Origin of the sequence: Burkholderia sp. KBS0801, from assembly GCF_005937855.2 — a bacterium.
Classification (GTDB): domain Bacteria; phylum Pseudomonadota; class Gammaproteobacteria; order Burkholderiales; family Burkholderiaceae; genus Burkholderia; species Burkholderia ambifaria.
In genome coordinates, this window is record NZ_CP042177.1 from 2729242 (window position 1) to 2844249 (window position 115008).

General features: G+C 66.6%; 106 protein-coding genes and 1 pseudogene (2 of these 107 cut by a window edge). 51 read left to right on the forward strand and 56 right to left on the reverse strand.

Annotated features, from left to right (window positions below):
* On the reverse strand, positions 1-178 hold the beginning of the coding sequence (locus tag FFI87_RS12990; RefSeq protein ID WP_138847288.1) for an SDR family oxidoreductase. 596 nt of this gene lie to the left of the window's left edge; only the first 178 of its 774 coding nucleotides appear in the window; the start codon lies at positions 176-178; the stop codon falls past the left edge of the window.
* 312 nt (positions 179-490) lie between these two features.
* On the opposite strand from FFI87_RS12990, the gene FFI87_RS12995 reads away from it, so the two are divergent.
* Together FFI87_RS12995 and FFI87_RS13000 are read left to right on the forward strand one after the other, a co-directional pair.
* A complete protein-coding gene (locus FFI87_RS12995; RefSeq protein ID WP_138847287.1) occupies positions 491-1207 on the forward strand; it encodes a pseudouridine synthase in 717 nt (238 codons plus the stop codon).
* A gap of 108 nt (positions 1208-1315) precedes the next feature.
* Positions 1316-1504 (forward strand): hypothetical protein, encoded by a 189-nt coding sequence (locus tag FFI87_RS13000; protein ID WP_011657697.1) that lies wholly within the window; start codon positions 1316-1318, stop codon positions 1502-1504.
* Here the strand turns inward: FFI87_RS13000 and FFI87_RS13005 are convergent.
* Positions 1487-2524, reverse strand: a complete 1038-nt coding sequence (locus FFI87_RS13005; protein WP_138847286.1) for an NAD-dependent epimerase/dehydratase family protein — start codon at positions 2522-2524, stop codon at positions 1487-1489. The two genes, FFI87_RS13000 and FFI87_RS13005, sit on opposite strands and share 18 nt — an antisense overlap.
* A gap of 106 nt (positions 2525-2630) precedes the next feature.
* Here FFI87_RS13005 and FFI87_RS13010 point away from each other — a divergent pair, with 106 nt between their 5' ends.
* The 3 genes from FFI87_RS13010 (at position 2631) to FFI87_RS13025 (ending at position 5609) form a co-directional block, all read left to right on the forward strand.
* The gene (locus tag FFI87_RS13010) at positions 2631-3662 is read left to right on the forward strand and encodes a CDP-6-deoxy-delta-3,4-glucoseen reductase (protein ID WP_012364503.1); all 1032 of its coding nucleotides are present in this window, start codon (positions 2631-2633) and stop codon (positions 3660-3662) included.
* 293 nt (positions 3663-3955) lie between these two features.
* Positions 3956-5140: an acetylornithine transaminase gene (locus FFI87_RS13020; RefSeq protein ID WP_138847285.1), complete on the forward strand. Its 1185-nt coding sequence runs from the start codon at positions 3956-3958 to the stop codon at positions 5138-5140.
* A 13-nt stretch (positions 5141-5153) separates the two neighbouring features.
* Positions 5154-5609, forward strand: coding sequence for a GNAT family acetyltransferase (locus tag FFI87_RS13025; protein WP_059531751.1), 456 nt, complete (start codon positions 5154-5156; stop codon positions 5607-5609).
* Between the two features lie 21 nt (positions 5610-5630).
* Here FFI87_RS13025 and FFI87_RS13030 read toward each other — a convergent pair whose 3' ends face one another.
* The 8 genes from FFI87_RS13030 to FFI87_RS13065 all read right to left on the reverse strand — a co-directional run bounded on the left by FFI87_RS13030 (position 5631) and on the right by FFI87_RS13065 (position 12965).
* Complete coding sequence (locus FFI87_RS13030) at positions 5631-6302, reverse strand: DUF2278 family protein (RefSeq protein WP_138847284.1); 672 nt, start codon at positions 6300-6302, stop codon at positions 5631-5633.
* Positions 6303-6551: 249 nt separating this feature from the next.
* The gene (locus tag FFI87_RS13035; protein WP_012364507.1) at positions 6552-7268 is read right to left on the reverse strand and encodes an ABC transporter ATP-binding protein; all 717 of its coding nucleotides are present in this window, start codon (positions 7266-7268) and stop codon (positions 6552-6554) included.
* Complete coding sequence (locus FFI87_RS13040) at positions 7268-8044, reverse strand: ABC transporter ATP-binding protein (protein WP_006750047.1); 777 nt, start codon at positions 8042-8044, stop codon at positions 7268-7270. The genes FFI87_RS13035 and FFI87_RS13040 overlap by 1 nt, the downstream gene beginning before the upstream one ends.
* Before the next feature lie 24 nt (positions 8045-8068).
* Positions 8069-9238, reverse strand: coding sequence for an ABC transporter permease subunit (locus tag FFI87_RS13045; protein WP_012364508.1), 1170 nt, complete (start codon positions 9236-9238; stop codon positions 8069-8071).
* A 19-nt stretch (positions 9239-9257) separates the two neighbouring features.
* Positions 9258-10208, reverse strand: a complete 951-nt coding sequence (locus tag FFI87_RS13050) for a branched-chain amino acid ABC transporter permease (RefSeq protein ID WP_006757318.1) — start codon at positions 10206-10208, stop codon at positions 9258-9260.
* A gap of 210 nt (positions 10209-10418) precedes the next feature.
* Complete coding sequence (locus FFI87_RS13055) at positions 10419-11255, reverse strand: branched-chain amino acid ABC transporter (protein WP_138848466.1); 837 nt, start codon at positions 11253-11255, stop codon at positions 10419-10421.
* A 271-nt stretch (positions 11256-11526) separates the two neighbouring features.
* Positions 11527-12507 (reverse strand): 4-hydroxy-3-methylbut-2-enyl diphosphate reductase, encoded by a 981-nt coding sequence (ispH, locus tag FFI87_RS13060; RefSeq protein WP_006750051.1) that lies wholly within the window; start codon positions 12505-12507, stop codon positions 11527-11529.
* A gap of 2 nt (positions 12508-12509) precedes the next feature.
* Positions 12510-12965 (reverse strand): peptidylprolyl isomerase, encoded by a 456-nt coding sequence (locus FFI87_RS13065; protein ID WP_006750052.1) that lies wholly within the window; start codon positions 12963-12965, stop codon positions 12510-12512.
* 135 nt (positions 12966-13100) lie between these two features.
* Between FFI87_RS13065 and radC the strand changes: the two genes are divergently transcribed.
* From radC to nadB, 4 genes are all read left to right on the forward strand, one after another.
* Positions 13101-13877, forward strand: a complete 777-nt coding sequence (radC, locus tag FFI87_RS13075) for a RadC family protein (protein WP_012364510.1) — start codon at positions 13101-13103, stop codon at positions 13875-13877.
* A 237-nt stretch (positions 13878-14114) separates the two neighbouring features.
* The gene (rpmB, locus tag FFI87_RS13080; protein ID WP_004186391.1) at positions 14115-14348 is read left to right on the forward strand and encodes a 50S ribosomal protein L28; all 234 of its coding nucleotides are present in this window, start codon (positions 14115-14117) and stop codon (positions 14346-14348) included.
* 17 nt (positions 14349-14365) lie between these two features.
* Positions 14366-14533, forward strand: coding sequence for a 50S ribosomal protein L33 (gene rpmG / locus FFI87_RS13085; RefSeq protein WP_006478046.1), 168 nt, complete (start codon positions 14366-14368; stop codon positions 14531-14533).
* Between the two features lie 161 nt (positions 14534-14694).
* Positions 14695-16281: an L-aspartate oxidase gene (gene nadB, locus FFI87_RS13090; protein ID WP_011657708.1), complete on the forward strand. Its 1587-nt coding sequence runs from the start codon at positions 14695-14697 to the stop codon at positions 16279-16281.
* 94 nt (positions 16282-16375) lie between these two features.
* Here nadB and nadC read toward each other — a convergent pair whose 3' ends face one another.
* The 6 genes from nadC to purN all read right to left on the reverse strand — a co-directional run bounded on the left by nadC (position 16376) and on the right by purN (position 23566).
* Complete coding sequence (nadC, locus tag FFI87_RS13095; RefSeq protein ID WP_138847283.1) at positions 16376-17257, reverse strand: carboxylating nicotinate-nucleotide diphosphorylase; 882 nt, start codon at positions 17255-17257, stop codon at positions 16376-16378.
* Positions 17258-17388: 131 nt separating this feature from the next.
* Positions 17389-18525, reverse strand: a complete 1137-nt coding sequence (gene nadA, locus FFI87_RS13100) for a quinolinate synthase NadA (protein ID WP_138847282.1) — start codon at positions 18523-18525, stop codon at positions 17389-17391.
* 287 nt (positions 18526-18812) lie between these two features.
* Positions 18813-20009, reverse strand: coding sequence for an acyl-CoA desaturase (locus FFI87_RS13110; protein WP_012364513.1), 1197 nt, complete (start codon positions 20007-20009; stop codon positions 18813-18815).
* 234 nt (positions 20010-20243) lie between these two features.
* A complete protein-coding gene (locus tag FFI87_RS13115) occupies positions 20244-21626 on the reverse strand; it encodes a mechanosensitive ion channel family protein (protein ID WP_138847281.1) in 1383 nt (460 codons plus the stop codon).
* An 18-nt stretch (positions 21627-21644) separates the two neighbouring features.
* Positions 21645-22907: an RsmB/NOP family class I SAM-dependent RNA methyltransferase gene (locus FFI87_RS13120; protein WP_006750059.1), complete on the reverse strand. Its 1263-nt coding sequence runs from the start codon at positions 22905-22907 to the stop codon at positions 21645-21647.
* Entirely contained in the window at positions 22904-23566 is a 663-nt protein-coding gene (purN, locus tag FFI87_RS13125) for a phosphoribosylglycinamide formyltransferase (RefSeq protein WP_011657713.1), read from the reverse strand. The genes FFI87_RS13120 and purN overlap by 4 nt, the downstream gene beginning before the upstream one ends.
* Positions 23567-23689: 123 nt before the next feature.
* On the opposite strand from purN, the gene FFI87_RS13130 reads away from it, so the two are divergent.
* The 5 genes from FFI87_RS13130 to dut all read left to right on the forward strand — a co-directional run bounded on the left by FFI87_RS13130 (position 23690) and on the right by dut (position 29906).
* Positions 23690-24682: a bifunctional riboflavin kinase/FAD synthetase gene (locus FFI87_RS13130; protein ID WP_012364515.1), complete on the forward strand. Its 993-nt coding sequence runs from the start codon at positions 23690-23692 to the stop codon at positions 24680-24682.
* A gap of 102 nt (positions 24683-24784) precedes the next feature.
* Positions 24785-27622 (forward strand): isoleucine--tRNA ligase, encoded by a 2838-nt coding sequence (ileS, locus tag FFI87_RS13135; protein WP_138847280.1) that lies wholly within the window; start codon positions 24785-24787, stop codon positions 27620-27622.
* A 2-nt stretch (positions 27623-27624) separates the two neighbouring features.
* Positions 27625-28125 (forward strand): signal peptidase II, encoded by a 501-nt coding sequence (gene lspA, locus FFI87_RS13140; protein ID WP_006750063.1) that lies wholly within the window; start codon positions 27625-27627, stop codon positions 28123-28125.
* 67 nt (positions 28126-28192) lie between these two features.
* On the forward strand, positions 28193-29404 hold the full coding sequence (gene coaBC, locus FFI87_RS13145) for a bifunctional phosphopantothenoylcysteine decarboxylase/phosphopantothenate--cysteine ligase CoaBC (protein ID WP_012364517.1): 1212 nt from the start codon (positions 28193-28195) through the stop codon (positions 29402-29404).
* Between the two features lie 55 nt (positions 29405-29459).
* Positions 29460-29906 (forward strand): dUTP diphosphatase, encoded by a 447-nt coding sequence (gene dut, locus FFI87_RS13150; RefSeq protein WP_138847279.1) that lies wholly within the window; start codon positions 29460-29462, stop codon positions 29904-29906.
* Positions 29907-29959: 53 nt separating this feature from the next.
* Here the strand turns inward: dut and FFI87_RS13155 are convergent, their stop codons facing one another.
* From FFI87_RS13155 to clpS, 4 genes are all read right to left on the reverse strand, one after another.
* Positions 29960-30730 carry a membrane protein gene (locus FFI87_RS13155; protein ID WP_012364519.1) on the reverse strand — a complete coding sequence of 257 codons (771 nt, stop codon included), beginning with the start codon at positions 30728-30730 and terminating at the stop codon, positions 29960-29962.
* A gap of 146 nt (positions 30731-30876) precedes the next feature.
* Positions 30877-32256, reverse strand: coding sequence for an amino acid permease (locus tag FFI87_RS13160; RefSeq protein ID WP_138847278.1), 1380 nt, complete (start codon positions 32254-32256; stop codon positions 30877-30879).
* Positions 32257-32358: 102 nt separating this feature from the next.
* Complete coding sequence (clpA, locus tag FFI87_RS13165) at positions 32359-34659, reverse strand: ATP-dependent Clp protease ATP-binding subunit ClpA (protein ID WP_011657720.1); 2301 nt, start codon at positions 34657-34659, stop codon at positions 32359-32361.
* A complete protein-coding gene (gene clpS / locus FFI87_RS13170; protein ID WP_006398529.1) occupies positions 34656-34970 on the reverse strand; it encodes an ATP-dependent Clp protease adapter ClpS in 315 nt (104 codons plus the stop codon). Before clpS ends, clpA begins: the two co-directional genes overlap by 4 nt.
* Before the next feature lie 549 nt (positions 34971-35519).
* Here clpS and FFI87_RS13175 point away from each other — a divergent pair.
* Complete coding sequence (locus FFI87_RS13175) at positions 35520-35723, forward strand: cold-shock protein (protein ID WP_004196460.1); 204 nt, start codon at positions 35520-35522, stop codon at positions 35721-35723.
* 247 nt (positions 35724-35970) lie between these two features.
* Here FFI87_RS13175 and FFI87_RS34840 read toward each other — a convergent pair whose 3' ends face one another.
* From FFI87_RS34840 to FFI87_RS13185, 3 genes and pseudogenes are all read right to left on the reverse strand, one after another.
* Positions 35971-36462, reverse strand: coding sequence for a YadA family autotransporter adhesin (locus FFI87_RS34840; RefSeq protein WP_244108266.1), 492 nt, complete (start codon positions 36460-36462; stop codon positions 35971-35973).
* A 21-nt stretch (positions 36463-36483) separates the two neighbouring features.
* Positions 36484-38148: pseudogene (locus FFI87_RS35350) on the reverse strand (hypothetical protein); the annotation flags it as partial.
* Positions 38149-38518: 370 nt separating this feature from the next.
* Positions 38519-40117: a multicopper oxidase family protein gene (locus FFI87_RS13185; RefSeq protein ID WP_138847277.1), complete on the reverse strand. Its 1599-nt coding sequence runs from the start codon at positions 40115-40117 to the stop codon at positions 38519-38521.
* A 663-nt stretch (positions 40118-40780) separates the two neighbouring features.
* On the opposite strand from FFI87_RS13185, the gene FFI87_RS13190 reads away from it, so the two are divergent.
* A complete protein-coding gene (locus FFI87_RS13190) occupies positions 40781-41005 on the forward strand; it encodes a hypothetical protein (RefSeq protein WP_006754596.1) in 225 nt (74 codons plus the stop codon).
* Positions 41006-41134: 129 nt separating this feature from the next.
* Here FFI87_RS13190 and FFI87_RS13195 read toward each other — a convergent pair whose 3' ends face one another.
* Together FFI87_RS13195 and icd are read right to left on the reverse strand one after the other, a co-directional pair.
* Positions 41135-43363, reverse strand: coding sequence for an NADP-dependent isocitrate dehydrogenase (locus tag FFI87_RS13195; RefSeq protein WP_138847276.1), 2229 nt, complete (start codon positions 43361-43363; stop codon positions 41135-41137).
* 282 nt (positions 43364-43645) lie between these two features.
* Positions 43646-44902, reverse strand: coding sequence for an NADP-dependent isocitrate dehydrogenase (gene icd, locus FFI87_RS13200; protein ID WP_006754594.1), 1257 nt, complete (start codon positions 44900-44902; stop codon positions 43646-43648).
* A 274-nt stretch (positions 44903-45176) separates the two neighbouring features.
* On the opposite strand from icd, the gene FFI87_RS13205 reads away from it, so the two are divergent.
* From FFI87_RS13205 to FFI87_RS13230, 5 genes are all read left to right on the forward strand, one after another.
* Entirely contained in the window at positions 45177-45755 is a 579-nt protein-coding gene (locus FFI87_RS13205; RefSeq protein WP_011657724.1) for a pseudouridine synthase, read from the forward strand.
* A gap of 289 nt (positions 45756-46044) precedes the next feature.
* The gene (locus FFI87_RS13210) at positions 46045-46257 is read left to right on the forward strand and encodes a hypothetical protein (RefSeq protein WP_082089614.1); all 213 of its coding nucleotides are present in this window, start codon (positions 46045-46047) and stop codon (positions 46255-46257) included.
* 159 nt (positions 46258-46416) lie between these two features.
* Positions 46417-46917: a DUF192 domain-containing protein gene (locus FFI87_RS13220; protein WP_126228369.1), complete on the forward strand. Its 501-nt coding sequence runs from the start codon at positions 46417-46419 to the stop codon at positions 46915-46917.
* Between the two features lie 215 nt (positions 46918-47132).
* Positions 47133-49244 (forward strand): elongation factor G, encoded by a 2112-nt coding sequence (gene fusA / locus FFI87_RS13225; protein WP_011657726.1) that lies wholly within the window; start codon positions 47133-47135, stop codon positions 49242-49244.
* Positions 49245-49417: 173 nt separating this feature from the next.
* Positions 49418-50428, forward strand: coding sequence for a HoxN/HupN/NixA family nickel/cobalt transporter (locus FFI87_RS13230; RefSeq protein ID WP_138847275.1), 1011 nt, complete (start codon positions 49418-49420; stop codon positions 50426-50428).
* A 631-nt stretch (positions 50429-51059) separates the two neighbouring features.
* On the opposite strand, the gene FFI87_RS35355 is transcribed toward FFI87_RS13230, so the two are convergent.
* Positions 51060-52169, reverse strand: a complete 1110-nt coding sequence (locus FFI87_RS35355) for a hypothetical protein (RefSeq protein WP_186381702.1) — start codon at positions 52167-52169, stop codon at positions 51060-51062.
* 34 nt (positions 52170-52203) lie between these two features.
* Positions 52204-53049 (reverse strand): aldo/keto reductase, encoded by an 846-nt coding sequence (locus FFI87_RS13255; protein ID WP_138847273.1) that lies wholly within the window; start codon positions 53047-53049, stop codon positions 52204-52206.
* 166 nt (positions 53050-53215) lie between these two features.
* Here FFI87_RS13255 and FFI87_RS13260 point away from each other — a divergent pair, with 166 nt between their 5' ends.
* Positions 53216-53962: a GntR family transcriptional regulator gene (locus FFI87_RS13260; protein ID WP_034177022.1), complete on the forward strand. Its 747-nt coding sequence runs from the start codon at positions 53216-53218 to the stop codon at positions 53960-53962.
* Between the two features lie 21 nt (positions 53963-53983).
* On the opposite strand, the gene FFI87_RS13265 is transcribed toward FFI87_RS13260, so the two are convergent.
* Positions 53984-55375 (reverse strand): CoA transferase, encoded by a 1392-nt coding sequence (locus FFI87_RS13265; protein ID WP_138847272.1) that lies wholly within the window; start codon positions 55373-55375, stop codon positions 53984-53986.
* 139 nt (positions 55376-55514) lie between these two features.
* Here FFI87_RS13265 and FFI87_RS13270 point away from each other — a divergent pair, with 139 nt between their 5' ends.
* Complete coding sequence (locus FFI87_RS13270) at positions 55515-56747, forward strand: citrate/2-methylcitrate synthase (protein ID WP_012364531.1); 1233 nt, start codon at positions 55515-55517, stop codon at positions 56745-56747.
* Here the strand turns inward: FFI87_RS13270 and FFI87_RS13275 are convergent.
* On the reverse strand, positions 56720-57043 hold the full coding sequence (locus FFI87_RS13275) for a DUF2917 domain-containing protein (RefSeq protein WP_138847271.1): 324 nt from the start codon (positions 57041-57043) through the stop codon (positions 56720-56722). The genes FFI87_RS13270 and FFI87_RS13275 overlap by 28 nt on opposite strands.
* 267 nt (positions 57044-57310) lie before the next feature.
* On the opposite strand from FFI87_RS13275, the gene mdtD reads away from it, so the two are divergent.
* Positions 57311-58747, forward strand: a complete 1437-nt coding sequence (gene mdtD / locus FFI87_RS13280) for a multidrug transporter subunit MdtD (RefSeq protein ID WP_138847270.1) — start codon at positions 57311-57313, stop codon at positions 58745-58747.
* Between the two features lie 187 nt (positions 58748-58934).
* The gene (locus tag FFI87_RS13285; RefSeq protein WP_012364534.1) at positions 58935-60209 is read left to right on the forward strand and encodes an EAL domain-containing protein; all 1275 of its coding nucleotides are present in this window, start codon (positions 58935-58937) and stop codon (positions 60207-60209) included.
* A 15-nt stretch (positions 60210-60224) separates the two neighbouring features.
* Here FFI87_RS13285 and FFI87_RS13290 read toward each other — a convergent pair whose 3' ends face one another.
* The 3 genes from FFI87_RS13290 to FFI87_RS13300 form a co-directional block, all read right to left on the reverse strand.
* Entirely contained in the window at positions 60225-60839 is a 615-nt protein-coding gene (locus FFI87_RS13290) for a class I SAM-dependent methyltransferase (protein ID WP_012364535.1), read from the reverse strand.
* Between the two features lie 92 nt (positions 60840-60931).
* The gene (locus FFI87_RS13295) at positions 60932-61987 is read right to left on the reverse strand and encodes a 2-dehydropantoate 2-reductase (RefSeq protein WP_138847269.1); all 1056 of its coding nucleotides are present in this window, start codon (positions 61985-61987) and stop codon (positions 60932-60934) included.
* Positions 61980-62504, reverse strand: coding sequence for a DUF962 domain-containing protein (locus tag FFI87_RS13300; protein ID WP_105786238.1), 525 nt, complete (start codon positions 62502-62504; stop codon positions 61980-61982). Before FFI87_RS13300 ends, FFI87_RS13295 begins: the two co-directional genes overlap by 8 nt.
* Positions 62505-62584: 80 nt before the next feature.
* On the opposite strand from FFI87_RS13300, the gene FFI87_RS13305 reads away from it, so the two are divergent.
* Both FFI87_RS13305 and chrA read left to right on the forward strand, forming a co-directional pair.
* Positions 62585-63292: a Crp/Fnr family transcriptional regulator gene (locus tag FFI87_RS13305; RefSeq protein ID WP_138847268.1), complete on the forward strand. Its 708-nt coding sequence runs from the start codon at positions 62585-62587 to the stop codon at positions 63290-63292.
* Between the two features lie 116 nt (positions 63293-63408).
* A complete protein-coding gene (chrA, locus tag FFI87_RS13310; protein ID WP_138847267.1) occupies positions 63409-64620 on the forward strand; it encodes a chromate efflux transporter in 1212 nt (403 codons plus the stop codon).
* 416 nt (positions 64621-65036) lie between these two features.
* Here the strand turns inward: chrA and FFI87_RS13315 are convergent, their stop codons facing one another.
* From FFI87_RS13315 to xseA, 8 genes are all read right to left on the reverse strand, one after another.
* Positions 65037-65324 (reverse strand): PAAR domain-containing protein, encoded by a 288-nt coding sequence (locus FFI87_RS13315; protein ID WP_138847266.1) that lies wholly within the window; start codon positions 65322-65324, stop codon positions 65037-65039.
* A gap of 15 nt (positions 65325-65339) precedes the next feature.
* Positions 65340-66299, reverse strand: coding sequence for a T6SS immunity protein Tli4 family protein (locus tag FFI87_RS13320; RefSeq protein ID WP_138847265.1), 960 nt, complete (start codon positions 66297-66299; stop codon positions 65340-65342).
* Positions 66300-66397: 98 nt separating this feature from the next.
* Positions 66398-68251 (reverse strand): lipase family alpha/beta hydrolase, encoded by a 1854-nt coding sequence (locus FFI87_RS13325; protein ID WP_261378274.1) that lies wholly within the window; start codon positions 68249-68251, stop codon positions 66398-66400.
* A gap of 82 nt (positions 68252-68333) precedes the next feature.
* The gene (locus FFI87_RS13330) at positions 68334-71114 is read right to left on the reverse strand and encodes a type VI secretion system Vgr family protein (RefSeq protein ID WP_138847264.1); all 2781 of its coding nucleotides are present in this window, start codon (positions 71112-71114) and stop codon (positions 68334-68336) included.
* Positions 71115-71852: 738 nt separating this feature from the next.
* Positions 71853-72137: a hypothetical protein gene (locus FFI87_RS35360; RefSeq protein WP_409995094.1), complete on the reverse strand. Its 285-nt coding sequence runs from the start codon at positions 72135-72137 to the stop codon at positions 71853-71855.
* A 116-nt stretch (positions 72138-72253) separates the two neighbouring features.
* A complete protein-coding gene (locus tag FFI87_RS13340; RefSeq protein ID WP_138847263.1) occupies positions 72254-73129 on the reverse strand; it encodes a metallophosphoesterase family protein in 876 nt (291 codons plus the stop codon).
* Positions 73130-73396: 267 nt separating this feature from the next.
* The gene (gene sodB / locus FFI87_RS13345) at positions 73397-73975 is read right to left on the reverse strand and encodes a superoxide dismutase [Fe] (RefSeq protein ID WP_011657740.1); all 579 of its coding nucleotides are present in this window, start codon (positions 73973-73975) and stop codon (positions 73397-73399) included.
* Positions 73976-74215: 240 nt separating this feature from the next.
* The gene (gene xseA, locus FFI87_RS13350; RefSeq protein WP_138847262.1) at positions 74216-75598 is read right to left on the reverse strand and encodes an exodeoxyribonuclease VII large subunit; all 1383 of its coding nucleotides are present in this window, start codon (positions 75596-75598) and stop codon (positions 74216-74218) included.
* Between the two features lie 450 nt (positions 75599-76048).
* On the opposite strand from xseA, the gene lpxK reads away from it, so the two are divergent.
* The 6 genes from lpxK (at position 76049) to FFI87_RS13380 (ending at position 81436) form a co-directional block, all read left to right on the forward strand.
* Complete coding sequence (gene lpxK, locus FFI87_RS13355; protein WP_012364541.1) at positions 76049-77077, forward strand: tetraacyldisaccharide 4'-kinase; 1029 nt, start codon at positions 76049-76051, stop codon at positions 77075-77077.
* Positions 77058-77261 carry a Trm112 family protein gene (locus FFI87_RS13360; RefSeq protein WP_006750935.1) on the forward strand — a complete coding sequence of 68 codons (204 nt, stop codon included), beginning with the start codon at positions 77058-77060 and terminating at the stop codon, positions 77259-77261. The genes lpxK and FFI87_RS13360 overlap by 20 nt, the downstream gene beginning before the upstream one ends.
* Before the next feature lie 121 nt (positions 77262-77382).
* Entirely contained in the window at positions 77383-78174 is a 792-nt protein-coding gene (gene kdsB, locus FFI87_RS13365; protein ID WP_138847261.1) for a 3-deoxy-manno-octulosonate cytidylyltransferase, read from the forward strand.
* A gap of 207 nt (positions 78175-78381) precedes the next feature.
* Entirely contained in the window at positions 78382-79044 is a 663-nt protein-coding gene (gene adk, locus FFI87_RS13370) for an adenylate kinase (protein ID WP_006750937.1), read from the forward strand.
* Between the two features lie 180 nt (positions 79045-79224).
* Positions 79225-79983, forward strand: coding sequence for an SDR family NAD(P)-dependent oxidoreductase (locus tag FFI87_RS13375; RefSeq protein ID WP_138847260.1), 759 nt, complete (start codon positions 79225-79227; stop codon positions 79981-79983).
* Positions 79984-80110: 127 nt separating this feature from the next.
* Complete coding sequence (locus tag FFI87_RS13380) at positions 80111-81436, forward strand: IS4 family transposase (RefSeq protein ID WP_138847259.1); 1326 nt, start codon at positions 80111-80113, stop codon at positions 81434-81436.
* Positions 81437-81500: 64 nt separating this feature from the next.
* On the opposite strand, the gene FFI87_RS13385 is transcribed toward FFI87_RS13380, so the two are convergent.
* Both FFI87_RS13385 and murJ read right to left on the reverse strand, forming a co-directional pair.
* Positions 81501-82343: a SirB1 family protein gene (locus FFI87_RS13385; protein ID WP_041489949.1), complete on the reverse strand. Its 843-nt coding sequence runs from the start codon at positions 82341-82343 to the stop codon at positions 81501-81503.
* Between the two features lie 8 nt (positions 82344-82351).
* Positions 82352-83947 carry a murein biosynthesis integral membrane protein MurJ gene (murJ, locus tag FFI87_RS13390; protein WP_346269278.1) on the reverse strand — a complete coding sequence of 532 codons (1596 nt, stop codon included), beginning with the start codon at positions 83945-83947 and terminating at the stop codon, positions 82352-82354.
* A gap of 259 nt (positions 83948-84206) precedes the next feature.
* On the opposite strand from murJ, the gene rpsT reads away from it, so the two are divergent.
* Positions 84207-84479 (forward strand): 30S ribosomal protein S20, encoded by a 273-nt coding sequence (gene rpsT / locus FFI87_RS13395; protein ID WP_006482211.1) that lies wholly within the window; start codon positions 84207-84209, stop codon positions 84477-84479.
* Between the two features lie 143 nt (positions 84480-84622).
* Here rpsT and FFI87_RS13400 read toward each other — a convergent pair whose 3' ends face one another.
* Positions 84623-84943 (reverse strand): DUF3579 domain-containing protein, encoded by a 321-nt coding sequence (locus FFI87_RS13400; protein ID WP_006762342.1) that lies wholly within the window; start codon positions 84941-84943, stop codon positions 84623-84625.
* Positions 84944-85354: 411 nt separating this feature from the next.
* Here FFI87_RS13400 and argF point away from each other — a divergent pair, with 411 nt between their 5' ends.
* Positions 85355-86284, forward strand: a complete 930-nt coding sequence (gene argF / locus FFI87_RS13410; protein WP_006750942.1) for an ornithine carbamoyltransferase — start codon at positions 85355-85357, stop codon at positions 86282-86284.
* Positions 86285-86404: 120 nt separating this feature from the next.
* Here the strand turns inward: argF and murB are convergent, their stop codons facing one another.
* Complete coding sequence (murB, locus tag FFI87_RS13415; protein WP_138847258.1) at positions 86405-87454, reverse strand: UDP-N-acetylmuramate dehydrogenase; 1050 nt, start codon at positions 87452-87454, stop codon at positions 86405-86407.
* Between the two features lie 135 nt (positions 87455-87589).
* Here murB and FFI87_RS13420 point away from each other — a divergent pair, with 135 nt between their 5' ends.
* The gene (locus FFI87_RS13420; protein WP_012364548.1) at positions 87590-88075 is read left to right on the forward strand and encodes a YajQ family cyclic di-GMP-binding protein; all 486 of its coding nucleotides are present in this window, start codon (positions 87590-87592) and stop codon (positions 88073-88075) included.
* A gap of 76 nt (positions 88076-88151) precedes the next feature.
* On the opposite strand, the gene plsY is transcribed toward FFI87_RS13420, so the two are convergent.
* Positions 88152-88790, reverse strand: a complete 639-nt coding sequence (gene plsY, locus FFI87_RS13425) for a glycerol-3-phosphate 1-O-acyltransferase PlsY (protein WP_138847257.1) — start codon at positions 88788-88790, stop codon at positions 88152-88154.
* Between the two features lie 182 nt (positions 88791-88972).
* Positions 88973-89464, reverse strand: coding sequence for a Cys-tRNA(Pro) deacylase (ybaK, locus tag FFI87_RS13430; protein WP_138847256.1), 492 nt, complete (start codon positions 89462-89464; stop codon positions 88973-88975).
* A 290-nt stretch (positions 89465-89754) separates the two neighbouring features.
* On the opposite strand from ybaK, the gene FFI87_RS13435 reads away from it, so the two are divergent.
* Positions 89755-91317 (forward strand): class I adenylate-forming enzyme family protein, encoded by a 1563-nt coding sequence (locus FFI87_RS13435; RefSeq protein WP_138847255.1) that lies wholly within the window; start codon positions 89755-89757, stop codon positions 91315-91317.
* A 73-nt stretch (positions 91318-91390) separates the two neighbouring features.
* Here the strand turns inward: FFI87_RS13435 and xerD are convergent, their stop codons facing one another.
* The 3 genes from xerD to queG all read right to left on the reverse strand — a co-directional run bounded on the left by xerD (position 91391) and on the right by queG (position 94125).
* Positions 91391-92359 (reverse strand): site-specific tyrosine recombinase XerD, encoded by a 969-nt coding sequence (gene xerD / locus FFI87_RS13440; RefSeq protein ID WP_138847254.1) that lies wholly within the window; start codon positions 92357-92359, stop codon positions 91391-91393.
* Positions 92356-92826, reverse strand: coding sequence for a methylated-DNA--[protein]-cysteine S-methyltransferase (locus FFI87_RS13445; RefSeq protein ID WP_012364553.1), 471 nt, complete (start codon positions 92824-92826; stop codon positions 92356-92358). Before FFI87_RS13445 ends, xerD begins: the two co-directional genes overlap by 4 nt.
* 63 nt (positions 92827-92889) lie before the next feature.
* Positions 92890-94125: a tRNA epoxyqueuosine(34) reductase QueG gene (queG, locus tag FFI87_RS13450; RefSeq protein WP_012364554.1), complete on the reverse strand. Its 1236-nt coding sequence runs from the start codon at positions 94123-94125 to the stop codon at positions 92890-92892.
* A gap of 17 nt (positions 94126-94142) precedes the next feature.
* Here queG and tsaE point away from each other — a divergent pair, with 17 nt between their 5' ends.
* Positions 94143-94694: a tRNA (adenosine(37)-N6)-threonylcarbamoyltransferase complex ATPase subunit type 1 TsaE gene (gene tsaE, locus FFI87_RS13455; protein ID WP_041491256.1), complete on the forward strand. Its 552-nt coding sequence runs from the start codon at positions 94143-94145 to the stop codon at positions 94692-94694.
* Positions 94676-96205 (forward strand): N-acetylmuramoyl-L-alanine amidase, encoded by a 1530-nt coding sequence (locus tag FFI87_RS13460; protein WP_105786251.1) that lies wholly within the window; start codon positions 94676-94678, stop codon positions 96203-96205. The genes tsaE and FFI87_RS13460 overlap by 19 nt, the downstream gene beginning before the upstream one ends.
* A gap of 52 nt (positions 96206-96257) precedes the next feature.
* On the opposite strand, the gene FFI87_RS13465 is transcribed toward FFI87_RS13460, so the two are convergent.
* Positions 96258-97136 (reverse strand): EamA family transporter, encoded by an 879-nt coding sequence (locus FFI87_RS13465; protein ID WP_186381726.1) that lies wholly within the window; start codon positions 97134-97136, stop codon positions 96258-96260.
* Positions 97137-97379: 243 nt separating this feature from the next.
* On the opposite strand from FFI87_RS13465, the gene FFI87_RS13470 reads away from it, so the two are divergent.
* Both FFI87_RS13470 and trxA read left to right on the forward strand, forming a co-directional pair.
* Positions 97380-98261, forward strand: coding sequence for a pirin family protein (locus FFI87_RS13470; RefSeq protein WP_138847252.1), 882 nt, complete (start codon positions 97380-97382; stop codon positions 98259-98261).
* A gap of 52 nt (positions 98262-98313) precedes the next feature.
* Positions 98314-99162, forward strand: a complete 849-nt coding sequence (trxA, locus tag FFI87_RS13475; protein ID WP_138847251.1) for a thioredoxin — start codon at positions 98314-98316, stop codon at positions 99160-99162.
* Positions 99163-99270: 108 nt separating this feature from the next.
* Here the strand turns inward: trxA and tcdA are convergent, their stop codons facing one another.
* Positions 99271-100128, reverse strand: coding sequence for a tRNA cyclic N6-threonylcarbamoyladenosine(37) synthase TcdA (gene tcdA, locus FFI87_RS13480; protein ID WP_138847250.1), 858 nt, complete (start codon positions 100126-100128; stop codon positions 99271-99273).
* Positions 100129-100255: 127 nt separating this feature from the next.
* Between tcdA and pdxH the strand changes: the two genes are divergently transcribed.
* From pdxH to FFI87_RS13500, 4 genes are all read left to right on the forward strand, one after another.
* Positions 100256-100900, forward strand: coding sequence for a pyridoxamine 5'-phosphate oxidase (pdxH, locus tag FFI87_RS13485; RefSeq protein WP_012364560.1), 645 nt, complete (start codon positions 100256-100258; stop codon positions 100898-100900).
* A 127-nt stretch (positions 100901-101027) separates the two neighbouring features.
* Complete coding sequence (locus FFI87_RS13490) at positions 101028-102248, forward strand: SAM-dependent methyltransferase (protein WP_012364561.1); 1221 nt, start codon at positions 101028-101030, stop codon at positions 102246-102248.
* A gap of 23 nt (positions 102249-102271) precedes the next feature.
* The gene (locus tag FFI87_RS13495; RefSeq protein ID WP_138847249.1) at positions 102272-103594 is read left to right on the forward strand and encodes a DUF72 domain-containing protein; all 1323 of its coding nucleotides are present in this window, start codon (positions 102272-102274) and stop codon (positions 103592-103594) included.
* A 280-nt stretch (positions 103595-103874) separates the two neighbouring features.
* Positions 103875-104150: a hypothetical protein gene (locus FFI87_RS13500; protein WP_138847248.1), complete on the forward strand. Its 276-nt coding sequence runs from the start codon at positions 103875-103877 to the stop codon at positions 104148-104150.
* A gap of 169 nt (positions 104151-104319) precedes the next feature.
* On the opposite strand, the gene msrA is transcribed toward FFI87_RS13500, so the two are convergent.
* On the reverse strand, positions 104320-104880 hold the full coding sequence (gene msrA, locus FFI87_RS13505; protein WP_011657764.1) for a peptide-methionine (S)-S-oxide reductase MsrA: 561 nt from the start codon (positions 104878-104880) through the stop codon (positions 104320-104322).
* A 570-nt stretch (positions 104881-105450) separates the two neighbouring features.
* Between msrA and FFI87_RS13510 the strand changes: the two genes are divergently transcribed.
* The 3 genes from FFI87_RS13510 (at position 105451) to FFI87_RS13520 (ending at position 108300) form a co-directional block, all read left to right on the forward strand.
* Complete coding sequence (locus FFI87_RS13510; protein WP_012364564.1) at positions 105451-106857, forward strand: selenium-binding protein SBP56-related protein; 1407 nt, start codon at positions 105451-105453, stop codon at positions 106855-106857.
* Positions 106854-107516 (forward strand): hypothetical protein, encoded by a 663-nt coding sequence (locus FFI87_RS13515; RefSeq protein WP_138847247.1) that lies wholly within the window; start codon positions 106854-106856, stop codon positions 107514-107516. Before FFI87_RS13510 ends, FFI87_RS13515 begins: the two co-directional genes overlap by 4 nt.
* A 274-nt stretch (positions 107517-107790) precedes the next feature.
* Positions 107791-108300, forward strand: a complete 510-nt coding sequence (locus FFI87_RS13520; RefSeq protein WP_011657768.1) for a flavin reductase family protein — start codon at positions 107791-107793, stop codon at positions 108298-108300.
* On the opposite strand, the gene FFI87_RS13525 is transcribed toward FFI87_RS13520, so the two are convergent.
* Complete coding sequence (locus FFI87_RS13525; protein WP_006477992.1) at positions 108287-108787, reverse strand: Lrp/AsnC family transcriptional regulator; 501 nt, start codon at positions 108785-108787, stop codon at positions 108287-108289. The two genes, FFI87_RS13520 and FFI87_RS13525, sit on opposite strands and share 14 nt — an antisense overlap.
* A 130-nt stretch (positions 108788-108917) precedes the next feature.
* On the opposite strand from FFI87_RS13525, the gene kynB reads away from it, so the two are divergent.
* The 3 genes from kynB to kynA all read left to right on the forward strand — a co-directional run bounded on the left by kynB (position 108918) and on the right by kynA (position 111857).
* A complete protein-coding gene (gene kynB, locus FFI87_RS13530; RefSeq protein ID WP_138847246.1) occupies positions 108918-109559 on the forward strand; it encodes an arylformamidase in 642 nt (213 codons plus the stop codon).
* Positions 109560-109584: 25 nt separating this feature from the next.
* A complete protein-coding gene (gene kynU / locus FFI87_RS13535; RefSeq protein WP_249177222.1) occupies positions 109585-110838 on the forward strand; it encodes a kynureninase in 1254 nt (417 codons plus the stop codon).
* Positions 110839-110930: 92 nt separating this feature from the next.
* Positions 110931-111857 (forward strand): tryptophan 2,3-dioxygenase, encoded by a 927-nt coding sequence (kynA, locus tag FFI87_RS13540; RefSeq protein WP_034177043.1) that lies wholly within the window; start codon positions 110931-110933, stop codon positions 111855-111857.
* Between the two features lie 21 nt (positions 111858-111878).
* On the opposite strand, the gene FFI87_RS13545 is transcribed toward kynA, so the two are convergent.
* The 3 genes from FFI87_RS13545 to FFI87_RS13555 form a co-directional block, all read right to left on the reverse strand.
* On the reverse strand, positions 111879-113276 hold the full coding sequence (locus FFI87_RS13545; RefSeq protein WP_138847245.1) for an MFS transporter: 1398 nt from the start codon (positions 113274-113276) through the stop codon (positions 111879-111881).
* Between the two features lie 259 nt (positions 113277-113535).
* Complete coding sequence (locus FFI87_RS13550; RefSeq protein WP_138847244.1) at positions 113536-114480, reverse strand: ketopantoate reductase family protein; 945 nt, start codon at positions 114478-114480, stop codon at positions 113536-113538.
* 13 nt (positions 114481-114493) lie between these two features.
* Positions 114494-115008: the end of an aldehyde dehydrogenase gene (locus FFI87_RS13555; RefSeq protein ID WP_138847243.1), read on the reverse strand. Its footprint extends 937 nt past the window's final position; 515 of the gene's 1452 nt are visible here — the last part of the coding sequence; its start codon lies off the right edge, out of view; its stop codon occupies positions 114494-114496.

A 115008-nucleotide genomic window follows, 5' to 3' on the forward strand; every position in this document is an offset into this window, starting at 1 on the left:
CGGCCGCGCGCACGGCGGCAGCCGTCTCTTCGGCCTGCGCCTGCGACGCCGCGCTGTTGTAGTGAATCGCCACCGCCTTCGCGCCGTGGCCAGCCAGGTCCCGGGCGATCAGGCCACCGAGATTCTTGGCGCCGCCTGCGATCAGGACGACCTTGTCTGCGAGCGTGTGAGTCGCCACGGTTGACTCCTTTCAACGTTGAATGAAGCTACGAGTGTAGGCACGCAGGACGCGACGGTCAGCCGGGCACGGCTGGATGAATTATCCAGAAAAACGATCCAATCATTCGGCTGGAATGGTGAGCTGCCGCACTGACGGCGGCCACTCGATCTGCTCGACGCGGCACGTTGGCGGCGGCCTGCCGGCCGAACAGCAGCGAATCGAATGGCATGACTTTCCGTGAAGAACGAACGCGCGCAGCGCGCCGGGCGCTTCCCGGCGCGAGCGCGTTCGTGCCGGCGCCGGCACGCCGCTTGATAGAATGCGCGCGCTATGGATCTCGAAAGCATTCTCTACACGCAGGGCTTCGGCTCGCGCCGCCAGTGCCGCGGCCTGATCGAAACGGGTCGCGTCAGCGTCGCGGGCGCGAGCGCGACCGACCCCGACGCGTCGTTCGACACCGACGGCCTCGTATTCACGGTCGACGACACCGCATGGCCGTTCCACGCCCGCGCGTATCTCGCGCTCAACAAGCCGGCCGGCTACGAGTGTTCGCGGGACCCGCAACACCACGCGAGCGTGTTCAGCCTGCTGCCCGCGCCGCTCGTCGCCCGCGGCGTGCAGTGCGTCGGCCGCCTGGACCAGGACACGACGGGCCTGCTGCTGCTGTCCGACGACGGCCAGTTCGTGCACGCATACACGTCGCCCAAGCGCAAGGTGCCGAAGACCTACGTCGCGACCGTGCGCCACCCGCTCGACGACACCCAGCTGAACGCGCTGCGCGCCGGCGTGCAGCTCCACGGCGAGCCGAAGCCGATCGCGGCGGTCGCTGCCCACGCGCGCGACACGCACGCGCTGGCGCTGACCGTCCTCGAAGGCAAATATCATCAGGTGAAACGCATGGTCGCCGCGGCCAGCAACCGCGTCGAGGCGCTGCACCGCGAAAGCATCGGCGGCTTCACGCTGCCGGACGACCTCGCGCCCGGCGCGTGGCGCTGGCTCGGGGAAAGCGACCTGTCAGCGCTGCGCGATCCCGTCAAAACCCTCTAAGGGAAAATCCGCACGACCGTTCGGTGTCTGACCGCATCGCGACCGCACGATCCCCCGCTATACTGAAATCACAAGCTGTACGAGCAGCGATGCAGGGGGAGACACATCATGAACATCAATCATTCGTTGGAACTGTCGTACGTGATGATCGCGTTCGCGGTCATGGGCGTCATCGTGATCGGCGCACTGCTGGCCATGATGCACAGGAAGCACAAATACAGTCCGAACCTGATCGGCGCACTGATCGGCGCGCTGCTGTGCTTCCTGCTGATCGAGGCGCTACCGGCGCTGACCTGACGCGTCGCGCGGCGCGAGCGTTTGAAGGAATTCGTCTACGGTCGGGTAGCGCAACGTCACGCACAATTCGGTCTTGAGGCGTGCATTGGACAGGCGCCGCGATTCGCGCATGAACGACAGCAGCGTCGGCTCGAGCTGATGCTCGGCGTTCGCGCGGCTGATGCGCGGCGGCGGCGGCAGGCCGAACACCCGCGCGACCCGGTCGAAATACTCTCCCATCCGCAGTTCGCTGTCGTCCGACGCGTGCACGGCTCGCGCCGGCTTGCCGCGCACGGTCGCGCGGCGCAGGATCGTCGCGAGATCGTCCGCGTGGATGTGATTCGTGTAGACGTCGTCGGCCGCGACGAGCGCCGGCGTGCCGCGCTCGAGCCGCGCGAGCGGTAGCCGGTTCGCCGCATAGATGCCGGGAATGCGCACGATGCGCGCGGACAACGCGCCGCGCACCGTCGCCGCCCGCAGCTGACGCTCGGCCGACACGCGCCGGAACGCGCGCGGATTCGCGGGTCGCACGGGCTGCGTTTCGTCGATTCGCGCCCCGCCGCAATCGCCGTATACGCCCGTCGTGCTGGCATAGACGAGCGTCGGCACGCGAAGGGCGTCGGGTACAATACGCGCTGCCCGACCGGGCGCGCCGGCCTGTCGGGTCGCGGCGCGCAGCGTGCGAAGCCGGCCGACCGCGGACACCGACGGTGCGGCGGGTCGCCGCGCAGGCACGGACAGTGCGGCGATCAGCGCACGGGTGCGGCGATCGTCGCTGCCGTCGGACTGCGGCGGCGCCAGATGCAGGATCGTGCGGGCGAGCCCGGCGATCCGTCCGAGCGTCGCGCGGCGATCGAGGTCGCCGACGATCGGCGTCGCGCCTGCCGCGCGCAATTCGTCGCAGCGGCCCGGATGGCTCGTCAGCGCGACGATGCGCAGGTCGCGGCGCGCGGCGCGCCATTGCGCGACGCAGCGCAGGCCGACGTCGCCGCAGCCGACGATCAGTGCGCGCGGGCGGCGCAGGATTCGAGTCGCGATCATGTTGGTTGCGAAATCAGTAGCCACCGTTGCGCGGCGCGCAACGGGTTTGCATTGTAGCTGCCGTGCGCGACATGCACGGTCCCCACATTTTGTTCTATTTGGTTCTATGGCATTCAACGTTACTCTCAAGCAAAGCGGCCGGCAGTTCCAGGTCGAGTCGGACGAAACCGTGCTGGCGGCGGCGCTGCGCCAGAACGTCCATCTGCCGTACGGGTGCAAGAACGGCGCGTGCGGCTCCTGCAAGGGCCAGATCGTGTCGGGCCAGATCGAACAGGGCCCGCATGCCGCGTCCGCACTGTCCAACGACGAGCGCACGCGCGGCCTCGCGCTGCTGTGCTGCTCGAAGGCGCAATGCGACCTCGAGATCGACGTGCGTGAGATCGCCGGCGTCGACGGCGTGCAGGTGAAGAAGCTGCCGTGCCGGATCGCCGCGCTCGAGCGCCGCGCCGACGACGTGATGGTCGTGAAGCTGCAGCTGCCCGCCAACGAACGCCTGCAGTACCTCGCGGGCCAGTACGTCGAGTTCATCCTGAAAGACGGCTCGCGCCGCAGCTACTCGATGGCGAACGCGCCGCACGAGGAAGGCCCGGTCGAGCTGCATATCCGCCACATGCCGGGCGGGAAGTTCACGGATCACGTGTTCGGCGCGATGAAGGAGCGCGACATCCTGCGCTTCGAAGGCCCGCTCGGCACGTTCTTCCTGCGCGAGGATTCCGACAAGCCGATCGTGCTGCTCGCGTCGGGCACCGGCTTCGCGCCGATCAAGGCGATCATCGAGCACGTGAAGCACACGGGCATCACGCGCCCGATGACGCTCTACTGGGGCGCGCGCCGCAAGAAGGATCTCTACCTCGGCGAACTCGCCGAGCAATGGGCGCGCGAGATCCCGAACTTCAAGTACGTGCCGGTGCTGTCCGAGCCGGACAACGCCGACCAGTGGACCGGCCGCACCGGCTTCGTCCACCGCGCGGTGATCGAGGATCTGCCCGATCTGTCGGGCCACCAGGTGTACGCATGCGGCGCGCCGGTGATGGTCGAATCCGCGCAGCGCGACTTCACGCAGCACCACGCGCTGCCGGCCGACGAGTTCTACGCGGACTCGTTCACGAGCGCCGCCGATCTCGCGCATCCGGTCTGAGCACCGGGCGCGCCCGCGCCTGCCGCTGCGCGCCGCCGTGTCACATCCGTGGCATCGCGGCGGTTTACAGTGGGGCGCGGGATGCCTTATGCTTGCGCACATGAACCGCTTCCTGTCCGCTCTCCGACGTCGCCGCTCGCCGCTCCGCCCGGATGCCGCCGGCTCGTCACGGACTCGCGCGTAACCCTCCTCGCTTCACCGGTTACGCACAAGCTGTTCGATCCACCAGCCACGGCCTTCCGTGGCTTTTTTATTGCCCGTTTCCCTTTCAACGCCCGCTGGAGTCTGTTGCCATGCCCCTGAACGATTACCCGATCGACTCGCTGATGTACATCACGAACCGCCCCGACATCGTGTTTACGCACGGCAAGGGTTCGTGGCTCTACGATCACACGGGCAAGCGCTATCTGGACTTCATCCAGGGTTGGGCCGTCAACAGCCTCGGCCACTGCAACGATGGCGTGGTCGAAGCGCTGAAGACCCAGGCGGAAAAGCTGCTGAACCCGTCGCCAGCGTTCTACAACGAGCCGATGGCGAAGCTCGCCGGGCTGCTCACGCAGCACAGCGTATTCGACAAGGTGTTCTTCACGAACAGCGGCGCCGAGGCCAACGAAGGCGCGATCAAGCTCGCGCGCAAGTGGGGCCGCAAGTTCCGGAACGGCGCGTACGAGATCATCACGTTCGACCACAGCTTCCACGGCCGCACGCTCGCGACGATGTCGGCCAGCGGCAAGCCGGGCTGGGACACGATCTACGCGCCGCAGGTGCCGGGCTTCCCGAAGGCCGAACTGAACAACATCAACTCGGTCGAGAAGCTGATCACCGACAAGACCGTCGCGGTGATGCTCGAGCCGATCCAGGGCGAAGGCGGCGTGATTCCGGCGACGCCCGAGTTCATGCGCGAGCTGCGCGCGCTGACGAAGCAGCACAACCTGCTGCTGATCGTCGACGAAGTGCAGAGCGGCTGCGGCCGCGCGGGCACGCTGTTCGCGTACGAGCTGTCCGACATCGAGCCGGACATCATGACGCTCGGCAAGGGTATCGGCAGCGGCGTGCCGCTCGCGGCGCTGCTGTCGAAGGCCGACGTCGCGGTATTCGAGGCCGGCGACCAGGGCGGCACGTACAACGGCAACCCGCTGATGACGGCGGCCGGCTATTCGGTAATCTCGCAACTCGTCGCACCCGGCTTCCTCGAAGGCGTGCGGGCGCGCGGCGAATATCTGAAGCGCAAGCTGCTCGAGCTGTCGGAGGAGCGCGGCTTCGAGGGCGAACGCGGCGAAGGCCTGCTGCGCGCGCTGCTGCTCGGCAAGGACATCGGCCCGCAGATCGTCGAGAAGGCGCGCGACATGCAGCCCGACGGCCTGCTGCTGAACGCGGCGCGCCCGAACCTGCTGCGCTTCATGCCCGCGCTGACCGTGACGACCAACGAAATCGACCAGATGATGGCGATGCTGCGGTCGATCCTCGACACGCTCTAAGGAGACCGCCGCGATGGATGCCGCCGCCGATGCTGTTGCCATCCGCCCGTTCGAACGCGCCGATACCGATGCCGTGCTGGCGGTCTGGCGCGACGCATTCCCGCAGTACGACGAAGCCGGCGCGCCGCCGCACCGCGATCCGCTGCGATCGATCGAGCTGAAGCTCGCGACGCAGCCGGAGCTGTTCTTCGTCGCGACCTGCGGCGCGCGGGTGGTCGGCACGCTGATGGCGGGTTTCGACGGACATCGCGGCTGGCTCTATTCGTTCGGTGTGTCGAACGACGCACGGCGACTCGGCATCGGCCGCGCGCTGATCGCGCATGCGGAACGCGCGCTCGCCGCGCGCGGCTGCCTGAAGATCAATCTGCAGGTGCTGCCCGGCAACGACGATGCATGCCGCTTCTATGCGGCGCTCGGCTATCGCGTCGAGGAACGCATCTCGTTCGGCAAGACGCTGCCGGCCGCCTGACGACGCCGGCAATCGCCGTCGTCAGCGCGTGATCGGCCCCGCGTCCGGCAGCGGATTGCCGAGCGCGTCGGTCGGCACGGCCTGCTTCTCGAACGCCGCGAAATACGCGGCCCATTGCGTCTCGCTCACGCGCACGATCAACGCGCCGTCCTGCCACACGTCGTTGTGATCGTTGTGGTCGTTGCCCGCGCGGTGCAGGTAGTTCGAGCCCGTCGAACCCTGGTTCATGTGCGTGTCGTGGATGCCGTTGCCTTGCGCATACGTGCGGCCGAACACGACGACGTCGAGCTCCTGCGACTGCGCGGCGTTGACGAGCCGCAGCAGCGACGGAATCGGCTCAGCGCTCTCGGTGCCGTCCATCACGGCGCTCGCACGCCATGCGCCCGTCTCGTTCAGGATGTCGCTGCGCAGATAGTCGAGCGCCGGCAGCGCCGTTTGCCCGGTCAGATCCGTATAGCCTTCGGCCGCGGCCGCGAGCATCGCCGTGACCGGATGATGGAAATCGTAGACGAGCTTGTAGTTCAGCAGGTCGTCCGCGTCGTTGGTGCCGACGTTGATCGCGACGTCCCAGTCGCCCGTCGGCAACGCGAGCGTCAGGTGAATGTGATACTGGATCTCGCTGCCGTGCGGCGAGCCCTTGAGCTTCGCCACCGACGTCACCTTCGCCTTCACGAAACCGTAGTCCAGACTCATGCGTGCTCTCCGTGTCCCGATGGATCGACCATGCTACGCAGCCCGCGTGTCGGTTTGCGGACGGCCGGTTGCGGACGGCCGGTTGCGGACGGCCGGTGTCACTATCGAATCAATGGAGTCGCATCCGCGCGCACAGTTCGCCGTCGGGCGCGCCGCACGAAAAAAAGGCTGTCACGGAATCCCGTGACAGCCTTTCGAAAGCCCTGGCGCGACACGCCGGCATCCGCCGCCGCGCCGCCCCGGGCCCGCTCATTCACCCAGATACGCAGCCCGCACCTTCGGATCGTCCAGCATCTGCTTCGCATCGCCTTCCATCGTGACCGTGCCGGAGTCCATCACGTAGCCGCGGTCGGCCGCCTGCAGCGCGAGGCGCGCGTTCTGCTCGACCAGCAGCACCGTGATGCCTTCCTTCGAGATCTCGCGCACCACTTCGAAGATCTTCTCGACCATGATCGGCGACAGGCCCATCGACGGCTCGTCGAGCAGCAGCAGCTTCGGCTTGGACAGAATCGCGCGCGACATCGCCAGCATCTGCTGCTCGCCGCCCGACAGCGTGCCGGCCAGCTGCGTCGCCCGCTCCTTCAGACGCGGGAAGAAGCCGAACATCCGGTCGACGTCCTTCTTGATCTGCTCGTTGTCGTTGCGCAGGTACGCGCCCATCTGCATGTTCTCGATGATCGACATCCGCGCGAAGATCCCGCGGCCTTCCGGCACCATCGCGAGGCCGCGCTTGAGCAACTCGTGCGACGGCACGCCCTTGATCGACTTGCCGTCGTACTCGATGTCCCCCGCCGAATACGGCTTCAGACCCGTGATCGCCTTCATCGTCGTGGTCTTGCCTGCGCCGTTCGCGCCGATCAGCGTCACGAGCTCGCCCTGACGGACTTCCAGGTCAACGCCCTTGACGGCCTGGATGCCGCCGTAGTTGACCTGCAAGCCCTTGATTTTCAACATTGCCGCTGCCATCAGTGCACCCCTGCGCCGAGATATGCCTCAATCACCTTCGGATTCTTCTGCACGTCCTGCGGCAGACCCTCGGCGATCACCTTGCCGTAATCGAGCACCGTCATCCGGTTGCACAGACCCATCACGAGCTTCACGTCGTGCTCGATCAACAGGATCGTGCGGCCGTCCGAACGGATCTTGTCGAGCAGGCGCGTGAGTTCGACCTTCTCGGTCGCGTTCATCCCGGCCGCCGGCTCGTCGAGCGCGAGCAGCTTCGGGTCGGTGGCAAGGGCCCGCGCGATTTCCAGACGGCGCTGGTGGCCGTACGACAGGTTGCGCGACGTGTAGTCCGCGTACTGCAGCACGCCGACGTATTCGAGCAGCTCGATCGCACGCTCCTTGATCTCGCGCTCTTCCTTGCGCTCGGCCGGTGTCTGGAACACCGCGCCCAGCAGCCCATGCTTGGTGCGCACGTGGCGGCCCACCATCACGTTCTCGAGTGCGGTCATCCCGCCGAACAGGCGGATGTTCTGGAACGTGCGCGCGATGCCCGTCTTCGCGACCTGGTGCACCGCGGTCGGCTTGTATTCCGTGCCATCGAGCTTGAACTCGCCGGAGTCCGGCGTGTAGAGGCCCGTGATCACGTTGAAGAACGTCGTCTTGCCGGCGCCGTTCGGGCCGATCAGCCCGTAGATCTCGCCTTCCTTGATCTCGAGGCCGACGTCGGACAGTGCCTGCAGCCCGCCGAAGCGTTTGTTCACGCCCTGCACGGACAGTCGGATTTGCTTGTCGCTCATGTGTGTATCCCCTGTGTCCGTCGATTAAGCGCGCACCGGCTTCTTGCTGGCGCGCTTCGCCAGTTTCGCGATCTTGTCCTCATGCTTCGGCGCGGGCCACAGGCCTTCCGAGCGGTACAGCATGATGATCACCATCGCGAGGCCGTACAGCGCCTGACGGATCACTTCCGTATCGACGATGTCATGACCGAACAGCGCATGCTGCAGCGGGCTCATCGTCGAGCGCAGGAATTCCGGGAAGATCGCGAGCAGCACCGCGCCCAGGATCACGCCCGGGATGTGGCCCATGCCGCCGAGCACCACGCAGGCGAGCACGACGATCGATTCCCAGAACGTGAACGATTCCGGCGACACGAAGCCCTGGAACGAACCGAACATCGCGCCCGACAGGCCGCCGAACGATGCGCCCATCGCGAACGCGAGCAGTTTCACGTTACGGGTGTTGATGCCCATCGCCTTCGCCGCGATCTCGTCTTCGCGGATTGCCGCCCACGCGCGGCCGATACGCGAGTGCTGCAGGCGCGTACAGATCCAGATCACCAGCAGCGAGCAGAGCACGAACAGGTAGTAGTACATGTACACCGACGGCAGCTGGAAGCCGAACAGCGTGTGCGTCTGCGACAGGTTGAAGCCGCCGACATGCACCGGATCGATGCCCGTGATCCCCTTCGGGCCGTTGGTGATGTTCACCGGACGGTCGAGGTTGTTCATGAAGATCCGGACGATTTCACCGAAGCCGAGCGTCACGATCGCCAGGTAGTCGCCGCGCAGGCGCAGCGTCGGCGCGCCGAGCAGGATCCCGAAGGTGGCCGCCAGCGCCATCGCGATCGGCACGATCAGCAGGAACGGGATGTGCAGCCCGTTCGGCGCGAGCGCCGCGATCCACTCGAATTGCGAGGTGAGGTGCGGCGAGCTCAGGAGCGCCGCCGTGTACGCGCCCACCGCATAGAACGCGATGTAGCCGAGGTCGAGCAGGCCGGCGAAGCCGACCACCACGTTAAGACCCAGCGCGAGCATCACGTACAGCATCGCGAAGTCGAGCACGCGGACCCAGTAGTTGCCGCCGGCCGAGCCGATGATGATCGGCGCCGCGATCACGAAGACCGCGGTCAGGATGCCGATGATGACCGTCTTGGTGATGTTGCGTTCTTCGACGAGCGACGTCGAGGATTCGATCGGTTGAATGGATGTCATGTTGTTTGCTCCCCTTCCGTTACGCGCGATCCGCGACACGTTCGCCCAGCAGGCCCGACGGACGGAACACCAGCACGATGATCAGCACGATGAAGGCGAACACGTCCTGGTAGTTACTCCCGAATACGCCGCCCGTGAGGTTGCCGATGTAGCCGGCACCGAGCTGCTCGATCAGGCCGAGCAGCACGCCGCCCACCATCGCGCCGCCGAGGTTGCCGATACCGCCGAGCACCGCCGCCGTGAACGCCTTCATGCCGGGGATGAAGCCCATGTAGAAGTGCACGTTGCCGTATTCGGACGCGATCATCACGCCGGCCAGCGCGGCGAGCGCGGAGCCGATCATGAACGTCGCGGAAATCACGAAGTTCGGGTTCACGCCCATCAGGCTGGCCGTGTTCGGGCTTTCGGCGATCGCGCGCATCGCGCGGCCGAGCTTGGTCTTGTGCACGAGCAGCAGCAGGCCGCCCATCACGATGAACGCCACCGCGATGATCACGATTTCAGTGACCGAGATCACGGCGCCGGGCGTCGTGTCGGTCGCCTTGATCACGTTGATCGGATCGGTCGGCAGCAATTGCGGGAACGGCAGCGGGTTGCGCGACCAGATGATCATCGCGGCCGTCTGCAGCAGGATCGACACGCCGATCGCGGTGATCAGCGGCGCGAGGCGCGGCGCGCGGCGCAGCGGCCTGTACGCGACGCGCTCGATCGCGAAACCGACGAACGCACAGACAACCGCCGCAATGCCCAGGCCGATCGTCAGCGTCGCGACGTTGCCGAGTCCGGGAAAATGGTTCTGCAGCACGGTGATGGCCGACAGCGCAACCATCGCGCCGATCATCAGCACGTCGCCGTGCGCGAAGTTGATGATGCCGAGAATGCCGTACACCATCGTGTAGCCCAACGCGATGATGGCGTACACACTGCCGAGCACCAGCCCGTTGAGAACCTGCTGGACGAAAATATCCATTTAAAGCTCCTTGGCCCATGCTGCCGGAGGACGTTGCGCCCCGCGGGTAAGCGAGGAATCGCGCCTTCTCGGCGACACTGCGGGTACTAGTCGATACCGGTAAGGGTGGATCGTCCCGGCGCGCGCCGCCCGGCCTGTACGGCCGGACCTGCCGCCGGAGCGGATACAAAAACGGCACCGCACTGTTCCGGTGCCATCGAGGTCCTGTCGCTAAATCGTCACGACATCGAGGACGGTGTACTTGGCCTCCTTGAAGTCGTAGGGCAGCGTGCCGAAACGGCCGGCCTCCGGTTTCCCGAAGTCCACGCCTTTTTCCGTCCGGGCCGGGGCGAACCCCGCGTCCGGGCAGATCAGGTTCCGCGCCGCGTCGCCCGCGTGCTCGACCACCTTGACGGCGCACATGCCATTGCCGCCAGGGATTTGCGCTCCGATGCAGGACGCCGGCGCCTCTTTGGCAAGCCGGCCGTCCGCTGCCGCCCGCGCGGCGCCCGAACGGGCATCGCGAAGGTGGCGTCCCACTTTCGTCAGGACTGCATCGGAATTCGTGAAACGAAGCACGCCGCCCGCCGCGCCGCGGGTCGCGGCGACATGCCGTTTCGTCGAATCGAAATGAAAGGGGATCACTGACATCTGCACGCTGCCTGTGTTGCCCCGAAACCCGGGCGTCCGTCGTATGACGCGCCCTGCTGCCGCCGCATCACGGTCGGCGGCTCGTTGTCGGGCGACCCACGTGCCCGTCGCCCGGTTGGCCGCAGCGCTGCCGGCGAATGCTGCCCGCCGTGCCGAATGCATGCCGATCTTCGGGCCCTGCGCGTTGAAATCCTCGATCGCCAAACGTGCCCCGTTATCCTTGTCACCGTCCGATTGCGCCATGCGGCACGCCGCCGGCGTCGCACGACCGGTTTCGGCAGCGTGCACGTCGCTGCCCGCCGGTACTGCGTCTGCCGCAGCCTCCCCACCCGCCCTGTCGTCGCTCTTTTTGCTGCGACCGGCAAGCATTGCAACCGGTGCGGCGACGAACCTGGCGTAAGCCAACTTCACATGCATCGAATAGGTCTCCCGCGCCTTCCCAAAACCCGATTTCAAAGCCATTCCGGCTTGAAAACGGGCGCATTGTAACTCCATTTACAGGACGCCAATATTCCTGATTCGATGGGGTTTTCCTGCATTGCAACCAATTTTGAGAGACGGTTAAGCGCGGGCATAGCAACCGGGTTGCACTATTAATGTGAATAATGGTTGCGATGTCGTTTTTCACGACGCAAAAAAAGCGCGCCCGGAGGCGCGCTTTTGGAGTACCGCGGGTGCGATGCGGCAATCAGACGGCGGGCGGCAGATTCAGGCCGCGCGGCAGCGGGAACGACACGTTTTCCTCGATGCCGTCGAGCGCGCGCACGTTGCGCACGCCGAGCTCGCGCAGCCGTGCGATCACGGCCTGGGCGAGCACTTCGGGCGCCGATGCGCCGGCCGTCACGCCGATGCGGCGCTTGCCGGCGACCCACGCGGGATCGATCTGGTCGGGCGCGTCGACCATGTACGCGGCCACGCCGCGCTTCTCGGCCACTTCGCGCAGGCGGCTCGAATTCGAGCTGTTCGGGCTGCCGACGACGATCACGACGTCGCACTGCGGCGCCATGAACTTCACCGCATCCTGGCGATTCTGCGTCGCGTAGCAGATGTCCTGCTTCTTCGGCTCGCGGATCTTCGGGTACTTCGACTTCAGCGCGCCGATGATCTCGGCCGCGTCGTCGACGGACAGCGTCGTCTGCGTGACGAGCGCGATGCGCTCGGGATCGGCGAGCTCGAGCTTCTGGACATCTTCGACGCTTTCGACGAGATGCATGCCGCGCTCGACCTGCCCCATCGTGCCCTCGACTTCCGGATGGCCCTTGTGGCCGATCATCACGATGTCGACGCCGTCCTGGCGCATCTTGGCCACTTCGACGTGCACCTTCGTGACGAGCGGGCAGGTTGCGTCGTAAATGCGCAGCCCGCGCACGTCCGCTTCGTCGCGCACGGCCTTCGACACGCCGTGCGCGCTGAAGATCACGGTGTTGCCGGCCGGCACTTCCTCGAGTTCCTCGACGAAGATCGCGCCTTTCTTCTTCAGATCCTCGACCACGTACTTGTTGTGGACGATCTCGTGACGGACGTAGATCGGCGCACCGTGCATCGCGATCGCGCGCTCGACGATCTCGATGGCGCGGTCGACCCCTGCGCAGAAGCCGCGCGGCTGGGCCAGCAGGATTTCGGCATCGGCGGCGACGGTCTGCCCGGACAGCGTATCGGTGGTACTCATGATTACAGGATTCCGATGATTTTCACTTCGAACGTGAGCGCCTGGCCCGCGAGCGGATGATTGAAGTCGAACAGCGCCGAGGTTTCGCTGACTTCCTTCAGCACCCCTGCATAGCGGCCGCCGTCCGGCGCGTTGAACTCGATCAGTTCGCCCGGCGTGAAATCGTCGCCGACCATCCCGTTCTCGCGCAGCGTCGACAGCGTCACGCGCTGGAGCATGTCGGGATTGCGGGGACCGAACCCCTGCTCGGGCGTTAGCTGATAAGTCGAATGGTCGCCGACCCGGAGCCCGATCAGAATCTGTTCCAGCGAGGGCGCCAGTTGCCCCGCGCCGAGCAGCAGCGTGGCGGGCTTGTCGGAGAAGGTGTTGACGATGTCGGCGCCGTCGGCCAGTGCAAGCCGGTAATGCAGCGTGACATGGGAACCGGGCTTCACTTCGGATAGATCGATGAGGCTCATGAATGACTCGTGTTCGTCGGCGCCCGAACTGGCCGAAAGGCCCGGCGCAAAGCCAATATTGTAAGTCACCTGAGCGCGCAAGGCTGAAAGTGCGACGACGTCGCATCCACGCCCGCCGCCAATGGAGTTTCGCTCATGCTGTCACCTTGTCTCGCCGTCCCGGCGACCGAATGTCGCGACCCCGCCGATGCGCCGGCCGCTCCAGCCCGCCACACGGGCCCGGCCCGGCCGCGCAAGCGCCGCCCGCGAAACTGGAAGCCGCATCTGCCGCGCGAACGGTTGCTGGAACGCGGGCCGGCCGCGCTGACCGACGCGGAGCTGATCGCGCTGCTGCTCGGCACCGGCGGCGGCGGCCGCGACGTATTCGCCAGCGCCCGCGCGCTGCTCGCCCGGTTCGGCGACTCGCTGCGTGACATGCTCGATGCGGAGCCGGATGTGTTCGCCACGCACCCGGGCATCGGCACGGCGCGCTCGGCGGTGCTGATCGCCGTGACCGAGATCGCGCGGCGCGCGCTGGTGGAAAAAGCGCGCGAGCGGCTGCAGATCGATTCGCCGGGCGCGGTCGAGGATTATCTGCGGCTCAGGATCGGCACGCGTCCGCACGAAGTGTTCGTCACGCTGTACCTCGATGCCCGTCACGGCCTCATCGACGTGGAAGAAAGCGCCCGCGGCTCGCTCACGCGGATGGCCGTCTATCCGCGCGAGATCGTGCGGCGCGCGCTCGTGCTGAATGCCGCGGCGCTGATCATCGCGCACAACCACCCGTCCGGCGCGGTGCAGCCGAGCGCCGAAGACCGGCGCCTGACTCGCGTGCTTCACGAGGCGCTCGCGCTCATCGATGCGAAGCTGCTCGATCACGTGGTCGTCGGCACCGCCGATACATTTTCGTTCGCGCGTGCCGGTTGGCTGTAGACTGTGGCCCGGCGACCCGCCCTGGGGCGCCGCGACGATGAAGCGAAATTGGGTTTGATTTTTCTGAACTTTTTCTGCTAGAATCATCGTCTGTCTTTTTTCCAACCAGTTCTAGCCATCGAAGGGCCTTGTCTGTAAGGGCTTCGGCGTTCTGAGTGCAGCCATGGATCACGTGGCGGTACGATGGAACCTTCATCGGCGATCGAACCCCGAATTTAGCGTATTAGGAGTGCTCTCATGGCACGCGTATGCCAAGTAACTGGGAAAGCGCCGATGAGCGGCAACAACGTTTCCCACGCCAACAACAAGACCAAGCGTCGCTTCCTGCCGAACCTGCAAAACCGCCGGTTCTGGGTAGAGAGCGAAAACCGCTGGGTGCGCCTGCGCGTCTCGAACGCCGGCCTGCGCCTGATCGACAAGAACGGCATCGATTCCGTGCTCGCTGACCTGCGCGCACGCGGCGAAGCCTAAGCCCAAGGAGCACAATCATGGCAAAAGGCGCACGCGACAAGATCAAGCTCGAGTCGACCGCTGGCACGGGTCACTTCTACACGACCACGAAGAACAAGCGCAACATGCCGGAAAAGATGGCGATCAAGAAGTTCGATCCCGTCGTCCGCAAGCATGTGGAATACAAAGAAACCAAGATCAAGTAATCTCCGGTTTCTGTAGCCTGACGGCGACCAAAAAGCCCCGCACATGCGGGGCTTTTTGTTTTGCGCATACGCGCGCGGGCCCGACGCGGTATGCTCTCCCCTTTCCGCGGCCATGGCCGACGGAACGCACAAGATCTAAAGCGTAACGATGGAGATGCAGCATGAAATTCGACGTGGCGATCGTCGGCAGCGGCCTGGCAGGGCTGTCGGTCGCACTCAACCTGGCCAGCACGCGACGTGTCGCGCTGATCGCGAAACGTTCGATGATGGAGGGGGCGAGCGATAACGCGCAAGGCGGCATCGCGGCTGTCCTCGACTCGGCGGACAGCATCCAGAACCACGTCGACGACACGCTGGTCGCCGGCGGCGGGCTGTGCGACGAAGGCGCGACGCGCTACATCGTAGAGCACGGCCGCGAAGCCATCGAATGGCTGATCTCGCAAGGCGTGCCGTTCACGAAGGACGATGCGGCCGAACTCGGCTTCCATCTGACGCGCGAAGGCGGCCACAGCCACCGCCGGATCATCCATGCGGCCGACGCGACCGGCCATGCGGTGCTCGCGACGCTGTCCGACCGCGCGCGCCAGCATCCGAACATCACGTTCTTCGAAAACCACCATGCAATCGACCTGATCACGTCGGACCGGCTCGGCCTGCCCGGCCGTCGCTGTCACGGGCTGTATGCGCTCGACGTCGACAACGACCGCACGATCACGATCGAGGCGCCGCACACGGTGCTCGCGACCGGTGGTGCCGGCAAGGTCTACCTGTACACGACGAACCCCGACACCGCGACCGGCGACGGCATCGCGATGGCATGGCGCGCGGGCTGCCGCGTGTCGAACATGGAATTCATCCAGTTCCACCCGACCTGCCTGTTCCATCCGTATGCGAAATCGTTCCTGATCTCGGAGGCCGTGCGCGGCGAAGGCGGGTTGCTGAAGCTGCCGGACGGCACGCGCTTCATGCCCGCGCACGATCCGCGCGCGGAACTCGCGCCGCGCGACATCGTCGCGCGCGCGATCGACTTCGAGATCAAGAAGCGCGGGATCGACTGCGTGTATCTCGACATCAGCCATCAGCCGGAAGCGTTCCTGCGCGAACACTTCCCGACGATCCACGCTCGCTGCCTCGAATTCGGCATCGACATCGCCCGGCAGCCGATTCCGGTCGTGCCGGCCGCGCACTACACGTGCGGCGGCGTCGTCACCGACCTCGCGGGGCGCACCGATCTCGCGGGCCTGTATGCGGTCGGCGAAACGTCGTACACGGGGCTGCACGGCGCGAACCGGCTCGCGAGCAACTCGCTGCTCGAATGTCTCGTGATCGGGCGCGCGGCGGCCGAGGCGATCGAGGCAGCCGGCTTCGACGCCCAAACGCCGGCCACGCTGCCCGCATGGGACGAAAGCCGCGTGTCGGATGCGGACGAGGAAGTCGTCGTGGCGCACAACTGGGACGAGCTGCGCAGGCTGATGTGGAACTACGTCGGCATCGTGCGTACCGACAAGCGTCTCGAACGCGCGAAGCACCGCTTGTCGCTGCTGCGCGACGAGATCCATGAGTACTACGCGAATTTCCGCGTGACGCGCGACCTGCTCGAACTGCGCAATCTGGTCGACGTCGCGACGCTGATCGTGAAGAGCGCCTACTCGCGCCGCGAAAGCCGCGGGCTGCACTACAGCCGCGACTGGCCGCACACGCTGCCCAAGGCGCTGCCGAGCGTGCTCACGCCGCGCTCGCGCCGCTGACCGGCACGCCCTTCCCGGGGCGGCCACCATACAGAAAAAGGCCGTTGGCGCTTGCACGCCAACGGCCTTTTTCGTCAGACGACATGCCGCGAGGTCAGTCGACGATCCGCATCGAATAGTCGGTCGCGCGCACGTCCTTCGTCAGCGCGCCGATCGAGATGCGGTCGACGCCCGTTTCCGCGAACGTGCGCACCGTATCGAAATTGACACCGCCCGACACTTCGAGCACGGCCTTGCCGGCCGCAACGCGCACCGCTTCGCGCATCATGTCGAGCGTAAAGTTGTCGAGCAGCACCGATTGCGCGCCATGCGCGAGCGCCGTGTCGAGCTGCGCGAGCGTCTCGACTTCGATCTGCACCGGCACGCCCGACTCCAGCGCGAACGCCGCATCGAGGGCTTCGCCGACGCCGCCGGCTGCTGCGATATGGTTTTCCTTGATCAGGATGCCGTCGTACAGCGCGAGACGCTGGTTCTCGCCGCCGCCGACCCGCACCGCGTACTTCTGCGCGAGCCGCAGGCCCGGCAGCGTCTTGCGCGTATCGAGGATCTTCGCGCGCGTGCCTTCGACGCGATCGACGTAACGGCGCGTCGCGCTCGCGACGCCCGACAGCAGTTGCAGGAAATTCAGCCCGTTGCGCTCGGCCGTCAACAGTGCCCGCGCCGGTCCTTCGAGCTCGCAGACGGTCGAATCCGGCGTCATCCGCTCGCCTTCGCGATAGCGCCACTGCACGACGATCGACGGATCGATCCGCGCGATGACGGCCTCGAACCACGGCACGCCGCACAGCACCGCTTCCTCGCGCACGATGATGCGCGCGCGGCGCCGCTCGCCGGCCGGCACGAGCCGCCCGGTCTGGTCGCCGGTGCCGACGTCTTCGGCGATCGCATCGGCCACGTTGCGCGCGATCGCTTCGTCGAATGCCGCGCCGTACTGTGCGCGGACGGCGTCGAACAGCGGGGAGACTGCGGTCGTCACGGCGCCTTCCGGCGCGCCACTCTCAAGCAATGCGGCCTTCCCTTCGGAAGGCGCCGTGCCTGGGACCAGCGTGAGCGCCGCAGCGCCGGCTTCGGAGGACAGCGAACGGATGTGGGCGCGGGAGTCGTTCATTACGCTGCCCCCACGTTCGCGAACAGTTGCTGGTCGCGCTGCAGATCGCCGCTCGCCTGCACGCGCTTCTTGTGCGCCGCTGCGAAATCGAGCATCCGGTCGATCGGCAGACGCGCACGCACGCCGATCGCGGGATCGACAAAGATCTCGTTGTGACCGCGCTCGAGCACGTCGGCGAGGTTCGCGAGGCCGTTCATCGCCATCCACGGGCAATGCGCGCAGCTCTTGCAGGTCGCACTGTTGCCGGCTGTCGGCGCGGCGATGAAGGTCTTGCCGGGCGCCGCGAGCTGCATCTTGTGAAGGATGCCGAGATCGGTCGCGACGATGAAGTGCGTCGCGTCGAGCTTCACGGCTGCGTCGATCAGTTGCGTGGTCGAGCCGACGACGTCCGCCTGCGCGACGACGTTTTCCGGCGACTCGGGATGCACGAGCACCTTGGCGCCCGGATATTCCGCGCGCAGCAGGTCGAGCTCGATGCCCTTGAATTCGTCGTGGACGAGGCACGAACCCTGCCACAGCAGCATGTCCGCGCCGGTTTTCTTCTGGATGTAGCTGCCGAGATGGCGATCGGGTGCCCAGATGATCTTCTCGCCCCGTGCGTGCAGGTCGGCGACGATCTCGAGGCCGATCGACGACGTGACCATCCAGTCCGCGCGCGCCTTCACGGCGGCGCTGGTGTTCGCGTAGACGACGACCGTGCGATCGGGATGGGCATCGCAGAACGCGGAGAATTCGTCGGCCGGGCAGCCGAGATCGAGCGAGCAGGTCGCATCGAGGTCGGGCATCAGCACGCGTTTGCCGGGGCTCAGGATCTTCGCGGTTTCGCCCATGAAGCGCACGCCGGCGACGACGAGCGTCTGCGCGTCGTGGTCACGGCCGAAACGGGCCATTTCGAGCGAATCGGCGACGCAGCCGCCTGTTTCGTCGGCCAGTTCCTGCAGCTCGGCATCCACGTAGTAGTGGGCGACGAGCACGGCCTTTTCCCGTGCGAGCAGCGCCTTGATGCGCGCCTTCAGTGCAGCGCGTTCCTCGGCGGACGGCGCGTCGGGCACCTTGGCCCATGCTTGTCCCACGCCGCACACGGTCCCTGCTGCGACGGGCCGGTCGTACTCGACGGGTTTGATCGTCGATTGCATCTCCATATCTCCTGTCGACCAGAGTTGGCGCTTTAGCGCTTACTCTGGTCCCATGCTTCGCGGTCGGCCAGAGTTGGCGCTTTAGCGCTTACTCTGGCCCCATGCTTCGCGGTCGACCAGAGTTAGTGCTTTAGCGCTTACCCATGGTCCCATGGGGCATCGAATCCACTGCCCCAAGCCTCATACCAATCCACCCTGCCGATCGGCCATCAAAAACCGGCGGCCCAAATGAAAAAACCCCGCCAACGCGGGGTTTGTGACGTCCTTAGATTCTAATCGATTTCGAATCAGGCGTAGCGACGCAGACGTGTCGCGAATTCCTGCAGCGCCTTGATGCCGCTTTGTTCGGCGCGATGGCACCAATCCTGCAATTGCGCGAGCAGCTGTTCGCGCGATGCAGTCGAGCGATCCCAGATCGCGGCCAGATCCTGGCGCAGCTGGAAGTACGTCTGCAGCTTCTGGCTGTTCGCGAAGATTTCCGGCAGCAGCTTCTTCTGCGGCTCGTCGAGACCGTCGGCGTCCTTGTGGAACCACTTGCGCGCGCTGCGCATCAGCTGGTACTTCTCGCTCGCACCAAGCTCCTTCAGGTGCGCGAGCTCCTGGCGGTATGCACGCTTGACGGCCTTGCCGTAGCGCGCCATCACTTCGTAGCGGTTCGACAACACGGCCTGCAGCGTTTCCTGGTCGAGCACCGTCTTCGGCTTGTTCAGGCGCGGCGTCGGTGCGACCTTCTTCACCTTCGCGAGACCGAATGCCGACATGATGCGGATGTACATCCAACCGATGTCGAACTCGTACCACTTGTTCGACAGCTTCGCCGACGTCGCGAACGTGTGGTGGTTGTTGTGCAGTTCTTCACCGCCGATCACGATGCCCCACGGGAACAGGTTCGTGCTCGCATCGGCCGAGTTGAAGTTGCGGTAGCCCCAGAAGTGGCCGAAGCCGTTCACGACACCGGCGGCCCAGAACGGAATCCAGACCATCTGCACGGCCCACACGGTCAGACCGAGCACGCCGAACAGCGCGACGTCGAGCACCATCATCAGGCTCACGCCGAGGATCGGGTACTTCGAGTAGAGATTGCGCTCGATCCAGTCGTTCGGCGTGCCGTGGCTGAACTTGCGCATCGTTTCTTCGTTCTTCGCTTCCGCGCGATACAGCTCGGCGCCTTCGAGGAACACCTTCCAGATCCCGCGCGTCTGCGGGCTGTGCGGATCTTCCTCGGTCTCGCACTTTGCGTGGTGCTTGCGATGGATCGCGGCCCACTGGCCCGTCAGCATGCCGGTCGTCATCCACAGCCACATGCGGAAGAAATGGCTCGCGATCGGATGCAGCTCCAGCGCGCGGTGCGCCTGGCAGCGATGCAGGTAGACCGTCACGCCGATGATCGTGACGTGCGTGACGGCAAGCGCGAACAGCGCGACCTGCCACCACGAAAAACGCAGGAGCCCGTGGGAAAGAAAATCGAGCAGGGAATTCAACAAGGCAGTTACCTGTGGTGAGAGCGACGCCGGCGCCGGCCGACGTCATAAAAATGAAAGCATACCGCGTGTAGACCGGAATTTTACTTCAACCGTTCCAAGTCTTTGTAAAAAATGAATATTTTCTTGTGTTGACGCAAGGCGGACAGTCCATCTCCGGACCCGGAAAGCCCCGCGATCCCGTTCTGGCCGGTCAGATTTACCCGACTCGGAGCGACGCACCGCGCCTCGGGCCTTCTAGGCCGCCGACGCCTGCCCGTCCACCGTCCCGACGCCGGCCACGGGCAAGCCCTTCGCCACCACGCCAGTTGCCGCAAGACCATCGGGCAGGCCGACCACGCGCACTTCGCGCTGCGGGAACGGGATCGAGATCCCGTGCTCGCCGAACAGCCGCCAGATGTTGCGGTTCACGGCCGAACGCACGCCCGACGTGCCCGTCGCCGCATCCTCGATCCAGAAACCGAGCTCCAGATCGATCCCGTCCGCGCCGAAGCCGACCAGGTACGGGGCCGGCGCCGGCTCCGCGAGCACGCGCGGCACGATCTTCGCGGCCTCTGCCAGGACCGCCAGTGCCTGCTCGACGTCGTTCGTATAGGCGACCTGCACGGCGACCTTCGCGTAGCCGCGCGTCAGGTACGACGACTGGTTCTGCACGACGTCGGTGATCAGCTTCTCGTTCGGGATCAGCGTCTCGTTGCCGTCGAGGCCGCGCACGACCGTATAACGCGTGCGAATCTGCGTGACGACGCCCTGCAAGCCGCCGACGCTGATCGCGTCGCCGAGCCGCAGCGAGCGATCGAGCAGGATGATGAAGCCCGACACGTAATTGCTGGCGACCTTCTGCAGGCCGAAGCCGAGGCCGACGCCCAACGCACCGCCGAACACGCCGAGCACCGTCACGTCGATGCCGACGAGCGACAGCCCGATCAGGATCGCCGCGAACACCAGCAGCGCGCGGCCGACCCGCGACAGCACGACCTTCAGGTTCGCGTCGAGCGTGCTCGCGCGCGCGAGGCGATCCTCGAGCACCGAGCCGAGCCACATCGCGACCATCAGCGTCACGCACACCCACAGCGCGCCGGAGATCACCGACAGCAGCGTGAGATGCGCATTGGCCACGCGAAACTGCACGCTGTCGAGCCAGCCGAGCACGTCGCGCTGGATGCCGAGCACGGTCAGCACCATCGCGGCCCACACGATGGTCGACACGATCTTCTCGACGATCGACAGCCACGCATGCGTGTGGCCGTCGCGCGCGAACACGCGCCGCGCGAAGAAGAACAGCACGTAGATCAGCCCGATGCCGAACAGCGGCACGAGCGCGAGCGACAGCAGCGACGTCGACATGAACGGCTCGAACGCGAGCTGCGCGACGCCGACGAAAATGCCGCCGAACAACGGAAACAGCGCGCGCTTCAGGCTATCCGAGCCCGCCCCGGGCGCGCGTCCGGACGCCGTGCGGCGCGCATCGATCCGGCCGTGCACGAAGCGCGCGGCCAGCCAGGCGAAACAGAGTGCGCCGACGAGGATCGCCGCCTGCCAGATCATCACCGGCTGGTGGAAATCGCGAATCACCGAGGCCAGCCGGCGCGACAGCAGGCGGCTTTGCAGACTCTCCATCGTCCGTCCGTGCCGCCGTTACTGCGCGCGCCGCTCGAGCACCGCGGCGAAGAAGCCGTCGGTCGCGTGGCGGTGCGGCCACAGCGACAGGTAGTCGCCGGTCTCGATCGCGATGCGCTGGTCGGCCAGCACCTGCTGCGCGGGCACCAGCACGAACTCCGGATGGTCGGCCAGGAACTGCTCGACGATTGCTTCGTTCTCCGCGTGGAGCACGCTGCAGGTCGCGTACACGAGCCGGCCGCCCTTCTTCACGAGACGCGCGGCGCTCGCGAGGATCGACGCCTGCTTCGGCGTGAGCTCCTCGATCGACGTGCGCGTCTGGCGCCACTTCAGGTCGGGATTGCGGCGCAGCGTGCCGAGGCCGCTGCACGGCGCGTCGACCAGCACGCGGTCGATCTTGCCGGCGAGCCGCTTGATCTTCGCATCGTGCTCGCTGTCGATCAGCACCGGGTTCACGTTCGACAGCCCGCTGCGCGCGAGGCGCGGCTTGAGCTTGGTCAGGCGCTTTTCCGACACGTCGAACGCGTAAAGGCGCCCGGTCGAGCGCATCATCGCGCCGAGCGCGAGCGTCTTGCCGCCGGCGCCCGCGCAGAAATCGACGATCATCTCGCCGCGGCGCGGCGCGACCAGCGAGCACAGCAGCTGGCTGCCCTCGTCCTGCACTTCGATCTGCCCTTCCTGGAACACCTGCAGGCGCGTGAGCGCCGGCTTGCCGACGACGCGCACGCCCTGCGGCGCGAACGGCGTCTCGCCCGCGTCGATGCCCTCCGCGCGCAGCGCGTCGATCACCTGGTCGCGCGTCGCCTTCTGCGCGTTGGCGCGCAGGTCGAGCGGCGCCGGGTAATTCAGCGCGGCGGCGAGCTGCGCGAGCTCCTCGGCGTCGAAACGGGCCGACAGCGCCTGGTAGATCCAGTCCGGCAGGTTCGTGCGCACGCGCACCGGCAGGCTCGCCGGATCGATCTTCGACACGTGCTCGAGCCATGCGGCCTCCGTGTCGGACACGAACGGCTTCAGCGCATTGCGGCCGAGCGTCTGCATCAGGCCCAGCAGCGTGAGGCGCCGTGCGGGGCTGCCCGTGCCGCTCTCGGCGAGGTGCGAAAACTCCATCTTCCGGCGCAGCACCGCGAACACCGCCTCGGCGATCACGCCGCGCTCGGCGTGGCCGAGCTTCGGGTGCGCGCGGAAGAACCGGCTCGTCGTCGCGTCGGCGGGGCCGGTGAACTTCAGCACCTCCGCCAGCAAGGTCTCGGTCTGGCCAATCAGGAATCCGTGCAGCTTCATACGCCCTCGCTCGTTTCGGTATGCGGTTGATCCGCGAAAATCCAGCGCGCCTCTTCCGGCGCCACCACTGCCCGGCCGTTCTCGAGGCGCAGGCGCCCCTCGACGAACCAGCGCACCGCACGCGGATACAGCACGTGCTCGACCGTCAGCACGCGCCGCGCGAGCGCGGCCGCGTCGTCGCCCGCGCGCACGGGCACCGCGCCCTGCGCGACGATGGCGCCGCTGTCGAGTTCGGGAATCACGAAATGCACGCTCGCGCCATGCAGCGCGACGCCGGCATCCAGCGCCTGCTGGTGCGTGTGGATACCCTTGAAGCTCGGCAGCAGCGACGGATGGATGTTCAGCAGCCGGCCTTCATATCGTCTGACGAAATCGGGCGTGAGGATGCGCATGAAGCCGGCGAGCACGACGAGATCGGGCGCGAAGCGGTCGATCTCGGCGGCGAGCGCCGCGTCGAAGCTGTCGCGGCCATCGAACGACCGGTGGTCGACCACCGCGGTCGCCACCCCGTGCGACGCGGCAAAAACCAGGCCGGCTGCGTCAGGCCGGTTGGCGATCACGGCGGCGACCTGGGCCGGCCAGCGTTCCTGCGCGCACGCGCGAACGATGGCCTCCATGTTGCTGCCGCGACCGGAAATCAGGATCACGAGTTTTTTCATCCGCGAATTTTACCATTCGCCCCCGCGTTTCCCTCCTTCTCGGCCGCCGGGCCGCCCGAACGTTTATAATCTTCTGCTTTGCGGCATTCCACCGCCCATTCCCCCGACGCTGCTTCCGCTATCGTGAAAGTCTTCCGCGGCCTGCCCAACGCCGAGAGCCGCGCGCCGTGCGCGCTGACGATCGGCAACTTCGACGGTGTCCATCGCGGGCACCAGGCCCTGCTCGCGCGCGTGCGCGCGGCAGCGGACGCGCGCGGCCTGCCCGTGTGCGTGATGACGTTCGAGCCGCACCCGCGCGAATTCTTCAATCCGGCCGGCGCGCCGCCGCGCATCGCGATGCTGCGCGACAAGCTGGAAGCGCTGCGCGAGCACGGGGTCGACCGCGTCGTCGTCGAGCACTTCAACCACACGTTCGCGAGCCAGTCGCCGCAGGCGTTCGTCGAACGCACGCTGGTCGGCGGGCTGCACACGCGCTGGATGATGGTCGGCGACGATTTCTGCTACGGCGCGAAGCGCGCGGGCACCTTCGACACGCTGAAGGCGGCCGGCGAACAGTACGGTTTCGAAGTCGAGCAGATGGGCACGGTCTCCGGCAGCGACGGCACGCGCATCTCCAGCTCCGGCGTGCGCGCCGCGCTCGCCGCGGGCGATCTCGACGCGGCCGCACAGGCGCTCGGCCACGGCTACGCGATCAGCGGCCACGTCGCACACGGGCTGAAGCTCGGCCGCGACCTCGGCTTCCCGACCCTGAACCTGCCGATCGCGCACAAGCGGCCGGCGCTTGCGGGCATCTTCGTCGTGCAGGTGCACGGCCTGGGCCCCGCCCCGCTGCCGGGCGTCGCGAGCCTCGGGCTGCGCCCGACCGTCGACGATTCCGGCCGCGTGCTGCTCGAAGTCCACCTGCTCGACTGGCACGGCGATGCGTACGGCAAGCTGATCCGCGTCGAATTCCTGAAGAAGCTGCGTGACGAGGCGAAGTTCGACGATCTCGAGGCGCTGTCGCGCGCGATCGCTTTGGACGTCGCGAATGCGCGCGCGTATTTCGTCGAGCGCGCCCGCGCGCCGGGCAGTCGCGCGACCGGCTTCTCGACGTCGGCGACCGACCGAATTAGCTGATCCGGCCAGCGGCGCCACGCGCCGCGCCCTCGCGCCGCCAACACGCGCGCATCCCCGATTCACGACGCACGAGCGTCCACCGATTTAGATAGCGATCCCATCATGAGCAACAAGAAAGCCGATTCGAAACCGCAGGCCAAGTATCCGGTCAACCTGCTCGACACGCCGTTCCCGATGCGCGGCGACCTGCCCAAGCGCGAGCCGCAGTGGGTCAAGGAATGGGAAGAGCGCGGCATCTACGAAAAGATCCGCGCGGCCAGCAAGGGCCGCCCGAAGTTCATCCTGCATGACGGCCCCCCGTATGCGAACGGTGACATCCACCTCGGTCACGCGGTCAACAAGATCCTGAAGGACATCGTCGTCAAGTCGCGCAACATGGCCGGCTTCGACGCACCGTACGTGCCGGGCTGGGATTGCCACGGGATGCCGATCGAGATCCAGATCGAGAAACAGTTCGGCAAGTCGCTGCCGGCGGCCGAAGTGATGAGCAAGGCGCGCGCGTATGCCACCGAGCAGATCGAGAAGCAGAAGGTCGGCTTCAAGCGCCTCGGCGTGCTCGGCGACTGGGCGAACCCGTACAAGACGATGAACTTCGTCAACGAGGCGGAAGAGATCCGCGCGCTCGGCAAGATCATCGAGAAGGGCTACGTGTACCGCGGGCTGAAGCCGGTGAACTGGTGCTTCGACTGCGGCTCGGCGCTCGCCGAGGCGGAAGTCGAATACAAGGACCGCACCGACCCGACGATCGACGTGATGTTCGCATTCGCCGAGCCGGAAAAGACCGCGCAGGCGTTCGGCCTGCCGGCGCTGCCGCGCGCCGAGGGCGGCATCGTGATCTGGACCACCACGCCGTGGACGATCCCGGCAAACCAGGCGCTGAACCTCCATCCGGAAATCGTCTACGCGCTGGTCGACACCGAGCGCGGGCTGCTGATCATCGCGGAAGAACGCGTCGCCGCCTGCATGGCCGACTTCAAGCTGACCGGCCGCGTCGTCGCGACCGCGCCCGGCGTGAAGCTCGCGAACCTGCGCTTCCACCACCCGCTCGCGTCGGCCCACCCCGGCTACAAGCGCACCGCGCCCGTCTACCTCGGCGACTACGTGACGACCGACACGGGTACCGGCGTCGTGCACTCGTCGCCTGCCTACGGCATCGAAGACTTCATGTCGTGCAAGGCGCACGGGATGACCGATTCCGACTTCATCAACCCGGTGATGGGCGACGGCCGCTACATCGAATCGCTGCCGCTGTTCGGCGGCCTGTCGATCTGGGACGCGAACCCGAAGATCGTCGACGCGCTGAACGCGGCCGGCTCGCTGCTGCGCAGCGAGAAGTACACGCACAGCTACATGCACTGCTGGCGCCACAAGACGCCGATCATCTACCGCGCGACGTCGCAATGGTTCGCCGGCATGGACGTGACGCCGCGCGACGACGGCAAGACGCTGCGCGAAGCGGCGCTCGAAGGCGTCGAGGCGACCGCGTTCTACCCGTCGTGGGGCAAGCAGCGCCTGTTCAGCATGATCGCGAACCGTCCCGACTGGACGCTGTCGCGCCAGCGCCAATGGGGCGTGCCGATGGCGTTCTTCGTGCACAAGGAAACCGGCGAGCTGCACCCGCGCACGCTCGAGCTGCTTGAGGAAGTCGCGAAGCGCGTCGAGCAGTCGGGCATCGAGGCGTGGCAGTCGCTCGACCCGCGCGAGCTGATCGGCGACGACGCGAACATGTATGAAAAGAACCGCGACACGCTCGACGTGTGGTTCGACTCGGGCACGACGCACTGGCATGTGCTGCGCGGCTCGCACAAGGATCAGCTGCAGTTCCCGGCGGACCTGTACCTCGAAGGCTCGGACCAGCACCGCGGCTGGTTCCACTCGTCGCTGCTGACCGCGTCGATGATCGACGGCCGCGCGCCGTACAAGGGTCTCCTCACGCACGGCTTCACGGTCGACGGCGAAGGCCGCAAGATGAGCAAGTCGCTCGGCAACGGTGTCGACCCGCATGAAGTCGCGAACCGCCTCGGCGCGGAAATCATCCGCCTTTGGATCGCGTCGACCGACTATTCGGGCGAGCTCGCGATCTCCGAGGAAATCCTGAAGCGTGTGACGGAAGGCTATCGCCGTATCCGCAACACGCTGCGCTTCCTGCTCGCGAACCTGTCGGACTTCGACTTCGCGCAGCACGCGGTGCCGGTCGACGAATGGCTCGAGATCGACCGTTATGCGGTCGCGTTCTCCGCGCAACTGCAGACGGAATTGCTCGGCCACTACGAGAAGTACGAGTTCCACCCGGTCGTCGCGAAGCTGCAGACATACTGCTCGGAAGATCTCGGCGGCTTCTACCTCGACGTGCTGAAGGACCGTCTGTACACCAGCGCGGCCGATTCGCGCGCGCGCCGCTCCGCGCAGACCGCGCTGTACCACCTGACGCACGGGCTGCTGCGCGTGCTCGCACCGTTCCTGTCGTTCACCGCGGAAGAAGCGTGGAAGGTGTTCCAGCCGGCCAGCGACACCGTGTTCACGGAAACGTACTACGCGTATCCGGAAGTGGCCGGCTCGGCCGCGCTGATCGACAAGTGGGCGCTGCTGCGCGACGTGCGCGGCAACGTGACGAAGGCGCTCGAGGAAGCACGCACCGCGAACCGCATCGGTTCGTCGCTGCAGGCCGAAGTAGCCGTGCACGCGAGCGGCGCGCGCTACGATGCGCTCACGAGCCTCGGCGACGATCTCAAGTTCGTGCTGATCACGTCGGCGGCGACGGTCGTGAAGGTCGACGACGAGGCGCAGGAAAGCGTCGACGTCGCGGCGTCGAAGTACCAGAAGTGCGAACGCTGCTGGCACTACCGCGAGGACGTCGGCGCGCACGCCGATCATCCGACGCTGTGCGGACGCTGCTTCTCGAACCTGTTTGAAAACGGCGAAATCCGGAGCGCGGCATAACCATGGCAAAAACCCTGTCGAAGCCGGCCAGCGGCGCGCTCGCGCCCTGGCTCGGCATTTCGCTGATCGTGATCCTGTTCGATCAGCTGTCGAAGATCGCGATCCTGAAAACGTTCGCGTACGGCGCGCAGCATGCGCTGACGTCGTTCTTCAGCCTCGTGCTGGTGTACAACCGCGGCGCCGCGTTCGGCTTCCTGTCGACCGCGAGCGGCTGGCAGCGCTGGGCGTTCACCGCGCTCGGCATCGGCGCGACGCTCGTGATCTGCTTCCTGCTGCGCCGCCACGGCCAGCAGCGGCTGTTCAGCCTGTCGCTCGCGCTGATCCTCGGCGGCGCGCTCGGCAACGTGATCGATCGGCTGGTCTACGGCCACGTGATCGACTTTCTCGATTTCCACGTCGGCGGCTGGCACTTCCCGGCGTTCAACCTCGCCGATTCCGCGATCACCGTCGGCGCGGTGCTGCTGGTCTACGACGAACTGCGTCGCGTGCGCGGCTCGCGCTGAGCGCGCATACTCGGTGTCGACGGCCGGCTTCGCGCCGGCCGTTCCGTTTGACCCTTGGAGGCCTGAGTTGGCACACGCAGAACTCGCTGGAAAACACCTCGTTCTCGGCCTGACGGGCGGCATCGCCTGCTACAAGATCGCCGAGCTCACCCGGCTGCTGACGAAGGCAGGCGCGACCGTGCAGGTCGTGATGACCGAAGCCGCCGCGCAGTTCATCACGCCCGTCACGATGCAGGCGCTGTCCGGCCGGCCCGTCTATACGAGCCAGTGGGACGCGCGCATCGACAACAACATGGCGCACATCGACCTGTCGCGCGAAGCCGACGCGATCGTGATCGCGCCCGCGTCGACGGATTTCCTCGCGAAGCTCGCGCACGGTTTCGCGGACGACCTGCTGTCGACGCTGTGCGTCGCGCGCGACTGTCCGCTGCTCGTCGTGCCCGCGATGAACCGCCAGATGTGGCAGAACCCGGCCACGCAACGCAATGCCGCGCAACTGCGCGCCGACGGCGTGTCGGTGCTCGGCCCCGATTCGGGCGCGCAGGCCTGCGGCGAAGTCGGCGACGGCCGCATGCTCGAACCCGAGGCGATCCATGAAGCGATCGTCGCGCACTTCGCACCGAAGGTGCTCGCGCACCGTCGCGTGCTGATCACGGCCGGCCCGACGTTCGAGCCGCTCGACCCGGTGCGCGGCCTCACGAACCGCTCGAGCGGCAAGATGGGCTTCGCGCTCGCGCGCGCCGCGCAGCAGGCCGGCGCCGACGTGCATCTCGTCGCGGGGCCGGTCGCGCTCGACACGCCGTGGGGCGTGACGCGCCAGGACGTGCAGACCGCGCAGCAGATGTACGACGCGGTCATGCATGCGGTAACCGACGCGGACATCTTCATCGCGGTGGCCGCGGTCGCCGACTGGCGCGTCGACCAGCCGGCCGAGCACAAGATGAAGAAGACGGCCGATCGCAAGATGCCGGCGCTCGCGTTCGTCGAGAACCCCGACATCCTCGCATCGGTCGCGGCGCTGCCCGATCCGCCGTTCTGCGTCGGTTTCGCCGCCGAAAGCGGCGACCTCGACGTGCATGGCGACGAAAAGCGCAAGCGCAAGAACGTGCCGCTGCTGGTCGGCAACCTCGGCCCGCTGACGTTCGGCCGCGACGACAACGAAGTCGTATTGTTCGAGGCAGCCGGGCTCACGCGCCTGCCGCGCGCGCCGAAGGACGAGCTCGCGCACGCGCTCGTCGCCGAAATCGCGAAGCGCCTGCCCGACAATCACCTGATCTGATCCGTTGCCCGGCGGCACGCGCCGCCGGGCCCTTCCCGACCGATTCGACGACCGCATGAAACTCGACCTGAAGATTCTCGACGCGCGCATGCGCGACTACATGCCCGCCTACGCCACCACCGGCAGCGCGGGCCTCGACCTGCGCGCGTGCCTCGACGCGCCCGTCACGCTGCAGCCGGGCGAAACGGCGCTGGTGCCGACGGGCCTCGCGATTCATCTCGCGGATCCCGGCTATGCGGCACTGATCCTGCCGCGCTCGGGGCTCGGCCACAAGCACGGGATCGTGCTCGGCAACCTCGTCGGCCTGATCGATTCCGACTACCAGGGCCAGCTGATGGTGTCGACGTGGAACCGCGGCCAGACCGAATTCGTGCTGAACCCGTTCGAGCGGCTCGCACAGCTCGTGATCGTGCCGGTCGTGCAGGCGCAGTTCAACATCGTCGACGATTTCGCGCAAAGCGAGCGCGGCGAAGGCGGCTTCGGCAGCACCGGCCGTCACTGAACGGCGCCATGCGGAAAGGGGCCTCGCGGCCCCTTTTCTTTTTCCGTTTCCGTTCACCGATCGGCCGTCTGTGCGATCCGCGCGGGCGCGGGTTCGCGTCGCCGTGCCTGCGCGACGCTCGCATAAATCACCATCACGGCCAGCACACCGAGCAGCACCACCGACGAGCCGACCGTGCCGAGTGCGAGCCCGCCCTTGGCGACGGGTTTCGTCAGCAGGTCGCCGACCGTCGCGCCGAACGGACGCGTGAGCACGAACGCGGCCCAGAACAGCAGCACGCCGGAGATCCGCGTGAAGTAATGCGCGAGTACGATCGCCGCGAGCAGCGCGCCGATCAGCAGTGCGCCGCCGCCGAAGCCGAGCCCCGAGCTGTCCGCGAGGAAATCGCCGAGCGCGGTGCCGAGCGTGTTCGAGAACAGGATCGCGATCCAGTACAGCAGCTCGACCTTGCGCGTGCGGATCAGGTCGACCGACAGCGACTCGCCGCTCAGGCGCCACACCGCGAAGATCGCCAGCAGGATCGCGACGAGAATCGACGAGCCGGCCGCGTAGCCGAGGCCGAGCGTGCGGTCCATGAAATCGGACATCGTCGTGCCCGCGGTGCTCGTCGCAACGATCACCGCCCAGTAAACGGCCGGGCGATAGCCGGTCGTCCTGAGCTGCGCGCCGAGCGTGACGAGAAAGAAACCGAACAGCAGGATCGAGCTCACCGCGTAGCCGACGTTCAGCGTCATCGACAGCAGGTCGCCGCCGGTTTCGCCGAGCGTCGTCGCGCAGATCTTCATGATCCAGAACGCGAGCGTGATTTCGGGAAGTTTGTTCATTCGAACCCCTTCTGACAGGAAAGCGGCGAGCCGGCGTGCGCCGGCCCGCCAGCAGACAGGTTCGAATGTAATCGCCGCCGGCTTAACGCAACCTTAGCGGCCTCGCCTCGCCGCGCAGGCCCCTGCCCGAGGCGTGCGCTCACCGGTCAACGCGCGTGCTGATGCCGGTAGTGCAACGCGTACGCGACCGTCAGCAGCACGACGAACACGACGCCGACCACCATCGTCATCCGGAATTCGCGCGTGAACGCGGTCGTGAGCAGGACTGCGCCCACGAGCCCCGCACCGAGCACGCTGCCGAACGGGTGGCCCCACATCCGGAATGCGAGCGCCGGGCCGCGATACCGCGCGCGAAAGCGCAGGTGCGTGACGAAGATCATCAGCCACGTGAACAGCGCGCCGAACATCGCGATCGCCATCATCACGGTAAACGCGGTGTCGGGCGACAGCGCGACCAGCACGGCCGCGACCGCGACGCCGCTGGTCGAGATCCACAGCGCCGCACGCGGCACGCCGTTGTTGCCGAGCCGGCCGAACACCGCCGGCGCGAGCCGCGCACGCGACAGGCTGAACATCATCCGCGTCGTCACGTAGAGCTGGCTGTTCATCGCCGACAGCGCGGCGATCAGCAGCACGAAGTTGATCACGCCGGCCGCATACGGCACGTGGGTGGCAGCCATCACCTTCACGAACGGGCTTTCGTCGGTGCCGGCTTGCGTCCAGGGCACGATCGCGAGCATCAGCGACAGCGTCAGCAGGTAGAACAGCACGAGCCGGAACACCGTCGAGCGGAACGCACGCGTGACCGCATGCTGCGGATCGCGCGCCTCGCCGGCCGCGATCGCGACCGCCTCGATGCTCATGTAGCTGAAGATCGCGACGATCACCGCGACCCAGGTGCCCCACGGCCCTTTCGGCATGAAGCCGTCGTGCGCGGTGTAGTTCGCGAAGCCGATGCCGGCAGCCGCCGGCGCCGACCACACGAGATACGCGCCGAGCACGATGAACACGACGATCGCCGCGATCTTCAGCAACGAAAACGCGTATTCGACCGACCCGTACAGCGTGACGCTCGCGAGGTTCACCGCGATCAGCAGCGCGGAGAAGCCGATCACCCAGTACCAGCCGGGCACGGCCGGGAACCAGTACTTCATGAAGACGGCGATCGCGCTGATCTCGGTGCCGATCGCGAACACCACCGCGAACCAGTACGCATAGCGCACGAGAAAGCCCGCGAGCGGGCCGATGTAGTGCTCGGCGTACGCGCCGAACGAACCGGCCGTCGGATGCGCGACCGTCATTTCCGCGAGCGCGCCCATCAGCAGCAGCGCAATCAGCGCGCCGATCGCATACGAGAGCAGCACGCTCGGGCCGGCGAGCCCAATCGCGAACCCGCTGCCGAGGAACAGCCCCGTGCCGATCGCGCCGCCGATCGCGATCATTGCCATCTGCCCCGACGTCAGCGCGTGGCGCAACCCTTGTTCGCGCGCGACGATGTTGTCGAACGACCGTTGTTGTTGTGTCACTGCGTTGCTACTCCCTGCCCCACCATTGCGCCACCGGCGCCAGATAAAACGAAACGGCGCGGAGAACTTCCCGCGCCGTTCGCATGAACAACGAATTATCGCTTACTCGACTTCGACCGTCTCTTCGTTCGGCTTGTGCGGCGGATTCGCCAGCTTGTCGAACGACAACTGAACCTTGTCGTTTTCGTCGACGTCGACCGTCACGTGCCCGCCGTTGACGAGCTTGCCGAACAGCAGCTCGTCGGCCAGTGCACGACGGATCGTGTCCTGGATCAGCCGCTGCATCGGCCGCGCGCCCATCAGCGGGTCGAAGCCGTGCTTCGCGAGATGCTTGCGCAACGCGTCGGTGAACAGCGCGTCGACCTTCTTCTCGTGCAGCTGCTCCTCGAGCTGGATCAGGAACTTGTCGACCACGCGCATGATGATTTCCTCATCGAGCGAGCGGAAGCTGATGATCGAATCCAGGCGGTTGCGGAACTCCGGCGTGAACAGACGCTTGATGTCGGTCATCTCGTCGCCCGTCTCGCGGCGCGTCGTGAAGCCGATCGTCGCCTTCTGCATCGACTCGGCGCCCGCATTCGTCGTCATGATGATGATGACGTTGCGGAAATCCGCCTTGCGGCCGTTGTTGTCCGTCAGCGTGCCGTGGTCCATCACCTGCAGCAGCACGTTGAAGATGTCCGGATGCGCCTTCTCGATTTCGTCGAGCAACAGCACGCAATGCGGCTTCTTCGTGACGGCTTCGGTCAGCAGGCCGCCCTGGTCGAACCCGACGTAGCCCGGCGGCGCGCCGATCAGGCGGCTCACCGCGTGACGCTCCATGTATTCCGACATGTCGAAGCGGATCAGCTCGATGCCGAGCGTGAACGCGAGCTGGCGCGCCACTTCGGTCTTGCCGACGCCCGTCGGGCCGGAGAACAGGAACGAGCCGATCGGCTTGTCCATCTTGCCGAGGCCCGCACGCGCCATCTTGATCGATGCGGCGAGCGCATCGATCGCCGGATCCTGGCCGAACACGACGCTCTTCAGGTCGCGATCGAGCGTCTGCAGCTTGCTGCGATCGTCCTGCGACACGCTTTGCGCCGGCACGCGCGCGATCTTCGAGATGATTTCCTCGATCTCGCTCTTGCCGATCGTCTTCTTCTGCTTCGACTTCGGCAGGATGCGCTGCGCGGCGCCCGCTTCGTCGATCACGTCGATCGCCTTGTCCGGCAGGTGGCGGTCGGTGATGAAGCGTGCCGACAATTCGGCCGCGGCCGACAGTGCGCCCGACGAATACTTGACGCCGTGATGCTCCTCGAATCGTGACTTCAGCCCGCGCAGGATCGCGACCGTCTGCTCGACGGTCGGCTCCGTCACGTCGACCTTCTGGAAGCGCCGCGACAGCGCCGCATCCTTCTCGAAGATGCCGCGATACTCGGTGAACGTGGTCGCGCCGATGCACTTGAGCGTGCCCGACGACAGCGCCGGCTTCAGCAGGTTCGACGCGTCGAGCGTGCCGCCCGATGCGGCGCCCGCGCCGATCAGCGTGTGGATCTCGTCGATGAACAGGATCGCGTGCGGACGCTCCTTCAGCTCCTTCAGCACCGTCTTCAGACGCTGCTCGAAGTCGCCGCGATACTTGGTGCCCGCGAGGAGCGCGCCCATGTCGAGCGAATACACCTGCGCGTTCGCGAGGATGTCCGGCACTTCGCCGCGCGTGATGCGATAGGCGAGCCCTTCCGCGATCGCGGTCTTGCCGACGCCCGCTTCACCCACGAGCAGCGGATTGTTCTTGCGGCGACGGCACAGCACCTGCACGACGCGCTCGACCTCCGGCTCGCGGCCGATCAGCGGATCGATGCGGCCGTCCTTCGCCATCTGGTTCAGGTTCTGCGTGAACTGCGCGAGCGGCGTTTCCTTCTGCGCGTTCGCGTCTTCGCTTTCCGCGTTCGCGTCGGTCGACTTCGCGGCTTCGCCGCCGTTCGTCTTCGCGATGCCGTGCGAAATGAAGTTCACGACGTCCAGGCGCGTGACGCCCTGCTGCTGCAGGTAGTAGACGGCGTGCGAATCCTTCTCGCCGAAGATCGCGACCAGCACGTTCGCGCCGGTGACTTCCTTCTTGCCGTTCGACGTCGACTGGACGTGCATGATCGCGCGCTGGATCACGCGCTGGAAACCGAGCGTCGGCTGGGTATCGACATCGTCGGTACCGGGGACGGTCGGTGTGTTGTCGTGGATGAAATTGCGCAGGTTCTGACGCAAGTCCTCGATGTTGGCCGCACACGCGCGCAACACCTCGGCTGCCGTCGGATTATCCAGCAGGGCCAGCAGCAGATGCTCGACCGTAATGAACTCATGGCGCGCCTGGCGTGCTTCCATGAACGCCATGTGCAGGCTGACTTCCAATTCCTGGGCAATCATGCTTCCTCCATCACGCACTGCAGCGGATGCCCGGCCTGCCGCGCATGGGTAACGACTTGCTCAACCTTGGTCGACGCGATGTCCCGCGTATAGACCCCACATACCCCTCGCCCTTCACGATGGACCTTCAGCATGATCTGCGTGGCCGTCTCGCGATCCTTCTTGAAATACTCCTGTACGACCATCACGACGAACTCCATCGGCGTGAAGTCGTCGTTCAGCAGCACCACCTTGTACATCGAAGGCGGCTTGAGCTTCTGCTGCTTGCGTTCCAGGACGGTGCTGTCCTGCTTGTCCGGGATAATCGCCATACACCCATTCTAAACAACTCGGACAGGCCCGCAATCCTGCCATTACCCGACCGACCGGCCGGCGCCCTCCCTGGTTCCCGACGACATGCGATCGTCTTCGCACCATACGAAAGCCGGCTGCGGTGCCGGCTTTCACGCGTGGCGCGGAACACGAACCGTCAGGGGGAGACTACACCGGACCGTCGCATCCGCATCCAGTATCCCACAAGCCGGGACGACTCGATCGCGTGTCACTCGAGCCTGGTATATGAGCCGATTATGCGACTTTTCAAGTCCGCGCGCTTGGGGGCATGCTGCGAAGCAAAGCCGGAAAAACCCTGAAAATGGGTTCTTTACAACGGCCCTCTAACCGTCTAAAAATTCCGCTTGACACTCAAATAAAGAGCGCCAACAATCAAGCTGGCACTTTTTTAATTTTGCCAGTCGGCGAATTGAAAGAGGGCCGAAGGTGAGCTTGTGAGGGGGGAACGGCTGTATTTTCCGGTCGTTTAGCTTTTCGAGCGTGCTCGTGGTATGTAGCAGCGACTGTGTGACAGGGGAAGTAGGAAAATGGCAACTGGTATCGTTAAGTGGTTCAACGACGCGAAGGGCTTCGGTTTCATCACTCCCGACGAGGGCGGTGAGGATCTGTTTGCGCACTTCTCGGCCATCAACATGCAGGGCTTCAAGACCCTGAAGGAAGGCCAGAAGGTGAGCTTCGAGGTCGTCCAAGGCCCGAAGGGCAAGCAAGCGTCGAACATCCAGGCCGCATAAAGGCACCGGATATCTGACGAAGAAACCCGGCATTGCGCCGGGTTTCTTTTTTTGCGTATCTGGTTTTGTTATTTCAATCGTCACCTTCTTTTCGATTGACTCCCCGATTCGCACAATTGCGGTGAAACTAACGCGATTGTCGGATGAGGCATACAGATGGTCAGGCGTTCGCACACGACGGAGTGCCATGCGGCGAACTTGCGGGCTTGCCGCTGCGGACGAACGCCCTACGCCTGCCGCGCGTGGCTTACCAGCTGTACGACGCGCCCGCACCCCACGTCGTCGAAGCCGAACTGATCCCGGCTCCAGCGCGCACCTTCAGGTTTTCGCCGATCCGCACCGACGCGCCGAGCGCGACGGCCTGGTAGCCGAGATAGCTGCCCATGCCGACGCCCACTGCGATCGTCTTGCCCAGATCGACATCCGGAATCATCGACAATGCGGTCGCCGCGGCCACACCGCTGTACGCGCGCCGGGCTACTGCGTTCAACTGCTTCAGGTTGACCGCGTCGTGAGGCAGAACTGCGTCGGCGACGTTCGCGAGCTTGCGCTCTTGCCCCGGCGCCCCGATCGACACGGTGTCGTCACGATCGGCAATCGAGCCGTGGCCGAGCGCAACCGAATTCCGGCCGGTCGCGACCGCGTTCGTGCCGAGCGCCGTGCTGTTCGTGCCTGACGAGGACGCCCCGGCGCCGAAGCTCGAGCTGCCGTCGCCGAGGGCCTTTGCGTTCGTGCCCATTGCCGTCGAATCGCTGCCGCTCGCCCGCGCGCGCGCGCCGGTTGCCGTGCTGTCCTTTCCGGACGCCTGCGAATCTGCACCTGCTGCCGTGCTCGAGTCGCCGGTTGCCTTCGAGCGCGCGCCGTTGGCCGTGCTGTCCTTGCCCGACGCCTCCGAATCTGCACCTGCCACCGTGCTCGATTCGCCGGTTGCCTTCGAGCGTGCGCCGTTGGCCGTGCTGTCCTTGCCCGACGCCTCCGAATCTGCACCTGCTGCCGTGCTCGATTCGCCGGTTGCCTTCGAGCGTGCGCCGTTGGCCGTGCTGTCCTTGCCGGACGCCTCCGAATCTGCACCTGCCGCCGTGCTCGAGTCGCCGGTTGCCTTCGAGCGTGCGCCGTTGGCCGTGCTGTCCTTGCCTGACGCCTGCGAATCTGCACCTGCTGCCGTGCTCGATTCGCCGGTTGCCTTCGAGCGCGCGCCGTTGGCCGTGCTGTCCTTGCCGGACGCCTCCGAATCTGCACCTGCCACCGTGCTCGATTCGCCGGTTGCCTTCGAGCGTGCGCCGTTGGCCGTGCTGTCCTTGCCCGATGCCTCCGAATCTGCACCTGCCGCCGTGCTCGAGTCGCCGGTTGCCTTCGAGCGCGCGCCGTTGGCCGTGCTGTCCTTGCCCGATGCCTCCGAATCTGCACCTGCCGCCGTGCTCGAGTCGCCGGTTGCCTTCGAGCGTGCGCCGTTGGCCGTGCTGTCCTTGCCGGACGCCTCCGAATCTGCACCTGCTGCCGTGCTCGAGTCGCCGGTTGCCTTCGAGCGTGCGCCGTTGGCCGTGCTGTCCGTGCCCGACGCCTGCGAATCTGCACCTGCTGCCGTGCTCGAGTCGCCGGTTGCCTTCGAGCGTGCGCCGTTGGCCGTGCTGTCCTTGCCCGATGCCTCCGAATCTGCACCCGCCGCCGTGCTCGAGTCGCCGGTTGCCTTCGAGCGCGCGCCGTTGGCTGTGCTGTCCTTGCCTGACGCCTCCGAATCTGCACCCGTTGCCGTGCTCGAATCGCCGGTCGCCTTCGAACGCGCGCCGTTGGCCGTGCTGTCCTTGCCTGACGCCTGCGAATCTGCACCCGTCGCCGTGCTCGAATCGCCGGTCGCCTTCGAACGCGCGCCGTTGGCCGTGCTGTCCTTGCCCGACGCCTCCGAATCTGCACCCGTCGCCGTGCTCGAATCGCCGGTCGCCTTCGAGCGCGCACCGTTGGCCGTGCTGTCCTTGCCCGACGCCTCCGAATCTGCACCCGTCGCCGTGCTCGAGTCGCCGGTTGCCGATGCGTTCACACCGACTGCCGTACTCCCTGCCCCGGATGCATTCGAATTCTTGCCAACCGCGACACTGTCCTTGCCAGTGCCGGGGGACGGCAGCGAACCTTCGAGACGATTCTTCAGGTTCGAGACATCGCTCTGCAGGCCCGACAGCCTACCGTTGATCGTCGACACGCTACTTTCCAGCGAGTCCACCCGTTCGCCGATCGTTTGCGCGTTCGCGTCTACGAGCATCAATCCCAGCATGCCCGTCACACCGACCGCGATCGCACGCTTGGCGAGCACGCGTGCGGTATCCGAAGCGGAGTGCCCGCCCTTCATTTTCCGCATATTATTCGGATCACTAATTATTTTCATAAGATTCCTAACCAAATCCACATCAAAAATTCCGGCGTGAAACTTCATCCACCAAATCTCAATATTGTTCGCGCCGCACTTGCGCGTTTTGCCGAAACATCGGGAGACGATGATGCATCCGGTACTCCGGAAATGTCGCCCCTCCGTCGCGCCCGGCAATCCGAGCGTGTCACCTTCCGAGGTGATCGCGGACCAGTATAGGAAGCACGGAGGTCCCGGAAAATAGGACAAGTTCTATTTTGCATTCCGGCGCTAAGAGATCCTTTAAATCACGCGCCGGTTCGTATGCGCGGCCGATATAAAACGCGCGGTCGAGCGGGATACGAAAAAGCCGCGCACCGAATACGATGCGCGGCTTGTCTGCTGCATTCGATTTCGACCGTCGGCGGCACATGACATATCGTGCGCCGCCCACGGATCAAACGACTCGCAGTGTCCCCATCATCCCCAGATCTTCATGTTCGAGGATGTGGCAATGAAACATGCGCTCGCCCGGCTCGGCCTGCGACGTGAGAATCGTCACAAGCTCGCCGCTGCGCACGTTCACGGTATCCCGCCATGCGCGGAACGGCTCGGGCGTGCGCGTGCCGTCCGATGCGCGCTCGATCACCTGGAATTGCGTGCCGTGCAAATGGAACGGGTGATCCATGTCGGTCGCATTGCGGATCGTCCAGCGCTCGACGTCGCCGCGGCGGCTCGTCAACGTCGCGCGATGCGGTGCATAGGTCGCGCCGTTGATCGTGAAACGCATCCCAGCCGGACGGCCATGCATCGGGCCGTTCATCATCGCATCCATGTCCATCTCTTCGCCGAACGCGACTTCCTTGTGCGCGACCGGCTCGCCGAGCGCCGGCACCGCGCGCAGCGTCGCCGGCAGCGCACGGGCGGCGGCCGGCGCGAACGCGACGTCGACCAGCGGCAGCGCCGGATCGGGCGGCAGGCTGCCGTGGCCGTCGTCGTGCGACATCGCCATCTTGCGGCGGTCGTATTCGGCCGCCTGCAGCACCGCGCGTGACGCGCGGTCGCCGGCGCGCACCAGCAGTTCCGCGCGCTCGCCCGGCGCGAGCAGCAGCGACGTCACGCGGCGCGGCGCATCGAAGAGCCCCCCGTCCGTGCCGGCATGCTCGAACGCGCGGCCGTCGTCGAACGCCACGCGCAGGTAGCGCGCGCTGCACGCGTTCCACACGCGCCAGCGCTCGTCACTCGCGACGTCGATCCGCGGCCGGCGCGCACCGTTGACGAGCACGAACTGGCCTTCGCGGCCGTTCATCCAGTCCATCATGTCGTTCGGCGCAATCGTGCCGTCGCGCGCAAGCTTCAGGTCGGACACGAACAGGTTGCGCTCGGGCCAGCCGGCGAGCGGATCGTCGGCGGCGCGCACGACGAACGGGCCGGCCAGCCCGCGGAACACCTGCTCGGCGGTCATCATGTGCGGATGCGGGTGATACCAGTAGGTGCCGGCACTGCCCTTCGGCAGCGTGAAACGGTATACGTGCGATGCACCCGGCGCGACGGGGTCGGACGGGTTGCCGTCCTGGTCGGGCGGCACCGGCAGGCCGTGCCAGTGGATCGTCGACGGTTGCGGCAGCTTGTTCACGAAGCGGATTTCGACCGTATCGCCCTCGCGGACGTCGATCAGCGGGCCGACCACCGGCCCCTGCGTGCCGGTGCCGAACTGCCAGAACGTCGTGGGGCGCGCTCCATGCAGCAGCGGACGCGCGACCGGCTGCGCGACCAGCGTCGCGCGGAACGTGCCGGGCTCGCGGCTTTCGTTCGCGAGCGTGCGCAGCGACGCAAGCGGCGCACCGGCCGGCAGCGCATCGGCCGCGGCGAGCGCGGCCGGCGCCGCCTTCGCGTGCTGCGTATGGCCCGCCATCCCCGACATGCCGGGCATGTCGTCCATCTGATCCATGCCGGCCATGCCCGCGTGTGCGGCATGCTGCGCCCAGGCGGCGCGCGCAAACAGCGATGCGGCCGCCACGCCGATGGCATGCGACAGGAAGGTTCTCCGTATCATCAATCGTTCCTCGTTATTCGTGCTGCGTCGCGCGGCCGTCGCGACACCCGCGCCGGCCGGTGCGCAAGCGCCCATGCGCGACGCGAAACCTGATGCCCGCGTCATCATAACCGCGGGTCGCGGCCGAAGTACCGCGGCACAGCGCGAGCGGCGATACGCCGCAGTACGCGGCGGCTGGGCCTCACGGCCGCCGCGCCGTTCGGGCGGCGTTTTCAATCATCGGCCGACGCAGCGACGCCTCACTGCATTCATGCAGGCTACGCGGTCGACCGCACTCGCTGCCCGCGTTCGCCTCACCCCATCGAGGCAATTTCCCACCATCCGCTCATCCCGCCAGCGGCACGCCACGCACCTCCAATGCACGAACCAGTCGATTTTTCACGATGCGGAACAAGTCCCTGCGTTATAAAAATTCGTGGTGCACGGCACAAATTCGCTGTTTCGCGATGCCAAAAATCATTCCGCAATACGAAACACGCCAAGTAACTTGATGTTTTTAAAAATGAATTTTTGTTTCGAGAAAGCGTTCTACGCGCACCATCGGTCGCGGCCACGGACGTAGACTGGGTTCCATGCACCGACGCTTCGCCACGACGGTCGATACGAAACCCAACCGGCGAGCGGCACAACAGAATCGCTTGTAATCAGAAAGGGAGAACGGAAATGAAGGGATTTCGCTTTGGTTCAGCGCTCGGGTCGTTCTACATCCTGCCGGGTAACGGCGGCTGGGAAGCGACGTTCGGCAACGCTCTGCTCGGCGCGTTCTCGTGCCCGGAAGTCGCCGCCGACCACATCTCCCGCGGCGACTGCGAGCAACCGTCCGAACTGGATACTGCCACGCTCGAAGTGCCGCCCGAAATCAGCGAATGGGAAATCGTGCACGTCTGAATGGCACGCCTGCAACGAAAAACGCCCCGGGCGACCGGGGCGTTTTTATTGTCGGCGAAGCGGCGAGCCGTGAAGCCCGCCGCGTCGGCGGCTGCCGTTGCCGTCGCGCGCGCGTGGGCGCGGCCGGCGTCAGGCGACTGCGTCGACGATGGCGTTCAGCGTTGCGCTCGGGCGCATCGCCTGGCTCGTCAGCTCGACATTCGGACGGTAGTAGCCGCCGATCGCCTGCGCGGTGCCCTGCGCGGCCGACAGTTCTTCCAGGATGCGCGCTTCGCTGGCGGCCAGCGACTTCGCGACGCCTTCGAACTGCGCCTTCAGCGCGGCATCGTCGGTCTGCTCGGCCAGCGCCTGCGCCCAGTACAGGCACAGGTAGAAGTGGCTGCCGCGGTTGTCGAGGCCGCCGACCTTGCGTGCGGGCGACTTGTTCTCGTCCAGGAACTTGCCGGTCGCCTGGTCGAGCGTCTTCGCGAGCACGAGCGCCTTCGGGTTCTGGTAAGCGTGGCCGAGGTGTTCGAGCGACGCGGCCAGTGCCAGGAATTCGCCCAGCGAATCCCAGCGCAGGAAGCCTTCCTCGACGAACTGCTGAACGTGCTTCGGTGCCGAGCCGCCGGCGCCCGTTTCGAACATCCCGCCGCCGGCCATCAGCGGCACGATCGACAGCATCTTCGCGCTGGTGCCGAGTTCCATGATCGGGAACAGGTCGGTCAGGTAGTCGCGCAGCACGTTGCCCGTGACCGAGATCGTGTCCTTGCCCGCGCGGATGCGCTCGAGCGAGAAACGCGTCGCGTCGACCGGCGTCATGATGCGAATGTCGAGGCCGTTCGTGTCGTGATCCTTCAGGTAGCGTTCGACCTTCGCGATGATCTGCGCGTCGTGCGCACGTGCCGGGTCGAGCCAGAAGACGGCCGGCGCGCCGGTCGCGCGGGCACGGTTCACCGCGAGCTTGACCCAGTCCTGCACCGGTGCGTCCTTCGTCTGGCACATGCGCCAGATGTCGCCCGACTCGACCGCGTGCTCGAGCAGCACGTTGCCGGCCTCGTCCGTGACGCGCACGACGCCATCGGCCGGGATCAGGAACGTCTTGTCGTGCGAACCGTATTCCTCGGCCGCCTGCGCCATCAGGCCGACGTTCGGCACGCTGCCCATCGTGACCGGGTCGAATGCGCCGTGCTGCTTGCAGTCTTCGATCACGGCCTGGTAGACGCCCGCGTAGCAGCGGTCCGGAATCACGGCCTTCGCGTCGGACAGTTCGCCGTCCGGGCCCCACATGCCGCCCGAGTCGCGGATCATCGCCGGCATCGATGCGTCGACGATCACGTCGCTCGGCACGTGCAGGTTCGTGATGCCCTTGTCCGAGTTGACCATCGCGAGACGCGGGCGCACTGCGTACTCGGCCTTGACGTCGGCTTCGATCGCTTCGCTCGTGTCGGCCGGCAGATCCTTCAGGCGTGCGTACAGGTCGCCGATCCCGTTGTTCGGGTTGAAGCCGAGTTGCGCCAGCACGTCCGCGTGCTTCGCGAGCGCGTCGCGGTAGAACACCGACACGAAGTGACCGAACAGGATCGGGTCCGAGACCTTCATCATGGTCGCCTTCAGGTGCACCGAGAACAGCACGTCCTGCGCCTTCGCGTCGGCGATCTGCGCTTCGATGAAGCTGCGCAGCGCCTTGCGGCTCATCACCGATGCGTCGATGACTTCATCGGCCTTCACGGCCGTCTTTTCCTTCAGCACCTTCTTCACGCCGTCGGTCGTCGTGAGTTCGATCTTCACGGTGCCGGCCGCGGCGATCAACGCCGACTTTTCGCTGCCGTAGAAGTCGCCTTCGCTCATGTGCGCGACGTGCGCCTTCGACGTGGCCTTCCATGCGCCCATCTTGTGCGGGTGCTTGCGTGCGTAGTTCTTCACCGACAGCGGCGCGCGGCGATCCGAGTTGCCCTCGCGCAGCACCGGGTTCACCGCGCTGCCCTTGATCTTGTCGTAGCGGGCCTTGACCGCCTTCTCTTCGTCGGTCGACGGATCTTCCGGATACGCCGGCAGCTTGTAGCCCTGCGCCTGCAGTTCCGCGATCGCGGCCTTGAGCTGCGGCACCGATGCGCTGATGTTCGGCAGCTTGATGATGTTCGCTTCCGGCTTCAGCGTGAGCTGGCCCAGCTCGGCCAGATCGTCGGAACCCTTCTGCTCCGGCGGCAGAACGTCGGCGAATGCCGCGATGATGCGGCCGGCGAGCGAGATGTCGCGCGTTTCGACGGCGACGCCGGACGAGCGCGTGAAGGCCTTGACGATCGGCAGCAGCGAATAGGTCGCGAGCGCGGGCGCTTCGTCGGTGAGGGTATAGATGATCTTGGGCGAAGTGGACATGGTGGTCAAAGCATTGCTACGTGAATGTTGGACTGAGAAGCGCCGGCGGTAACCGGCGGGGAGCGACCGGGTGGGTCGCGAAAGGGGCGCGCCGGCTTAGCCGGGCGGTGGTGTTGCGAGGGCCGTCATGTTCTACCTTGCAGGGCATGCGGGCCGCAGCGCGGCGCCGCGGCCCGCATGCCGGACCGCCCTGCCAACAAACCTGCCATCCACGAAACGCCCCGGCGCCGGCAGTAGGCGCCGGGGCGGCCGGCAATCCGCCGGCCCACCCCGGAAGGGGTCTTACATGTTCTCGATCAGCACTTCGCCGAAGCCGGAGCACGACACCTGCGTCGCGCCTTCCATCAGGCGCGCGAAGTCGTACGTGACGCGCTTCTGCAGGATCGACTTTTCCATAGCGGCGATGATCGTGTCGGCCGCTTCCGTCCAGCCGAGGTGGCGCAGCATCATTTCCGCCGACAGGATCTCGGAACCCGGGTTCACGTAATCCTTGCCCGCGTACTTAGGCGCCGTGCCGTGCGTCGCCTCGAACATCGCGACCGAATCCGACAGGTTCGCGCCCGGCGCGATCCCGATGCCGCCGACCTGCGCGGCCAGTGCGTCGGAGATGTAGTCGCCGTTCAGGTTCAGCGTCGCGATCACGTCGTATTCGGCCGGACGCAGCAGGATCTGCTGCAGGAACGCGTCGGCGATCGAATCCTTGATGACGATCTCGTTGCCCGTCTTCGGGTTCTTCACGCGCATCCACGGGCCGCCGTCGATCAGCTCGCCGCCGAATTCCTTCTGTGCGAGCGCGTAGCCGGCGTCACGGAACAGGCCTTCCGTGAACTTCATGATGTTGCCCTTGTGCACCAGCGTGACCGACTTGCGATCGTTGTCGATCGCGTACTGGATCGCCTTGCGCACGAGACGCTCGGTGCCTTCGGTCGACACGGGCTTGACGCCGATCCCCGAGGTTTCCGGAAAGCGGATCTTCTTCACGCCCATCTCGTCCTGCAGGAACTTGATCACCTTCTTCGCCTGCTCGGAGCCCGCGGCCCACTCGATGCCCGCGTAGATGTCTTCCGAGTTCTCGCGGAAGATCACCATGTCGATCTTTTGCGGCTCGCGCACCGGCGAGGGCACGCCCTTGAAATACTGGACCGGGCGCAGGCACACGTACAGGTCGAGTTCCTGGCGCAGCGCGACGTTCAGCGAACGGATGCCGCCGCCGACCGGGGTCGTGAGCGGCCCCTTGATCGACACCACGTATTCCTTCAGCACCTGCAGCGTTTCGTCCGGCAGCCACACGTCCGGACCGTACACCTTCGTCGCCTTCTCGCCCGCGAAGATCTCCATCCAGTGGATCTTGCGCTTGCCCTTGTAGGCATGGGCCACCGCCGCGTCGACGACCTTGATCATGACCGGCGTGATATCGAAGCCCGTACCGTCGCCTTCGATATAGGGAATGATCGGCTGATCGGAAACGTTGAGCGAGTAGTCCTTGTTGACGGTGATCTTGTCACCGCCCTCCGGAACCTTGATGTGCTGATACGGCATGATCGACTCCAGTGACGTGGCTGAGCAGGTGATGCTGGTCGAAACTGCGCGCGTGGCGAGGTGGCCTTGCCACCTACGTGACGGCAACAGCGAGCCGCTATTCTAGCGCCCCAATCGGGGCCGGCGGCACGAAGCGCGACGCTGCGTATCAAGTCTTCCCTTATGTCTTATATAAGACAGATGACTTGCCGTTCCGTATTATGCATTAAGATTCCGCCATTTGCCATAGACCGCCGGCCCGCCTCCCCGCGGCCCGCCGCGCGGGCGCCCCGCCATGACCCTGATCGCCCTCAACAAGCCGTTCGGCACGATTTGCCAGTTTTCCGCGCACGAGACGCGGCCGTCGCTCGGCGACTGGGTAAAAACGCCCGGCGTCTACCCGGCCGGCCGGCTGGACGCGGACAGCGAGGGCCTGCTGCTGCTCACCGACGACGGCGCGCTGCAGGCGCGCATCGCGGAGCCGCGCCACAAGCTCGTCAAGCGCTACTGGGCGCAGGTCGACGGCGCGCCGGGCCCGGCCGACCTGAAGGCGCTCGCGCGCGGCGTCGATCTCGGCGACTACGTGACGCGCCCGTGCCGCGCCGAATTCATCGAGCCGCCCGACGCGCTGTGGCCGCGCAACCCGCCGATCCGCTACCGCGCCGCGATTCCGACCACGTGGATCGAACTGGCGATCACCGAAGGCAAGAATCGGCAGGTGCGCCGGATGACGGCCGCGATCGGCTTCCCGACGTTGCGTCTCGTGCGCGTGGGCATCGGCGCGCTGGACATATTCGCGCTCGGCATTGCGCCGGGCGAAACAATCGCGCTGCCGCCACGCGCCCCGTGGGACGGTTTTGCCCGCGACGCATGAGTGCGCCGGCAACTTTCGGTTTTTTCGTCATCTTTTTCGTCAACCGCCGGCGAAGATCGCGCGTTAAACCACGCAGATGCCATCCTGAGCTATCCGGCATTGGCAGCCGAACCGGTATTTGCGTGTTTGCGTCACGAAAGCGACGTTTTCTTCGAATACGATTCGGCGCCCGCAGCGCAATGAGAAATTTCTCGAAGCGTCTGTCAACCGAAAGGTGGATGGCACCGTTAGACGACATGACTCCTATGCCGGGTCATTTGGTTAATTAACTAAAGCTGAGGAACACAACATGAACAAACTGATCGCCGCTCTGGTCGCTGGTCTCTTCGCAACGGCTGCTTTCGCACAAGCTTCGGCTCCGGAAGCTGCTTCGGCTGCTGCTCCGGCAGCTGCTTCGGCACCGGCAAAGCACACGGCCAAGAAGCACCACGCAAAGAAGAAGCACCACGCAGCGAAGAAGGCAGCTAGCGAAGCCGAAGCCCCGGCAGCTGCTTCGAACTAAGCAAGCTGGTTGTAATAACGCAGTCAAGAACACGCAGTCTTGCCGTTCTTACGGCGTTGAAAGGCAGATCACCGCGAGGCGATCTGCCTTTTTCTTTTTGTGCCCGCCCGCGCGCTTCGCGTACCATGCGGGTCTCGTTTTCCCGATAGGAGCCTTGCTGTGCGATTCTCCCTGCGCTCGTCGCTCGGCCGCCTTGCGCGCGCCGCCGTGTTCCCCGCCGCGCTCGCCGTCCTCGCACTCGGCGTGCACACCGCCCACGCGCAGATGCCGCCCGGCGCCAAGCAGCCGAGCGAATTCCCGCACGTGAAGCTGCGCGCCGGCATGTACGTGATCGACGCGGCCGTCGCCGCGAACGACGCCGACCGCGAACAGGGGCTGATGTACCGGTCGCAGCTCGGGCCGAACGAAGGCATGCTGTTCGTGTTCAACGAGAACGCCGTGCACTGCTTCTGGATGAAGAACACGCTGATTCCGCTGTCGATCGCGTTCATCCGCGCGGACGGCACGATCACCGACATCGACGAGATGCGTGCCGAGACGACCGACAATCACTGCCCGCGCAACAACGGCGTCTATGCGCTCGAAATGAGCAAGGGCTGGTTCGCCGCGAAGGGCATCAAGCCGGGCATGAAGCTCGACGGGCTGCCCAAGCCCCAGTAACGGCGAGTGCCGCGGCACCGCCGCGCATCGACCGAAGCCGGCCGCCCGTTGCGCGCCGGCTTTTTTTTCGCGCGCCGGCGGCGCCCGCCTTGATTCGGCCGACGCTGGCCGCATCTGCAAAAGCCACGGACAAGCGCTATCCTTTAAATCTCGCTTGTTCCAATCCGGACCGGCCCAGCCGGCCCGCTTACGATCCGAACCACCAGGAGGTTCACGTGCCCCGCAAAACCCCCATCGAGCGCTATCGCAACATCGGGATCAGCGCTCACATCGATGCCGGCAAGACCACGACGACCGAGCGCATCCTGTTTTACACCGGCGTGAGCCACAAGATCGGCGAAGTGCACGATGGCGCGGCCACGATGGACTGGATGGAGCAGGAGCAGGAACGCGGCATCACGATCACGTCGGCGGCGACCACGGCCTTCTGGAAGGGCATGGCCGGCAACTATCCGGAACACCGGATCAACATCATCGACACCCCCGGGCACGTCGACTTCACGATCGAGGTCGAACGCTCGATGCGCGTGCTCGACGGCGCGTGCATGGTCTACGACTCGGTCGGCGGCGTGCAGCCGCAGTCCGAAACCGTGTGGCGCCAGGCGAACAAGTACAAGGTGCCGCGCATCGCGTTCGTCAACAAGATGGACCGCGTCGGCGCGGACTTCTTCCGCGTGCAGCGCCAGATCGGCGAGCGCCTGAAGGGCGTCGCGGTGCCGATCCAGATCCCGATCGGCGCGGAAGAACATTTCCAGGGCGTCGTCGATCTCGTCAAGATGAAGGCGATCGTCTGGGACGACGAAAGCCAGGGCGTGAAGTTTTCCTACGAGGAGATCCCGGCGAACCTCGTCGAGCTCGCGCATGAATGGCGCGGGAAGATGGTCGAGGCCGCCGCGGAAGCCAGCGAGGAACTGCTCGAGAAGTACCTGCACGACCATGAGTCGCTGACCGAGGACGAGATCAAGGCCGCGCTGCGCCAGCGCACGATCGCGAACGAGATCGTGCCGATGCTGTGCGGCAGCGCGTTCAAGAACAAGGGTGTGCAGGCGATGCTCGACGCGGTGATCGACTACCTGCCGTCGCCGGTCGACGTGCCGGCCATCCTCGGCCACGACTTCGCCGATCCGGAAAAACCGGCGGAACGCCATCCGAGCGACGACGAGCCGTTCTCGTCGCTCGCGTTCAAGATCATGACCGACCCGTTCGTCGGCCAGTTGATCTTCTTCCGCGTGTATTCGGGTGTCGTCAATTCGGGCGACACGGTGCTGAACGCGACGAAGGACAAGAAGGAGCGGCTCGGCCGGATCCTGCAGATGCACGCGAACGAGCGCAAGGAAATCAAGGAAGTGCGCGCGGGCGACATCGCGGCGGCGGTCGGCCTGAAGGAAGCGACCACGGGCGACACGCTGTGCGATCCGACCAAGCCGATCATCCTCGAGAAGATGGAATTCCCGGAGCCGGTGATCTCGCAGGCCGTCGAGCCGAAGACAAAGGCCGACCAGGAGAAGATGGGCCTGGCGCTGAACCGTCTCGCGCAGGAGGATCCGTCGTTCCGCGTGCAGACCGACGAGGAAAGCGGCCAGACCATCATCTCGGGGATGGGCGAGCTGCACCTCGAAATCCTGGTCGACCGGATGAAGCGCGAGTTCGGCGTCGAGGCGACGGTCGGCAAGCCGCAGGTCGCGTACCGCGAAACGGTGCGCACGACGGCGTCCGACGTCGAAGGCAAGTTCGTCAAGCAGTCGGGCGGGCGCGGCCAGTACGGGCATGCGGTGATCACGCTCGAGCCGAACCCCGGCAAGGGCTACGAGTTCCTCGACGAAATCAAGGGCGGCGTGATTCCGCGCGAATTCATCCCGGCCGTCGACAAGGGCATCACCGAAACGCTGAAGAGCGGCGTGCTCGCCGGCTACCCGGTCGTCGACGTCAAGGTGCACCTGACGTTCGGCTCGTACCACGACGTCGACTCGAACGAAAACGCGTTCCGGATGGCCGGCTCGATGGCGTTCAAGGAAGCGATGCGCCGTGCGAAGCCCGTGCTGCTCGAGCCGATGATGGCCGTCGAGGTCGAGACGCCCGAGGATTTCATGGGCAACGTGATGGGTGACCTGTCGAGCCGGCGCGGCATCGTGCAGGGGATGGAGGACATCGCGGGCGGCGGCGGCAAGCTCGTGCGCGCCGAAGTGCCGCTTGCCGAGATGTTCGGCTATTCGACGTCGCTGCGCTCGGCAACGCAAGGCCGTGCGACGTATACGATGGAGTTCAAGCAATACGCTGAAACGCCGGCCAACGTGTCGGAAGGCGTGATCAACGCGAAAGTGAAGTAAGCGCCGGGCGCGTGCGCCCGACGGCAAGCCGCAGGCCCGTCCGGTTCCGGACGGGCTTTTTTTCGTCCGTCGAGCGCGCCGATGCGCGCGGCCGCCGACGGGTTCGATCGGCACGCCAGGCATTTTTTTCACATGCCACAATGGATCGCGATTCGTCCGATGGAACCTTCCCCATGCCGCCCACCCCTGCCCTGCGCCGCCTGCTGACGCTGTATGCGGGCCTGATCGTCGCCAACATCGCCGTGTGGCTATGGGCGCTCGCGGTGCTGCGCGACCATCCGCTGCTGCTCGGCACCGCGGCGATCGCGTACGGGCTCGGGCTGCGTCATGCGGTCGACGCCGATCACATCGCCGCGATCGACGTCGCGACGCGCAAGCTGATGCAGGACGGCCAGCGTCCGGTGACCGTCGGCCTGTTCTTCTCGCTCGGCCACTCGACGATCGTGATTGCCGCGACGCTCGGCATCGCGCTGACCGCGTTCGCGCTGCGCGACCGTTTCGACGCATTCCGCGAGATCGGCGGCACGATCGGCACGGCGGTGTCCGCGACGTTCCTGCTCGTGCTCGCATGCATGAACCTCGTGATCCTGCGCGGCGTGTGGCGGCGCTACCGCAGCGCGGCCGACCATGCTCACGGCGGCGCGCACACGCATCGGGCGGGCGGGCTCGTGTCGCGGCTGCTGCGCCCGCTGTTCCGGTTCGTGTCGAAAAGCTGGCACATGTATCCGGTCGGCGTGCTGTTCGGCCTCGGTTTCGATACTGCAACAGAAATCGCGCTGCTCGCGATCGCGGCCGCGCAGGCAAGCCACGCGCTGCCGCTCTACACGGTCATGCTGTTTCCCGCGCTGTTCGCGGCCGGCATGACGCTGATCGACTCGACCGACAACGTGCTGATGATTCATGCGTACGGTTGGGCGATGGACGACCCGCAGCGCAAGCTGCTCTATAACGCGAGCATCACGCTGCTGTCGGCGGTCGTCGCGCTGGCCGTCGGCGGGATCGAGGCCGCCGGCCTGCTCGCCGACAAGCTGTCGCTGACAGGCCCCGTACGCGATGCGCTCGATACGCTCAGCGAGCACTTCGGCGCGATCGGCTATGGCATCGTCGCGCTGTTTCTCGTCGGCTGGATCGCATCGATCCTCTGCCATCGCTGGCCGCGCGCTGCCGATCCAACGGCGCGCTGATCTGGTCAGACGTTTCATTCCAGAAACAAAATGCGCCCGACAGCGTTTCACGCGCTGTCGGGCGACGAGTGCACGCCTTGCGCCACGGGCATAGCCGGCCGGTGGCACGAATCTCGCAGATAGGGATTCGCACGGCGGGCCCGCGTGCCGATCCGAGTTCGCAGCTGGCCTCCGGCGCCAGCGCGACACGCATCGGCCGCCGATACGACATTGCATCGTTGCTGGTCCCCTGCATCACACGTTGACGGTCGCGCGTGACGAGGCATCGCGCCCATCGGGGAGATCAATGATGAGCATAACGAAACAATTGTCCCGCACTGCGGGCCGGCGCTTTCACACGACCCTGCTGGCCGCAGCCGCGTTTGCTTGCTGCTGTTCGTACGCCAGTGCGCAGGACGCGGCGCCGGGCGCCGCGCCCGACGCGATTGCGGGCGCGGACCCCGTGATGATGCTGGTCGAGGATGCGGCGTCCTGCGCCGCCAATCCGGCTGCATGCGCGGTACACGTCTATGCCGGCCGTGACGCGGCAGGCAGCGGGGCCGGCAATACCACTCGCGGTGGCAGTCCGGGTAATGGCGGAAGCGGCGGGAGCGGCGCGGTCGGGCCCGCGGGGCTCGGTGGCTCCACGGGATCAACATCCGGCGGTATGAATGGCACGGGCAGTGGCGGGACTGCATCCGGCAACGGAGGTAAGGGTAATGGGACTTCGGGTGGTGGCACTTCGGGTGGTGGTACTTCTGGTAGTGGCACTTCTGGCGGCGGCACTTCTGGTGGCGGTACTTCGGGTGGCGGTACTTCGGGCGGTGGCACTTCCGGCGGCGGCACTTCGGGTGGCGGCACTTCGGGTGGTGGCACTTCGGGTGGTGGCACTTCGGGTGGTGGCACTTCGGGTGGTGGCACTTCGGGTGGCGGTACTTCGGGTGGCGGTACTTCGGGTGGCGGTACCTCGGGTGGCGGTACCTCGGGTGGCGGTACCTCGGGTGGCGGCACTTCGGGTGGTCATGGTGGTCACGGCGGTGGTGGTCATGGCGACGGTGGCGGCAATGGTGGTGGAAATGGCGTAGGTAACGGTGGCGGCAACGGCGGCGGTCACGGCGGCGGTCACGGCGGCGGTCACGGCGGCGGCAACGGCGGCGGCAACGGCGGCGGTAACGGCGGCGGTAACGGCGGCGGCAACGGCGGCGGCAGCGGCGGCGGCAGCGGCGGCGGTAACGGTGGCGGTCACGGCGGCGGCAACGGCGGCGGCAACGGCGGCGGCAACGGCGGCGGCAACGGTGGCGGCAACGGCAACGGTGGCGGCAACGGCGGCGGCGGCGGCAGCGGCGGCAGCGGCGGCAGCGGCGGCAGCGGTGGCAGCGGTGGCAGCGGTGGCAGCGGTGGCAGCGGTGGCCAAGGTAACGGCGGCGGCAGCACCGGCGGTCACGGAATCGGTGGCCACGGCAATGGCGGTGGCAACGGTAATGGCAACGGCAATGGTGGGACCGGCAGCGGCGGCGGCAACGGTGGCAGCGGCAGCGGTGGCAGCGGTGGCAGCGGCGGCAGCGGCGGCAGCGGCGGCGCCGGTGGCAGCGGTGGCCAAGGTAACGGCGGCGGCAGCACCGGCGGTCACGGAATCGGTGGCCACGGCAATGGCGGTGCCAACGGTAATGGCAACGGCAATGGTGGGACCGGCAGCGGCGGCGCCAACGGTGTCGGCAACGGCAGCGGCGGAGGCGGCAGCGGCGGATCGGCCGGTGGCCATGGCCACTGACCGGCGCATCGCCTGAGCAGTGCCGTCAGAGCATTTCGAGCGCGCGCTTGCTGCGCGGCGGACGGAAGTAACCGTCGATCTGCGCGCGCTCGTCATCGCTCAACACGAGATCGAGCGCCGCACGATTGTCGCGCACGTGCTCGATCCGCGACGCCTTCGGAATCGCGAACACACCCGGTTGCGCGAGCACCCAGGCAAGCGCGACACGCGTCACCGACACGCCGCGCTGCCGCGCGATCTCGTCGAGCGGCGAGCGCTTCGGCAGCCGCCCGTGATCGACGGGGCTGTAGGCCATCGCGGGTATCCGGTGGTCGGCGAGCCACGGCAGCAGGTCGAATTCCGGACCACGCCGCGCGATGTTGTAGAGGATCTGGTTGGTCGCGCACGCGCCGCCGCCCGCCTCGTCGACGAGCTCGGCCATGTCGGCCGTATCGAAGTTGCTGACGCCCCAGTGCCGGATCTTGCCCGCGCGCCGCAACGCGTCGAACCCCTCGACCGTCTCCTCGAGCGGCACCGAACCGCGCCAGTGCAGCAGGTACAGGTCGAGACGATCGGTACGCAAACGTTCGAGGCTCGCCTCGCACGCTGCGACGACGCCACGCCGGCTCGCATGATGCGGATACACCTTGCTGACGAGGAACACGTCGTCGCGCAGGCCGGCCAGCGCGTCGCCGACGAGTTCCTCGGTCGCGCCGTCGCCGTACATCTCGGCGGTGTCGACGAGCGTCATCCCGAGCGCGATACCCTCGCGCAATGCGGCGATCTCGTCGGCGCGGCGCGCGGGGCGCTCGCCCATTTCCCAGGTGCCCAGGCCGAGCTTCGGAATCGTCTCGCCGTCCGGCAGGACGACCGTGGCGATCGTGTCTGTCATGCGTTCCTCGCTGCGGTTCGTGGCCGCGCACCGCGGCCGAAGCATCGAATACGACGCATCAGTGTAGTCAATCGGTGCGGCATCCACCTATTACACGGCAAAAACCGGCTATAACGGCGCCGCATGATGACTTAGAATGGCCGGCAACCTGATCGATACCCATTCCATGAAGTCACCCACGGACGACCGCTGGCAGGACCTGCGCCCCGACCCCGACAACGACACGCCGCTCTATCTGCAGCTCGCCCGCAAGCTCGGCGACGCGATCCACGACAATCGCTGGGCGGCTGGCGAGGCGCTACCGTCCGAGCGCGTGCTGTCCGAAGCGCTCGGCGTGTCGCGCATCACCGCGCGCAAGGCGATCGCGCTGCTCGTCGAGCAGGGCCTGATCCGCCGCACGCAGGGCGCCGGCAATTTCATCCAGCCGCGTTACGAGGATCCGCTGTCGCGGCTCTCCAGCTTCAGCGAAATGCTCGAGCGCCGCGGCTTCAAGCCGAGCTCGCAATGGCTCGAGCGCGAAATCCAGCCGGCGAACCGCGACGAAGTGATTCAGCTGGGGCTGTCGCCGGCCGCATCCGTTACACGGCTGAAGCGCCTGCGCCTTGCCGACGGCATCGTGATGGCCGTCGAGAACTCGACGTTCCCCGCCACGCTGATTCCCGATCCGCAGGCGATCGGCGGTTCGCTGTACAGCTATCTCGAAGCGCGCGGCACGCCGATCGTGCGCGCGCTGCAGCATTTCCGCGCGGTCAACGCGACCGACGAGATCGCGCAACAGATGGGCATCGCGCCGCACGACGCGCTGCTGCTGATCACGCGGATCGGCTATACGGCCGACCAGCGCGCGATCGAGCTCACCGATACCTACTGCCGCAACGACTACTACGACTTCGTCGTCGAGCTGCGCAAGTAACGGCCACGGCGCCGCCGGCGCTCATAGCCAGTGCGGGTCGTCCGTGCCGAGCGGAACGGGCGGCCGGGCGAAGCGCGGCGGCGTCGCCGACAGGCGTTCGGCCGGACGCACCGCATCGATCGTGCCGAACGGCGACGCGCTCCGGTCGATCCGGTCGCGCACGTCGTCGGACGTGAACTCCGGTGCGTGCAGACCGTCCGGTACCACGCCGAACGATTGCAGCCAGCGCCCCGTCTGCGCGAGCGACAACCGCACGTGCCAGCTTCCCCCCTCCGTCGCCCGCCGCGCGAGCGCGATCATCGCGCCGAACGCGGCCAGATACCCCGTCGCATGATCGAGCGCCTGGCACGGCAGATGGCGCGGGCCGTCCGCGTGCGCGGCGCGCTGCTCGCTCCATGCAATGCCGCTCGCCGACTGCACGAGGCTGTCGAAGCCGCGCCGCATCGACCACGGCCCCGTGTGTCCGTATGCCGACACCGACACGCAGACGATGCCCGGCCGCAGTTCCGCGAGCGCCTGCGGCGAGAACCCGCGCGCCGCGAGCGCGCCCGGGCGATAGGCCTGCAGGAATACGTCGGCGTGGCGTGCGAGATCGCGCAGCGCGGCGACGCCCGCCGCCTCGCGCAGGTCGATCCACGTCGAGCGCTTGCCGCGCCCGTTGTCGATCACGAGCGACGCGATGTTCGGCAGGTGCGGGCCGTTGACAAGCAGCGTTTGCGCGCCGTGCGACGCGAGCGTGCGGCCCGCGACCGGCCCCGCGATGATGCGCGTGAGATCGAGCACGCGCACGCCCGCGAGCGGCTGGTCGGGCTCGCCGCGTCCGATCGCCTCGACGGGTGCATCGCCGATCCGCTCGATCTCGAACAGCGGCAGCGACGCGAGCGCGCGCGCCTGGTCGTGCGCAGCCCATTCGTCAGGGGTTCTGATCAATGCCGCGCACAGGCCGGCCTCGGCCAGCGCGGTATCGAGCGCCGCGCCGTCCCACGTGCGGATCGCCGCGGCAACGTCGTCACGCCGCGGGCCGCAGCCGAGCACGTCGAGAATCCCGTGCAGGTGATGCGCAAAGTTCGCATGCAGCTGGATCCAGCGTCCGTCGCGCGTGTCGTAGAAGCCCGTCACCGGATGACGCGGCTCGGGCGGCGGCCCATCGTCGACGCGCAGGTAGCGTTCGCTGCGGAACGCGACGAGCGCATCGCGCATCGACACGTCGACGCGCTGCGCGACACCCGTGCGGAACCGGTGACATTCGGCCGCCGCGAGGCCCGCTGCCGCGATGGTCGCCGCGGCCAGCGTGCCGACGTGGAACGTCGACGGCAGCGTCGGGTCCTGCCCCGTCACGGCCGCGCGGGCCAGCGCGCCAGGCGCGCCGTGCGCGAGTTGCCACAAACGGGTCAATGCGAGTTCGGGTGTCATGGTGAAAGCGCGCCGTCGAGGAGACTCAATCGAGTCTAGAATTCGCGACGGGCGCGATCAATCTTGATTGCCCGAATCAATGCATAACGAATAGTTGTAGCCGGGCCGCGTTTCATGCGCCCCGACAGGAGCGATCCGCATGACGTCCCTCAGCGCGCCGGAAGCCGCCGGCATCCTCGGTGTCAGCGTGAGCACCCTTTATGCGTATGTGAGCCGCGGGCTGCTGCGTTCGCTGCCCGACGGCGCGAGCAAGCGCCGCCGCTACGACGCGGACGAGGTGCGTCTGCTCGCGCGCCGTCGCGCCGATGCAAAACGCGCGGGCGGTGTCGCCGAACGCTCGCTCGACTGGGGCGTGCCCGTGCTCGAATCGCGGATCACGCAGATCGCCGACGGCCGCCTGCACTACCGCGGCGCCGATGCGATCGCGCTCGCGAACGACGCGACGCTCGAGGAAGCGGCCGCACGGTTGTGGGATTGTCCGCCCGCGCGGCTCGCCGCCGCATCGCCGGCATCGACCGGTTTCGACACCGTGCAGTGGGACGACTGGGCGCGCCGCTGGGCGCATCTGGCACCACTCGAGCGCACGCTGGTGCTGCTACCCGCCGCGGCCGCGTCACTGCCGCGCCTGTGGGCGCAGGGGCGCGACGCGCAGTTCGACGCGGCCACGCTGCTGCTGCGCGTGACGGCGGCCGCGCTGGCCGGCAGCCCGCCAAATGACGCGCCCGTGCACCGGCAGCTCGCCGTCGCGTGGCGCATCCGGCGACGCGACGAAGTCGACCTGCTGCGCCGCGCGCTCGTGTTGTGCGCCGATCACGAGCTGAACCCGTCGACCTTTGCGGTGCGCTGCATCGCATCGACCGGCACCCATCTGTTCGGCGCGATCGCGGGCGGGCTCGCCGCGCTGTCGGGCCCGCGCCACGGCGGCGAGACGTTCCGTGCGGCCGCCCTGCTCGATGAAGCGGCGCGCGCCGCCGACCTCGACCGCTATCTCGCGCTGCGCGTCGCGCACGACGAACGCGCGGACGGCGCACGCACGGCGCTGTCCGGCTTCGCGCACCCGCTCTATCCGGACGGCGATCCGCGTGCCCGCGCGTTGCTCGACGCACTGCACGCGACGCTGCCCGACCGGGCGCCGCTACAGGTGGCTCGCGCGCTCGCCGCGCGCGTGGAAGCGGCGACCGGTCTGCGCCCGTCGATCGATTTCGCGCTCGCGGTGCTGGAGCGCACGCTTGCGCTGCCCGACGGCGCCGCGTTCACGCTGTTCGCGGCCGGCCGCACCGCGGGCTGGATCGCGCATGCGCTCGAACAGTATGCGGACGGCAAGCTGATCCGGCCTCGCGCACGCTACGTCGGCAGCGATGCGACGGCCTGAGCGCGGCCGGTGCGCCATGCGGCAAACCGTCGCCACGCGATCGGCGCGGCGTGCACGGCCGGCGCCGCCTGCGGGCCGAACGCGAACACCGCACCGCCCGCCGCCGCGCTGATCCATACGCGCATGCCGGGCAGCAGCGACAGCGACTCGCCGGCGCGCAGCCAGTGATCGTCGGGCCGGCCCTCGACCGTCACCCACAGGTCGCCGTCCGCGACCTGCAGCGCGGTGCGATCGACGATCCGCCACCGCGCGGCCGGCTCGTTGCCGTCCATCTCGTAGAGTCGCAGTTCGCGCATGGCGGCCTCCGGGTCGCGTGGATTCGATGACACCAGTATTCCGGACAGCGGCGACACGCGGACAGATACGCCTGCAGACACTTTCGGCTGAACTGTACCGGTCCGCCGGCGGACGGGCGTCCGCCCGGTGCCGGTACGCCCGCTGCCGGTACGCCCGAGCCGGTACGCCCCGTTTCGTGTCCTGACGGCTGGCGAGGCCCCCCATTCTGCGTGTTCCGGCGGCTTTGCCTACAATGGCGGCTGTCCCGCGCCCCCCGGTCCGCCCCCATGTTCCAACTCCCGCCCGCCGCCGCTTCCGGCGAAAAGAACCTCACCGTGATGCTGTGGCTCGTCGCGACGGGCTTCTTCATGCAGACGCTCGATGCGACGATCGTCAACACGGCGCTGCCGTCGATGGCCGTGAGTCTCGGCGAATCTCCGCTCCGGATGCAGTCGGTCGTGATCGCGTACTCGCTGACGATGGCGGTGATGATTCCGGTTTCGGGCTGGCTCGCGGATACATTCGGCACGCGGCGCGTGTTCTTCAGCGCGATCCTGGTGTTCTCGCTCGGCTCGCTGCTTTGCGCGAACGCGCATACGCTGCAGCAGCTCGTCGTGTTCCGCGTCGTGCAGGGGGTGGGCGGCGCGATGCTGCTGCCGGTCGGGCGGCTCGCCGTGCTGCGCACGTTCCCGGCCGAACGCTACCTGAGCGCGCTGTCGTTCGTCGCGATTCCCGGGCTGATCGGTCCGCTGATCGGGCCGACGCTCGGCGGCTGGCTCGTGAAGATCGCGTCGTGGCACTGGATCTTCCTGATCAACGTGCCGGTCGGCGTCGCCGGCTGCATCGCGACCTTCTACTCGATGCCCGACTCGCGCAACCCGTCCGTCGGCCGCTTCGACCTGAAGGGCTATCTGCTGCTGACGATCGGGATGGTCGCGATCTCGCTGTCGCTCGACGGGCTCGCCGATCTCGGCATGCAGCACGCGGCCGTGCTGGTGCTGCTGATCCTGAGCCTCGCGTGCTTCGTCGCGTACGGACTGTACGCGGTGCGCGCGCCGCAGCCGATCTTCTCGCTCGAGCTGTTCAAGATCCATACGTTCAGCGTCGGCCTGCTCGGCAACCTGTTCGCGCGGATCGGCAGCGGCGCGATGCCGTACCTGATCCCGCTGCTGCTGCAGGTGAGCCTCGGCTATTCGGCGTTCGAGGCCGGGCTGATGATGCTGCCGGTCGCGGCGGCGGGGATGTTCTCGAAGCGGATCATCACGCAGCTGATCACGCGGCACGGCTACCGCAAGGTGCTGCTCGTGAACACGATCATGGTGGGCGTGATGATGGCGAGCTTCGCGCTGATGCGCGACACGGTGCCTGTCTGGGTGAAGGTCGTGCACCTCGCGCTGTTCGGCGGCTTCAACTCGATGCAGTTCACCGCGATGAACACGCTGACGCTGAAGGATCTCGGCACCGGCGGCGCGAGCAGCGGCAACAGCCTGTTCTCGCTCGTGCAGATGCTGTCGATGAGCCTCGGCGTCACCGTCGCCGGTGCGCTGCTCGCGACCTTCACCGGGATGCTGCGCACGGTGACGCCGAGCAATACGCTGCCGGCGTTCCATGCGACCTTCATCTGCGTCGGGATCATCACGGCTGCGTCCGCGTGGATCTTCGCGCAGCTCGCACCCGAAATCCGCGGCCGCGCGCAGAAGACCGACCCGTCCGAACGCGCGTGACGCGTGACGCCCGGCGCGCGCCGCCGCGATCGCCACGACGGCGCGGCGCGCACCATGTCGGTGCGGCCATGCTGCACCGCGCGGCAGCCGGCGGCCGCGACGGCCCGCCGCACGGGGCACGATGCCGTGCATGCTTCTTGCTCGCCTATTCTGTAGGTAAACTGGCAGTCTCCCTTCGGCCGACATCATGAGCATGATCGACATCGATCCCCCCGGCTTCCAGCCGCCCCGCCCCGTCGCCGGCGACGACGGAAAGCGGCGCACCGTGCTGTACGGCGCGTACACCGTATTCAGCGTGTTCCAGCCGGTTTTCTCGGTGTCGCACCGCCGCGCGATCGGCTATCACGCGTCGCTGCGCGCGCACGACGAGGAAAGCCGCCAGGTCGCGTCGCACGAGGTATTCACGCAGGCGGCGCGGCGCGGCGACCTGCTCGAGCTCGGCCGGCTCGCCGAATCGCTGCATCTCGGCAACTTCCACGCGTTCGACAGCCACGACGAATGGCTCTTCCTGAGCCTGCATCCGGCCGCGCTGATGGACACCGTCTACGGGGACGCGCTGCTCGCGAACCTGAAGGCGCTCGGCCTGCCGCCGCATCGCGTGGTGCTCGAGGTGCCCGAACAGGCGGGCGGCGAGACGCCGCGCTATGCGGCAATCGTCGACGGGTTGCGCAAGGCCGGCTTCCTGATCGCGCTCGGCGGCTTCGGCGCGAAGCATTCGAACATCGACCGCGTGTGGCACCTGCACCCCGACATCGTCACGCTCGATCGCGGCATCCTCGCGCAGGCGAGCGAGCACTCGCATCTCGAACGCGTGCTGCCCGGGCTCGTGTCGCTGCTGCACGAATCCGGCCAGCTCGTGCTGATGGGCGGCCTCGCGACCGAGCGTGACGCGCTGATCGCGCTCGAATGCGACGTCGATTTCGTGCAAGGGCAGTACTTCGCGGGGCCGAGCGTCGATCCCGTCCAGCCGCAGGCCGCCGCCGGCTGCATGGACACGCTGTCGGCCGCCTTGCGGCTGCGCGTCGCGCAACGCGAGCGCACGCAGGCCGAACGCCTCGCGCCGTATGTCGCCGCGCTGGAGGAAGCGAGCCAGAAGCTCGCCGCGGGCGAGCCGCTGATCGACGCCGCCGGCGCCGTGCTCGGGTTGCCGGAAACCGCGCGCTGCTTCCTGCTCGATGCATCGGGCCGCCAGATCGGCGACAACGTGCTCGCGCGCGGCAGCGTCTCGCAGCGGGCGAAACGCTTCCGGCCGCTGCTGCATTCGGAAGGCGCGAGCTGGGAGCGCCGCCCGTACTTCAGCCACGCGATGCGCGCGCCGGGCCGCGTGCATCTGACGCCGCCGTACCTGTCGATCAACGAGGCGCACCTGTGCGTGACCGCCTCGATCGCCGCGCCGGTCGCGACCGGCATGCAGGTGTTGTGCGTCGACATCAACTGGGAAGCGGCGCTCAACCGCGAATGAAGATGCGCGCCGCGCTCATGCGGCGCCGTTGACATCGCCAGCCCGGCGCGCGATCAGCCGATGCACGCGCTTGCCGGATGACGCGCTGACGACTTCATGCTCGTCGATCACCTGCATGCGGGCGCCGAGCGCCGCCCGCATGCGCGCCGAATCGAGCGGCGTATACAAACGGCCGCGCTCGTCACGCAACGCACCGTGGCCAGCCACCCGCCAGCTCAGGTACAGCGTGCCGCCGGGCATCAGCAATGTGGCGAGCCGTGCGGCCGCCGCGGCCGCATCGGTCTGTTCGAGATGCATCACGACCGTCTCGCACAGTACGTTCCGGAACGCGCCGGACGGCGCGCCGGCGAGCGCCGGCAGCGCGGCCAGCTCGAACGTCAGCGACGGGTGGCGCAAGCGCGCCTCGGCGAGCAGCGCGGCGCTCGCGTCGTAGCCGCGCACGTCGAATCCTTGCGAAGCGAGCCACGCGGTGTCGCGCCCCGCGCCGCAGCCGACATGGGCCGTCGGCCCCGGCGAGAAATACTGCTCGACCAGCGCATACATGTCGTCGGGGGCGGCCTCGTCGAGCCAGTCCTGCGCGTATTGCGCGGCATGGGCTTCGTAGGCATCTAGAGTCGGGCGATCCACCATGGCGATTGCTCCGCGTACGCGTCTGATCGGGCGACGCATCACGCATCTTAGCCGCTGCGCATCGCGCGTGGTATGGCGCGCGGTGCGTGGCGCTACGCCGCTCGCATGCCGCCCGCGCGGGTCGCGTCGGCCGTCAGTTCTGCCCACAGCGCGTCGCCGCGCCAGGCCGGCCGCGATGCCGCCGTTTCCGCGTCGTGAACGAGTGCGCAGAGCCGCGCGTTGACCGGCGCCGGCGCGCCGAAGCGCGCGGCCAGCCGGACGATCTCGCCATTGATCCATTCGACTTCGGTCGCCCGACGTGCGGCGAGATCGTCGGACATCGACGAACGCGCGAGCGGATCGATCGCGAGCATCCGGCCGCCCAGCGCGCGAAACGCGGGATCCGGCAGCTCCAGCACCGCGGGTATCCATGCGGCCGGCAACGGCGTGAGCCGTGCGGGCCGGATCGCGGCGCGGGCCAATACGTGCAGCGCTTCGCGCTGCGCCAGCGCGACGCAGCGCCGGTATGCGCGTTGCGAGAGTTCGTCGCGCAGCGGCAGGTTCGCGAGCGCATTGACCGCGTTGTTCAGGTTCAGCAGCAGCTTCGCCCATTGCACGGCGCGCATGTCGCGGTGCAGCGCGAGCGGCAGCCCGGCACGCGCGAACGCGCCGGTGAACGGCCGCAGCGCGGGCGACGCATCGGCCGCGAGCGCGCCGGTCGAACCCTGGTGAAACGCGCCGGGCGCGCGCTCGATCACGTTGAACGGCACCATGCCGGCCAGCACGGTCGCTTGCGGCAGCGCCTCGCGCAACACGTCGGCGTTGGAGAGGCCGTTCTGGAAACTGACGACGACCGTGCCGGGCCGCAGCACGCCGGCGAGCTGCGCCACGGCATCATGCGTCGCGGCCGACTTCACCGTGACGAGCACCAGCCGCGCGGCGGCCGCGGCGGGCGGATCGGTCGAGAACGCGACCTGGGCCGGCTCGAGCGTCGCGCGATAGCCGCGCGAGTCGGTCAAGGTCAGCCCGTTCGCCCGAATCGCGTCGCCGATGCGGGCGCGGCCGACGAGCGTCACCGGCGCACCGGCCGCCGCGAGCCGGCCACCGAGATAGCAGCCGACCGCGCCCGCGCCGAACACGCAGACGGGCGCGGCCGACGTGTCAGACATGCGAATGCGCGCCGCCGTGGACGGGCCCCGCGCGCCGCTCGACTTCGCGGCGCACGTCGCCGCGCAGGCCCGCGAAGAACGCGACTTCGGCGACGACGAACAGCGGCCCGACGATCAGGCCGACCAGATCGTCGACGAACGCGGGCTTGCGCCCCTCGAACCAGTGCCCGACGAACTGCACGATCCAGCCGACCACGAACGCGCCGATGCCGATCGCGAGCCACTGCGCGGTGGGCAGCAGCGCGAGCGTCTGCGCGGCCCACAGGCCGAGCGCGAACAGCGCGGCCATCACCACGCCGAAGCGCAGGTCGAGGCGCAGGTAGAACACCACGGCCGCCACGGCGAGCAACAGCGCGGGCGACAGCACGACGCCGGCCAGCGTGCCGAGCGCCGGCCGCGACAGCAGCACCGCGATCGCGAACACGATCATCGGAATACCGACCAGGTGCGTCGCGATGTTGCGTGCGTCGCGATGGTAGGCCGCATATTGGGAAAGATGGTCCTCGAGCGTCTTCATGGTGTCTCCTGAACGATCATTGAGCGCTATGATGCGCGTCACGCCCGAGAACCTCTGTCAGCTACCCGACATCGCGTGCCATGCCCTCGTCGCTCGCCCCCTACCTGCCGCAGATCGAAGCGCACCCGTGGTTCGCCGCGCTGCCGCCCCCGTTGCGCGCCGACCTGCTCGCCCGCGCCGCGGTGCGGCGCCTGCCGGCCGGCCACGCGCTGTTCCGCCGCGGCGACCCGCCATGCGGGCTGTATGCGGTGCTGGCCGGCTCCCTCACCATAGGCGCGGTGGATCCGCAGGGCAAGGAAGCGCTGCTGATGGTCGCCGAACCCGTCATGTGGTTCGGCGAGATCGCGCTGCTCGACGGCCAGCCGCGCACTCACGATGCGATCGCGCTCGACGACACGCTGCTGCTGCACGTCCCGCAGGCCGCGCTGCTCGCGATTCTCGACACGACGCCCCAGTACTGGCGGCAGTTCGCGCTCTTGATGGCGCAAAAGCTTCGGCTGAGCCTCCTGAGAGTCGAATCGATGAGCGTGATGCCGGCCGCGCAGCGGCTCGCCGCGCGGCTGCTGATGATTGCCGAGGGCTACGGCGGGATCAGCGCCGGCCACACGCACATCCGGCTGTCGCAGGAAAAGCTTGCGGCGATGCTGTCGCTGACGCGGCAGACCACCAACCAGCTGCTGAAGGCGCTGCAGGCCGACGGCGTCGTGCGGCTGCACGTCGGCGAGATCGAACTCGTCGACGTCGACGCGCTGCGCCGCGCGAGCGGATTGCCCGGCAGCACGGACTGACACCACCGCGCAAGCGCAACAACCCCAACAATCGCAGCAAGCGCCGCAACATTGCGTTCCCGCCGTCATGGCATTGCGCTATCGTGGCGGCTCGTTCCCCCTCCCCCGATCCGCGCTTGAACACGTCGACCGTCACCGCCCCGCCCCGCCACGCCTGGCCCGTGTTCGTCGCGTTCCTGCGGCTCGGCCTCACCTCGTTCGGCGGCCCCGTCGCGCATCTCGGCTACTTCCGCGATACGTTCGTCACGCGGCGCGGCTGGCTGACCGAGCGCGCGTACGCGGATCTCGTCGGGCTGTGCCAGTTCCTGCCGGGGCCGGCGAGCAGCCAGGTCGGGATGGCGATCGGACTGTCGCGCGCGGGCTATGCGGGAATGTTCGCCGCGTGGCTCGGCTTCACGCTGCCGTCGGCGCTGCTGATGATGTTGTTCGCACTCGGCGTGCATGCGATGGGCATGCCGGTCGCCGCCGGCGCGCTGCACGGGCTGCGCATCGTGTCGGTCGCGGTGATCGCGCAGGCGGTGTGGGGCATGGCGCGCACGCTGTGCCCGGATGCGCGCCGCGTCACGCTGATGGCGATCGCGGCCTCCATCGCGCTGCTCGTGCCGGCCGCGTGGCTGCAGGTTGCCGTGATCGTCGCGGCGGGACTCGCCGGTCTCGTGCTGTTGCCGCAGCCCGAGCGCGGCGCGCACGAGCCGTTGCCGCTGCATGTGTCGCACCGCGCGGGCGTGCTGTGGCTCGCGCTGTTCGCCGCGCTGATCGTCGTGTTGCCGTTCACGGCCCGCGCGTTCCATTCGAACACGCTCGCCGTCGTCGACGCGTTCTTCCGCACCGGTGCGCTGGTGTTCGGCGGCGGGCACGTGGTGCTGCCGCTGCTGCAGGCGGCCGTCGTCGCGCCGGGCTGGGTCGGCGATTCGGCGTTCCTGGCCGGCTACGGTGTGGCGCAGGCCGTGCCGGGGCCACTCTTCACATTCGCAGCCTTCCTCGGTGCGTCGCTACGCGACACGCCGAACGGCTGGCTCGGCGGGACGATCGCGCTCGTGTCGATCTTCGCGCCGTCGTTCCTGCTCGTGGCCGGCACCGCGCCGTTCTGGGAACGCTTGCGCCGCAGCACGCGCATGCAGGCCGCGCTCGCGGGCGTGAACGCGGCCGTCGTCGGGCTGCTGCTGGCCGCGCTCTATCACCCGGTATGGACCGACACGATCGCGTCGCCAGGCGATTTCGCGGCCGCACTCGTCGCGTTCGTCGCGCTCGTGTTCTGGCGCGTGCCGCCCTGGGCCGTCGTGATCGCAAGCGCGGCGCTCGGGTGGTTGGCGGGGATGATTGCCTGATCCGGCGAATGTCGGGTGTCGATTCAGGTCCGACAAAAATGAAAAAGCCCTCTTCACGAGGGCTTTTTTTCGGCGCCGCGCGCCGCTTAGGCGCGCAGGACACGTGTCCCATGACAATAAAGTCTGGAACGTTTCGCAATTAAGTTTGGAACGCACCAACCTCGCACATGCGCAGTTGGAACAGGAAATCATCGGCCTCTTATATCATATTTCGTATGAAATTCTCGTTACCCATAAGCAGTTGCGCATTTTCCCTATGCCATCTGCGTTTTCAGCCTGACATGAAATCTCATTGAAAGCAAATTTCCTGACTTTTTTGTTCATATGCGCAATCGCAGTGGGCGAGTAAAGACGATCACACCGCTAGCGTTACGTTTGCGGAAAACTCTGGGTTGTCGACGACATCCACCGCGAGGTTAAGTGTCGCTACACGACGTCGTCTGCGAGGCGACCAGACGTGGTGGTGGAGAACAAAGACAGATGCAAAGATCGTCACTGAGCGCTGCCTGCCGGCCATCGGGACCGGTGGTGGAAATCCGCGGGCCATCGCACGCGATTTTCCCGACGGTTTTGCAGACTGGACAAAAGACGGGATCATGTTCGTAGGCTTGCTCGCGACCGTTTATCAGGTCTGCCCCATCCCCGCACTGCACCACTCCGCCAACGGTTGTCAGATCGCCCTTCACAATGTCATAGCGCGGCATTCCTCCACCTCCTCCTTACTTCGCGGCACCACGATAGTGGAAGCTGTTCAGGACCGTATCCCACGCCTGGACGGCCTGTTCCTCGTTCACTGGTGACGTCGTCACGGAGGCGGGATTCACCGCGTCAGGTTCCGCGCCGAACAACAATTGAATGGCGGTGTGCGGTTTTGATGGATCTCCCTCGACCCCGGCCGCCAACAGATAGAACTGGTACTTCTGGACGCCATCTTCATGGATGTCGACGAGAATTTCCTCGGCGTGAATGCCGGCGACTTGACGCTTGCCCTTTCGCAATACCTTATAGTGCCCCGCGTACGGCTTCAGCTGAGCCTCAAATTCCGAAAGCCCGCTCAACAGCGACGCCTTCTGATCGGCAGCAACAGATTCGCGCAGCTTCACGATCAGATTAGACGGTCGCCCCGGAACAAGACCGGCCGCGACGGTGGCATCGAAAGCCGGAAGTTGCTTGCCGCCGATCAGGCCGCCGTTAAAGCAAAATGCGCCATCGTTCGGCACGTCCCCTTCATCACGCGGACGAATATTTCGCAGGATCTCGGACGCATTCTGGACCGCGCTCTGGTCATAGCCATCGCCGAACTTGTTCTTCAGGGTGAATTGCGTGTCGTGCGACCACGCGTACCCTTCCACGTCGTATGAGAGCTCGGCGGGCGGGACGTCGTATCGCCCGAAAACAAAGAGACGCGAGTAGTCATTGGGCTGTACCGCCTGATGGAGCCACGGTGTCTTCGTCGGCGAGAAGGAATTATGCGGATCAACCCGCAGCTTGGCCTTCAGCTCGTGCTCGCGCGCCTCTACTCTCCGTCCGAATTCCTGTTGACCTACGTTCTTCGCTACATCGATCGAGTACCCCATGTACTTATATTCTTGGTTGTACACCTCTGCATCATGGGGAAGGTCGACAACGAAACGGCCAATACACCACGGGCGGGTGTCATGCATCACGGGGGTGGTCATAGGCAACTCCGACGGATTACTCTTCGAGCACGCGGCCATCCCTACCGAGAAGGCCACGAGCGCGACTGCGATTCGATTTGCGAACTGGTTTAATGTTGTCATACGGGAACGTCGATCGATTTTGCGACCTTGACCATACTATAGAGTGTGGCCCACTTCGCCCACGGATGCCCGAAGCAGCCTTGGTGATCAAACCCGTTCTGCGTGAAGGCGATCTGTACACCCTTCGCCTTTTCGCCAGGGACACCGGCCTTCAAGCCACGTGCGACGGATTCCCCAGACCAGCTCGGCACCGTGCCATCCCCAAAGATCAAGCCTCGCTCCTGCGGAAAATTGGGATCCATGATCTCCGCAAAGAGTGTACAGACAAGCCCCTTGACGCGGATACGGACCTGGCCCTTCTGGCCGTCGCTCAAGAGTTCGGCCTTCATCAGGTCCTCTTCGGTCGTACCTGCTGGGAAGTCACCACGCCAATAGATTCGGCCAAAGGTGAGCAGCTTATCCGCTGGTGCGGTGGTCTCCTGCTTGGTAGGAGCCTTGGCTGTACCGCCCTTTGTCGGATCAACCTCGCTCGACCGTCGCAAGGGACCGTTCCCGTAGAAGGCAAAGGTGTTCGGATGATAGTTGTTTATCAGTTGATGCTGCCGGTCAACCACGTCCTGCATTGTCGTCAGAAAGTTCTTCTGCAGCGTCATGCCAGGCTGAGTCGTTTGCAGGCGCTGTTTGGCAATTCCAGCAGGATCGAGCATTGCGTCGGACTGGTTGGGAACCAAGCCGTACCACGCCTGTGACGTGAACAACTTCAGCGTGTCGTTCTTCTTCGGCAGCGCGAGTACTTCCTGTCGCTTCATGTCGCGAACAACCCACCATGGTTCATAGTCATGATAGTCGGGCATCGGAAGGAGCTCCAACGGCCCGGGTGCATTGACCGTGATTGCCGTGAATTCCGGCGCGTTTCGCCCTACGAGTACCTTATTGAGGATTGCCCCCTCCCCTTCAGCGCCGGCCCGAAACCGTCGTGCGGCCAACGGTGCGCCAGTCGCTGGCTGCGCCCCGTGGATCACGCCGTACATCAAGTCGTCGTAACCCGCTATCACTGAAGCCATGCGGGCGACGAGCCCCCCCATGGAGTGGGTGATGATGATTGCCTTCTTTACTTTGTTCTCGGCGCAGATCTCCTTGATACCCATCAAATGGTATTTCTTGTGGGTTTTCTGATCGACATAGTCAACGCCCTTCACGGCGTCTTCAGCCGACAGCAGATTCGATTGCAACCAGTTGTAGCCAATCGCATACACCGGATATCGGTACTGGCAGAACTTCTTAAATTCATCCGAATCGACCTTAAGCGGGTCGATACCCGGACCATTCGCGCCGTAGCTCGATGGCGCCGTCCCGATGACCGGATTCAAAGTGAAGTCTTCACCTTTCGGGTCACCGCTTGCCCAGGCGCCAAGGAGCTTTCCCGCCTTCATCGGGTGGTTGAGCTCGCGCTCAAGCCAAGCGAGCGATCCATGGTAGCTCTTCGAATGGACCGACCCCCAGCCTCGCCGTCGCGCTTCGTCGGCCGTCAGATCGCAACCCGTCGTCACGATCGCGCCGAGCGTGGAGACGACTGCCGACGATGTGTCGTACTTTGTTTCGCGCTCCGACGCATCTGAGAAGTATCCATTCCAGCCGAATGCTATCGCAGCGCGGTTGGTTTCATTCGGCGGATTCCAAATCTCCTGCCCGGTATTTCTGTTGATTAGCAGGGAGCCCATCACCCCGGGAATAAAAATCACCGGGATAGGTGGCCGCGGATCGCAATGAAACTCTTTAGTGCATTTGTTGGCATCCGGCGTTAACGTCACCTTTGCGGACGACCCACCGCCTGGCTCGTGCTGCCCTTGAATGACGACCGTATCGGATTGCTTCGCTGCGTTGTTGCTGCCGGAATTGTTCGGACCCATACCGGTACCTACGATTACTGCGGTTGATCGGAGAGATTCAAGATGTGCTGATGGCGATTGACACGATCCACGATTCGGACCGCTAGCCGACGTCGTTGAGCGTGCGAGGCAACACACGCACAGTCATCGTCTCGACGTCCACGTTCTTCTGCACCGAAGTCTTACCGAGTTCGTCCGTCACGCCCTTGATGACCGTTCCATCGCTCCGTACGAACTCGTACGGGTGATTCTTGAGCACTTCGCCTGTGATCGAGTGGCGAAGCACATAGGGGTCGTTGAACGCGGTCTTAGGCAAGCTGTTCATGTGTTCAGCGATCGAGCTCGGACCTTGACGGCTGAATGAGGCCGATTTGATCGTGCGAGGTCCTCGCGAGCCGTCTTCGATACCTTCCGCGGTGATGCGAATGTACGAGCCACCACACTTCAGAATCAGCTCCTGCTTCGCCTCGATTACGACTCTACCTTGATTGCTGGTAACCGTTACGTCGCGATCGGCAAACAGGCTCAACGCGTCGCTTTGCGCAGCGATTTCGACCTTGCCCTTTGCAGCGAACAGCTTCATCCCCGCCTTCTGCACAAACAGGCTGATCTTTTCTGCAGCCGCAACGATGAGGGATTTGCCCGTGGCAAGGTGAGTGTGTTCGCCGCTGGTCAGATTGATGTGTCGATCCGCTGCGATGCTAGTCGACTGTCGGGACGTTAATCCGATATCGGCTGGCGTGGCCATCATGATCATCGGGGTGGCGAATCCGTTGGCCTCCCCTGTTCCGCCGCCATCGGTCCTGCCCCCTGACGTTTGTCCTGAAATGGGATGCTCGGTGGCCTTGGCTACGGCTTTCAGAGTGTCTTGACTTCCCTCCAGCGACTCGGCCTGCGCCGTCGCGCTGGCGCTTGATAGCGATTCCACAAGCATGCCCGATCGCGTCAGCTGATCCCTCGCCTCAACGACGTCGAGCTGCTCTGCGTCGTGCGCCTTGGCATGCGTACTCAAATAAAGGCCGCGGTTCGCTCGTACCGCGCCGTAGTCGTCGGTGTGAATCTGAAAACCGGCACCAAGGTAACGCCCACGCTTGTTCCGGTCTTGGCTGATCAGATATCCCTGATGGAACGAGCTGTAGCTTGAACCCGTGAAGGAGGTCAGTCGCGTCGCACCTTGATTGGTTGAATCGTCGTGAACGAACGAGTTGAAAGCGCCCGTACCGCCGAACCCACTCGACTGAAAACCCGATAGCAACACATTCGTATGCCAAGGCGGTGGAGTCGTACCGCCATTAAGCCGTCCAAGCACGAACGGGCGATCACAATCGCCGCCCCAGTGGCTAATCGCCACCCATTCCCCCGCGCGCGGAACGTGTACGGAGCCGTACGAATTCCCAGTGTCGGACTGCAACGACAACAGCAACGGCGATGTATTGAAAGCCCCTGCAGGACTCTGGCGGTCCCATGCGTGCCGCACGCGAATTCGATTCGATTCGTCGGCCCAAGCTTCTTCCCCCTCTGGCGCCACCACGATCGCATGCTCGATATGCATGATTGGTTTGCGGTGCTCGAACGGGCTCCGATATTCGATAGTCGTGGGTTGAGCTTCGACGTCGACGACGAAGAATCCAGTTTCGCCATCGGCCGGATGTGGCGGCGACTGGAAATCGCTCCCGCGAGCTGCTTTTGCATCGGAAACTCGCCGCTGCAAACTGTGCGGGAAAGCAGCTCCCTGGCGAGCGATAGGCACATTATTTTCGACGAGCCATCGCGCTTCGATCGCGACAAACTCGCGGTGCTTGGCGTCCGGGTTCGAATGCCGGGGGTGGTCGTGCAGCACGAAACGCGTCCCAGCGTCGATCCATCGCAATCCGGCGACTGCCGCGTAGCGCAATGCCTGTGCATCCCAGGCCTGCGTATGCAATTGCGCGCGAGATCCACCGGCATCCGTGGTGGGATACCCATACGGCGTCGATTCGAAGACCTCCATTGGCACCGTCGGGATGCTTTGCGTTTCACGTTGTCGACGCTGCTCGATCTCGTAGGTCGTCGACTCGATTTCGCTAACTGCCTCGAAGTCGTAATTCGGGCGCTTGTAGTCGAATGAACGCGTTGTATAACGCACGCTTTGGAGCGTCTGGATAGCTGCCCATTGCGCTACGCCATTGCTTTCATTGCTCGCGTTGCCGCGGGTATAGGTCGCATCCTTTGGCTGGGGGAGCGAGGAAAGACGGTCGACGATGACTAGGGTAGTCTTCGGTGGCTCCCCTGACTGGGTGGTCGCGTGTTCCCAGTAGAAATACCAACCCTCATCCTCGAGCAGCCGATGCACGAAATTCAGGTCGGACTCTGCCTGTCTGCAATACGAGCGCACCCGCGGGGTGCTGACGGTGTCGAATCGATAGAGACCTTGCAGCTGCGGATATCGGTCGAACACATTCGCCAGAATCTCCCGTGCATCCTTTTCGAGCCAAAAATGATCGTCACGGGTATGCCCGAGGAAGTGCAAAGCCGACGAGATCTCTAGCTGGTAGACAGCCAGGCCACCATCTGCACCCAGCATCCCGATACGGTGTACAAAGCCGTGGACGGGAAGGTAGGTCGACTCAGCGAATGGCGCGGTTTCCTGCTGAATCCACAAAGTGACGGCCTGATGCATCAACGACAGAAGCGTAAGATCGGTGCGCATCGACGCTACATCGACAGTCCACCGATAGTCGCGCCCTATTTTTGCATGCCCCTCGGCACGTAATGCAACGAGGGTATTCGCGCCAAGGGGCGTATCGAGTTTCAGCAGCCGATCATTCTGCAAAATGCCCCGGTGAAAAGCGTCAAAAAGACCGCTCGACGACAGCTCCCCGACCGAGGATGCCCTGGCTTCCATTTTGTTCTTCCTTCCTCTCAGATACCCCGCACGGCCACGGAGGCAAGAACGTCCGGACCGATGATCACGGCGCTCTCACTATATCGAAATCATTGTTGGGAAAATGTAGGCGACGGAGAACGACGCTCATCCCATTGATACGCCAAACATCGTATCAAATCACCAATATGATATCGCACGCATTTGACGATATTTCATACTCGATCGAACCCAGAAACACGACGTCGCCACACCGTCTTTGCGAAATTCTGGACGAATTCTGCCCGCCGTTTTTGCAGTCTTTCACGATGAAATGTTGATCGAGCGGGATTTCTGACGGCACCTTGACCTACTTCGACACGGCCGTGGGCGACGCCACCCACGTGGTCAGTCTCCAGTTCCACTGCGACTTCGGCGCAGTGTCGCGGTGATGAATGCGCAGCCAAGACTGAGGAACAAGGAGCAACTAAATGGTGCTTCGCAAGCCGATTTGTCGATTTCCACCGAATCTTGCCCCCCGGTGGGTCAGTTCTGCGTGGACATCAACATGCTGGATTCTCCTAGATGCGCTGCGATCAATCCCCTAAGGCTTTGGGAATGCGATTTTGTTGAAAGCCGAAATCCTTGAAAATACGTCGGAGATGAATTCAATAAACACGATGGCCCGTGTTGGAAGCAACCTGTTTGCAACATAGACAATCTGAACAGGGACGGCCGGAGCAAAGTGCCCGGTCAGAATTAACTGCAAACGACCGCTTTTTAACCCTTCCTCGAACAGCCATTCCGGCCCATGCCCGACCCCTGTGTAAGTGCCTCAGTCCAGTCTTCAGGCAAAGCGCCAAGCCGTACCAGGACTTCCATCCGCTTGGCCGGGCTGAGGTCGCGAAAAAAGCGAAGACGCATGATTGCGAACTGGTCATCCACTGGCGGAGTTCCTCGTGCGTCAGTAGTCGTGTCCGGATCGACATGAGGCACATTAATGGGCGAAGAACCGGCACTTGCCGTCTCGCGTCGCTCTAGTGGCGTAGTGACCGGAGGCGCCATTCGCCTGAAGTTCGGACACCCGAGAACATATTCAACAGTTGGGCCACCAAGACGCTCGGTGTCTGCTACAAATTCCTTATCCTCATCTGACCACGCGCGAGGCTGCACCGTCACCTTCAGATTGTCAGTCGGACTTTCCCAAGAAAACTGAAGAAAATTGTATGTGTACGTGTATCGTTCGTCGGCGTGGGGGGAATGGTCGCACCCGCAGCAAGCATCAGGACATCGCACCCATCCCGGACCGCTTCGACACGTGCCGAAGGATTGTGTTCGTGCCCAGTGATCAGTACGCGTGCGCGATTGCGCACATAACGCCTCGCGTCGTCAGAATCCTGCAGCCAAGAAAGTGGGTGATGGGCAATGAGCACCAGCTCCTCGCCGGCAGTGATTGGTAGAACGCGCTGACGGGCGCCAAGCAAAAGCTTCCCCTCTTCATCCTTCAGGGCACCACATATAAGTGCCGTGTTCAGCCCGATAAAGCGAAGTACCCGATTCGGCGCGAGCTCGACGGTCCGCGCTCCAGCGTTACCGCCTTCGAAATCGAGCGGACACCCGTAGCCCTCGCCAAATGGACGGTAGCCGTCGAACCGCGCGTAAAACATCTCGCGATCCTCAGGTGCCACCAGCACTCGGTCTAGCTCTTGCTCCCCTTGATCTGCGATGTTCCTAAGCGTCTGTCCGATGATATGAGAGACACGGGTGCGGTCGACATCGTGATTTCCAGGGACGACTTGAATTGCCGTGATAGGACAACCTGCTGCAGCTGCCAATTGATCGAGCCAACGAGCCGCATCCGCGTATTCATCGGATTTTCCAGCGTACGCGATGTCACCGGAGATGATGACTCCGTCGACTCTCGGTTCGGGTAGCGTCCCCGTAACTTTGCGCACATCATCGATCAGGCGTGCCTTGACGTCGTTGTGGGTAACAACAGTACCGCCCTTTTCTTGGCCGAAGTGAATGTCCGACAGATGGATGTAAGTGGTTGCCATGCATTACCCCGCAAACGTTTGTTCTTTTGCTGCCCACGACAGTGCCAGATTGTATCGTCAGACCGGAACTCGACGGGCATTGCTGGTAGTCAAGAAGTCACCGATATGCACCGCTAAGACCAAAACGAGCATGAAAAGCAGAAAGCCCTCATACCGAGGGCTTTCAATTTCACTACAATTTCAAAACTTTATTGCGCGGCTCAGTCTGGGTTTTCCAGTCTTTATTGCACTTTCCAAACTATATTGTCACGCTACAAACACGTGGACTTACGCGAAGTTCTTCGCTGCGAAGTCCCAGTTCACGATGTTCCAGAACGCCTCGACGAACTTCGGACGTGCGTTGCGGTAGTCGATGTAGTACGCGTGTTCCCACACGTCGATCGTCAGCAGCGCCTTGTCGGCCGTCGTCAGCGGCGTTGCGGCGTTGCTCGTCGACACGATGTCGAGCGAACCATCGGCCTTCTTCACGAGCCATGCCCAGCCCGAACCGAACGTGCCGACCGCGGCCTTCGTGAACGCTTCCTTGAACGCGTCGTACGAACCCCACTTCGCGTTGATCGCGTCGCCCAGCGCGCCCGACGGTGCGCCGCCGCCGTTCGGCGACAGGCTGTTCCAGAAGAACGTGTGGTTCCAGATTTGCGCGGCGTTGTTGAAGATGCCGCCCGACGACTTCTTCACGATCTCTTCCAGCGGCAGGTTTTCGAATTCCGTGCCGGGGATCAGATTGTTCAGGTTCGTCACATAAGCCTGGTGATGCTTGCCGTAGTGGTACTCGATCGTCTCTTTCGAGATGGTCGGCGCGAGTGCGTCTTCAGCGTACGGGAGCGGCGGGAGCGTATGAGCCATGGCGATTCCTTCGTTGAGTATGTAGGGGGGCTGTATTGGATGCTGCCGAGCGTCCGATTGTAGGCGAGTCCGAATATCCCCGCAAACTCACGGGCATTTATCCGCGGTATGCAGAAAATCGGCGTTGGCGCTTCATCCGGCAGGACGAGACGACGAGGCGCAGCATCCGTTCCCGCGCGCGGAGCGACCGGTCAATCCGGTACGCCGGGAGCGAGCTTCGCTTCGCGTGCGCCGTCCTCGTCAGATCGAATCGGTCAGCCGCGGCTGAACGTCGGCAAGCGACACGTCGGCCGATCCTTCGGCCAGATGCACGGTCAGGCGGCGCTGCGGCTTCAACGCGCTCGGCGCGCGCACCGCGCGGCCGGTCTGCGCGTCGATCAGCGCCGCGTAGCCGCGCTCGAGCGTGCGCTGCGGGCTCAGCACCTCGAGACGCGCCGCGCAGGCCGATACCCGCGCGGTGTCGCGCTCGTGACGGCGCTGCAACGCCACGGTGAGACGCTGCGACAGCCTTGCGAGCGCATGGCGCGCCTGCGTCGGATCGGGCCGCGCGCGCTGCCAGCGCAGTTGCGCGAGCGCGAAACGCGCACGCGCGTCGCGCACCGGCCGCGACGCCGCCGACGCGAGCCGCACCGCCAGTTGCTCGACGTGGGTACGCTGCCGCCGCAGCCGTTCGGCCGGGCTGACGAGCCGGCGGGCGAGCCAGTCGAGCTGCTGCGCCCGCTGCTCGAGCCCGCGTTCCAGGCAGCGCGCGAGCGCGCGCTGCCGGTCGGCGACCTCGCGCAACAGCAACGCGCGCTGCGGACTCGCGAGTTCGGCCGCGCCGGTCGGCGTCGGCGCACGCAGGTCGGCCGCGAAGTCCGCGATCGTGAAATCGGTTTCGTGGCCGACGCCGCTGACGACCGGCAGTTCGCTCGCGGCGATCGCGCGCGCGAGCGCTTCATCGTTGAACGACCACAGATCCTCGATCGACCCGCCGCCACGGCAGACCAGCAGCACGTCGACCTCGCGCCGCGCATTCGCGGCCTGCACGGCCGCGACGAGCTTCTCGGCCGAGCCCGCGCCCTGCACGGGCGCCGGATAGACGATCACCGGGATGTGCGGCGCGCGGCGCGCGAGCGTGGTCAGCACGTCGCGCAACGCGGCGGCCTGCAGCGACGTGACGATGCCGATCCCGCGCGGGTGCGCCGGCAGCGGCCGCTTGCGCTCGGGCGCGAACAGGCCTTCGGCCTCGAGCTGCGCCTTCAGCCGCAGGAACGCCTCGTACAGGCGACCTTGCCCGGTGCGCCGCACGGCCTCGACATTGAGCTGCACTTCGCCGCGCGGCTCGTACATCGTGACGACCGCGCGCACCTCGATCCGGTCGCCTTCGCGCGGCGTGAATTCCGCATATTGCGCGCGACCGCGAAACATCACGCAGCGCATCTGCGCCTGCTGGTCCTTGATCGAGAAATACCAGTGACCGCTCGCGGCGCGCGTGAAATTCGACACTTCGCCCGAAATCCATAGCAGCGGAAACGAGCGCTCGAGCATCGTCGAAATCGCGCGATTGAGCGCCGAAACGGGAATCACTTCGTCGCCGCCGCGGGTGGCGCCGGGAACTGAAAAAGGAGAGTCGGAAAGCATGGGCGGTCGAATGAATGCTGGCGGCGACACGATAGTCCGACACGCGCCCGACGTCCAGCGCGGACCGTGCGCGCCGCGATGCGCGAAATGTGTCCACACTCTGGCAATCGTCCGCCAAAAACGCTCGAAAACCGCGGGAAAATCCAGACAATTGCTTGCAACGCCTTGATTTTTATATATTTTTAAACCTTACGAATCGATTCTCGACCGATTCGATGTCCGCCCGGCGGGCGTTTGGCGCGAACAGGCGGGGAGTTCTTCACAGAGTTATCCACAGCGCGCGACGATCCGACCCCGTCGGGTGCGTCGCCCGGCCGCGCTTGCCGCGCCCGCGTGCGGCGCGCTAGAGTGCCGCCTTCCGAAGACCTTGCGGCATGCGCCGCGCAACGGAGAATCCGTCTTGACGAATCCGTCCCACGCCGCGGCGCACGACACGCCGCGCCCGGCCCGATGAGCGCGCCCGGCGGCCCGCTCGCGCGGCTCGAAGCGCGCGTCACGCGCGAATGGCAGCGACGCGGCGCACTCGCTTGGGCGCTCACGCCGTTCGCGTGCGTGTTCGGCCTGTGCGCGGCGCTGCGCCGTACCGCCTACGCACAGGGCTGGAAGCAACCGGTCGACGTCGGCGTGCCCGTCGTCGTGGTCGGCAACGTGACCGTCGGCGGCACCGGCAAGACGCCGACCGTGATCGCGCTCGTCGATGCGCTGCGCGCGGCCGGGTTCACGCCGGGCGTCGTGTCGCGCGGCTACGGCGCGAACGTGAAGACACCCACCGCGGTCACGCCCGCATCGCGCGCGAGCGCGGCCGGCGACGAACCGCTGCTGATCGCGCGCCGCACCGATGCGCCCGTGTGGGTGTGTCCCGACCGCGTCGCGGCCGCCCAGGCGCTGCGCGCCGCGCACCCGGACGTCGACGTGATCGTCAGCGACGACGGCCTGCAGCACTACCGCCTCGCGCGCACGGTCGAGCTCGTCGTGTTCGACCACCGGCTCGGCGGCAACGGCTTCCTGCTGCCGGCCGGCCCGCTGCGCGAGCCGCTGTCGCGCCACCGCGACGCGACGCTCGTCAACGATCCGTACAGCGGCGCGCTGCCGCCGTGGCCCGACACCTATGCGCTCGCGCTGACACCGGGCGCCGCGTGGCACCTCGACCAGCCGGCGCTGCGCCGCCCGCTGTCGCAGTTCGCGCACGAGCGCGTGCTCGCCGCGGCCGGCATCGGCGCGCCGGAACGCTTCTTCGCGACGCTGCGCGCGGCCGGCCTCGCGCCGGCGACGCGCGCGCTGCCCGACCATTACGCGTTCGCCGACAATCCGTTCGTCGACGACGCAGTCGACGCCATCCTGATCACCGAGAAGGATGCAGTAAAATTGGGCGCTTCCTGGCGCGACGCTCGGCTGTGGGTCGTCCCCGTCGAAGCCGCGCTCGATCCTCGCCTCATTGCCCTCGTTGTGGAGAAACTCCGTGGACGCTCGCCTGCTTGAAATCCTTGTGTGCCCTATCTGCAAAGGCCCGCTCCACTATGACCGCGCCGCGCAGGAGCTGATCTGCAATGCGGACAAGCTCGCCTACCCGATCCGCGACGGCATCCCCGTGATGCTCGTCGACGAGGCACGCCAGACCGTCGAAGGCACGCCGGTCGACCCCGCCGGCCCGGCCGGCAGCTGAACGCCGCGCAGCTGCACCGGCACGCGGCCGCCGCGGTTTGCCGCGGCCGCATGCCGAACCCTGCCGGGCGACCTGCTTTCGACGCGTCGCCCGCCCCCGCCCTTCTCACCGCCCAGCCCCGATGACTCATCAGCAGCCCTTCATCGCCGTCATTCCTGCCCGGCTCGCGTCGACGCGCCTGCCGAACAAGCCGCTCGCCGATCTCGGCGGCAAGCCGATGGTCGTGCGCGTCGCCGAGCGCGCGCGCGAAGCGGGCGCGCAGCAGGTGCTCGTCGCGTCCGACGCGCAGAGCGTGCTCGACGCGGCACGCGATCACGGTTTCGAAGCGGTGCTGACGCGCGCCGACCATCCGTCCGGCACCGACCGGCTCGCGGAAGTCGCCGCGACGTTCGGATGGAGCGACGACACCGTCGTCGTCAACGTGCAGGGCGACGAACCGCTGATCGACCCGGTGCTCGTGCGCGACGTAGCGTCGCACCTCGCCGCGCATCCGGACTGCGCGATCGCGACCGCCGCGCACCCGATCCACGACGCGGCCGACGTGTTCAACCCGAACGTCGTGAAGGTCGCGCTCGACGCGCGCAACGTCGCGATGTACTTCTCGCGCGCGCCGATTCCGTGGAGCCGCGACGCCTATCTGCCGCACTGGCCCGACGTCGCGGCCATGCCGCCACCGGCCTTTCCGGTCCATCGCCACATCGGCCTCTACGCGTATCGCGCGCGTTTCCTGCGCACTTATCCGTCGCTCGCGCAGGCGCCGGTCGAGCAGGCTGAGCAGCTCGAACAGCTGCGCGCGATGTGGCACGGCGAGCGCATTGCCGTGCTGATTACCGAGCACGCGCCCGAAGCCGGCATCGACACGCCGGCCGATCTCGCACGCGTGCAGGCCCTTTTTCGTCCGGGTTCAAAATAACCCGTGGCATAATCAGGCGATTGTGCGAGCCGTCCGCGACCCGCGCGTTCTCGCTTGACCCGCCACGGCCCGTCCCGGCAGCCGCGCGTCGCTTTTAGCCGACGCGCCGCGTCAGACCGGTCCGCCGCGCGCCAGGCAAGCGCCGCGCACGCTGTCGCCGACACTTTCGCGTCTCGCCATACGAATCTACATTCTGGAGATATCACCATGCGTTTGATCCTGTTGGGCGCGCCCGGCGCGGGAAAGGGCACCCAGGCAAACTTCATCAAGGAAAAGTTCGGCATCCCGCAAATCTCGACGGGCGACATGCTGCGCGCGGCCGTCAAGGCCGGCTCGCCGCTCGGCGTCGAGGCGAAGGGCTACATGGACGCCGGCAAGCTCGTGCCGGACGCGCTGATCATCGGCCTCGTGAAGGAGCGCCTGAAAGACGCCGACTGCGCGAACGGCTACCTGTTCGACGGCTTCCCGCGCACGATCGCGCAGGCTGACGCGATGAAGGACGCCGGCGTCGCGATCGACTACGTGCTCGAAATCGACGTCCCGTTCTCGGAAATCGTCGAGCGCATGAGCGGCCGCCGCACGCACCCGGCATCGGGCCGCACGTACCACGTGAAGTTCAACCCGCCGAAGGTCGAGGGCAAGGACGACGTGACGGGCGAACCGCTGATCCAGCGCGACGACGACAAGGAAGAAACCGTCAAGAAGCGTCTCGAAGTGTACGAAGCGCAGACCAAGCCGCTGATCACGTACTACGGCGACTGGGCGCAGCGCGGCGAGGAAAACGGCCTGAAGGCCCCGCAGTATCGCAAGATCTCGGGCCTCGGCACCGTCGATGAAATCCGCGAGCGCGCGTTTGACGCACTGAAGTAAGCACCGCGTCGTGCACCCGCAAGCCGCCCTTTCCGGGCGGTTTTTTTTCGTCTGCTTGATCCCGCTTCGGCCGACCTGGATGCGCACGAGCGTGCCGGTCGCTCCGGCGCCCGGCGGGGCCCCGTACAATCGATCGGACGCAGGTGCCGACCGACATCGGACCCAACCAAGGAGACAGTGATGGAGATTCGCGGCAACGTCTTTCTGATCACGGGCGGCGCATCGGGCCTCGGTGCCGGAACGGCCCGCATGCTCGCGCAGGCCGGCGGCAAGGTCGTGCTCGCCGACCTCAATGAAGCGGCCGGCACGGCGCTCGCGCATGAACTGGGCGGCGTATTCGTGCGCTGCGACGTGTCGAGCGAGGCCGATGCGCAGGCGGCCGTCGACGTCGCGACGCGCGCGGGCACACTGCGCGGCCTCGTGAACTGCGCGGGCATCGCGCCCGCCGCGAAAACCGTCGGCAAGGACGGCGCGCATCCGCTCGACGTGTTCGCGAAGACGATCAACGTGAACCTGGTCGGCACCTTCAACATGATCCGGCTCGCGGCCGCCGCGATGGCCGCGACCGCGCCGAACGACGGCGGCGAGCGCGGCGTGATCGTCAGCACCGCGTCGGTCGCCGCGTACGACGGCCAGATTGGCCAGGCCGCGTACGCGGCGTCGAAGGCCGGCGTCGCGGGCATGACGCTGCCGATCGCGCGCGACCTCGCGCGCCAAGGCATCCGCGTGATGACGATCGCGCCGGGGCTGTTCGAGACGCCGATGCTGCTCGGCATGCCGAAGGACGTGCAGGACGCGCTCGGCGCGATGGTCCCGTTCCCGCCGCGGCTCGGCAAACCGGACGAATACGCGATGCTGGTGCGCCAGATCGTCGAGAACCCGATGCTCAACGGCGAAGTGATCCGCCTCGACGGCGCGATCCGGATGCAGCCGAAGTAAGTGCAAACAACTGCAAACAAAAACGCCCGCAATGCGGTAATGCCGTTCAGTTAAGCGACTGAACGGCATTTTTGTTTTTGGGAGGAGTGGTTGTAAACGGTGCGCAGAGGTGTTAACTTCTGGCGCGATGCTTTCCAGCCACCTCACCTATCTAAGTGCAGCCCAACAGCCCACGCCGGACCTGAGCCGGCTGGCGGAACATTTGCCGCAAGAATGGATCGAGCATGCGATCGAGGCGACGGGCACCGCGAGTATCCGCCGTCGGCGCTTGCCGGCCGAACAAGTGGTTTGGCTGGTGATTGCCTTGGCCATGTACCGGCACTGGTCGATCAATGAGGTACTCGACAGTCTCGATCTGGCGCTGCCCAACGAGGTCGTCCCCTTCGTCAGCAAGAGTGCCGTGGCGCAGGCGCGCCAGCGTATTGGCGAAGCGCCGCTGGCGTGGCTGTTCGAACGGACAGCCTGGGCGTGGACCACGCAGGACGCGGCACGCCATGCATTCAAGGGATTGAGTCTATGGGCGATGGACGGCACCACGCTGCGCACGGCCGACAGCCCGGCCAATCGTGAGCACTTTGGCGCGCAACGCTATGCCAGCGGCAAGGTCGCCAGTTACCCGCAGGTGCGGGCCGTGACGCTGACTGCCATTCCGACGCATCTGGTGGCCGATATCAACTTCGGCGCTTATGGCACCAACGAAATGGTGTACGCCCAGGATCTGCTGCCGCAGATACCGGACAATTCACTGACGGTATTCGACAAGGGCTTTCTGGCCGCTCGGATCTTGTGCGGCCTGACGATGAATGGGCACAACCGCCACTTCCTGATTCCGGCCAAATCCCATACCCGATGGGACGTGATCGACGGCACGCCGGACGATGCGACAGTACGCATGCGCGTGTCCCCGCAGGCGCGCAAACAATCTCCCGAACTGCCGGAGTTCTGGCAGGTCCGTGCGATTCGCACCATCGATGCGCGCGGGCGCGAACGCGTGCTGCTGACCTCGCTGGATGATCGCCAACGCTTCAAACCGGCCGATATCGTCGCCTGCTATGGGCGCCGCTGGCAAATCGAAACCAGCTACCGAGAATTGAAGCAGTCGATGCTCGGTGCGGAGCTGAGCTTGCGTAGCCGGACCGTCGAAGGGGTCTATCAGGAGATCTGGGGCGCATTGATTGCCTACAATCTGATTCGCCGCGAGATGGCCACTGCCGCATGGCAGGCGAAACTCGATCCGACCGACATCAGCTTCGTACGGGCATTGCACGTCTTTCAGCACGAAATGATGTGGGCTGCCGTCACCCCGGCCTTCGGCAAGATACCGGCGTGGCTCGACCGCCTGCACGCTCGCCTTGCGTTCGAGACCGTGGAAAAACAACGGGGGCGTGAATGCCCCCGTGTGGTTAAAGCTCGCCCCAAGCGTTACGCCGTTCGGCACATCACTGTCCCTTAACTGAACGGCATTACCCGCAATGCGGGCGTTTTTTGTTCAAGGCTTCAGGCGTCGCACCAGCGGCTCAGTCCTCGTCGTCGCGCTGCATCCGCTGCCGCAATTCCGTCACCTGCGATTCGACGACGGTTGCGTCGTCCGCATCGGGCCGCTCGCCGAGATACTGCTCGAGATCCTCGAGCGCGGGGCGCAGGTAGTCGAGCCGCGCATACGCGAAGCCGCGGTCGCGCACTTCGTCGAGCTGCTGCGGCAGCAGGATCACGAGCCGCTGCTGCACCGCGAGCAGCCGCTGCCAGCGTTCCGTCTGCAGATAGATCGTCTTCAGGTTGCGCAGCATCCGCGCTATGATCTCGCGGCTCGTGGCCGGCTGCAGCAACGCGCGCAACGCGCTGTCGACCGCGCCCGCCGCCCGCGCGACGTACGGCTCGAGCATCTCGACCATCTCGGCTTCGGACAGCGAATGGCCGTTGGTCGGATCGATGATCAGGTCGCCGTCCGGCAGCGTCACGCGCAGCAGGAAATGGCCGGGGAACGACACGCCGCGCGCCGGCACGCCGATCTGCTCGGCGAGCTCGAGGTACAGCACCGACAGCGAGATTGGAATCCCGCGCCGGCGCTTGAGCACCGCGTTCAGGTGGCTGTTATCGGGGTCGTAGTAATCGTTGTGATTGCACGCGAAGCCGAGTTCGCGAAAGAAGAATTCGTTGAGCGCGGCGACGCGGTCCTTCAGGTTCGCATCGTCGGCGAGCCGGCGGCGCAGCCGCGCGGCCAGCATGTCGAGTTCGGCCAGCGTGCCCTGCAGGTCGAGGTCGGGATAGGCGTCCTGTGCGAGCGACAGCGCGGTCTCCGTGACGGGCAGGCTGTCGTCGTCCGCCACGAGCGTGCTGAAGTAGTCGAGGACGCGGGTCATTGCGGTCGTCACTTGGCGCGCCTTCTGAAGTAAGCGTATTTAAAGCCCATTACCCACAACATACCGAAATATAGTGCAGCGAACAGCACGAGGCACGCGGCCATCAGCGCGATGCGATCGAGCGGCTGCGCGCGCATGCCGGTCCAGTCGAAGCTGATCGCGCACCAATGCATCAGCCCCGCGAGCACGAGCGCCGCGCCGACGAGCTGCACGAAGAAGCGCGGCCAGCCCGGCGACGGCTGATAGATGCCGCGCTTGCGCAGCCCGAGGAACAGCAGCAGCGAATTCAGGCACGCGCCGACGCCGATGCTCAGCGTGAGGCCCGCATGACCGATCAGCGGCACGAACACGTAGTTCGACAGCTGCGTGACGATCAGCACGCCGACCGCGATCTTCACCGGCGTCTTGATATCCTGCTTCGCATAGAAGCCTGGCGCGAGGATCTTGATCAGGATGATGCCGACGAGGCCGATCCCGTAGGTCGCGAGCGCGCGGGCGACCATCGTGACGGTATGCGCGTCGAACTTGCCGTAGTTGAACAGCGTCGCGGTGAGCGGCGTCGCGAAAAAGAACAGCGCGAGCGCGCTCGGCGCCGCGAGCAGGAACGTGACGCGCAGCCCCCAGTCGAGCAGCGACGAATACTCGTGCGTATCGGCGTCGACGTGCGCCTTCGACAGGCTCGGCAGCAGGATCGTGCCGAGCGCGACGCCGAGCAGCGCCGTCGGGAATTCCATCAGCCGGTCGGCATAGTTGATCCACGACACCGCGCCCTGCCCGAGCCGCGACGCGATGTTGGTGTTGATGATCAGCGACAGCTGCGCGACCGACACCGCGAACGTCGCGGGCACCATCTTCGCGAGCACGCGCTTCACGCCCGGGTGGCGCAGCGCGCGCAGCGGGTTGATGCCGATCAGCGGCACCATGTCGATCTTCTTCAGCCCCGGCAATTGCACGAGGAACTGCAGCACGCCGCCCACGATGACGGCCCACGCGAGCGCGTACACCGGCACCTTCAGATGCGGCGCGACGAACACGGCCGCGGCGATGAACGCGACGTTGAGCAGCACCGGCGCGAACGCGGGCAGCGAGAAGCTCTTGTAGGTGTTGAGCACGCCGGACGCGAGCGTGGTCAGCGAGATGAACACGATGTACGGGAACATGATCCGCGTCATCGTGACCGCGAGCGGGAACGCCTGCCCGTCGGTATGCAGGCCGGACGCGACCGCGAACACGACCCACGACGCGCCGGCGATCCCGAGGACCGACAGCACGGCAAGCGCCCATGCGAGGACGGTCGACATCGCGTCGACGAGCGCCTTGGTCGCATCGTGCCCCTGCTGGTTCTTGAATTCGGCCAGGATGGGCACGAACGCCTGCGAGAACGCGCCTTCGGCGGACAGGCGGCGCAGCAGGTTCGGAATACGGAAGGCGACGTAGAACGCGTCGGTGTATTGACTGGCGCCGAACGCACGGGCGATCAGCGTCTCGCGGGCCAGTCCGGTCACGCGCGACAGCAGCGTGAAGCCGCTGACCGTCAGCAGGGCTCGGAATAGATTCATGGGGCGCTTATTATACGGACGTTGCGTGTCCCGGCACGGACGGATGCCGAAAAGGACCTGCGTCGCCGGCGGCCCCGCCCGGCGGGCGTCACGTTGAACTTGCCACGCGCTTGATTTTGTTGCTATAATTGCCGGTTTCTGAGCCTGTTACATGCACGGCAGCTGTCGTTTTCATGTCTCGGCCTCGGTTAAACTCACCGTTTTTTATGCGCCCCTGGGCAATCGTTCTCAGGGGACGGATCGAAAAGCAGCGCTTGGCCGTCAGGCTCCAAGCTCTGGAAACAGGACAGGATAAGGAACCGTCATGGCTAACTCCGCACAAGCACGCAAGCGCGCCCGCCAAGCCGCGAAGGCAAATTCGCACAACTCGGCGCTGCGCTCGAAATTCCGTACCGCGATCAAGTCGGTTCGCAAGGCTGTTGAAGCCGGCGACCAGGCAAAGGCTGCCGAGCTGTTCAAGGCTGCCGTGAAGACGATCGACACGATCGCCGACAAGAAGATCGTTCACAAGAACAAGGCCGCTCGCAGCAAGAGCCGCCTCGCCGCGGCCGTCAAGGGCCTGCAGGCAGCAGCGTAAGCCGGTACGCCCGCTTCGGCGGGCGTTCCTGTTTCCTGCGATCGCAAAAAAGCCCGCCTAGGCGGGCTTTTTTGCGTGTCGGCCGCGCATCGCGCCGGACGACCATCAGACGCGAGCGCGGCATGCGCGCTCGCCCGTCGACTTCACTTCTTCTCGTTGTAGTCCGGCAGCTCGCACGCCTCGGTGACGACGAGGTTGTTGTCCTTCGCGAAATTCAGCACGAAATCGAACGCCATCGGCTCGATGTCGCGCAGCCGGGAATCGAGGATCACGCATTTCAGGTCGCCGAGCATCGTCGGGCGCACGTACAGCGAATATTTCAGGCGCGCGTTCGGGCCGCTCGCGCCGGGCCCGAAGCAGGCCATCACGCCGGCCAGACGCTCCGACCAGTCGCTCGGGCGAAACTTTTTCCCGTCTTTCGTGATGCCCTGGATGAAGAATTCGGTCGGAGGGGTTTCAGCCATGTGGTTACCCAAGTGACGGCCCGGCGATGTCCAGGCGACGGCGCCTGGATACGCGAACACAAAGCTGGAGTGGACGACACACGCGCTTCGATATCCCGAAAACAGGCCGTCGATGCGTGCCGCCGGCGCGCCGCACCGGATTTGTGCAGCGCATGGCTTGTGTCCGGCAGAGCGCGAAAAGCCTTGCCTGCCGGGCTGGAGAAAACTTTCGGATTATACCGCAGCGCGCCATCGCGCGTCGTCTCGCCACCCCTGTTCCGGCGTGCTCCAGCGTGCGCGACGATGCCGCCCCGGTGTATGTCGCGGCTCGTCAAAGCACAGAAAATCCTTTATGCTGCTTTGCAGTTATCCACACCCGACGGCGGCGGCGTCCGGCTCCGCAGCCGGCTCCAACCCGCCGTATTTCGTTTCATGACCGCCAAAACCATTCGTCACTACCTGCAGTTCAAGGATTTCTCGCTGGAAGACTACGAGTACGTGCTCGAACGCACGGGTATCCTGAAGCGCAAGTTCAAGAACTACGAGACCTATCACCCGCTGCACGACCGCACGCTCGCGATGATCTTCGAGAAGAGCTCGACGCGCACGCGGCTGTCGTTCGAAGCCGGCATCTTCCAGTTGGGCGGCCACGCGGTGTTCATGAGCACGCGCGACACGCAGCTCGGCCGCGGCGAGCCCGTCGAGGATTCCGCGCAGGTCATCTCGCGAATGGTCGACATCATCATGATCCGCACGTTCGAGCAGGACGTGATCACGCGCTTCGCGCAGAACTCCCGCGTGCCGGTGATCAACGGCCTGACCAACGATTACCACCCGTGCCAGGTGCTCGCCGACATCTTCACGTACTACGAGCACCGCGGCCCGATCGCCGGCAAGACGGTCGCGTGGGTCGGCGATGCGAACAACATGCTGTACACGTGGATCGAAGCCGCGCAGATCCTCGGCTTCAAGCTGCGCCTGTCGACGCCGCCGGGCTATGCGCTCGACATGAAGCTCGTGTCGCCGGACAGCGCGCCGTTCTACGAAGTGTTCGACGATCCGAACGAAGCGTGCAAGGGTGCCGATCTCGTGACGACCGACGTGTGGACGAGCATGGGTTTCGAAGCCGAGAACGAAGCGCGCAAGCAGGCGTTTGCCGACTGGTGCGTCGACGAGGAAATGATGGGCCACGCGAACGCGGACGCGCTCTTCATGCACTGCCTGCCCGCGCACCGCGGCGAGGAAGTGACGGCCGGCGTGATCGACGGCCCGCAGAGCGTCGTGTGGGACGAGGCGGAAAACCGCCTGCACGTGCAGAAGGCGCTGATGGAGTTCCTGCTGCTCGGCCGCCTCAAGCACTGAACGCCACACTCGCGCGCTGCCAAGATCCGGCGGCATGCAAAGAAAAGCGCCGATCGATGATCGGCGCTTTTTCGTTTGCGCGGGCGAAAGCGCGTGAAGGGTGCGGGTCGAACGCCCGCGTTACACGCACACCGGCTCGGGTTCCAGCTCGACGCCGAATTGCTTGCGCACGTCGTCCTGGATCGCCCGCGCCAGTGCGAGCACGTCGGCGCCCGTCGCGCCGCCGCGATTGACCAGCACGAGCGCCTGACGATCGTGCACGGCCGCCGCGCCGAGCGTGCGCCCTTTCCAGCCGCAGCGGTCGATCAGCCAGCCGGCGGCGAGTTTCACCTGCCCGCCCGGCTGCGGATACGACACGACGTCCGGCACGCGCGCGCGCAGCCCATCGAACTGCGCGGCGTCGATCACCGGATTCTTGAAGAAACTGCCCGCGTTGCCGAGCTCGAGCGGATCGGGCAGCTTCGCGCGGCGGATCGCGACGACCGCGTCGAACACGTCGCGCGGCGTCGCCGCGTCGGGCGCGATGCCGCGCGCGTCGAGCTCGCGCGTGACATCCGCGTAGCCGAGCCGCGGCGTCCAGCGCTTGGGCAGCCGGAACGTCACCGCGACGATCGCGAAGCGGCCGCGCCCTTCCCGCTTGAAGAAGCTGTCGCGATAGCCGAACGCGCAGCGCGCGGCATCGAAGCGCTCGCTGCGCCCCGTCGCGAGTTCGACGGCGACCAGCGAGTCGAAATACGTCTTCATCTCGAGGCCGTACGCGCCGATGTTCTGGATCGGCGCGGCGCCGACGGTGCCCGGAATCAGCGCCAGGTTCTCGAGGCCCGGCATGCCGTGCTCGAGCGTCCACGCGACGAACGCGTGCCAGGTCTCGCCGCCGCCGGCCTCGACGTACCACGCATCGTCGTCCTCGCGCACGACGCGACGCCCGGCGATCTCGTCGAGCAGCACGACTCCGTCGAAATCGCGCGTGAACACGACGTTGCTGCCGCCGCCGAGCACGAGTTGCGACAGGTGCGCGACGCGCGGATCGCGATGCAGCGCCGCGAACTGCGCCGCATGCGTGACGCGGGCGGCAAAGCGCGCGGTCGCGTCGATGCCAAACGTGTTGTGCGCGGCAAGCGGATGGTCGGGGAGCAGCGACAGGGCGGAATCGTCAGGTGGCATCGGCATTCGCGGTCGCGTCCGCCGGGCGGCATAAGGCCGGCCTTGGGCAAACGCAGGGGCATCGGTAAAATGGCAAACAGTCCGCAATTATAGCGAGTGCCCGCGCGCAAGCCGGGCGCCTGCATCTCAAGGGAGAATGCCATGCCATCGTTCGACGTCGTTTCCGAAGCGAACATGATCGAAGTGAAGAACGCCATCGAGCAGTCGAACAAGGAAATTTCGACGCGCTTCGACTTCAAGGGCTCCGACGCGCGCGTCGAGCAGAAGGAGCGCGAGCTGACGCTGTTCGCCGACGACGATTTCAAGCTCGGCCAGGTCAAGGACGTGCTGATCAACAAGCTCGCGAAGCGCAACGTCGACGTGCGCTTCCTCGACTACGGCAAGGTCGAGAAGATCGGCGGCGACAAGGTCAAGCAGATCGTCACCGTGAAGAAAGGCGTGACGGGCGACCTCGCGAAGAAGATCGTCAGGCTCGTGAAAGACAGCAAGATCAAGGTGCAGGCGAGCATCCAGGGCGACGCGGTGCGCGTGACCGGCACGAAGCGCGACGACCTGCAGAGCGTGATCGCGATGCTGCGCAAGGACGTGACCGACACCCCGCTCGACTTCAACAACTTCCGCGACTGATCGACGCCGTCGACCGGTCACTCCGCGCCGCCGGGCCCCGATGCCCCGGCGGGCGGCGACAGCAGCAACCCCTTCCTCAGAGCTTCCCGCCGTCCTGCGCGCCGCCGTTGGCCGCGGCCTTCTTCTTGTCGCCGATCCGGCTTTCCTGGCCCGCCAGCAGCTTCGAGATGTTGCCGCGGTGACGCCACACGAGCAGCACGCTCATCGCGAGCACGGCCCACGCGACCGGGTTGTGGCTCGTGCCGAACAGGAACACGTCGAACAGCGGCGCGAACACGGCCGCCACCAGCGCGGCGAGCGACGAATAGCGGAAGAAGAACGCGACGATCAGCCAGGTCAGCGCGGTCGCGAGCCCGAGCACCGGGTGCACCGCGAGCAGCACGCCGGCCGCGGTCGCGACGCCCTTGCCGCCCTGGAAGCGGAAGAACACCGGGTACAGGTGGCCAAGGAACACGGCGATCGCGACCCACGCCACGGCGACGTCGGGCAGCCCGAAGTGCCGCGCGAGCCAGACGGCGAGCCAGCCCTTGAATGCGTCGCCGACGAGCGTCAGGATCGCGGCCTTCTTGTTGCCGCTGCGCAGCACGTTGGTCGCGCCAGGATTCTTCGACCCGTACGAACGGGGATCGGCCAGGCCCATCGCGGCGCTGACGACGACGGCGAACGACACCGAACCGATCAGGTAGGCAACAAGTGCGGCGAGCAGGATCTGCATGCGGAGAACTCTTCTTTCAACGTATCGGTGAAGGGGCGGCCGGGCGCGGCATGCCGGCCGGTTGCGGCAGGCGCCGTCGCGGCGAACCGCCGGCAGGCCATGGCGGCCGGCCGTGCGGGCCGACCGGCCGAAACGGCGCCCATTCTACCGAACGCGCACGGCCTGCCACGAAGGTGAAACCCTCAGTCGCCGCTCGCGCACTGCACGGGCGTCGCACCGAGCAGCGTCGTGAGCACCGCCGGCGCGAGGCTGACGAGATAGCCGCGACGGCCGCCGTTCAGGTAGATCGTCGGCAATTCGAGGATGGTCGATTCGACGTACACGGGCATCGGCTTGCGCGTGCCGAACGGCGACGTGCCGCCGACCAGATAGCCGGAATAGCGGTTCGCGACGTCGGGCTTGCATGGCTCGACGCGCTTCGCGCCGATCTGCCGCGCGAGGTTCTTGGTCGATACCGTGCGGTCGCCGTGCATCAGCACGATCAGCGGCTTTGCATGTTCGTCCTCCATCACGAGCGTCTTCACGACGCTGTGTTCGTCGACGCCGAGCTGGCGCGCCGACTCGCCGGTGCCGCCGTGCTCGACGTAATCGTACGGATGCTCGCCGAATGCGACGCCGTGGCGGCGCAGCAGCTGGGTCGCGGGTGTCTCGGACACGTGTCTGGATTTGCTCATCGCGGCATTTTAATGGCGAACGACCAGCGGGCGCGCGCCATCGCCCCCGCGCGTGCTCGCGGAGGGTTGCCGCGCGCCGGCGGTATACTCGCGGCCCTTTGGTCACGGACGGCCGGTCCCGGACGAGCGGTCCCGGACGGCCGGTCCCGGACGGGCACGCCCATCCATCATCATTGCGGACTTCGCGAAGCGCCATTGCCCGAATGGCCGATTGTGGCGCGGCCGCCGTCATGGCACGATCGTTCGCAAAACTCGCCGCGCCATCGCCCGGCCCTTCTTCTGGAGACGCAATGCCCTCGCCTGCCCGCTCATCCGCGCCGCCCGACGTCGCGGCACTGCTCGCCGCGTTGCCCAGCCGCATCGCCGACGTGCCCGCCCGCTGGGCCGCGCAGGCGCCCGCGCATCCAGCGCTGATCGAGGACGCGCGCCGCCTGTCGTACGGCGAGCTGGCGCAAGCCGTCGAGGCTGCCGCCGAGCGGCTCGCGCGCCTGGGCGTGCGCGGCGGCGATCGCGTGATGATCGTCGCGGAAAACAGCATCGCGCAGATCGTGCTGCTGTTCGCCGCCGCGCGCGTTGACGCATGGGCGCTCGTGTCGAATGCGCGGCTGTCGGCCAGCGAACTCGATGCGATCGCCGCGCACGCGCGCCCGAAGCTGATCGCGTTCGCCACGGAAGCGTCGCCCGACGCGCGCGCACACGCGGCACGCCACGATGCGACGCCCGCCGACGCGCTGCCGGTCGACATCGGCGCGTGGTCGCACCGCGTCGACCCGAGCGCGCCCGGCGAACCGGTGGCGGCCGACGGCGCCGCCCAATGCGCGGCGCTGATCTACACGACCGGCACGACGGGCACGCCGAAAGGCGTGATGCTGTCGCATCGCAACCTGCTGTTCATCGCCGCGATGTCGAGCACGCTGCGCCGCGTGTCGCCCGACGACGTCGTCTATACGGTGCTGCCCGTGTCGCATGTGTACGGGCTCGCGTCGGTCTGCCTCGGCAGCCTGTACGCGGGCGCGACGCTGCGGCTCGCGCCGCGCTTCTCGCCGGAGGCCGTGCGCGTCGCGCTCGCCGACGAAGGCGTGACGATCTTCCAGGGCGTGCCCGCGATGCACGCGAAGCTGCTCGAGCACCTGCACACGCACGCGCACGCATGGCGCGCGCCGCGGCTGCGCTTCGCGTATTCGGGTGGCTCGCCGCTCGACGCCGACCTGAAGGCGCGCGTCGAGCGCGTGTACGGCGTGCCGCTGCACAACGGCTACGGGATGACCGAGAGCAGCCCGACGATCACGCAGACGCCGCTCGACGCACCGCGTACCGACTGCTCGGTCGGCGTGCCGATCCCGGGCGTGGAGATGCGGATCGTCGCACCGGACGGCACCGACGTGCCGCACGGCGAAGTGGGCGAAATCCGCGTGCGCGGGCCGAACGTGATGCTCGGCTACTACCGCGACGCGGATGCGACGCGCGCGGCCGTGTCGCCCGACGGCTGGCTCGGCACCGGCGATCTCGCGCGCCGGGAAGCGGACGGCTCGGTGACGATCGCGGGCCGCAGCAAGGAACTGATCATCCGCTCGGGCTTCAACGTGTATCCGGTCGAGGTCGAACAGGTGCTGAACGCGCACCCGGACGTCGTGCAGGCGGCCGTCGTGGGCCGCGCGGTCGAGGGCAACGAGGAAGTGCTCGCGTTCGTCGAGCTGGTGCCCGGCGCGAGCGCGACCGAGGCCGCGCTGCAGGCGTGGTGCGCGCAACGGCTCGCGCCTTACAAGCGCCCCGCGCGGATTCGCGTGCTCGATGCGCTGCCGGCCGCATCGACGGGCAAGGTGCTGAAGCACAAGCTGCGCGAACTCGCGTGACGTGTGACGCGCGGCGCCGGCCGCATGCCGCGCATGGGCCGGCGCGCGTGCCGCGCTAGCCGCGCTAGCCGCGCTAGCCGCGCGGATGGTGCGTCGCGTGCAGCGTCTTGAGCCGCTCGCGCGCGACGTGCGTGTAGATCTGCGTGGTCGAGATATCGCTGTGACCGAGCAGCAGCTGCACGACGCGCAGGTCGGCGCCGTGGTTCAGCAGGTGCGTCGCGAACGCGTGCCGCAGCGTATGCGGCGATAGATGCGCGCGCACGTCGGCCTGCTGCGCGTGGCGCTTGATGATGTTCCAGAACTGCTGGCGCGTCATCCCGTCGCCGCGCGCGGTCACGAACAGCGCGTCGGCCGCGCGTGCGCCGAGCAGCGCCGGCCGCGCGTCGCGCAGGTAGCGCTCGATCCAGCCGTGCGCGACTTCGCCGAACGGCACGAGCCGTTCCTTCGAGCCCTTGCCCATCACGCGCACGACGCCCTCGTTGAGCCCGACCTCGACGGTCTTCAGCGTGACGAGCTCGCTCACGCGCAGCCCGCTTGCATACATCAGCTCGAGCATCGTGCGATCGCGCAGGCCGAGCGGCGTGCCGACGTCGGGTGCACCGAGCAGCGCCTCGACCTGCGCCTCGGACAGCGTCGACGGAAACCGCGCGGCCTGCTTCGCCGACGTGATCCGCAGCGTCGGGTCCGCATTCGCGCGATGCTCGCGCACGGCCCAGCCGTAATAGCGCCGGAACACCGACAAGCGCCGGTTCGACGATGTCGCCTTGCCGTCGCTGCGCGCGGCGATGTAGCCGATCAACATCGCTTCGTCGGCCGAGTCGAGCGGCGCGTCGTGCGTCGCGGCCAGCCATTGCGAAAACAGCACCAGATCGCGCCGGTACGCATCGAGCGTATTGCGCGCGAGCCCGTGTTCGAGCCACAGCGCATCGCAGAACACGTCGATCGACGCGCGGCTCGCGAGCAGCGCCGGCGATGCGGCGGCCGCGTCGCCAGCGGTATCGGTGTCGGACGCGGAGTCGGGGGAAAGCAACGGTTCACTCATCGGTACGGCACGCCCTCGTGCGCCAGCAGCCAGCGCTTTACTTTCTGGTAATAGCCATTGTCGTCGTGGTTCGCGAAGCCGCCGAGGCCGCCCGCCGCGACGACGCGATGGCAAGGAATCACGAGCGGGAAATAGTTCGCGCCGCACGCCTGGCCGACCGCGCGCGGCGCGCTGCCGATCCGCTTCGCGACCTGGCCATAGGTCAGCACCGTGCCCGGCGCGATGTCGCTGATCACGTCCCACACGCGATGCTGGAATGGGCTGCCGACGTCGGCGAGCGGCAGGTCGAAGCGCGCCGATGCGCGCTCGAAATAACGTTCGATCTGCTCGACCGCGCGCCGCGCGAGCGGCGAGTCCGGCTCGACCGGCTTGACCGACTCGGGCAGATAGACGATCTCGCGCACCACCGCGGCGTCGGTGCGGATGCCGACCTTGCCGAACGGTGCGTCGATGACTGCGTTGAACATGAGCTTCTCCTCACCGGTGAAACGCGCGCCGCCGCCGCGCGCCGTCGATACTGTACGCCGCGTTCATGCGGCACGCAGCGCCCATTCGACATGCTCGCGCACGATCGGCGACGGATCGTCGGCCCGCGCGCGCAACGCGGCGACGATCGCGTCGCGCGCTTCGGGCGCGAGCCGATCGGCCGGCGCGCGCAACGCATTGCCGAGCCCGACCGCGAGATTGCGCAGCCAGCTTTCATGGCCGATGCGCCGGATCGCGCTGCCCTGCATCCGCGTATCGAACGTGTCGGCATCCCAGCCGAACAGCTCGACGAGCGTCGCGCGGTCGAGCCCGTGCCGCACGTCGAAATCGGCGACGGGCGCGGCCTGCGCGAACTTGTTCCACGGGCACACGAGCTGGCAGTCGTCGCAGCCGTACACGCGGTTGCCGATCATCGGCCTCAGCGGCTCCGGAATGCTGCCTTTCAGTTCGATCGTCAGGTACGAGATGCAGCGGCGCGCGTCGACGCGATACGGCTCGACGATCGCACCGGTCGGGCATGCATCGATGCAGCGCGTGCAGCTGCCGCAGTGCGCGCCGGGCGTCTCGGGCGCGACGTCGGGCGCCGTTTGCGCGTCGGTCGGCAGCGGAATGTCGACGTAGATTTCGCCGAGGAAGAACAGCGAACCCGCGTCGCGCTGCAGCAACAGCGTGTGCTTGCCGCGCCAGCCGACGCCGGCCTTCTGCGCGAGCTCGACTTCGAGCACCGGCGCCGAATCGGTGAACACGCGGTAGCCGAACGCGCCGATCTCGCGCTCGATGCGCTCCGCGAGCGTCTGCAGACGGTTGCGCAGCACCTTGTGATAGTCGCGGCCGCGTGCGTAGATCGACACGACGGCCGCCTGCGGATCGTCCAGGCGCGCGTGCTCGCGGGCGCGCCAGTCGTGCGGCACGAGTGCGCCGGGGGAGGCATCGGGTGCGTCGGCCGCGAGCGTCTGGGCCGGCAGATAGGCGAGCCGCGCGGAGATCACGCGTCGCGTACCGGCCACAAGTTCGGCCGGCCGCGCGCGTTTCGTCCCGTGTTTCGCCATATAATCCATTTCGCCGTGGTACCCGGCTTCCAGCCAGGCGGCGAGGCCTGCTTCGGCATCCGAGAGATCGGTATCGCTGATGCCTATCGCCCCGAAACCCAATTCGCGCCCCCACGCCTTGATGCGAGTGGCGAGCGCAGTCAACGTCGCATCATCGAGCGCGCACGGCGCCGCGCCTTCGGTACGAGTCGAAGGCCTGTCGGATGCGGCGAGTTCCGGTAATCGGTTCATCGCACTATTTTACGAGAATGCCAGCCACGTCCCATACGCCTCATGCAGACACGCTGCCCGCCCCGCTCGCGGAGCGCGTGATCGCACTCGCCGACGAAGCGGCGACCGAGGCTTTCGGCACCCGCTTCGCGCACGCGCTCGACGCGGCGCGCGGCGAACTCGCCCGCGCGCACGCGTTCGACGGGCTGCAGATCCAGCTGATCGGCGACCTCGGCGCGGGCAAGACGACCCTCGTGCGCGCGATCCTGCGCGGCCTCGGCCACCCGGGACGCGTGCGCAGCCCGACCTACACGCTCGTCGAACCGTATGCATTCGCACGCGACGATGGGGAACTTGAGGTCTATCACTTCGATCTGTATCGATTCAACGATCCGGCCGAATGGTCCGACGCGGGCTTTCGCGAATATTTCAATTCCAGCGCGATCTGCCTCGTCGAATGGCCGCAACAGGCGGGCACCCTGCTCGGCGTGCCCGATCTGGTTTTCTCGCTCGACGTGGACGGCGACGGTCGCGCCCTCACCGTCCGGGCGTTCAGCGCTTCAGGAAAGGCATGTCTCGAAAGATGTTGATCAAACCGTTCCGCTCGATCGAATCGGCGGCCACCGCGACGCACAACTGGCGGCGCCGCCAGATCCTGCGCGCGGGCGCGTCGACGCTGGTGCTCGGGCTCGCCGCGCCGCGGCTCGCGCACGCGTCGTCGGTGCTCGGCGTGCGCGTGTGGCCCGCACGCGATTACACGCGCGTCACGATCGAATCCGACCAGCCGCTGCAGAATAGCCAACAGCTGTTGCAGGGCCCCGACCGGCTCGTCGTCGACCTGAGCGGGCTCGATCTCGATCAGGCCCTGCGCGACCTCGTGTCGAAGATCGCGCCGAACGATCCGCAGATCCAGTCGGTGCGCGTCGGTCAGTACCAGCCGCACGTCGTGCGGATGGTGTTCGACCTGAAAGGCTCGGTGAAGCCGCAGGTGTTCACGCTGCCGCCGGTGGGCACCTACAAGTACCGGCTCGTGTTCGACCTGTATCCGGCCGTCGCGCCCGATCCGCTGTCCGACCTGATCGCGCAGACGGAACGCAAGGAACAGGCGCTCAACGACACCGCGCGCGCGCAGCAGATGCAGCCGCCGACCTCGCTCGCGGGCCCGGCCGCGCCGTCGGCGCCCGCCGCGGGCGACAGCACCGACGCGTTCTTCCAGCGCTTCGCGCAGAACACGCCGGCCACGCCGCGCACGCCGCCGGCCGCCGCGACGCCCTCCACGCCCGCGAAACCGGCCGTCAAGCCGCCGCCCGTCATCGCGCGCCGCGACGACAGCGACGACGACGGCGACACCTACAAGTTCACCGCACCCAAATCCGGCAAGGGCGGCACCATGCGCCTGCTGACGGTCGCGATCGATCCGGGCCACGGCGGCGAGGATCCGGGCGCGATCGGCGGCGGCGGCACGTACGAGAAGCACATCGCGCTCGACATCGCGAAGAAGCTGCGCGCGAAGATCGACGGCGCGCCGAACATGCGCGCGATGATGACGCGCGACGCCGACTTCTTCGTGCCGCTGAACGTGCGCGTGCAGAAGGCGCGCCGCGTCGGCGCCGACCTGTTCGTGTCGATCCACGCGGATGCGTTCACGACGCCCTCCGCGCGCGGCTCGTCGGTGTTCGCGCTGTCCGACCACGGCGCGACGAGCGCCGCGGCACGCTGGATGGCGAACAAGGAAAACTCGTCGGACCTGATCGGCGGCATCAACATCAAGACGCAGGACGCGGCCGTGAGCCGCGCGCTGTTCGACATGTCGACGACCGCGCAGATCCGCGATTCGCTGCGCTACGGCGGCTACGTGCTGAAGGAAGTCGGCGGCATCAACAAGCTGCACAAGGGCTCGGTCGAGCAGGCCGGATTCGCGGTGCTGAAGGCGCCCGACATTCCGTCGATCCTCGTCGAGACCGCGTTCATCAGCAACCCGGAAGAAGAGAGCCGGCTGAACGACGACAGCTATCGCGACCAGATGGCCGACGCGATCTTCCGCGGCATCAAGCGTTACTTCGCCGCGAACCCGCCGCTCGCGAAGAACCGGATGGCCTGACGCACGGCCGCTTCCTCTTCATCGCCGCCGGCACGCGCTGCGTGCCGGCGCGTCACGACGCCGCAAAGCGGCGCATCAGCTTCCCGCCGAATACGTTCACCGCGAGCCCGCCCATCACGAGCGCGGCACCTGCCAGCTGCGCGCGCGTCAGGTGTTCGTCGAGCAGCAGCGCCGACGACGCGAGCCCGACGATCGGCACCAACAGCGAGAACTGCGCGACCTGCGCGGCCGGATAGCGCGACATCAGGCGGCTCCACAGGCCGTAGCCGAGCAGCGTCGCGACGAACGCGAGATAGACGACCGCGAAGATCGACGCGCCGTCCAGGCCGGCGAGCGCGGCGCCGATCCGCTGCGGCCCCTCGAACCACAGCGACAGCAGGAAGAACGGCACGGGCGGCACGAGGCTCGCCCATACGACCAGCGACACGAGGTTCGCCCGGCCGACCTTCTTCGTGACGATATTGCCGATCGCCCACATCGCGGCCGAGCAGATGGTCAGCAGGAAGCCGGCGAGCGTCATCGCGCGGCCGCCCTGCGCGGCGATCACGGCGAGCCCGGCCGCGGCGATCGCGAGCCCGATCAGGTTCTCCATGCGCAGCCGCTCGCGGAGGAACAGCATCGCGAACACGAGCGTGAAGAACGCCTGCGACTGCAGCACGAGCGACGCGAGACCGGCCGGCATGCCGACGTACATGCTTGTGAACAGGAACACGAACTGGCCGAGCTGGATCGTCGCGCCGTACAGGATCAGCATGCGCCACGGAATCTGCGGCCGGCGGACGAAGAACACCGCGGGCACGGCCGCGAGCGTGAAGCGCAGCGCGCCGAGCAGCATCGGCGGCATGCCGTGCAGCCCGACCTTGATCACGACGAAGTTCACGCCCCACGCCAGGATCACGATTAGCGCGAGCAGCAAGTCCTTCGGGGCCATCATCGGCGTCTCCTCGTTTTGAATGGTGGTTCCGAGGCGGCTCAGTCTACCGGGTTTCGCCGCCCGGCCCGATACCCGCGCGGCGTGCAGGGAATCGGCCATGGGCGTGGCCGCGCATCGACTGGCAAGCCGCATCACGCGTGCCCGCTGCCGCCCGCACCGCAGGCTGGCGCAGCGCCACGCCCATTACGCGCGCGGCCAGTACAATGACCGGCATCCCCGCCGTTCGCCACGAGGCCTGTCATGACCGAACCGATCAAAGCCTTGCTGAAGCCGCACATTCGCGACATCGGCAACCTGCAGGTGCGCCGCACGCTGCCCGCGCTCGCCGCACGCCTCGTCGGCCCGTTCATCTTCTTCGATCACATGGGGCCCGCGGCGCTGCCGGCCGGCACCGGGCTCGACGTGCGCCCGCACCCGCATATCGGGCTCGCCACCGTCACCTACCTGTTCGACGGTGCGATCCTGCACCGCGACAGCCTCGGCTCGCGGCAGGAGATCGTGCCGGGCGACGTGAACTGGATGACGGCCGGCCGCGGCATCGTCCATTCGGAGCGCACGCCCGACGCGCAGCGCGCGAGCGGCCATACGGTGCACGGGATCCAGACCTGGGTCGCGCTGCCCGCCGCCCACGAAACCACCGAGCCGTCGTTCGAGCACCATGCGGCCCACACGCTGCCCACGCGCCACGAAAACGGCGTGACGCTGACGGTGATCGCCGGCGACGCGTTCGGCCTGCGCTCGCCCGTCACGACGTTCTCGCGCACGCTGTACGTCGCCGCCGAATTCGCGGCCGGCAGCCGCCTCGAGCTCGACGCGTCGCACGAGGAACGTGCGGTCTACGTGGTCGACGGCGACCTGACGATCGACGGCACGCCAGTGCCCGCCGAGCAGATGGCCGTGCTCACGCCGGGCGCGACCGTCACGCTCGGAAGCGGCAACGGCGCGCGCGCGATGTTGCTGGGCGGCGACAAGATCGACGGCGAACGCTTCATCGAATGGAATTTCGTCGCGAGCAGCCGCGACGCGATCGAGCGCGCGAAAGCAGCGTGGACGAACCAGGAAATGGGCGAGGTGCCCGGCGAAACCGAGTGGATTCCGCTGCCCGCAGCGAAGCCGCGTTGAAAAAGGCGCGCGCCGCCCCCATCCTCACGACATTCGACTGGAAGAGAACGACATGGACACCACGCTTGCCACTTTCGAGAAAGACGTCATCGAGGCGTCGCTGGACGCCCCCGTGCTGGTCGACTTCTGGGCGCCGTGGTGCGGCCCCTGCAAGACGCTCGGTCCGCTGCTCGAAAAGCTCGAAGCCGACTACCAGGGCCGCTGGAAGCTCGTGAAGGTGAACGTCGACGAGAACCAGGAGCTCGCCGCGCACTTCCAGACGCGCAGCATCCCGCACGTGATCGCGTTCGCCGACGGGCGCCCGGTCGACCAGTTCATCGGCGTGCTGCCGGAAGGCCAGTTGCGCGCGTTCCTTGACCGGCTGCTGCCGGCGCCCGAGGAAGCAGAACGCCGCGCCGCGCAATACGCGATCGCCGAGTCACGCTACGACGATGCGCTCACCCACCTCGAGGCGGCGCTCGCGCTGAACCCCGGTTTCGACGATGCACGGCTCGACCTGATCGAACTGCTGCTCGCGAACAACCAGGTCGATGCCGCGCGCACCGAGGCCGAGCGCCTGTCGCCGCAGACCGTGCAGGGCGCCGATCCGCGCTACCAGGCGATCAAGACCCGTTTCGATGCGCTCGACGCGACGGCCGACCTGCCGCCGACCGACGCGCTCGAAGCGCGTATCGCGGCGAATCCCGCCGATCTCGACGCACGCTTCGACCTTGCGCAGAGCCTGATCGCGCGACGCGCGTACGAAGGCGCGCTCGAGCAGTTGCTGGAAATCGTGTTGCGCGACCGCGCGTATGGCGACGACCTCGGCCGCCGCACGATGCTGTCGGTGTTCGAGCTGGCGGGCGACAGCCCCGAGCTCGTCGCCGCGTGGCGGCGCAAGCTGAGCATGGCGCTCAACTGACGAACGGGCGGCCGGGCTGCGATGGCCCGGCTGCCGCGCCATCGCGCGCGGCGGCTCTGCCGCGCCGCGGCAGCGCAGCATGCTTCTACGCGCGGATCGATTTCCGGATCAGCCCGCGGCCCGCGCCGCGAGCGCGCGCAGCGCATGCGCGGCGGCCGCGAAACCGAAGCTCGCGGTCACGCACACGCTGGAACCGAATCCCGCGCAGTTGAGCCCCGCGACATGCGCGGCCGCGGACGGCTCCGCGCCATCCTCGATGTCGCAAGCGGCCGCTTCCGGATAGATCAGCGGCTCGTCCGAATACACTGCGCTGACCTTGAAGCGCGCCTTCGGCCCGCGCGGAAAGCCGTGCTGCTTGCGCAACTGCGCGCGCACCTTCGACAGCAGCGGATCCTGGATCGTCAGCGCGAGATCGTCGATCCGGATGCGCGTCGGGTCGAGCTGCCCGCCCGCGCCGCCGACCGTGACGAGCGGCTGCCCTTTCGCGACGCACCACGCGATCAGCGCGACCTTCGTCCGCACGCTGTCGATCGCGTCGATCACGTAGTCGAAGCCGCCGCCGAGCAGCGCGTCGAAGTTGTCGGGTTCCGCGAAATCCTCGATCCGGTTCACGCGGCACGCGGGATCGATCAGCGCGATCCGCTCGGCCATCGCATCGACCTTCGGCTTGCCGTAATTGCCGTCGAGCGCGTGGATCTGCCGGTTCGTGTTGCTTTCCGCGACGTTGTCGAGGTCGATCAGCGTCAGCGTGCCGATCGCGCTGCGCGCGAGCGCCTCGGCCGTCCACGAACCGACGCCGCCGATGCCGATCACGGCGACGTGCGCGCGCTCGAACGCGGCGAGCGCGGGGGCGCCGTACAACCGCGCGATGCCGCCGAAACGGCGTTCGCGATCCACGTCAAGCTGGATTGTCGGGCTCGGGGTAAGATCAGAAGAACTGGGCGGGGCAGCGTCGGGGGCGGACATGGCAGCAAGGAAAACGTAAGCGTACAGCCCTCTATTTTGCCTGAACTCGCCGCCTACACGCGCCACTGTGCACGCACGATTCCCGCGCGTTCGCTATACTGGCCCCGGATTGAAGCGTTTGCATAACATGACAACTCTCGCCGATCTTCGCATCAACTATTCGCGTGCTTCGCTCGATGAAGCCGATGTCGCCCCCGACCCTTTCGCCCAGTTCGATCGCTGGTTCAAGGAGGCGCTCGCCGCCAAGCTTCCCGAGCCGAACACGATGACGCTCGCCACCGTCGGCGAGAACGGCCGGCCGTCGGCCCGAATTGTGCTCATCAAGGGTGTCGACGAACGCGGGTTTGTCTTCTTTACCAATTACGAAAGCCGCAAGGGCCGCGATCTCGCCGCCCATCCGTACGCGGCGCTGCTCTTCTACTGGATCGAGCTCGAGCGCCAGGTGCGCATCGAAGGCCGGATCGAGAAAACCAGCACCGACGAAAGCGACCGCTATTTCGCGTCGCGCCCGCTCGGCTCGCGCATCGGTGCGTGGGCGTCCGAGCAGAGCGCCGTGATCGACAGCCGTGCGACGCTCGAAGCGCGCGAGAAGGCCGTGGCCGAACGCTACGGCGAGAATCCGCCGCGCCCGCCGCAGTGGGGCGGCTATCGCGTCGTGCCCGACGCGATCGAATTCTGGCAGGGCCGCCCGTCGCGGCTGCACGATCGCCTGCTCTACACGCGCGACGCGGCGGCGGCGCCGGGCTGGACCATCTCGCGCCTGTCGCCGTAAGCAAGGCAGCGGCGCCGGTGCCTGCCGGTCGTGTCTCGTGTTGCATCCGGGCGCCCGCCTCGCGAGGAGCGGGCGCCGGTCAAGATACTTGGCTGTATTCGATTCAACGAACAAACGGAGAATCCAAATGTTCTGGGAAAAGAAGCTGGCACAGTGGGCGGACGAAGTACGGGCGAAGGCGAACATACCGGCGCGCCTCGTGCTGTGGAACGGCGATCAACTCGATTTCGGCACCTTCAGCGCACCGCAGGTCACGCTGAAGGTCAACAGCGCGTCCGCGTTGCCGCTGCTGCTCGAACCGAGCCTCGACAATCTCGGCGAGGCGTACGTGAAGGGCAAGATCGACATCGAGGGCAGGCTGTCGGACATCATCAACATCAGCTACTCGCTCGCGCGCAGCACGGTCACCAGCGCGAGCAAGCTCGCGCGCGTGAAGCGCTACTTCAATCATACGAAGAACAGCGACAGGAAGGCGATCCAGTATCACTACGACGTCTCGAACGAGTTCTACCAGCTGTGGCTCGACGAGAACATGGTGTACTCGTGCGCGTACTTCGAGAACGGCGACGAGGATCTCGCCACCGCGCAGATCAAGAAGATCGACCATATCCTGACCAAGATCCAGCTCGAGCCCGGCCAGCGGCTGCTCGACATCGGCTGTGGCTGGGGCGCGCTCGTGCTGCGCGCCGCGCAGAAGTTCGGCGCGACCTGTCTGGGCGTGACGCTGTCGCAGAACCAGTTCGATCTGGCGACCGCGCGCGTGAAGGCCGCCGGGCTCGAGGACAAGATCGAGATCCGCCTGCAGGACTACCGCGAGATCGACGGGCAGTTCGACCGCATCACGAGCGTCGGGATGTTCGAGCACGTCGGCCGCAAGAACCTGCCGCTCTATTTCTCGCGCGTGCATGACCTGCTGACCGACGAAGGCATCGCGATGAACCACGGGATCACGTCGACCGACGCCGAAAGCGGCGAGACGGCGCTCGGCGGCGGCGAATTCATCGACCGCTACGTATTCCCGGACGGCGAGCTGCCGCACATCAGCCTCGCGCTCGAAGCGGCGCAGCGCGGCGGGCTCGAGGCGGTTGACGTCGAAAGCCTGCGGCGGCACTATGCGCGCACGCTCGAGATCTGGACCGAGAACTTCGAGGCGAAGGCGGAACAGGCGCGCGCGCTCGTCGACGACGAAAAATTCCGCATCTGGCGCGTGTACCTCGCCGGTTGCGCGTATGCATTCGAGCACGACGACGTGTCGATCTTCCAGATCGTGTGCCGCAAGGCTGGACGCAGCGCGAAAACGCTGCCGTGGTCGCGGCGCTATATGTACGAACACACGCTGCCGCGCTAGGCGGCACTTCACGCTGGGCACGCATGGGTGACGGCAGGACGCGGCGCAACACGCCGCCGCAACGACAGCAGCGCGACGAACCGGACGGGTCGCACGCCGACGGGCAGTTCGACCTGTTCGGCGCGCCTCCCGACGACGCACGCGCGGCGGCTGTGCCCTCGAATGACGACAACCCTGCCGCCCCCGGCGAACGCGTGACACCGGACGCGCACGATGCTGCGCCACCGGCAAAGTCGCCTGCGCGCGCGGGCCGTGCGTCGCCCCGCCCTTCCTCCGATCAGGAACCGGAACCGCCTCCCGCCTCAGGCCTGCTGTGGGACGAGCCGTTGCCGCCTGCCACGCCGCCGAAGAAGGGCAGGCGCCAGCGCGGCGTGCCGCCCGCACCGGTTTCCGCGGAAATCGCCGACGTGGCGGCCGCGTTGCCGCCGAATGTGCGGCTCGGTACGTCGTCGTGGTATTTCCCCGGCTGGGACGGCATCGTCTACGACGGCGATTTCGCGCAGACGAAACTGTCGCGCGAGGGACTCGAAGCGTACGGCGCGCATCCGCTGCTGAAGAGCGTAAGCCTCGACCGGTCGTTCTACGGCCCGCTGTCGGTGGCCGACTACCTGCGCTACGCGCAGCAGGTGCCGGACGACTTCCGCTTCGTCGTGAAGGCGCCGGCATCCGTCACCGACGCGGTCGTGCGCGGCCGGCGCGGCGAGCCGTCGGGCCCGAACCCGACCTTTCTCGACGCGCAGCTCGCCACTCGCGAATTCGTGCAGCCGTGCATCGAAGGGCTCGGCAAAAAGGCCGGCGTGCTGGTGTTCCAGTTTTCGCCGATGCCCGATCAACTGCTCGTCGAACCGGCCGCGCTGATCGACCGGCTGTCGGCGTTCTTCGCGGCGCTGCCGCCGCTGCCGCCGGATGCCGACGGCACGCGCTACGCGATCGAGATCCGCGACGCGTGCCTGCTCACGCCGCGCTTCATCCGCGCGCTCGCGGCGCTCGGCGTGCGCTACTGTGTCGGCCTGCATGCGCGGATGCCCGACCCGCTGCGCCAGGCGGCCGCGCTCGCGCTGCTCGACGGCGACGCGCCGGGCCCGCTTATCGTGCGCTGGAGCCTGCATGGTGGATTCAAGTACGAACAGGCCAAGGCGAAGTACGAACCGTTCGACAAGCTCGTCGACGAGGATCCGGCCACGCGCTCGGCGCTCGCCGAGCTGGCCGCGCGCTACGCGCTGGCCGGACAGCCAGTGATCATCACGATCAACAACAAGGCGGAAGGCTCCGCGCCGCTGTCGTGCGTCGCGCTCGCGCGGGAGATCGCCGCCGCGTGCGCGCAGTGGCGCAGCGAGGCGGCGTAGGGTTCGGCGGCGCGCGTCGTTGCGGCGCCGATGCGTTGAAGCCGTGTCCCAAGGTTCACGCGCCGTTGGCCTGCGCCGACATTCGGACAGCGCTACTTTTCAGACCCGTTCTATTTACCGCTCCGCCTGCGTAGACAAAAATGCCTGTCCGTTCGGCTGGCTTCCCGATCCACTTTCAATGCCGACGGCGACACAACGATTTGACGATCGGGGCCGACTGAAGTGCCATACAGAAGCCGTCACCCAGAGTGGTTTGGCCTTTATAGCTCGCAGACCATGAGTGTCAACGGCACCCCAACTTCAGCAAGTGCGACGTGAGATGAAAAAAATTACCTTCGCGATCGCTTTTTTATGCTTCTCCTACCTCTCTTTTGTGCTGATCCCGAACAGATGGGTAGAGACTTTCGTTTTCAACCATCTACATGTCAACGGCGATGGCGAAGAGGCAATGAACAATTTCTATCTTCTGGCATTGGCGATCAAGCTTCTCGTCTCCGCACTTGTCTCGTTCGCCATACTCAGCGCAGCCGGCAGGGTCCTGACGAAACAAAAATAACTTCATGGCTCACCACAAGGCGGCACGCTGACCACGACGGCCAGCGCGCCGCGCATGCGGCTCGACTATCTTCACGTTCGACCTATCGTCCGTGACCTTGCTCGCATGACCCGACACCATCATTGTCGCGTTCACGCGGGCAAGGCATGAACAGGTTCCGAGGTACTGCTCACGCGCCGCGCAGCGACTTCAGCCGGTGCGAGAACTTCTGGCGGAATTTCGCGAGCTTCGGCCCGATCACGACCGAGCAATAGCCCTGCCCCGGATTGCGCGCGTAATAGTTCTGGTGATAGTCCTCGGCCGGCCAGTAGTTGTCGTCGAGCGGTACGACCTGCGTGACGATCGGCTGCCCGAACACCTGCTCGCGCTCCAGTTCGCGGATCACGTCCAGCGCGATGTCGCGCTGCTCGTCCGAATGCGTGAACACGACCGAACGGTACTGCGTGCCGACGTCGTTGCCCTGCCGGTTCAGTTGGGTCGGATCGTGCGTCGCGAAGAAGATCTCGAGGATCTCGCGATAACCGATGCGCGCCGGATCGAACGTCACGTTCACGACCTCCGCGTGACCGGTGTCGCCTTCGCACACGTCGCGATAGCCGGGATTGCGCATATGGCCGCCCGCATAGCCCGACTGGACGGCCGTCACGCCGTCGACATCGAGAAACACGGCCTCCGTGCACCAGAAGCACCCACCACCCACGGTCGCGGTTTCAAGCATCTCGTTCACCATGAAATCATCACCTCGTTGATAGCGGCGACCGCACGCACGCGCGCGCCGGCGCCGCCGGTCCGTATCGCCGCTGCCCGGTTGCCCGGCGCGAAGCGGCACGCGTTCAAGTATCTCACTCGCGCGCAAATCAGGCAGAGACGCGCGCGTATCACGCACCACCGGCGGTGCGTTTCTCGACTACACTTAGGCACGCTTGCCCGCGACGGCACACCGTCCGGCTGCACGCAGCGTCCGATGCATGCCCGCCCCGATGCCAACATCATCCGCCGGAACATCGATATGCACGCCCCGACAGAAATCGTCCGGATTGCAGCTCCTGCCACCGGTGCCGCGCGCGCCGGCACTTCCATCGCACCATTGCGCCGCCATGCGTCCGTCGCGTCCGTTGCGCCGCGTGCGCGGCGAGCCGGTGCAACGCGTTTCCCCGCTGTCCCGATCTGATGCACCGCACCGCGCGTCCTGCCACGTGCGCGGCCGCCGGTGCATGCGCATCACGCAACCGTTCGACCCGCACGTCCGCAACGAACGGCCGTGCGCCCGTGATCCGATACAACCGAGAGAGGCACTACGATGAGCATGCGGCCTGACCCGACATTTCACGCTTCGCCGGAACTCGCGATGCAGGCGCCGGCGGAAGAGTTTGCCTATACATTGTTGCTGAGCCCCGATTTTTCCAGACCCGACGCGCTCGCCGTGATCGACGTGAAGCCCGGCTCCTCGACCTACGGCAAGATCGTGCACACGGTGACGATGCCGAATACCGGCGACGAGTTTCACCACTTCGGCTGGAATGCGTGTTCGTCGTCGCTGTCGCCGCTGACCGGCCACGCGTTTCTCGAGCGCCGCTTCCTGATCATTCCCGGCCTGCGCTCGTCGCGGATCTACGTGATCGACACGAAGCCGCACCCGACGCAGGCGCGCATCCACAAGATCATCGAACCCGACGAGATCTTCGCGAAGACCGGCTATTCGCGACCGCATACGGTCCACTGCGGCCCCGAGGGGATCTACGTGAGCACGCTCGGCGGCGCGGGCAAGGACGGCACCGACGGCGCGCCCGGCATCTTCATCATGGACTGCGAGACCTTCGACGTGCTCGGCCGCTGGGAAATCGACCGCGGCCCGCAGGACAAGCATTACGACTTCTGGTGGAACCTGCCGCGCGACTACATGGTGTCGAGCGAATGGGCGCTGCCGCCGCAGTTCGAGAACGGCATCGTTCCGGAAGACCTGCTCGCGAACCGCTACGGCCACCGGCTGCATTTCTGGGACCTGCGCGCGCGGCGCAACGTGCAGACGATCGATCTCGGCGCGCAGCACCAGATGGCACTCGAAGTGCGGCCCGCGCACGATCCGGTGCGCGAATACGGGTTCGTCGGCGTCGTGGTCGATACGACCAACCTGGAAGGGTCGATCTGGACCTGGTGGCGCGAGGATGGCCAGTTCCATGTGAAGAAGACGGCGACGATCCCGCCCGAGCCGGCCGCGGCCGACGAGCTGCCGCCGCTGCTGCAAGGGTTCGGCGCGGTGCCGCCGCTCGTGACCGACATCGACCTGTCGCTCGACGACCGCTTCCTGTACGTGTCGTGCTGGGGCACGGGCGAGATGCGCCAGTACGACGTGTCGGATCCGCATCACCCGGTGCTCGCGGGGTCGGTGCGCATCGGCGGCATCGTGCGCCGCGCGCCGCACACGAACGGCCGCGCGTTCGCGGGCGGTCCGCAGATGGTCGAGATCAGCCGTGACGGCCGGCGCGTGTACTGGACCAACTCACTCTATTCGACGTGGGACGACCAGTTCTATCCGGACGGCGTGCCGGCCGCGCAGGTGCTCGCGCATGTGGGGCCGGAGGGCGGGCTGACGCTCGCCGACGACTACTGGGTCGAGTTCCCCGACGGCTATCGCGCGCACCAGATCCGGCTCGAGGGCGGCGACTGCTCGACAGACTCGTTCTGCTATCCGTCGGTCAAGCGTTGAGCGCCAGCCTCTCAGCGCCGCTCGCGCTGTGGGCGGCCGTGCTCGCGAGCGGTGTCTATCACGGACTCAATCCGGCGATGGGCTGGCCGCTCGCGGTGTCGAATGCTCTGATGACGCGCCACGGCGGCGCGCTGCTCGCGGCGCTCGGCTATCTCGCACTCGGCCATGCGCTCGCCGTCTTCATGGTGATGCTGCCGTTCGGGCTGCTCGCCGCGTTGCTCGCGTGGCAGTCGGCGATCCGGATCGGCGCGAGCGCGCTCGTGATCGGCTTCGGCGCGGTGCTGCTGATCCGGCGGCGCCATCCGCGCGCGCTTGCGCGGATCGCACCCGCGCGGCTCGGGCTGTGGTCGTTCGCGATCGCGCTCGCGCACGGCGCGGGACTGATGCTGGTGCCGATCTATCTCGGGCTCTGCGGGCTCGACCGGGACGCCGGCCATCGCGCGGCGGCCACGCTCATCGATGCGCATCTCGGGATGGCCCTCGTCGTCGCGGCCGTGCACGCGGCTGCGATGATCGGCGCGGGCGGCGTGCTCGCGTGGCTCGTGTACCGCTATCTCGGGCTGAAGTTCGTCGCGCGGAGCTGGTTCAACCTCGACGCGGTGTGGGCGTCGAGCCTGATCCTGACGGGCGCGCTGTCGCTCGGGCTGGCGGCGCGCTAGCACCCGGCGCACGGCGCGGTCGCGGATCACGCGCGGTAAAACGCGACAGAACGGCCGTTCCGCGTCGATCGCGGCACCGTGCGACAGTGTTCGCTACCTCACGTTCACGCCGCAATGCACCGTGCGCACGGGCCCGGCGGTCGCGATTCCGCTAAAATCCGACCATGCGCACCCCTTCCCAACCGACCACCCCGGCCTTGTCGCCTTTCGTCCGTCGCGCCCGTTGCATCCGCCGCGCGCCGCGCCCGTCCGTTTCGTTCCGGATGGCCGCCCGATGAACCATGCCAACCCGCCGGATTTCGATTCGGCCGCATTCCGCCAGGCACTCGGCCAGTTCGCGACCGGCGTGACCGTCATCACGACGCAGGCGCCGTCCGGGCAGTTGATCGGCATCACCGCAAGCTCGTTCAACTCGGTTTCGCTCGATCCGCCGCTCGTGCTGTGGAGCCTCGCGCACAAATCGGCGTCGACGCCGGTGTTTCGCAGCAACAGCCATTACGTGGTGAACGTGCTCGCGGCCTCGCAGATCGACCTGTGCAAGCGCTTCTCGACCTACAAGGGCGACCGCTTCGAAGGGATCGCGCACGTGGCCGGCAACTCGGGCATGCCGGTGCTCGACGGTGCGCTCGCGTGGTTCGAATGCCACAACCGCAGCCGCTACGACGAAGGCGACCACGTGATCTTCGTCGGCGAAGTGGAACGCTGCGGCGTGCGCGCGGTGTCGGATGCCGCGCCGCCGCTCGTGTTCCACGGCGGCGGGTTCCACGGCCTCACACCGCTTTGATCGCCCCGGTGCGCGCCAGTCCGACCGGCGCGCCCGCTTCGTCCTTCAGCGTCTGCAGCACGATGTTCGAACGGATGTCCATCACGCCCGGCGCCTTGTAGAGCCGGTTCAGCACGAAATCCGAATAGTGCTTGAGGTTGTGCGCGAGCACGCGCAGCAGATAGTGGCTCTCGCCCGTCACGACGAACGCGCCGACCACCTCCGGCCATTCGCGCAGCGCTTCCGCGAAGCGCTCGTGCCATTGATTCTCTTCGTTGCGCATCGACACCTGCACGAACGCCTCGAGCTCGAAGCCGAGCTTCTCGCGGCTCAGGCACGCGCGATAGTGTTCGATGACGCCCTGCTCCTCGAGCAGGCGCATCCGGCGTAAGCAAGCCGACGGCGAAAGCGAGATGCGTTCGGCCAGGTCGAGATTGCTGATTCTGCCCTCCTCCTGCAGTACCGCCAGAATCCTGCAGTCGGTGGCATCGAGCGTGATCGCATGCATTTTTGGTCCCCCTTTTCCCTCTCATTCGAATTATCTGCCAATCTGGCGGATTGTCCATGTTTATTTCGCAAGCACTTTCTGCGAGCGTCCACCTATCATTCGAAGGATCGATTCACCGCTTCGTCATGCCATGGACACACTCTGGGACATCTCGCCGCCCGTCAGCCCCGCCACCCCCGTGTGGCCGGGCGACACGCCCGTTTCCGTCGAACGCGTGTGGCGGATGGAGGCCGGCTCGCCGGTCAACGTCGCGCGCCTGACGCTGTCGCCGCATACGGGCGCGCACTGCGATGCGCCGCTCCACTATGACGCCGACGGCGCGCCGATCGGCGCGGTGCCGCTCGATACCTATCTCGGCCCGTGCCGCGTGATCCACTGCATTGGCGCGGCGCCGATCGTGCGCCCGGCCGATATCGAGGCCGCGCTCGACGGCGTGCCGCCGCGCGTGCTGCTGCGCACCTATGCACGCGCCAGCGTCGAGCAATGGGACAGCGGCTTCTGCGCGGTCGCGCCCGAGACCGTCGACCTGCTCGCCGCGCGCGGCGTGAAGCTGATCGGCATCGACACGCCGTCGCTCGACCCGCAGGAATCGAAGACCATGGATGCGCATCATCGCGTGCGCGCACACCGGATGGCGATCCTCGAAGGGATCGTGCTCGACGACGTGCCGCCCGGCGACTACGAGCTGATCGCGCTGCCGCTGAAGTTCACGACGCTCGACGCGAGCCCCGTACGTGCGGTGCTGCGCGCGCTGCCCGGCCACTCCGCCTGATTACCCGACCCACTGACCCGACATCATGATCAAGACCCGTGAAGACGCGCTCGCCCTCGACCGCGACGACCCGCTCGCCGCGCTGCGCGACCAGTTCGCGCTGCCCGACGGCGTGATCTATCTCGACGGCAACTCGCTCGGCGCACAGCCGCGCGCATCGGCCGCCCGCGCGCAACAGGTGATCGGCGCCGAATGGGGCGAAGGCCTGATCCGCAGCTGGAACACCGCCGGCTGGTTCGCGCTGCCGCGCCGCCTCGGCGACAAGCTCGCGACGCTGATCGGCGGCGCACCGGGCGAGACCGTCGTGACCGACACCATCTCGATCAACCTGTTCAAGCTGCTGTCGGCGATGCTGCGTCACCAGGCCGCGCACGCGCCGGAGCGCCGCGTGATCGTGTCGGAGCGCTCGAACTTCCCGACCGACCTGTACATCGCGCAAGGGCTGATCGAGCAGCTCGGCGGCGGCTACGAGCTGCGCCTGATCGACGATCCGGCCGACCTGCCCGACGCGCTCGGCGCGGACACGGCCGTCGCGATGATCACGCACGTGAACTACCGCACCGGCTACATGCACGACATGCCGGCCGTCACGCAGCTCGTGCACGACGCGGGCGCGCTGATGCTGTGGGATCTCGCGCACTCGGCCGGCGCGGTGCCGGTCGACCTGAACGGCGCGCATGCGGACGGCGCGGTCGGTTGCACGTACAAGTACCTGAACGGCGGCCCCGGTTCGCCGGCGTTCGTGTGGGTGCCGCAGCGCCATCACGCGCATTTCTCGCAACCGCTGTCGGGCTGGTGGGGCCACCGCGCACCGTTCGCGATGCAGCCGGGCTTCGCGCCCGATCCGGGCATCGCGCGCTTCCTGTGCGGCACGCAGCCGATCGTGTCGATGTCGATGGTCGAATGCGGGCTCGACGTGTTCCTGCAGACCGACATGCACGCGATCCGCCGCAAGTCGCTCGCGCTCACCGATGCGTTCATCGCACTCGTCGAAGCGCGCTGCGCGGGCCTGTCGCTGAAGCTCGTCACGCCGCGCGCGCATCACCAGCGCGGCTCGCAGGCGAGCTTCGAGCATCCGCACGGCTACGAGGTGATGCAGGCGCTGATCGCGCGCGGCGTGATCGGCGACTATCGCGAGCCGTACGTGCTGCGCTTCGGCTTCACGCCGCTCTACACGCGCTTCGCCGACGTGTGGGATGCCGTCGAGACGCTGCGCGACATCCTGGCCACCGATGCGTGGAAGGCACCCGAGTTCGCCGAGCGCGGCGCGGTGACCTGATCGGCGTCGACCGGCGCGCGCCGCCGTTGCGTGCGGATCGCGCGCCGCGCCCCCGTCATTCAAATCTGGAGAGAGTCGTGAATTCTGGTCATATGCAGCCACCCGGCGACAATGCGCCGGCGGGCTGCCCGTTCTCGGGCGCACGCGCGGCCCAACCCGCTCATGAAGCGCCGCACGTGCCGGGCGATGCGGCAGGCGAAGCCGGCTGGCACGATGCGCAGCTCGATTTCTCGAAGTCGATGAGCTACGGCGACTACCTGTCGCTGAATTCGATCCTCGACGCGCAGCATCCGCTGTCGCCCGATCACAACGAGATGCTGTTCATCATCCAGCATCAGACGAGCGAGCTGTGGATGAAGCTCGCGCTGTTCGAGCTGCGCGGCGCGCTCGACGCGGTGCGCGGCGACGCGCTGCCTCCCGCGTTCAAGATGCTCGCGCGCGTGTCGCGGATCCTCGAGCAGCTCGTGCAGGCGTGGAACGTGCTGTCGACGATGACCCCGTCCGAGTATTCGGCGATGCGGCCGTATCTCGGCCAGTCGTCGGGCTTCCAGTCGTACCAGTACCGGCAGCTCGAATTCCTGCTCGGCAACAAGAACGTGCAGATGCTGCAGCCGCATGCGCATCGGCCCGACATCCTCGAGCAGGTGCGCGCGACGCTCGAGGCGCCGTCGTTCTACGACGAGGTCGTGCGCCTGCTTGCGCGGCGCGGTTTCCCGATCGCGCCCGAGCGGCTCGAGCGCGACTGGACGCAGCCGATGCGTCACGACGAAACGGTCGAGGCCGCGTGGCTCGAGGTCTACCGTCACCCGCAGCAGCACTGGGAGCTGTACGAGATGGCCGAGGAACTCGTCGATCTCGAGGATGCGTTCCGCCAGTGGCGCTTCCGTCACGTGACGACCGTCGAGCGCATCATCGGCTTCAAGCAGGGCACCGGCGGCACGAGCGGTGCGCCGTATCTGCGCAAGATGCTCGACGTCGTGCTGTTCCCCGAGCTCTGGCACGTGCGCACCACGCTGTAACGCACGGCACGCGCCCGCGCGTCACGACGACGTGCGGGCCAGCTCCTCCCCGTCGCGCGGCAACGCCCGTTCGCGCGCGAACCGCGGAATGTGGCGCCGCATCGCGAGCAGTGCGACGCACACCACGCCCATCGCGACGGCCAGCATCGTCAGGTACGCCGTCGCGCCGCCCGCGGTGATCACGATCGCACCCGCGAACGCGCTGAGGATCGCGCCGAGCCGGCCGAAGGCGAGCGCGCTCGCGGTGCCGGTCGCACGCACCGCCGTCGGATAGATGTACGCGCAGAGCGCATACATCGTCGACTGCACCGCGTTGACGAACAAACCGTGCAGGCCGAGCCCGACGATCAGCCAGCCCGTGTGGCGTCCCGCATCGATACCCATCAGCCAGATCGCGCTCGCCACGCCGCCGATGCTGCACAGCGCGAGCGGCCAGCGCGAACCGGCATGCGTGATCGCCCATGCGCACAGCAGCGCGCCGATCACGCCGCCGAGGTTGTACGCGGTCAACCCCGAGCCCGCGACCGACACGCTCAGCCCGCTCGCGGCCAGCATCGTCGGCAGCCAGCTGAATGCCGCATATACGGCGAGCAGGCACATGAAGAATGCGCACCACAGCGCGATCGTGTCGCGCGCCTGGTTGCCGGCGAACAATGCGCCGAACCCGCCGCGCGCGCCGAGTGCGCACGCATCGCGCAGATCGGTGAACACGGTGCCCGGCGCGACCGGCCGCTGCATGCGCGCGAGCAGCGCGCCGAGCTCCGGCCAGCGCGCCGGACGGCGCGCCAGATAGCGCGGCGATTCGGGCAGCGCGCGCACCAGCACGAAACCGAGCACGAGCGGCAGCGCGCCGCCGGCGAAGAACAGCCCGCGCCAGCCATAGCGCGGGAGCACCTCGTGCGCGAACAGTCCGGCCAGCATGCCGCCGAGCGGCACGCAGACGATCGTCGCCGTCACCATCATCGTACGGCGCCGCGCGGGCGTGTATTCGGCCGTCATCGTCGTGGCGGTCGGCAGCGCGCCGCCGATCCCGAGCCCCGCGCAGAAGCGCAGCATCGCGATCGTCGCGACATCCGGCGCGAAACCGATCGCGCAGGTCGCGACGCCGAACAGGAACACGCTGCCGATCACGGCCTGGCGGCGGCCAAAACGATCCGCGACGATCCCCGCGCACGCGCTGCCGATGCCCATGCCGATCAGCCCGGCGGCCACGGCCGGCGCGAACGCGCCGCGCGTGATCCCCCATTCGCGGATCAGCACCGGAATCGCGAAGCCGATCAACTGGCCGTCGAAGCCGTCGAGCACGATCGCGAGCGCGGCGAGCAGCACCACGCAACGCTGCATCGTCGTGAACGGCCCGTCGTCGAGCGTCGCGCCGATGTCGACGGCCGGCGGCTGCACTCCGTCGCGCGTGCTCATGCGGCCTCCCGGCGGCCGCACATCGGCGGCAACATGCGCGAACGGCGCGCGGCAAGACAACGGTATTCGATGAGTGTCATGGCGTCTCCTGTTGCCCGGGCTGACGCGCTGGCGCGTGCCCCGGATCTCGTGCTGCGCGGTCGGTCGATGTCGATGCATCGGCGCCGGCATCCTGTTCAATCTGCGCCGATCCGGCGGCATCGCGTCACGCGGCGCGCGCGTATCGTCGTGCGGCGCAAGCCGGCCGCCGGCCCGATGCTCAGTCGAGCTGCGCGTCGATCAGCCGGACCAGCGCGAGCAGCGTCTCGACGTGCGGCACCGCGACGCCCGTCTCGCGCGCGGCCGCGACGACCTGCCCGTTGATCGCGCCGATCTCCGTGCGGCGGCCCGCGAGCACGTCCTGCAGCATCGACGGCCGATGGCCGCGATGCTCGCGGATCGCATGCTCGACATTGCGCGCGATACGCTCGCCGTCCACGGCGACGCCTTTCGCGCGCGCGACGGCAGCCGTCTCCGCCGCGATCGCGAGCGCAAGCCGCGGCCCTTCGGGATCGCGGCCGAGCTGATCGACCGTGCAGCCCGTCGCCGCGCATAGCGTGTTGAGCGCCGCATTGAACGCGACCTTCTCCCAGATCGCGGCCCAGACGTCCGCATCGAGCGAACACGCGAGCCCGGCGCGCGACAGCGCGTCGGCCACGGCCGCCGCGAACGGGCGCGGCGCGCCGTCCGCCGTCATCATGCGGATCGTGCCGGCACCGTGCGAGCGCACGTGCCCGGCGCCCGCGAAGTCGGCCGGCCACGTCGTGACGCCGACCAGAATGCGCTCGAGCGGCACGAACGCGTTCAGCGCCTCGACGTTGCCGAGACCGTTCTGCAGCGTCAGCACCGATGTTCGCGGCGTCAGCAATGCGTGCACGCCTTCGAGCGCCGCGCACGTGTGCAGCGATTTCGTGAACACGATCAACAAGTCGAACGGGGCATCGGGCGCGTCGCCTGCCGCCGCATTCGCGGCTTCCGGCCGCACGGCCTGCAGCGCGCGGATGCGGCGTTCGCCGCGATCGTCGTCGATGCGCAACCCGTCGCGACGGATCGCCTCGAGATGCGCGTCGTTCACGTCGATCAACGTCACGGCTTCGCCGTGCTCGGCCAGCCGCGCGCCGAACAGCGAGCCCATCGCGCCGGCACCCAGAATCGCAATCCTCATCGTCGGTCGCCTCTCAGAACGGATAGTGGCGCGGCGTGGTCTGCACGGTGATCCAGCGGAGGTCCGTGAACGCGGCGATCCCGGCCTTGCCGCCGAAATGCCCGAAGCCGCTGTCCTTCACGCCGCCGAACGGCATCTGCGCCTCGTCGTGCACGGTCGGGCCGTTCACATGGCAAATGCCCGATTCGATGCGCGCCGCGACGCGCATCGCGCGGGCGACGTCGCGGCTGAACACCGCCGACGACAGCCCGAACGCGTTGTCGTTCGCGCAGGCGATCGCGGCCGCCTCGCCGTCGACCCGCACGATGCCCTTCACCGGCCCGAACGACTCCTCCGCATAGATGCGCATCGCGGGCGTCACGCGATCGAGCAGCGTCGCCGGGAACAGCGTGCTGTCGGACTGGCCGCCGCACAACAGCGTCGCGCCGTGCGCGAGCGCATCGTCGATCAGCGTGTTGCAGCGCTCGACAGCCTTCATGTCGATCAGCGAGCCGAGCACGACGGGCCCGCGGCGCGGGTCGCCGAGCG

Coding starts and splice junctions, on each gene's coding strand:
- FFI87_RS13420 (WP_012364548.1), top strand. CDS start 87,590: ATGCCATCGTTCGACGTCGTTTCCGAAGCGAACATGATCGAAGTGAAG.
- FFI87_RS13270 (WP_012364531.1), top strand. CDS start 55,515: ATGACGTCCCTCAGCGCGCCGGAAGCCGCCGGCATCCTCGGTGTCAGC.
- FFI87_RS13190 (WP_006754596.1), top strand. CDS start 40,781: ATGAAGGGATTTCGCTTTGGTTCAGCGCTCGGGTCGTTCTACATCCTG.
- FFI87_RS13260 (WP_034177022.1), top strand. CDS start 53,216: ATGAAGTCACCCACGGACGACCGCTGGCAGGACCTGCGCCCCGACCCC.
- FFI87_RS13385 (WP_041489949.1), bottom strand. CDS start 82,343: ATGACCCGCGTCCTCGACTACTTCAGCACGCTCGTGGCGGACGACGAC.
- FFI87_RS13030 (WP_138847284.1), bottom strand. CDS start 6,302: ATGAGTCTGGACTACGGTTTCGTGAAGGCGAAGGTGACGTCGGTGGCG.
- FFI87_RS13065 (WP_006750052.1), bottom strand. CDS start 12,965: ATGAGCCTCATCGATCTATCCGAAGTGAAGCCCGGTTCCCATGTCACG.
- FFI87_RS13195 (WP_138847276.1), bottom strand. CDS start 43,363: ATGTCCACTTCGCCCAAGATCATCTATACCCTCACCGACGAAGCGCCC.
- FFI87_RS13445 (WP_012364553.1), bottom strand. CDS start 92,826: ATGTTCAACGCAGTCATCGACGCACCGTTCGGCAAGGTCGGCATCCGC.
- FFI87_RS13325 (WP_261378274.1), bottom strand. CDS start 68,251: ATGGGTCCGAACAATTCCGGCAGCAACAACGCAGCGAAGCAATCCGAT.
- FFI87_RS13520 (WP_011657768.1), top strand. CDS start 107,791: ATGAACCATGCCAACCCGCCGGATTTCGATTCGGCCGCATTCCGCCAG.
- purN (WP_011657713.1), bottom strand. CDS start 23,566: ATGAAAAAACTCGTGATCCTGATTTCCGGTCGCGGCAGCAACATGGAG.
- dut (WP_138847279.1), top strand. CDS start 29,460: ATGAAACTCGACCTGAAGATTCTCGACGCGCGCATGCGCGACTACATG.
- FFI87_RS13380 (WP_138847259.1), top strand. CDS start 80,111: ATGCTTTCCAGCCACCTCACCTATCTAAGTGCAGCCCAACAGCCCACG.
- FFI87_RS13275 (WP_138847271.1), bottom strand. CDS start 57,043: ATGCGCGAACTGCGACTCTACGAGATGGACGGCAACGAGCCGGCCGCG.
- icd (WP_006754594.1), bottom strand. CDS start 44,902: ATGCCGTATCAGCACATCAAGGTTCCGGAGGGCGGTGACAAGATCACC.
- FFI87_RS13330 (WP_138847264.1), bottom strand. CDS start 71,114: ATGGAAGCCAGGGCATCCTCGGTCGGGGAGCTGTCGTCGAGCGGTCTT.
- FFI87_RS13460 (WP_105786251.1), top strand. CDS start 94,676: ATGTCTCGAAAGATGTTGATCAAACCGTTCCGCTCGATCGAATCGGCG.
- murB (WP_138847258.1), bottom strand. CDS start 87,454: ATGCCGATGCCACCTGACGATTCCGCCCTGTCGCTGCTCCCCGACCAT.
- FFI87_RS13045 (WP_012364508.1), bottom strand. CDS start 9,238: ATGACATCCATTCAACCGATCGAATCCTCGACGTCGCTCGTCGAAGAA.
- ileS (WP_138847280.1), top strand. CDS start 24,785: ATGAGCAACAAGAAAGCCGATTCGAAACCGCAGGCCAAGTATCCGGTC.
- clpS (WP_006398529.1), bottom strand. CDS start 34,970: ATGGCGATTATCCCGGACAAGCAGGACAGCACCGTCCTGGAACGCAAG.
- FFI87_RS13290 (WP_012364535.1), bottom strand. CDS start 60,839: ATGGTGGATCGCCCGACTCTAGATGCCTACGAAGCCCATGCCGCGCAA.
- FFI87_RS13120 (WP_006750059.1), bottom strand. CDS start 22,907: ATGAAGCTGCACGGATTCCTGATTGGCCAGACCGAGACCTTGCTGGCG.
- FFI87_RS13185 (WP_138847277.1), bottom strand. CDS start 40,117: ATGATACGGAGAACCTTCCTGTCGCATGCCATCGGCGTGGCGGCCGCA.
- FFI87_RS13525 (WP_006477992.1), bottom strand. CDS start 108,787: ATGCATGCGATCACGCTCGATGCCACCGACTGCAGGATTCTGGCGGTA.
- FFI87_RS13115 (WP_138847281.1), bottom strand. CDS start 21,626: ATGGAGAGTCTGCAAAGCCGCCTGCTGTCGCGCCGGCTGGCCTCGGTG.
- FFI87_RS13295 (WP_138847269.1), bottom strand. CDS start 61,987: ATGTCTGACACGTCGGCCGCGCCCGTCTGCGTGTTCGGCGCGGGCGCG.
- FFI87_RS13055 (WP_138848466.1), bottom strand. CDS start 11,255: ATGCATGTGAAGTTGGCTTACGCCAGGTTCGTCGCCGCACCGGTTGCA.
- rpsT (WP_006482211.1), top strand. CDS start 84,207: ATGGCTAACTCCGCACAAGCACGCAAGCGCGCCCGCCAAGCCGCGAAG.
- FFI87_RS13545 (WP_138847245.1), bottom strand. CDS start 113,276: ATGAGCACGCGCGACGGAGTGCAGCCGCCGGCCGTCGACATCGGCGCG.
- ybaK (WP_138847256.1), bottom strand. CDS start 89,464: ATGAGCAAATCCAGACACGTGTCCGAGACACCCGCGACCCAGCTGCTG.
- FFI87_RS35355 (WP_186381702.1), bottom strand. CDS start 52,169: ATGGCCACCGGCCGATCCGCCGCTGCCGCCTCCGCCGCTGCCGTTGCC.
- FFI87_RS13300 (WP_105786238.1), bottom strand. CDS start 62,504: ATGAAGACGCTCGAGGACCATCTTTCCCAATATGCGGCCTACCATCGC.
- tsaE (WP_041491256.1), top strand. CDS start 94,143: ATGCCAGCCACGTCCCATACGCCTCATGCAGACACGCTGCCCGCCCCG.
- FFI87_RS13040 (WP_006750047.1), bottom strand. CDS start 8,044: ATGAGCGACAAGCAAATCCGACTGTCCGTGCAGGGCGTGAACAAACGC.
- argF (WP_006750942.1), top strand. CDS start 85,355: ATGACCGCCAAAACCATTCGTCACTACCTGCAGTTCAAGGATTTCTCG.
- nadA (WP_138847282.1), bottom strand. CDS start 18,525: ATGCAATCGACGATCAAACCCGTCGAGTACGACCGGCCCGTCGCAGCA.
- FFI87_RS13205 (WP_011657724.1), top strand. CDS start 45,177: ATGACCCTGATCGCCCTCAACAAGCCGTTCGGCACGATTTGCCAGTTT.
- xerD (WP_138847254.1), bottom strand. CDS start 92,359: ATGAGTGAACCGTTGCTTTCCCCCGACTCCGCGTCCGACACCGATACC.
- FFI87_RS13490 (WP_012364561.1), top strand. CDS start 101,028: ATGTTCTGGGAAAAGAAGCTGGCACAGTGGGCGGACGAAGTACGGGCG.
- FFI87_RS13005 (WP_138847286.1), bottom strand. CDS start 2,524: ATGATCGCGACTCGAATCCTGCGCCGCCCGCGCGCACTGATCGTCGGC.
- FFI87_RS13035 (WP_012364507.1), bottom strand. CDS start 7,268: ATGGCAGCGGCAATGTTGAAAATCAAGGGCTTGCAGGTCAACTACGGC.
- FFI87_RS13265 (WP_138847272.1), bottom strand. CDS start 55,375: ATGACACCCGAACTCGCATTGACCCGTTTGTGGCAACTCGCGCACGGC.
- adk (WP_006750937.1), top strand. CDS start 78,382: ATGCGTTTGATCCTGTTGGGCGCGCCCGGCGCGGGAAAGGGCACCCAG.
- lpxK (WP_012364541.1), top strand. CDS start 76,049: ATGAGCGCGCCCGGCGGCCCGCTCGCGCGGCTCGAAGCGCGCGTCACG.
- FFI87_RS13550 (WP_138847244.1), bottom strand. CDS start 114,480: ATGAGGATTGCGATTCTGGGTGCCGGCGCGATGGGCTCGCTGTTCGGC.
- kynB (WP_138847246.1), top strand. CDS start 108,918: ATGGACACACTCTGGGACATCTCGCCGCCCGTCAGCCCCGCCACCCCC.
- plsY (WP_138847257.1), bottom strand. CDS start 88,790: ATGCAGATCCTGCTCGCCGCACTTGTTGCCTACCTGATCGGTTCGGTG.
- FFI87_RS13230 (WP_138847275.1), top strand. CDS start 49,418: ATGCCGCCCACCCCTGCCCTGCGCCGCCTGCTGACGCTGTATGCGGGC.
- FFI87_RS13470 (WP_138847252.1), top strand. CDS start 97,380: ATGACCGAACCGATCAAAGCCTTGCTGAAGCCGCACATTCGCGACATC.
- FFI87_RS13255 (WP_138847273.1), bottom strand. CDS start 53,049: ATGACAGACACGATCGCCACGGTCGTCCTGCCGGACGGCGAGACGATT.
- FFI87_RS13210 (WP_082089614.1), top strand. CDS start 46,045: ATGAACAAACTGATCGCCGCTCTGGTCGCTGGTCTCTTCGCAACGGCT.
- trxA (WP_138847251.1), top strand. CDS start 98,314: ATGGACACCACGCTTGCCACTTTCGAGAAAGACGTCATCGAGGCGTCG.
- ispH (WP_006750051.1), bottom strand. CDS start 12,507: ATGAGTACCACCGATACGCTGTCCGGGCAGACCGTCGCCGCCGATGCC.
- kynA (WP_034177043.1), top strand. CDS start 110,931: ATGCAGCCACCCGGCGACAATGCGCCGGCGGGCTGCCCGTTCTCGGGC.
- lspA (WP_006750063.1), top strand. CDS start 27,625: ATGGCAAAAACCCTGTCGAAGCCGGCCAGCGGCGCGCTCGCGCCCTGG.
- FFI87_RS13315 (WP_138847266.1), bottom strand. CDS start 65,324: ATGCCGCGCTATGACATTGTGAAGGGCGATCTGACAACCGTTGGCGGA.
- rpmG (WP_006478046.1), top strand. CDS start 14,366: ATGGCAAAAGGCGCACGCGACAAGATCAAGCTCGAGTCGACCGCTGGC.
- rpmB (WP_004186391.1), top strand. CDS start 14,115: ATGGCACGCGTATGCCAAGTAACTGGGAAAGCGCCGATGAGCGGCAAC.
- FFI87_RS13175 (WP_004196460.1), top strand. CDS start 35,520: ATGGCAACTGGTATCGTTAAGTGGTTCAACGACGCGAAGGGCTTCGGT.
- radC (WP_012364510.1), top strand. CDS start 13,101: ATGCTGTCACCTTGTCTCGCCGTCCCGGCGACCGAATGTCGCGACCCC.
- FFI87_RS13465 (WP_186381726.1), bottom strand. CDS start 97,136: ATGGCCCCGAAGGACTTGCTGCTCGCGCTAATCGTGATCCTGGCGTGG.
- FFI87_RS13050 (WP_006757318.1), bottom strand. CDS start 10,208: ATGGATATTTTCGTCCAGCAGGTTCTCAACGGGCTGGTGCTCGGCAGT.
- clpA (WP_011657720.1), bottom strand. CDS start 34,659: ATGATTGCCCAGGAATTGGAAGTCAGCCTGCACATGGCGTTCATGGAA.
- xseA (WP_138847262.1), bottom strand. CDS start 75,598: ATGCTTTCCGACTCTCCTTTTTCAGTTCCCGGCGCCACCCGCGGCGGC.
- tcdA (WP_138847250.1), bottom strand. CDS start 100,128: ATGTCCGCCCCCGACGCTGCCCCGCCCAGTTCTTCTGATCTTACCCCG.
- FFI87_RS13375 (WP_138847260.1), top strand. CDS start 79,225: ATGGAGATTCGCGGCAACGTCTTTCTGATCACGGGCGGCGCATCGGGC.
- kdsB (WP_138847261.1), top strand. CDS start 77,383: ATGACTCATCAGCAGCCCTTCATCGCCGTCATTCCTGCCCGGCTCGCG.
- mdtD (WP_138847270.1), top strand. CDS start 57,311: ATGTTCCAACTCCCGCCCGCCGCCGCTTCCGGCGAAAAGAACCTCACC.
- kynU (WP_249177222.1), top strand. CDS start 109,585: ATGATCAAGACCCGTGAAGACGCGCTCGCCCTCGACCGCGACGACCCG.
- FFI87_RS13320 (WP_138847265.1), bottom strand. CDS start 66,299: ATGACCACCCCCGTGATGCATGACACCCGCCCGTGGTGTATTGGCCGT.
- FFI87_RS12995 (WP_138847287.1), top strand. CDS start 491: ATGGATCTCGAAAGCATTCTCTACACGCAGGGCTTCGGCTCGCGCCGC.
- nadB (WP_011657708.1), top strand. CDS start 14,695: ATGAAATTCGACGTGGCGATCGTCGGCAGCGGCCTGGCAGGGCTGTCG.
- FFI87_RS13000 (WP_011657697.1), top strand. CDS start 1,316: ATGAACATCAATCATTCGTTGGAACTGTCGTACGTGATGATCGCGTTC.
- FFI87_RS13020 (WP_138847285.1), top strand. CDS start 3,956: ATGCCCCTGAACGATTACCCGATCGACTCGCTGATGTACATCACGAAC.
- FFI87_RS13155 (WP_012364519.1), bottom strand. CDS start 30,730: ATGAACAAACTTCCCGAAATCACGCTCGCGTTCTGGATCATGAAGATC.
- FFI87_RS35360 (WP_409995094.1), bottom strand. CDS start 72,137: ATGGCGCCTCCGGTCACTACGCCACTAGAGCGACGCGAGACGGCAAGT.
- sodB (WP_011657740.1), bottom strand. CDS start 73,975: ATGGCTCATACGCTCCCGCCGCTCCCGTACGCTGAAGACGCACTCGCG.
- FFI87_RS13400 (WP_006762342.1), bottom strand. CDS start 84,943: ATGGCTGAAACCCCTCCGACCGAATTCTTCATCCAGGGCATCACGAAA.
- FFI87_RS13510 (WP_012364564.1), top strand. CDS start 105,451: ATGAGCATGCGGCCTGACCCGACATTTCACGCTTCGCCGGAACTCGCG.
- FFI87_RS13495 (WP_138847249.1), top strand. CDS start 102,272: ATGGGTGACGGCAGGACGCGGCGCAACACGCCGCCGCAACGACAGCAG.
- queG (WP_012364554.1), bottom strand. CDS start 94,125: ATGAACCGATTACCGGAACTCGCCGCATCCGACAGGCCTTCGACTCGT.
- FFI87_RS13340 (WP_138847263.1), bottom strand. CDS start 73,129: ATGGCAACCACTTACATCCATCTGTCGGACATTCACTTCGGCCAAGAA.
- msrA (WP_011657764.1), bottom strand. CDS start 104,880: ATGGTGAACGAGATGCTTGAAACCGCGACCGTGGGTGGTGGGTGCTTC.
- FFI87_RS13285 (WP_012364534.1), top strand. CDS start 58,935: ATGAGCATGATCGACATCGATCCCCCCGGCTTCCAGCCGCCCCGCCCC.
- FFI87_RS13435 (WP_138847255.1), top strand. CDS start 89,755: ATGCCCTCGCCTGCCCGCTCATCCGCGCCGCCCGACGTCGCGGCACTG.
- FFI87_RS34840 (WP_244108266.1), bottom strand. CDS start 36,462: ATGGGCACGAACGCAAAGGCCCTCGGCGACGGCAGCTCGAGCTTCGGC.
- FFI87_RS13025 (WP_059531751.1), top strand. CDS start 5,154: ATGGATGCCGCCGCCGATGCTGTTGCCATCCGCCCGTTCGAACGCGCC.
- FFI87_RS13305 (WP_138847268.1), top strand. CDS start 62,585: ATGCCCTCGTCGCTCGCCCCCTACCTGCCGCAGATCGAAGCGCACCCG.
- pdxH (WP_012364560.1), top strand. CDS start 100,256: ATGACAACTCTCGCCGATCTTCGCATCAACTATTCGCGTGCTTCGCTC.
- FFI87_RS13010 (WP_012364503.1), top strand. CDS start 2,631: ATGGCATTCAACGTTACTCTCAAGCAAAGCGGCCGGCAGTTCCAGGTC.